This is a genomic window from Variovorax sp. V93 (assembly GCF_041154485.1).
GTDB lineage: Bacteria > Pseudomonadota > Gammaproteobacteria > Burkholderiales > Burkholderiaceae_C > Variovorax > Variovorax beijingensis_A.
Map to the genome: position 1 here is coordinate 841477 of NZ_AP028670.1, position 111735 is coordinate 953211.

General features: G+C 68.1%; 108 protein-coding genes and 1 pseudogene (2 of these 109 cut by a window edge). 60 read left to right on the forward strand and 49 right to left on the reverse strand.

All coding sequences use genetic code 11. The features are described 5' to 3' along the window. Positions 1 to 10: the end of a GreA/GreB family elongation factor gene (locus ACAM54_RS30010; protein ID WP_369651318.1), read on the forward strand. It extends 392 nt beyond the left edge of the window; only the last 10 of its 402 coding nucleotides appear in the window; its start codon lies off the left edge, out of view; it ends in the stop codon at positions 8 to 10. Positions 11 to 54: 44 nt separating this feature from the next. On the opposite strand, the gene ACAM54_RS30015 is transcribed toward ACAM54_RS30010, so the two are convergent. Beyond that, positions 55 to 705, reverse strand: coding sequence for a hypothetical protein (locus ACAM54_RS30015; protein WP_369651317.1), 651 nt, complete (start codon positions 703 to 705; stop codon positions 55 to 57). Between the two features lie 61 nt (positions 706 to 766). After that, entirely contained in the window at positions 767 to 3139 is a 2373-nt protein-coding gene (locus tag ACAM54_RS30020) for a DNA polymerase II (protein WP_369651316.1), read from the reverse strand. A 114-nt stretch (positions 3140 to 3253) separates the two neighbouring features. Between ACAM54_RS30020 and ACAM54_RS30025 the strand changes: the two genes are divergently transcribed. Further along, complete coding sequence (locus tag ACAM54_RS30025) at positions 3254 to 3613, forward strand: hypothetical protein (protein WP_369651315.1); 360 nt, start codon at positions 3254 to 3256, stop codon at positions 3611 to 3613. Positions 3614 to 3674: 61 nt separating this feature from the next. Further along, positions 3675 to 5135 (forward strand): diguanylate cyclase, encoded by a 1461-nt coding sequence (locus ACAM54_RS30030; protein ID WP_369651314.1) that lies wholly within the window; start codon positions 3675 to 3677, stop codon positions 5133 to 5135. A 25-nt stretch (positions 5136 to 5160) separates the two neighbouring features. Here the strand turns inward: ACAM54_RS30030 and ACAM54_RS30035 are convergent, their stop codons facing one another. Beyond that, positions 5161 to 6423: an MFS transporter gene (locus ACAM54_RS30035; RefSeq protein ID WP_145747068.1), complete on the reverse strand. Its 1263-nt coding sequence runs from the start codon at positions 6421 to 6423 to the stop codon at positions 5161 to 5163. A gap of 346 nt (positions 6424 to 6769) precedes the next feature. Here ACAM54_RS30035 and ACAM54_RS30040 point away from each other — a divergent pair, with 346 nt between their 5' ends. Together ACAM54_RS30040 and ACAM54_RS30045 are read left to right on the forward strand one after the other, a co-directional pair. Continuing rightward, positions 6770 to 7156: a tripartite tricarboxylate transporter TctB family protein gene (locus tag ACAM54_RS30040; RefSeq protein ID WP_209503064.1), complete on the forward strand. Its 387-nt coding sequence runs from the start codon at positions 6770 to 6772 to the stop codon at positions 7154 to 7156. A gap of 10 nt (positions 7157 to 7166) precedes the next feature. Then, on the forward strand, positions 7167 to 8687 hold the full coding sequence (locus ACAM54_RS30045; protein WP_145747070.1) for a tripartite tricarboxylate transporter permease: 1521 nt from the start codon (positions 7167 to 7169) through the stop codon (positions 8685 to 8687). Between the two features lie 237 nt (positions 8688 to 8924). On the opposite strand, the gene ACAM54_RS30050 is transcribed toward ACAM54_RS30045, so the two are convergent. After that, positions 8925 to 9950, reverse strand: coding sequence for a helix-turn-helix domain-containing protein (locus tag ACAM54_RS30050; protein ID WP_369651312.1), 1026 nt, complete (start codon positions 9948 to 9950; stop codon positions 8925 to 8927). Positions 9951 to 10018: 68 nt separating this feature from the next. Between ACAM54_RS30050 and ACAM54_RS30055 the strand changes: the two genes are divergently transcribed. The 6 genes from ACAM54_RS30055 to ACAM54_RS30080 all read left to right on the forward strand — a co-directional run bounded on the left by ACAM54_RS30055 (position 10019) and on the right by ACAM54_RS30080 (position 16321). Beyond that, positions 10019 to 10732 carry a fumarylacetoacetate hydrolase family protein gene (locus ACAM54_RS30055; RefSeq protein ID WP_369651311.1) on the forward strand — a complete coding sequence of 238 codons (714 nt, stop codon included), beginning with the start codon at positions 10019 to 10021 and terminating at the stop codon, positions 10730 to 10732. Positions 10733 to 10757: 25 nt separating this feature from the next. Beyond that, the gene (locus ACAM54_RS30060) at positions 10758 to 11636 is read left to right on the forward strand and encodes a polysaccharide deacetylase family protein (RefSeq protein WP_369651310.1); all 879 of its coding nucleotides are present in this window, start codon (positions 10758 to 10760) and stop codon (positions 11634 to 11636) included. Between the two features lie 63 nt (positions 11637 to 11699). Next, positions 11700 to 12950, forward strand: coding sequence for an MFS transporter (locus ACAM54_RS30065; RefSeq protein WP_369651309.1), 1251 nt, complete (start codon positions 11700 to 11702; stop codon positions 12948 to 12950). Beyond that, on the forward strand, positions 12947 to 13702 hold the full coding sequence (locus ACAM54_RS30070) for a sulfite exporter TauE/SafE family protein (RefSeq protein ID WP_369651308.1): 756 nt from the start codon (positions 12947 to 12949) through the stop codon (positions 13700 to 13702). Before ACAM54_RS30065 ends, ACAM54_RS30070 begins: the two co-directional genes overlap by 4 nt. Positions 13703 to 13779: 77 nt before the next feature. Further along, positions 13780 to 15195 carry an amidohydrolase family protein gene (locus ACAM54_RS30075; protein ID WP_369651307.1) on the forward strand — a complete coding sequence of 472 codons (1416 nt, stop codon included), beginning with the start codon at positions 13780 to 13782 and terminating at the stop codon, positions 15193 to 15195. Between the two features lie 70 nt (positions 15196 to 15265). Beyond that, positions 15266 to 16321: an RNA methyltransferase gene (locus ACAM54_RS30080; RefSeq protein WP_369651306.1), complete on the forward strand. Its 1056-nt coding sequence runs from the start codon at positions 15266 to 15268 to the stop codon at positions 16319 to 16321. On the opposite strand, the gene ACAM54_RS30085 is transcribed toward ACAM54_RS30080, so the two are convergent. Together ACAM54_RS30085 and ACAM54_RS30090 are read right to left on the reverse strand one after the other, a co-directional pair. Then, a complete protein-coding gene (locus ACAM54_RS30085) occupies positions 16288 to 17040 on the reverse strand; it encodes an alpha/beta fold hydrolase (protein ID WP_369651305.1) in 753 nt (250 codons plus the stop codon). The two genes, ACAM54_RS30080 and ACAM54_RS30085, sit on opposite strands and share 34 nt — an antisense overlap. 81 nt (positions 17041 to 17121) lie before the next feature. Further along, on the reverse strand, positions 17122 to 17511 hold the full coding sequence (locus ACAM54_RS30090; protein WP_209536826.1) for a hypothetical protein: 390 nt from the start codon (positions 17509 to 17511) through the stop codon (positions 17122 to 17124). On the opposite strand from ACAM54_RS30090, the gene ACAM54_RS30095 reads away from it, so the two are divergent. After that, complete coding sequence (locus tag ACAM54_RS30095; RefSeq protein ID WP_192325908.1) at positions 17510 to 17779, forward strand: hypothetical protein; 270 nt, start codon at positions 17510 to 17512, stop codon at positions 17777 to 17779. The two genes, ACAM54_RS30090 and ACAM54_RS30095, sit on opposite strands and share 2 nt — an antisense overlap. Continuing rightward, positions 17751 to 18344, forward strand: coding sequence for a winged helix-turn-helix domain-containing protein (locus ACAM54_RS30100; protein ID WP_192325906.1), 594 nt, complete (start codon positions 17751 to 17753; stop codon positions 18342 to 18344). Before ACAM54_RS30095 ends, ACAM54_RS30100 begins: the two co-directional genes overlap by 29 nt. On the opposite strand, the gene ACAM54_RS30105 is transcribed toward ACAM54_RS30100, so the two are convergent. The 7 genes from ACAM54_RS30105 to ACAM54_RS30135 form a co-directional block, all read right to left on the reverse strand. Beyond that, a complete protein-coding gene (locus ACAM54_RS30105; protein ID WP_369651304.1) occupies positions 18296 to 20068 on the reverse strand; it encodes an SMP-30/gluconolactonase/LRE family protein in 1773 nt (590 codons plus the stop codon). The genes ACAM54_RS30100 and ACAM54_RS30105 overlap by 49 nt on opposite strands. An 82-nt stretch (positions 20069 to 20150) precedes the next feature. Further along, positions 20151 to 21143 carry a tripartite tricarboxylate transporter substrate binding protein gene (locus tag ACAM54_RS30110; protein ID WP_192325904.1) on the reverse strand — a complete coding sequence of 331 codons (993 nt, stop codon included), beginning with the start codon at positions 21141 to 21143 and terminating at the stop codon, positions 20151 to 20153. Positions 21144 to 21166: 23 nt separating this feature from the next. Further along, positions 21167 to 22165 carry a Bug family tripartite tricarboxylate transporter substrate binding protein gene (locus ACAM54_RS30115; RefSeq protein ID WP_369651303.1) on the reverse strand — a complete coding sequence of 333 codons (999 nt, stop codon included), beginning with the start codon at positions 22163 to 22165 and terminating at the stop codon, positions 21167 to 21169. Positions 22166 to 22189: 24 nt separating this feature from the next. After that, a complete protein-coding gene (locus ACAM54_RS30120; protein ID WP_369651302.1) occupies positions 22190 to 22786 on the reverse strand; it encodes a 2-dehydro-3-deoxy-6-phosphogalactonate aldolase in 597 nt (198 codons plus the stop codon). Further along, the gene (locus ACAM54_RS30125; RefSeq protein ID WP_369651301.1) at positions 22783 to 23694 is read right to left on the reverse strand and encodes a 2-dehydro-3-deoxygalactonokinase; all 912 of its coding nucleotides are present in this window, start codon (positions 23692 to 23694) and stop codon (positions 22783 to 22785) included. The genes ACAM54_RS30120 and ACAM54_RS30125 overlap by 4 nt, the downstream gene beginning before the upstream one ends. Beyond that, positions 23691 to 24878 carry a mandelate racemase/muconate lactonizing enzyme family protein gene (locus ACAM54_RS30130; RefSeq protein WP_369651300.1) on the reverse strand — a complete coding sequence of 396 codons (1188 nt, stop codon included), beginning with the start codon at positions 24876 to 24878 and terminating at the stop codon, positions 23691 to 23693. Before ACAM54_RS30130 ends, ACAM54_RS30125 begins: the two co-directional genes overlap by 4 nt. Next, positions 24875 to 25759: a dihydrodipicolinate synthase family protein gene (locus ACAM54_RS30135; RefSeq protein WP_369651898.1), complete on the reverse strand. Its 885-nt coding sequence runs from the start codon at positions 25757 to 25759 to the stop codon at positions 24875 to 24877. Before ACAM54_RS30135 ends, ACAM54_RS30130 begins: the two co-directional genes overlap by 4 nt. A 227-nt stretch (positions 25760 to 25986) precedes the next feature. Between ACAM54_RS30135 and ACAM54_RS30140 the strand changes: the two genes are divergently transcribed. The 3 genes from ACAM54_RS30140 to ACAM54_RS30150 are packed head-to-tail and all read left to right on the forward strand — an operon-like array spanning position 25987 to position 29208. After that, positions 25987 to 27933, forward strand: a complete 1947-nt coding sequence (locus ACAM54_RS30140; RefSeq protein WP_369651299.1) for an ATP-binding protein — start codon at positions 25987 to 25989, stop codon at positions 27931 to 27933. A 9-nt stretch (positions 27934 to 27942) separates the two neighbouring features. Continuing rightward, positions 27943 to 28413 (forward strand): AAC(3)-I family aminoglycoside N-acetyltransferase, encoded by a 471-nt coding sequence (locus tag ACAM54_RS30145; protein ID WP_192325892.1) that lies wholly within the window; start codon positions 27943 to 27945, stop codon positions 28411 to 28413. A gap of 6 nt (positions 28414 to 28419) precedes the next feature. Further along, positions 28420 to 29208, forward strand: a complete 789-nt coding sequence (locus tag ACAM54_RS30150) for a hypothetical protein (RefSeq protein WP_369651298.1) — start codon at positions 28420 to 28422, stop codon at positions 29206 to 29208. 12 nt (positions 29209 to 29220) lie between these two features. Here ACAM54_RS30150 and ACAM54_RS30155 read toward each other — a convergent pair whose 3' ends face one another. Next, the gene (locus ACAM54_RS30155; protein ID WP_369651297.1) at positions 29221 to 30099 is read right to left on the reverse strand and encodes an aldo/keto reductase family oxidoreductase; all 879 of its coding nucleotides are present in this window, start codon (positions 30097 to 30099) and stop codon (positions 29221 to 29223) included. A 116-nt stretch (positions 30100 to 30215) separates the two neighbouring features. Between ACAM54_RS30155 and ACAM54_RS30160 the strand changes: the two genes are divergently transcribed. The 3 genes and pseudogenes from ACAM54_RS30160 to ACAM54_RS30170 form a co-directional block, all read left to right on the forward strand. After that, a complete protein-coding gene (locus ACAM54_RS30160; protein ID WP_192325886.1) occupies positions 30216 to 31112 on the forward strand; it encodes a LysR family transcriptional regulator in 897 nt (298 codons plus the stop codon). Positions 31113 to 31132: 20 nt separating this feature from the next. Beyond that, positions 31133 to 31621, forward strand: coding sequence for a GNAT family N-acetyltransferase (locus ACAM54_RS30165; RefSeq protein WP_192325884.1), 489 nt, complete (start codon positions 31133 to 31135; stop codon positions 31619 to 31621). Between the two features lie 190 nt (positions 31622 to 31811). Next, positions 31812 to 31913, forward strand: a pseudogene (locus ACAM54_RS30170) (TRIC cation channel family protein); the annotation flags it as partial. A 58-nt stretch (positions 31914 to 31971) separates the two neighbouring features. On the opposite strand, the gene ACAM54_RS30175 reads toward ACAM54_RS30170, so the two are convergent. Together ACAM54_RS30175 and ACAM54_RS30180 are read right to left on the reverse strand one after the other, a co-directional pair. Further along, entirely contained in the window at positions 31972 to 32463 is a 492-nt protein-coding gene (locus ACAM54_RS30175; RefSeq protein WP_145747087.1) for a RidA family protein, read from the reverse strand. A gap of 30 nt (positions 32464 to 32493) precedes the next feature. Next, positions 32494 to 32910: a cupin domain-containing protein gene (locus ACAM54_RS30180; protein ID WP_369651296.1), complete on the reverse strand. Its 417-nt coding sequence runs from the start codon at positions 32908 to 32910 to the stop codon at positions 32494 to 32496. A 125-nt stretch (positions 32911 to 33035) separates the two neighbouring features. Here ACAM54_RS30180 and ACAM54_RS30185 point away from each other — a divergent pair, with 125 nt between their 5' ends. Then, complete coding sequence (locus tag ACAM54_RS30185) at positions 33036 to 34580, forward strand: winged helix-turn-helix domain-containing protein (protein WP_192325880.1); 1545 nt, start codon at positions 33036 to 33038, stop codon at positions 34578 to 34580. Positions 34581 to 35008: 428 nt separating this feature from the next. On the opposite strand, the gene ACAM54_RS30190 is transcribed toward ACAM54_RS30185, so the two are convergent. Beyond that, entirely contained in the window at positions 35009 to 35806 is a 798-nt protein-coding gene (locus ACAM54_RS30190; protein WP_369651294.1) for a DUF899 domain-containing protein, read from the reverse strand. Between the two features lie 149 nt (positions 35807 to 35955). Between ACAM54_RS30190 and ACAM54_RS30195 the strand changes: the two genes are divergently transcribed. Then, entirely contained in the window at positions 35956 to 36936 is a 981-nt protein-coding gene (locus ACAM54_RS30195; protein WP_369651293.1) for a Bug family tripartite tricarboxylate transporter substrate binding protein, read from the forward strand. A gap of 12 nt (positions 36937 to 36948) precedes the next feature. Here the strand turns inward: ACAM54_RS30195 and ACAM54_RS30200 are convergent, their stop codons facing one another. Further along, entirely contained in the window at positions 36949 to 37422 is a 474-nt protein-coding gene (locus ACAM54_RS30200) for a nucleoside deaminase (protein ID WP_307698089.1), read from the reverse strand. Between the two features lie 99 nt (positions 37423 to 37521). Between ACAM54_RS30200 and ACAM54_RS30205 the strand changes: the two genes are divergently transcribed. Further along, complete coding sequence (locus ACAM54_RS30205) at positions 37522 to 37794, forward strand: hypothetical protein (RefSeq protein WP_369651292.1); 273 nt, start codon at positions 37522 to 37524, stop codon at positions 37792 to 37794. A gap of 668 nt (positions 37795 to 38462) precedes the next feature. Here ACAM54_RS30205 and ACAM54_RS30210 read toward each other — a convergent pair. Next, entirely contained in the window at positions 38463 to 38753 is a 291-nt protein-coding gene (locus ACAM54_RS30210) for a hypothetical protein (protein WP_369651291.1), read from the reverse strand. Between the two features lie 548 nt (positions 38754 to 39301). Here ACAM54_RS30210 and ACAM54_RS30215 point away from each other — a divergent pair. Beyond that, entirely contained in the window at positions 39302 to 39733 is a 432-nt protein-coding gene (locus tag ACAM54_RS30215) for a hypothetical protein (protein WP_369651290.1), read from the forward strand. A 205-nt stretch (positions 39734 to 39938) separates the two neighbouring features. On the opposite strand, the gene gudD is transcribed toward ACAM54_RS30215, so the two are convergent. Genes gudD through kdgD form a run of 3 tightly spaced genes read right to left on the reverse strand, consistent with a single transcriptional unit; the run spans position 39939 to position 43242 of the window. Then, positions 39939 to 41294, reverse strand: coding sequence for a glucarate dehydratase (gudD, locus tag ACAM54_RS30220; RefSeq protein WP_369651289.1), 1356 nt, complete (start codon positions 41292 to 41294; stop codon positions 39939 to 39941). A 44-nt stretch (positions 41295 to 41338) separates the two neighbouring features. Beyond that, positions 41339 to 42301 carry a tripartite tricarboxylate transporter substrate binding protein gene (locus tag ACAM54_RS30225; RefSeq protein ID WP_192328805.1) on the reverse strand — a complete coding sequence of 321 codons (963 nt, stop codon included), beginning with the start codon at positions 42299 to 42301 and terminating at the stop codon, positions 41339 to 41341. A 29-nt stretch (positions 42302 to 42330) separates the two neighbouring features. Continuing rightward, positions 42331 to 43242 carry a 5-dehydro-4-deoxyglucarate dehydratase gene (kdgD, locus tag ACAM54_RS30230; RefSeq protein WP_145741964.1) on the reverse strand — a complete coding sequence of 304 codons (912 nt, stop codon included), beginning with the start codon at positions 43240 to 43242 and terminating at the stop codon, positions 42331 to 42333. A gap of 295 nt (positions 43243 to 43537) precedes the next feature. Here kdgD and ACAM54_RS30235 point away from each other — a divergent pair, with 295 nt between their 5' ends. The 3 genes from ACAM54_RS30235 to ACAM54_RS30245 are packed head-to-tail and all read left to right on the forward strand — an operon-like array spanning position 43538 to position 48532. Further along, a complete protein-coding gene (locus ACAM54_RS30235; RefSeq protein WP_369651288.1) occupies positions 43538 to 45286 on the forward strand; it encodes a PHB depolymerase family esterase in 1749 nt (582 codons plus the stop codon). Between the two features lie 19 nt (positions 45287 to 45305). Next, positions 45306 to 47696 carry an MBL fold metallo-hydrolase gene (locus tag ACAM54_RS30240; protein ID WP_369651287.1) on the forward strand — a complete coding sequence of 797 codons (2391 nt, stop codon included), beginning with the start codon at positions 45306 to 45308 and terminating at the stop codon, positions 47694 to 47696. Continuing rightward, entirely contained in the window at positions 47693 to 48532 is an 840-nt protein-coding gene (locus ACAM54_RS30245) for a tetratricopeptide repeat protein (protein WP_369651286.1), read from the forward strand. Before ACAM54_RS30240 ends, ACAM54_RS30245 begins: the two co-directional genes overlap by 4 nt. 24 nt (positions 48533 to 48556) lie before the next feature. Here the strand turns inward: ACAM54_RS30245 and ACAM54_RS30250 are convergent, their stop codons facing one another. Continuing rightward, complete coding sequence (locus ACAM54_RS30250) at positions 48557 to 49573, reverse strand: LacI family DNA-binding transcriptional regulator (RefSeq protein WP_145746990.1); 1017 nt, start codon at positions 49571 to 49573, stop codon at positions 48557 to 48559. A gap of 91 nt (positions 49574 to 49664) precedes the next feature. Here ACAM54_RS30250 and ACAM54_RS30255 point away from each other — a divergent pair, with 91 nt between their 5' ends. The 4 genes from ACAM54_RS30255 (at position 49665) to ACAM54_RS30270 (ending at position 53498) form a co-directional block, all read left to right on the forward strand. Further along, positions 49665 to 50747 carry a LacI family DNA-binding transcriptional regulator gene (locus tag ACAM54_RS30255; protein WP_369651285.1) on the forward strand — a complete coding sequence of 361 codons (1083 nt, stop codon included), beginning with the start codon at positions 49665 to 49667 and terminating at the stop codon, positions 50745 to 50747. Between the two features lie 82 nt (positions 50748 to 50829). Next, entirely contained in the window at positions 50830 to 51933 is a 1104-nt protein-coding gene (locus tag ACAM54_RS30260; protein ID WP_225613160.1) for a mandelate racemase/muconate lactonizing enzyme family protein, read from the forward strand. Positions 51934 to 51955: 22 nt separating this feature from the next. Next, positions 51956 to 52945: a tripartite tricarboxylate transporter substrate binding protein gene (locus tag ACAM54_RS30265; protein ID WP_369651284.1), complete on the forward strand. Its 990-nt coding sequence runs from the start codon at positions 51956 to 51958 to the stop codon at positions 52943 to 52945. Then, a complete protein-coding gene (locus tag ACAM54_RS30270; RefSeq protein WP_369651283.1) occupies positions 52938 to 53498 on the forward strand; it encodes a carboxymuconolactone decarboxylase family protein in 561 nt (186 codons plus the stop codon). The genes ACAM54_RS30265 and ACAM54_RS30270 overlap by 8 nt, the downstream gene beginning before the upstream one ends. 31 nt (positions 53499 to 53529) lie before the next feature. Here ACAM54_RS30270 and ACAM54_RS30275 read toward each other — a convergent pair whose 3' ends face one another. Next, a complete protein-coding gene (locus ACAM54_RS30275; RefSeq protein WP_225613162.1) occupies positions 53530 to 54330 on the reverse strand; it encodes a helix-turn-helix domain-containing protein in 801 nt (266 codons plus the stop codon). A 112-nt stretch (positions 54331 to 54442) separates the two neighbouring features. After that, positions 54443 to 55156, reverse strand: coding sequence for a response regulator transcription factor (locus ACAM54_RS30280; RefSeq protein ID WP_145746986.1), 714 nt, complete (start codon positions 55154 to 55156; stop codon positions 54443 to 54445). A 28-nt stretch (positions 55157 to 55184) separates the two neighbouring features. Between ACAM54_RS30280 and ACAM54_RS30285 the strand changes: the two genes are divergently transcribed. From ACAM54_RS30285 to ACAM54_RS30320, 8 genes are all read left to right on the forward strand, one after another. Further along, positions 55185 to 57275 carry a 7TM-DISM domain-containing protein gene (locus ACAM54_RS30285; protein WP_369651282.1) on the forward strand — a complete coding sequence of 697 codons (2091 nt, stop codon included), beginning with the start codon at positions 55185 to 55187 and terminating at the stop codon, positions 57273 to 57275. 93 nt (positions 57276 to 57368) lie between these two features. Continuing rightward, the gene (locus ACAM54_RS30290; RefSeq protein WP_369651281.1) at positions 57369 to 57968 is read left to right on the forward strand and encodes a TetR/AcrR family transcriptional regulator; all 600 of its coding nucleotides are present in this window, start codon (positions 57369 to 57371) and stop codon (positions 57966 to 57968) included. Between the two features lie 41 nt (positions 57969 to 58009). Beyond that, positions 58010 to 58531 (forward strand): DUF2147 domain-containing protein, encoded by a 522-nt coding sequence (locus tag ACAM54_RS30295; RefSeq protein ID WP_309935250.1) that lies wholly within the window; start codon positions 58010 to 58012, stop codon positions 58529 to 58531. Beyond that, positions 58528 to 59529, forward strand: coding sequence for an NADP-dependent oxidoreductase (locus tag ACAM54_RS30300; protein ID WP_369651280.1), 1002 nt, complete (start codon positions 58528 to 58530; stop codon positions 59527 to 59529). The genes ACAM54_RS30295 and ACAM54_RS30300 overlap by 4 nt, the downstream gene beginning before the upstream one ends. A gap of 43 nt (positions 59530 to 59572) precedes the next feature. Beyond that, positions 59573 to 60277: an SDR family oxidoreductase gene (locus tag ACAM54_RS30305; protein ID WP_369651279.1), complete on the forward strand. Its 705-nt coding sequence runs from the start codon at positions 59573 to 59575 to the stop codon at positions 60275 to 60277. Next, positions 60278 to 61114 carry an alpha/beta fold hydrolase gene (locus ACAM54_RS30310; RefSeq protein WP_369651278.1) on the forward strand — a complete coding sequence of 279 codons (837 nt, stop codon included), beginning with the start codon at positions 60278 to 60280 and terminating at the stop codon, positions 61112 to 61114. A 121-nt stretch (positions 61115 to 61235) separates the two neighbouring features. Beyond that, entirely contained in the window at positions 61236 to 61541 is a 306-nt protein-coding gene (locus tag ACAM54_RS30315) for a helix-turn-helix domain-containing protein (protein ID WP_369651870.1), read from the forward strand. A gap of 2 nt (positions 61542 to 61543) precedes the next feature. Then, entirely contained in the window at positions 61544 to 62881 is a 1338-nt protein-coding gene (locus ACAM54_RS30320; protein WP_369651277.1) for a type II toxin-antitoxin system HipA family toxin, read from the forward strand. Between the two features lie 30 nt (positions 62882 to 62911). Here the strand turns inward: ACAM54_RS30320 and ACAM54_RS30325 are convergent, their stop codons facing one another. From ACAM54_RS30325 to phnG, 11 genes are all read right to left on the reverse strand, one after another. Beyond that, on the reverse strand, positions 62912 to 63559 hold the full coding sequence (locus ACAM54_RS30325) for an ATP-binding cassette domain-containing protein (protein WP_369651276.1): 648 nt from the start codon (positions 63557 to 63559) through the stop codon (positions 62912 to 62914). A gap of 65 nt (positions 63560 to 63624) precedes the next feature. Beyond that, positions 63625 to 64437: a phosphonate ABC transporter, permease protein PhnE gene (gene phnE, locus ACAM54_RS30330; RefSeq protein WP_145746974.1), complete on the reverse strand. Its 813-nt coding sequence runs from the start codon at positions 64435 to 64437 to the stop codon at positions 63625 to 63627. Between the two features lie 46 nt (positions 64438 to 64483). Further along, on the reverse strand, positions 64484 to 65431 hold the full coding sequence (phnD, locus tag ACAM54_RS30335; protein ID WP_369651275.1) for a phosphonate ABC transporter substrate-binding protein: 948 nt from the start codon (positions 65429 to 65431) through the stop codon (positions 64484 to 64486). Positions 65432 to 65480: 49 nt separating this feature from the next. Beyond that, entirely contained in the window at positions 65481 to 66347 is an 867-nt protein-coding gene (gene phnC / locus ACAM54_RS30340) for a phosphonate ABC transporter ATP-binding protein (RefSeq protein ID WP_369651274.1), read from the reverse strand. A 106-nt stretch (positions 66348 to 66453) separates the two neighbouring features. Further along, positions 66454 to 67611 (reverse strand): alpha-D-ribose 1-methylphosphonate 5-triphosphate diphosphatase, encoded by a 1158-nt coding sequence (locus tag ACAM54_RS30345; protein WP_369651273.1) that lies wholly within the window; start codon positions 67609 to 67611, stop codon positions 66454 to 66456. Next, positions 67608 to 68324 (reverse strand): phosphonate C-P lyase system protein PhnL, encoded by a 717-nt coding sequence (gene phnL, locus ACAM54_RS30350; RefSeq protein ID WP_145746970.1) that lies wholly within the window; start codon positions 68322 to 68324, stop codon positions 67608 to 67610. Before phnL ends, ACAM54_RS30345 begins: the two co-directional genes overlap by 4 nt. Then, on the reverse strand, positions 68321 to 69112 hold the full coding sequence (gene phnK, locus ACAM54_RS30355; RefSeq protein WP_369651272.1) for a phosphonate C-P lyase system protein PhnK: 792 nt from the start codon (positions 69110 to 69112) through the stop codon (positions 68321 to 68323). The genes phnL and phnK overlap by 4 nt, the downstream gene beginning before the upstream one ends. Beyond that, entirely contained in the window at positions 69109 to 70005 is an 897-nt protein-coding gene (locus tag ACAM54_RS30360; protein ID WP_369651271.1) for an alpha-D-ribose 1-methylphosphonate 5-phosphate C-P-lyase PhnJ, read from the reverse strand. Before ACAM54_RS30360 ends, phnK begins: the two co-directional genes overlap by 4 nt. Continuing rightward, positions 70002 to 71099, reverse strand: a complete 1098-nt coding sequence (locus tag ACAM54_RS30365; protein WP_369651270.1) for a carbon-phosphorus lyase complex subunit PhnI — start codon at positions 71097 to 71099, stop codon at positions 70002 to 70004. Before ACAM54_RS30365 ends, ACAM54_RS30360 begins: the two co-directional genes overlap by 4 nt. A gap of 1 nt (position 71100) precedes the next feature. Next, the gene (phnH, locus tag ACAM54_RS30370; protein WP_369651269.1) at positions 71101 to 71724 is read right to left on the reverse strand and encodes a phosphonate C-P lyase system protein PhnH; all 624 of its coding nucleotides are present in this window, start codon (positions 71722 to 71724) and stop codon (positions 71101 to 71103) included. Next, entirely contained in the window at positions 71721 to 72239 is a 519-nt protein-coding gene (gene phnG, locus ACAM54_RS30375) for a phosphonate C-P lyase system protein PhnG (RefSeq protein WP_145746965.1), read from the reverse strand. The genes phnH and phnG overlap by 4 nt, the downstream gene beginning before the upstream one ends. A gap of 75 nt (positions 72240 to 72314) precedes the next feature. On the opposite strand from phnG, the gene phnF reads away from it, so the two are divergent. The 8 genes from phnF to ACAM54_RS30415 all read left to right on the forward strand — a co-directional run bounded on the left by phnF (position 72315) and on the right by ACAM54_RS30415 (position 82352). Beyond that, the gene (gene phnF / locus ACAM54_RS30380; RefSeq protein WP_145746964.1) at positions 72315 to 73097 is read left to right on the forward strand and encodes a phosphonate metabolism transcriptional regulator PhnF; all 783 of its coding nucleotides are present in this window, start codon (positions 72315 to 72317) and stop codon (positions 73095 to 73097) included. Continuing rightward, positions 73090 to 73815, forward strand: a complete 726-nt coding sequence (locus ACAM54_RS30385; RefSeq protein WP_209536868.1) for a DUF1045 domain-containing protein — start codon at positions 73090 to 73092, stop codon at positions 73813 to 73815. Before phnF ends, ACAM54_RS30385 begins: the two co-directional genes overlap by 8 nt. A gap of 23 nt (positions 73816 to 73838) precedes the next feature. Beyond that, complete coding sequence (phnN, locus tag ACAM54_RS30390) at positions 73839 to 74408, forward strand: phosphonate metabolism protein/1,5-bisphosphokinase (PRPP-forming) PhnN (protein WP_369651268.1); 570 nt, start codon at positions 73839 to 73841, stop codon at positions 74406 to 74408. A 198-nt stretch (positions 74409 to 74606) separates the two neighbouring features. After that, the gene (nosP, locus tag ACAM54_RS30395) at positions 74607 to 75767 is read left to right on the forward strand and encodes a nitric oxide-sensing protein NosP (protein ID WP_369651267.1); all 1161 of its coding nucleotides are present in this window, start codon (positions 74607 to 74609) and stop codon (positions 75765 to 75767) included. Beyond that, complete coding sequence (locus ACAM54_RS30400) at positions 75760 to 76857, forward strand: sensor histidine kinase (protein WP_369651266.1); 1098 nt, start codon at positions 75760 to 75762, stop codon at positions 76855 to 76857. The genes nosP and ACAM54_RS30400 overlap by 8 nt, the downstream gene beginning before the upstream one ends. Beyond that, complete coding sequence (locus ACAM54_RS30405) at positions 76854 to 79121, forward strand: putative bifunctional diguanylate cyclase/phosphodiesterase (protein WP_369651265.1); 2268 nt, start codon at positions 76854 to 76856, stop codon at positions 79119 to 79121. The genes ACAM54_RS30400 and ACAM54_RS30405 overlap by 4 nt, the downstream gene beginning before the upstream one ends. Continuing rightward, on the forward strand, positions 79118 to 80104 hold the full coding sequence (locus tag ACAM54_RS30410) for a TRAP transporter substrate-binding protein (protein WP_369651264.1): 987 nt from the start codon (positions 79118 to 79120) through the stop codon (positions 80102 to 80104). The genes ACAM54_RS30405 and ACAM54_RS30410 overlap by 4 nt, the downstream gene beginning before the upstream one ends. 37 nt (positions 80105 to 80141) lie before the next feature. Continuing rightward, positions 80142 to 82352 carry a putative bifunctional diguanylate cyclase/phosphodiesterase gene (locus ACAM54_RS30415; RefSeq protein WP_369651899.1) on the forward strand — a complete coding sequence of 737 codons (2211 nt, stop codon included), beginning with the start codon at positions 80142 to 80144 and terminating at the stop codon, positions 82350 to 82352. 4 nt (positions 82353 to 82356) lie between these two features. On the opposite strand, the gene ACAM54_RS30420 is transcribed toward ACAM54_RS30415, so the two are convergent. Continuing rightward, on the reverse strand, positions 82357 to 83124 hold the full coding sequence (locus ACAM54_RS30420) for an SDR family oxidoreductase (protein ID WP_369651262.1): 768 nt from the start codon (positions 83122 to 83124) through the stop codon (positions 82357 to 82359). 99 nt (positions 83125 to 83223) lie between these two features. Here ACAM54_RS30420 and ACAM54_RS30425 point away from each other — a divergent pair, with 99 nt between their 5' ends. After that, positions 83224 to 84126: an AraC family transcriptional regulator gene (locus ACAM54_RS30425; RefSeq protein WP_369651261.1), complete on the forward strand. Its 903-nt coding sequence runs from the start codon at positions 83224 to 83226 to the stop codon at positions 84124 to 84126. Positions 84127 to 84159: 33 nt separating this feature from the next. Here the strand turns inward: ACAM54_RS30425 and ACAM54_RS30430 are convergent, their stop codons facing one another. The 8 genes from ACAM54_RS30430 to ACAM54_RS30465 form a co-directional block, all read right to left on the reverse strand. Next, positions 84160 to 85557, reverse strand: coding sequence for an amidase (locus ACAM54_RS30430; protein ID WP_369651260.1), 1398 nt, complete (start codon positions 85555 to 85557; stop codon positions 84160 to 84162). Further along, positions 85554 to 86258: an ABC transporter ATP-binding protein gene (locus ACAM54_RS30435; RefSeq protein WP_369651259.1), complete on the reverse strand. Its 705-nt coding sequence runs from the start codon at positions 86256 to 86258 to the stop codon at positions 85554 to 85556. Before ACAM54_RS30435 ends, ACAM54_RS30430 begins: the two co-directional genes overlap by 4 nt. Before the next feature lie 15 nt (positions 86259 to 86273). Then, positions 86274 to 86993 (reverse strand): ATP-binding cassette domain-containing protein, encoded by a 720-nt coding sequence (locus ACAM54_RS30440; RefSeq protein ID WP_145746952.1) that lies wholly within the window; start codon positions 86991 to 86993, stop codon positions 86274 to 86276. After that, the gene (locus ACAM54_RS30445) at positions 86990 to 88078 is read right to left on the reverse strand and encodes a branched-chain amino acid ABC transporter permease (RefSeq protein WP_369651258.1); all 1089 of its coding nucleotides are present in this window, start codon (positions 88076 to 88078) and stop codon (positions 86990 to 86992) included. Before ACAM54_RS30445 ends, ACAM54_RS30440 begins: the two co-directional genes overlap by 4 nt. Continuing rightward, a complete protein-coding gene (locus tag ACAM54_RS30450) occupies positions 88075 to 88941 on the reverse strand; it encodes a branched-chain amino acid ABC transporter permease (protein ID WP_192326468.1) in 867 nt (288 codons plus the stop codon). Before ACAM54_RS30450 ends, ACAM54_RS30445 begins: the two co-directional genes overlap by 4 nt. A 15-nt stretch (positions 88942 to 88956) precedes the next feature. Continuing rightward, positions 88957 to 90183, reverse strand: coding sequence for an ABC transporter substrate-binding protein (locus ACAM54_RS30455; RefSeq protein WP_369651257.1), 1227 nt, complete (start codon positions 90181 to 90183; stop codon positions 88957 to 88959). An 85-nt stretch (positions 90184 to 90268) separates the two neighbouring features. Next, the gene (locus ACAM54_RS30460; protein ID WP_369651256.1) at positions 90269 to 91786 is read right to left on the reverse strand and encodes an amidase; all 1518 of its coding nucleotides are present in this window, start codon (positions 91784 to 91786) and stop codon (positions 90269 to 90271) included. A gap of 139 nt (positions 91787 to 91925) precedes the next feature. Next, positions 91926 to 93029: a substrate-binding domain-containing protein gene (locus ACAM54_RS30465; RefSeq protein WP_369651255.1), complete on the reverse strand. Its 1104-nt coding sequence runs from the start codon at positions 93027 to 93029 to the stop codon at positions 91926 to 91928. Positions 93030 to 93192: 163 nt separating this feature from the next. On the opposite strand from ACAM54_RS30465, the gene ACAM54_RS30470 reads away from it, so the two are divergent. Next, positions 93193 to 93627, forward strand: coding sequence for a MarR family winged helix-turn-helix transcriptional regulator (locus ACAM54_RS30470; RefSeq protein WP_145746948.1), 435 nt, complete (start codon positions 93193 to 93195; stop codon positions 93625 to 93627). Positions 93628 to 93683: 56 nt separating this feature from the next. Here ACAM54_RS30470 and ACAM54_RS30475 read toward each other — a convergent pair whose 3' ends face one another. Further along, positions 93684 to 95051, reverse strand: a complete 1368-nt coding sequence (locus tag ACAM54_RS30475; RefSeq protein ID WP_369651254.1) for a replication initiation protein — start codon at positions 95049 to 95051, stop codon at positions 93684 to 93686. 528 nt (positions 95052 to 95579) lie between these two features. Here ACAM54_RS30475 and ACAM54_RS30480 point away from each other — a divergent pair. The 6 genes from ACAM54_RS30480 (at position 95580) to ACAM54_RS30505 (ending at position 103048) form a co-directional block, all read left to right on the forward strand. Further along, a complete protein-coding gene (locus ACAM54_RS30480) occupies positions 95580 to 96815 on the forward strand; it encodes an AAA family ATPase (RefSeq protein WP_145746946.1) in 1236 nt (411 codons plus the stop codon). A gap of 252 nt (positions 96816 to 97067) precedes the next feature. Further along, on the forward strand, positions 97068 to 98147 hold the full coding sequence (locus ACAM54_RS30485) for a ParB/RepB/Spo0J family partition protein (protein ID WP_192326476.1): 1080 nt from the start codon (positions 97068 to 97070) through the stop codon (positions 98145 to 98147). A gap of 836 nt (positions 98148 to 98983) precedes the next feature. Further along, positions 98984 to 99259 (forward strand): hypothetical protein, encoded by a 276-nt coding sequence (locus ACAM54_RS30490; protein ID WP_192326478.1) that lies wholly within the window; start codon positions 98984 to 98986, stop codon positions 99257 to 99259. Then, positions 99256 to 101148, forward strand: a complete 1893-nt coding sequence (locus tag ACAM54_RS30495; RefSeq protein WP_369651253.1) for a phage integrase family protein — start codon at positions 99256 to 99258, stop codon at positions 101146 to 101148. The genes ACAM54_RS30490 and ACAM54_RS30495 overlap by 4 nt, the downstream gene beginning before the upstream one ends. Before the next feature lie 47 nt (positions 101149 to 101195). Then, entirely contained in the window at positions 101196 to 102086 is an 891-nt protein-coding gene (locus ACAM54_RS30500) for an amidohydrolase family protein (protein ID WP_369651900.1), read from the forward strand. Between the two features lie 26 nt (positions 102087 to 102112). Next, a complete protein-coding gene (locus ACAM54_RS30505; protein WP_192326483.1) occupies positions 102113 to 103048 on the forward strand; it encodes a LysR substrate-binding domain-containing protein in 936 nt (311 codons plus the stop codon). Here ACAM54_RS30505 and ACAM54_RS30510 read toward each other — a convergent pair. The 3 genes from ACAM54_RS30510 to ACAM54_RS30520 form a co-directional block, all read right to left on the reverse strand. After that, positions 103017 to 104009 (reverse strand): tripartite tricarboxylate transporter substrate binding protein, encoded by a 993-nt coding sequence (locus tag ACAM54_RS30510; RefSeq protein ID WP_369651251.1) that lies wholly within the window; start codon positions 104007 to 104009, stop codon positions 103017 to 103019. The genes ACAM54_RS30505 and ACAM54_RS30510 overlap by 32 nt on opposite strands. Positions 104010 to 105066: 1057 nt before the next feature. Continuing rightward, positions 105067 to 105999, reverse strand: coding sequence for a CsgG/HfaB family protein (locus ACAM54_RS30515; RefSeq protein WP_192326489.1), 933 nt, complete (start codon positions 105997 to 105999; stop codon positions 105067 to 105069). A gap of 118 nt (positions 106000 to 106117) precedes the next feature. Further along, positions 106118 to 106792 (reverse strand): GntR family transcriptional regulator, encoded by a 675-nt coding sequence (locus ACAM54_RS30520; RefSeq protein WP_261380432.1) that lies wholly within the window; start codon positions 106790 to 106792, stop codon positions 106118 to 106120. A gap of 229 nt (positions 106793 to 107021) precedes the next feature. On the opposite strand from ACAM54_RS30520, the gene ACAM54_RS30525 reads away from it, so the two are divergent. The 6 genes from ACAM54_RS30525 to ACAM54_RS30550 form a co-directional block, all read left to right on the forward strand. Then, on the forward strand, positions 107022 to 107912 hold the full coding sequence (locus ACAM54_RS30525) for a dihydrodipicolinate synthase family protein (RefSeq protein WP_145746939.1): 891 nt from the start codon (positions 107022 to 107024) through the stop codon (positions 107910 to 107912). Between the two features lie 32 nt (positions 107913 to 107944). Beyond that, positions 107945 to 108925: a Bug family tripartite tricarboxylate transporter substrate binding protein gene (locus ACAM54_RS30530; RefSeq protein WP_369651250.1), complete on the forward strand. Its 981-nt coding sequence runs from the start codon at positions 107945 to 107947 to the stop codon at positions 108923 to 108925. A gap of 95 nt (positions 108926 to 109020) precedes the next feature. Next, a complete protein-coding gene (locus tag ACAM54_RS30535; RefSeq protein ID WP_369651249.1) occupies positions 109021 to 110022 on the forward strand; it encodes a dihydroxyacetone kinase subunit DhaK in 1002 nt (333 codons plus the stop codon). Next, positions 110019 to 110618 (forward strand): dihydroxyacetone kinase subunit L, encoded by a 600-nt coding sequence (locus ACAM54_RS30540; RefSeq protein WP_369651248.1) that lies wholly within the window; start codon positions 110019 to 110021, stop codon positions 110616 to 110618. Before ACAM54_RS30535 ends, ACAM54_RS30540 begins: the two co-directional genes overlap by 4 nt. Before the next feature lie 43 nt (positions 110619 to 110661). Further along, positions 110662 to 111534 (forward strand): branched-chain amino acid ABC transporter permease, encoded by an 873-nt coding sequence (locus tag ACAM54_RS30545; RefSeq protein ID WP_369651247.1) that lies wholly within the window; start codon positions 110662 to 110664, stop codon positions 111532 to 111534. Positions 111535 to 111544: 10 nt separating this feature from the next. Then, positions 111545 to 111735: the start of an ATP-binding cassette domain-containing protein gene (locus ACAM54_RS30550; RefSeq protein WP_369651246.1), read on the forward strand. Its footprint extends 1633 nt past the window's final position; 191 of the gene's 1824 nt are visible here — the first part of the coding sequence; the start codon lies at positions 111545 to 111547; its stop codon lies beyond the right edge, outside the window.

The following is a 111735-nucleotide window of genomic DNA, read 5'->3' on the forward strand; positions in this document are numbered from 1 at the left end:
CACCACGTAGGCGGGCCGTCGAGCGCCGGCGTCCATGCCTGAATCGATCCCGGCTCAGGAGGACGGGCGGGACAGCGTTGCCAGCTTCTTCTTCGCGCTTTGCAGGAGGCCGACCCGCTCGACGGGCGGTTGGGCCTTGGTGTCTCCGAGCGCGATGATCTCGAGCGCGCCAGCCGCTGCCAGCTTGGACGCGAGCGGGTCGCGCACCGCCAGGCTGTTGAACCTGTGGTTCGATATGACGTGCACCTTCAGGTGACGGTGGATGGTCTTCGACAGCTTCTGGCAGGCGGCTGCCATGGCGGCTTCATCGGGTATCGACTGGCCGTGCACGACCAGGAGCTCCACGGTGCCGTCCTTGTCCTCTCCCAGCAGGAAGGCACGCAGGACCGAATCCTTGAACTTGCTGCGCAGCATCGAGCGCAGCGGTTCGGCGGCGGCGAACGACTTCAGCGCGATGCTGCGCAGTTCATCGTGGAAGACGAACGAGCGGTCGAGCGTGAGAATGTCGGACCCGTCCGCCTTCGGCTTCTGCCTCTTCAGGATGCCGCTGCCGACAAGGTGTTCCAGGGTGCGCGCCGCATCGGCGGGATCGAGCTTCGAACGCCGGGCGAGCTCGTCCGGCGCAAACGGTTGGTCGGGCGCCGCGTAGACGAGCTTCAAGAGCTTCTGCACCTCGGGGGAGAAAAGGAAATCTGCGGCACTCATCTTTTTCTGGATCCGGACAAAGGATCGCATTATCGGGATGAATATCGTCGGCCATGGCGGTCTAGAAGAGCCCGCGTTGCGAAGTCGTCAAGGCCATGAAGCTTTCTCCCATGGGCTGAAGAATGGCGTCGGCAATCGGCTGGAGCTGCCGGGTGAGGTAGTGTTCGTAGTCGATGCGCGAGTGGCGGGTTTCCAGCGGCTCCGGCCCGTTTCGGGTCATGACGTATTCGATCCAGCCGCCCGTCTGGTATTGCATGGGCCGGCCGATCCGGGCATTGTGTTCGTCCGCGATGCGCGCGGCCCGGACCTGCGGCGGCACGTTGACCAGGTAGGCGTCGAGCCGATGGCGCAGACGCTTGCGGTAGATGAGCAGGTCGTCCTTGGCGCCGGCCAGCGTCGACCGCGCATAGTCGGTGACGAACGCCTTGTAGGGCTCGCCCTGGAAGATGCGTGACAGCAGGCCCTGCTGGAACTGCCGCGCGAGCGGGGTCCAGTCGCTGCGCGCCATCTCGAGGCCGCGGTACACCATCTCCTCCTGGCCCGCGGCATCCACACTGAGGCCTGCGTAGCGCTTCTTGCTGCCGATCTCCGAGCCGCGGATGGTGGGCATGAAGAACTTCTTGTAGTGGGTGTCGACCTCGATTTCGAGAAAGCTCTCCAGGCCCTGTTCCTCGCGCAGCGTGCGCGTCCACCAGCCGTTGATGTCGGCCGCCAGGCTGGCCGCGACGGCGTGCGCCTCCTCGTTGGTGTGGGCGCGCCTGAGCCAGACGAAGATGGAGTCGGTGTCGCCATAGATGGCTTCGTAGCCCCGCTGCTCCACGAATTCGCGCGTGAGCTTCATCATCTCGTGCCCGCGAAGCGTGACGGCGGACACCAGCTTGGGGTTGAAGAACCGGCACTCGGACGCACCCAGCACGCCGGCGAAGGAGTTCATGAGCAGCTTCAGCGCCTGCGACAGCGGCTCGTTCTTCGCCCGCTTGGCCTCGTCCCGGGCGCGCCAGAGGGTGGTCACGATCGCGGGCAGGCAGTGCCTGTCGCGCGAGAAGACGGTGCCCTGCGGGCCCTTGACGAGCCCGGCCGGCTCGCCGGCGTTCGAGCCCTCGACGAGGCCCACCGGATCGACCAGGAAGGTCCGGATGATCGAAGGGTAGAGGCTCTTGTAGTCCAGCACCACGACGGAGTCGTAGAACCCCGGCTTCGAGTCCATCACGTAGCCGCCGGGATAGGCCTTGCTCGCAATCTCGCCCACGTTCGGCGCCACGTAGCCCAGCCGATGCATCCGCGGCAGGTAGTGGTGGCTGAACGCGGCAATGGAGCCGCCGAAGTGGTCGGCCTGCAGGCCGGTGGTCTGGGCCCGCTCCATCATGAACTGCAGCAGCTTCGCCTTGTCGAAGATGCGCAGGACCAGCTCGCAGTCGCGGATGTTGTAGCGCGCGAGCGCGGGCTTGTCTTCCTGGTAGCGCCGCTCGATCTCGGCCATCTTGTCGTACGCGTCGCCGATGGACTTGCCTTCACCGAGCAGCGCTTGCGAGACGGTCTCGAGGCTGAAGGACGGGAAGCTCCACACCGCGGCCTTGAGTGCGTCGATGCCGTCGATGACGACCCGGCCCGGTGTCGGCGCGAACAGGTAGCCCTGCTTGCCCGGATGGGTGCGCCACTCGATGGGGCGGCGCTCCCGCCCGAGCAGGAGCTGCACGCCGCAGTCGTCGGCGGTCTTCTGCAGCACCCGCAGGTCGAACTGGATGACGTTCCAGCCGATGATGACGTCGGGGTCGTTGCGCTCGAACCAATCGTTGAGCTGATCGAGCATGGCTTTGCGGGACGGGCAGTAGACGAGCGAAAAATCCATGGGCCCGCCCGGCTCCGGCGGCGGTTCGCCCAGCATGAAGACGACACGCTCCGGCGTGCCGTCCAGCGCAATGGAATAGAGCGCTTCGTGCTGGCTCGTCTCGATGTCCAGCGACACGACCTTCAACACGGGGCGGTATTCGGGCGCGGGCCTGAGCTTGCAGTCGACGATGGTGGCGTGCGCTGCCCGCCCTCCTTCCACCCGCACGCCGGCGGTGATGAAGCGTTCCATCAGGTAGCGGTCGTGCGGGCGCACGTCGGCTTCGAGCAGGGGAATGCCCTGGGCCTGGAGGGTGCGTGCCAACCGGCCGAGCTGGCGGAAGTGCGTCGCATAGACACCGAGCACCGTTTCCTGCTGGAAGGTCTTGAGCGCGAGCTCGCGCAGCTGCACGCCCGGCATGGCCGCGAGGTGGGCCTGGACCGCCGCCCTGTGCCGGGTGGCGACGAACGCGACGCTGCGCCGTGAGGTCAGGACCACCTTCCTCGGTCCCGCATCGGTGGCCAGCCAGTACTCGATCTCCGTGCCGGCGGGCGCGTCACGCCAGTGGCGCGTGAGGATGAAGCCCTGGAGTTCGGTGAATGTCACGAGAGAGCTTGAAGGTTCGGGCAAGGCGGGAGGACGGACTGGGGCACAGGCGATTTTCGCCCGGCAGTGGGACGGGTTTGGCAGAATCCCGGCAACTTCACTTCCTCCACGAACATGCTGCGCTTCGTCCTCATGACTGCGTTGGGCCTCGCCACCGTGGATGGAGCGGCCGCTCAATCGGCGGAGCCGCGGCCGGCCGAAGCCGCTGCAGAAGCAGTGCCGGTGACCACGTATGCGCGCTTCGTCTCCGCCAGCCAGGAGGCCGACGGCAAGCTGTATGTCCGGCTGAAGCTGCTACCAAGGGCCAAGCTTCCTTTCACGGTCCAGAGATTCAGGGTGAGGGACCGGACGCTGTTGGCTGGCGTTGCGGAGGGTTCATGGGTGAGGTTCACCGCAAGGTACATCGACGGCGAGAACACGTTGACGTCCATCCGCATCACCGCCGAATGCAAGCGCTTCCAGGAATGCGGCTGAGGCTTCAGCCGGCCGGGGAGTGCATCATTGCGGGCACAATCCCGCGCACGAAGGAAAACCCATGCCCTCCTCCACCGACTACGAATCGCTGTTCGAGTTTGCGCCGATGTCGCTCTGGCTCGAGGACTACAGCGGGCTGCGCCAGCTGTTCGACGCCTGGCGCAGCGCCGGCGTCGTGGATCTGGTGGCCCACCTGAATGCCGAACCGCAGCGCGTGCGCGATTGCATGGCGCAGCTGAAGGTGCTGAGCGTCAACCAGAGCACGCTCACTCTCTTCGGTGCCCAGAGCCAGGCCGAGCTGCTGTCCCGGCTCGACAGCATCTTCCGTGACGACATGACCGCTCCCGTGATCCACGAGCTGGACCAGCTCTGGCGCGGCAATCTCGGCTTCGGCAACCAGACGGTCAACTATGCGCTGGACGGCCGCCGGCTCGACGTGCATGTGCGCGTGCAGGTGCTGCCCGGACACGAGGCGACGTGGGACCGCGTGCTGGTGTCGCTGGACGACATCACCGAGCGCGTGCAGGCCGAGCGGCTGCGCCTGGAGAGCGAGCGCTATGCGCGCGAGCTGTTCGAACGTTCGCCGGTGTCGTTGTGGGTGGAGGACTTCAGCGCGGTCAAGATCCTGCTCGATGACGTGCGCAGGCGCGGCATCAGCGACTTCACGACCTTCATCAAGGTGCACCCGGAGTTCATCACGCGCTGCATGCGCGAGATCCGCGTGATCGACGTCAACCGGGAGACCCTGCGCATGTTCGGCGCGGCCGACAAGGACGAGCTGCTGGAGAACATCTCGGACATCTTCCGCGACGAGATGCACGACTCCTTCGCCGAGCAGCTGCAGGACCTCTGGAACGGCAAGATGCTGCAGCAGCGGGAGGTCATCAACTACGCGCTGACGGGCGACCTGCTCAACATCCACATGCAGTTCGCCGTGCTCGAGGACCGGCTCGCCACCTGGGACCTCGTGCTGGTGTCGCTGATCGACATCACGGCCAGGAAGAAGGCCGAGGCCTACCTCGAATACCTGGGCAAGCACGACGTGCTGACGCAGCTGCGCAACCGCGCCTTCTTCTCGGAAGAGCTGAACCGGCTGTCGCGCAAGGGGCCGTGGCCGGTGTCGGTGCTGGTGATCGACATGAACGGCCTGAAGCCCGTCAACGACGAGGAAGGACACGCCGCCGGCGACGCGCTGCTGCGGCGCGTGGGCGAGGTGCTGAGCAAGGCGGTCGACGAGCCCGGCTGGCCCGCGCGCATCGGCGGCGACGAATTCGCGGTCGTGCTGCCGAAGACGGACGAGCGCGGGGCGGAGGCGATCCGCGACCGCATTGCCTCCATGCTCGATCTGAACAACCAGTTCTATGCGGGCCAGAGCGGCCGCTTGCTGAGCCTCGCGGTCGGCGTGGCGACCTGCGAGGCCGGCGACCTGCTCGATGCGGCGCTGCAGCGCGCAGACCGCGCGATGTACGAGGAAAAGGCGCGCCACTACCGCGACAGCGGGGCCGAGCGCCGGCGCGACTAGGGCGCGTCGCCGGCGATGCCGGTTTTCACTCCGCGTCGAGCCGGTCCCGCCGCATGGCGCGCCAGAGCGCGAGGTCGTAGCAGATCTTGAGCAGCCCGCAGGCGACGAGCGGCAGCGAGATCCATCCGGCCGCGAACAGCGCGCCGCTGAGCGTCGGGCTGATGGCCGCGGCCAGGCTGCGCGGCACGGCGGTGAAGCTCGCCGCGGCGCTGCGTTCGGGCGGCGTCACGACCGCCATCACGTAGGCCGTGCGCGTGGGCACGTCCATCGACGACAGCGCACTGCGCACCATCAGCAGGCCGAGCGCGATCGGCAGGCTCGGCGCCAGCGCGGCCAGCACCAGGCAGACATTGGCGGGCAGGTGCGTGAAGACCATGGTGTTGAGCAGGCCGATGCGCCGGGCCACCACGGGGGCGGCAAGCTGCGACGCAGCGCCGAGCAGGCCGGTCCAGAAGAAGAACACGCCGGCCTGGGTCAGCGAGAAGCCGAAGCGCTCCAGCAGCCACAGCGACATCAGCGCATTGACCATCAGTCCGCCGGCAAAGGCATCGACGCTGAAGAGCGCCGCCAGCCGCACCACCACGCGGCGCGACGGCCCGAGGGGTGCCGGTGCCACGGGTGCGCTGCCCGCCTCGTGGACGCCGGCGTGGTCGGGCAGCTTGCGGTAGAGCCAGAAGACGGCGAGCCCGATCGCGGCGTAGACCGCGAACATGCCGCGCAGCGCGTCGGGCCGCGCGAAGTGGCTGTGCCGAACCAGCCAGTCCGGCACGGCGGCCGCGAGCGCACCCATGGCCGCACACAAGGCACCCAGCAGGCTGTAGCGCGCGAACAGCGCGGTGCGGGCATGGCCTTGCGCCGCCGCCGCAAGGCGCGCGTGCTCGAGCGGAAGGAACACGCTGACGTCGCCGGAACTCGGATTGAGCGTGCCGACCAGCGCGACCACCAGCAGCGGCCAGAACGAGGACAGGCCCGCAAAGCCCAGCCCGGTGGCGGCCATCAGCAAGGCAGCGCCGCGCAGCAGCCGCCCGCCCGCGAAGCGGTAGCCCCAGGCGCCCACCGCGAGCGTGGCAAGGGCCGAGCCCAGCATGGTCGCCGTGCTGACGATGCCGACTTCCAGCGTGCCCAGGCCGATCGACAGCAGGTAGGCCGGCAGCAGCACCGCCATGTAGCCGTCGCCGAAGGCGCGCAGCCCCCGCGCGGCGAGCAAGGGCAGTGCATCGGCGCTGACGCCTGCGGGCAGCAGGCGCGCAAGTCCGGTGCGCGGCGAAGGCGATGGCGCCGCGCTCATGGGCGGGGCTCCATGGCGTGTGCGGGGGGTGTATCAGGCAGGGCGGTGTCCACGGATGGCTCCATCACGGGTTGCCAGCGCTTGGACGGGACACCGTCTGGTTGTGCAGGCCGGGAGGCTGTTTTCCCGGCAAGGGCATGCTAGCAGAGACCCCATCGCGGTACGTAGTTCCCCTCAGCTTCTCGTCAGATTGCGATCAGCTCGGCGCAAGACCATGTGACCGTCCGGAGTTCCATCCGGATGGAGACAAGCCCGGGCGGAGTCCACCTGCGCCGGTTGCGTTCGACAACCCTCAATACATCGGGAACGTATGAGAAACAGAAATCTTGTCAGGGGACTCTTCCTCATGGCAATCGCGCTGGCCTTCGGCCTCACGGCGCTTCGCTACCCCATCGGAGACCTGAGCCGCGCCGGCGCGGGTCTTTTCCCCGCCATGGTGAGCGGCCTGCTGCTGCTGATCGGCGTGTCGACCGTCGTGCGCTCGTTCTTGGTGGAGCCGGTGAAGCTGGACCTGCACTTCAAGAACATCGCGCTCATCCTCACGAGCCTGTGCGGCTTCGCGCTGATCTCGATGTACCTGAACATGATCGCGGGCATCGTCTTCATGGTGTTCTGCTCGGCCTTTGCCGGCAGCTCGAACTCCTGGGTGCGCAACCTCAAGATCTCGGCCGGACTGATCGCCATGGCGCTGGCGCTTCAGAAGCTCCTCGGCCTCAACCTGCCGCTGTTCTGAGGAGACGACGATGGAAGTCCTGAACAACCTGGCGTTCGGCTTTTCGCACGCCCTGACCTGGCACAACCTGATGTACTGCGCCATCGGCTGCACGGTGGGAACACTGGTCGGCCTGCTGCCCGGCCTGGGGCCGCTGGCCACCATCAGCCTGCTGCTGCCGCTGACCTATTCCATTCCCACCACCGGTGCGCTGATCATGCTGGCGGGCATCTACTACGGTGCGCAGTACGGCGACAGCGTGAGCGCGATCACGATGAAGATCCCGCATGCGAGCAGCATCGTGGCCTGCATCGACGGCTACGCGATGACGCTCAAGGGCAAGACCGGCCTGGCGCTGTTCACGGCCGGCTTCTCCAGCTTCATCGGCGGCACGGTCTCGATCCTGGTGCTGTCGTTCCTTGCGCCCGTGCTGGGCGAGGTCGCCTTCCTGTTCGGCCCGGCGGACTACGTCGCGATGATGCTGGTGGGCTTCGTGTGCGTGAGCTTCGTCACCACCGGCAGCCTGCTGAACGGCCTGGCGATGTGCATGATCGGCGTGCTGCTCGGCACCATCGGCACCGACGTGAACAGCGGCATGGCGCGCTTCACCATGGACATGCCCTTCCTGACCGACGGCGTGGGCATCGTGAGCATCGCGCTCGGCTGCTTCGGCATTGCCGAGATCACCAAGAACCTCGACTCCCGCGAGGAACGCTCGCCCTTCAACGGCAAGATCAACCTCATTCCGACCTGGGCCGAGTTCAAGCGGATCATCCCCAGCGCGCTGCGCGGCAGCGTGGTCGGCTCGTTCCTGGGCATCCTGCCCGGCGGCGGCCCCACCATCGCGCAGTTCGCGGCCTACGCGCTGGACAAGAAGGTCAGCAAGTACAAGCACGAGATCGGCACCGGCTGCATCGAGGGCGTGGCCGGCCAGGCCGCAGCCGACGAAGCGGCGGCGCGCACGAGCTTCATCCCGCTGATGAGCATCGGCATTCCCGAGAACGCCGTGATGGCGCTGATGCTGGCGGCCTTCATCATCAAGGGCATCCAGCCCGGGCCGAACATGATCGCGAGCCATCCGGAGCTGTTCTGGGGCCTGGTGGCCAGCATGTGGATCGGCAACGTGTTCCTGCTGGTGCTGAACGTGCCGCTGGTGCGCTACTGGCTGTCGGTGTTCAAGATTCCGTACAGCGTGCTGTTCCCGTCGATCCTGTTCTTCTGCTGCATCGGCACCTACAGCGTCAACAACAACCTGGACGATGTGTTCATCACCGCCGCGTTCGGCTTCATGGGCTACATGTTCATGCGGCTCGAGCTCGACGCCGCGCCGCTGATGCTCGGCTTCATCCTCGGGCCGATGCTCGAGGAGAACTTCCGCCGCGCGATGCTGCTGAGCCGCGGAAGCTTCGGCACTTTCGTGTCGCGTCCCATCAGCGGCACCTTGCTGAGCCTGATCGGCGTCTTCGTCGTGTGGCAGGTGGTTTCGTTCGTGCTGCAGGCCCGAAAGAAGGTCGCCGTTGCGCCGCCCATGGCGCTGGAGCCGCAAGAGTAGCAACCAAAGACGCGGCCATCCGGTCCTCCATCGACGGGGCCGCGCGAATGGAGTGCATCCATGCATGCAGCAACGATCCACTGCGAGCGCGCGCTCATCGGCCTTGGCTTCGCCCGCCTGAGCTGCCCGGGCTCAACCTGCCGCCCGGACTCGCGGACCTCCTGGACCGTACCGAGGTGACCAGCTCGAGGGCCGTGCCCGGCAAGAGGCGCGCCACTGCCGCGACAGAGGTCGCGATCACGCATCCCAAGTCCGGGCTCCCTCCCGCTGGAAGCGGCGCCTGTAGGCTGAAGGCGTGGAGCCCGTGATCTGCCGGAAACGCCGCGCAAAGTGCGTGGGCTCGCCGAAGCCGGTGCTTTCCCCGATTTCAGCGGCCGAGGCCGAGGTAAAGGCCAGCAGCGTCTTCGCCCGCTCGATCCGCCGTTCGGTCACGAGCTCCAGGAAAGTCTTGCCGGTTTCGCTCTTCAGGAGATGGGACAGGTGGGTTGCCGACACATGGCTGGCCCGCGCCGCATCGGCCAGGGTCAGTTCCTGCGCGAGGTTCTGTGTGATGTGGCGGATGCAGCGCAGCACGGCCTGCTTGTACGACTGCAGCGCCATCCCCTGGGCTTCGCAGAGCCGAAACTCTTCCCCGTAGCGCCGCCACACCATGCCGATCAGGTTGAGAAGATGGCTGCGGATCAGCAAGTGGCTTGCGGTTGCTTCGCCTGGGGGCCGCTGCGCCTCCTGCGCCATGCGTTCGCACAGGTCTTGCAGGTGCTGGGTATCGGCGGCGTCGAAACGGAAATCCAGGCAATGCTGGAAGCGGAATGGCGCGAGTTCGGGCGCACGCGAAAGCGGCACTTCCGACAGCTCGAAGACGTCGAGGTCCAGCGACGGCAGCAGATAGTCCTTGCTGATGTTGATGACGTGGAACACGCCATCGGCCGCGTTGGGGATGTAGTGGGCCAGGAACGGCAGCACGAAGCTCACCGTGCCGGGTCTGATGGGCCGCTGGCTGCCGCCGATGTAGTGCAGTGTCTCGCCCCGGGTGTTGACGTAGATCTGGAAATACTCGTGCCGGTGCGGAACCGGGTTCGGCAGGCAGTTGCTCTGGTCGTGGATGCCGAAGTAGGCGCGCTGTGCCCGCGCGGCCATCGTGTAGTTGCGGATGGCAGGGGCACAGCGAGTGGGCAGCGGATCGTCGGAAAGGGTGGCTGTTTGCATGAGAGGGGCCGGATGCAGGATCGCAAGGATTGCACATCTTTGCGCAAGCCTGTGCATTGAGGCGGGTGAAGGTAGTTTCTAGACTCTAGTTCCTCCCATTCCAACCTTCCATAGAGAAGAACCTCATGCCACTCAACACCACGATCGACGTCGCGCAAGCGGCCGAAGCCCTGCAGGTCTCCCCCATCTCCATCGGCATCGTCGGCAGCGATCGGCGCTTTCCCGTGCGGCGCGTGTATTGCGTGGGACGCAACTACCTGGCCCACATCCGGGAGATGAAGGAGGGCGACGAGCGCGACCCGCCGTTCTTCTTCCAGAAGCCCGCCGACGCCGTGGTGACGGACGGGCGCGTGCCCTATCCGACGCTCACGGACGACTTCCAGTTCGAATTCGAGCTTGTCGTCGCCATGGGCAGCGAGGCTTCGAACGTGGCGCCCGAGACCGCGCTGGACCATGTCTTCGGCTATGCCGCCGGACTCGACATGACGCGGCGCGACCGCCAGCGCGAGTGCAACAAGCGCGGCCTGCCGTGGGAGCAGGGCAAGTCGTTCGACCATTCGGCGCCCTGCGGGCCCATCCATCCCGTGGCGCAGGTCGGCCACGTCCGTTCGGGGGCGCTGAGCCTCGCGGTGAACGGCACCGTGCGGCAGGACTCGGTGCTCGAGAAGATGATCTGGAACGTTCACGAGATCGTCAGCGAGCTGTCGAAGCAGTACCGGCTGCTGCCCGGCGATCTGATCTTCACGGGCACCCCCGAAGGCGTCGGCCCGGTTCAGCGCGGCGACCGGCTCACAGGCCGCATCGAAGGACTCGACGCCTTGCAGGTCGAGATTGTCTGAACACCCGAAAGCCGCAGGAGACACCATGAAGCCACTCGAACGCATCTCGTACTCGCCCATTTCGGAGCGTCCCGCGCTCAAGCTGCCGGACGGCAAGCGCCTGGCCGTCTGGCTCATCGTCAACGTCGAGGAATGGGACATCAACGAGGCCATGCCTCGCACCGTGCTCACGCCCCCGGCCGGCGGTTCGCCGATGCCCGACATCCCGAACTGGGCCTGGCACGAGTACGGCAACCGCGTCGGCTTCTGGCGCATGCTGGAGGTGATCGACGGACTGGGAATCGGCGCGACGCTCGCCATCAACGGTTCGGCGATCGCAGCCTACGAGCCCATCGCCAAGGCGGCAATGGCGCGCCAGTGGGAGTTCATCGGCCACGGCTTCGGGCAGCGGAATATGCAGAAGGTGCCCGACGAGGTCGAGGATATCGCGAAGACGACCGAGGCCATCCGCGCATACACCGGCAAGCGGCCGCGCGGCTGGCTGGGCCCGGGGCTGACCGAGACGTGGAACACGCCCGACATCCTGGCGGAACAGGGCTACGAATACGTGTGCGACTGGGTGCTGGACGACCAGCCCGTGCAGCTGAAGACACGCAATGGCGGTGCCATCGTGAACGTGCCCTACACGCAGGAGTGCAACGACGTGGCGATGATGCTGATCCAGCACCACAAGGCCAGCGAATATCGCGACCGTGCCATCGACCAGTTCGAGCAGCTCCATGCCGACGCGAAGAACTCGGCCCGCGTGATGGCACTGGTGGTGCACCCGTACATCATGGGCGCGCCGCACCGCCTGCGCTACTTCCGCGAGGCGCTGGCACACATCCGGGCGCACGACGACGTCGCTTTCCTCACGGGCGAGCAGATCCTCGACTGGTACAGCGCGGCACGCACCGCGGCGTAAATCACCCGCCGCACCGCCGGCGCACCCGAACAAATTTCTCGCTCGACGAGAAGGAGACAAACCGTGCATACCTCAACCTCGGCCATCCCGCTGGCCGGCGATGCGCGCAGCGAAGCGCCCGTCACCGCGCTGGAGATCGGCATGTTCCTGCTGCTGCTCGCCTCGTATGCGCTCAACGCGATGGACCGGCAGATCTTTCCGCTCATCGCCGCGGATGTCCGCAAGGAGTTCGGCTTCGGCCTGGCCGACACCGGCCTGCTGTCGACCATCTTCACGCTCGGCATGGCCGTGGCCGGCGTGCCGACCGGCTACCTGCTGGCCCGCCTGTCGCGCAAGACCGTGCTGCAGGTGGGCATCGCGATCTTCTCGCTCGGCACCTTGCTGACCGCCTACTCGCAGGGCTTTGCCGACATGATCGTCTACCGGGCCACCACCGGCATCGGCGAGGCGATGCAGCTGACGGTGGTGATCGCCATCGCGGCGAGCTATTTCGCGCGGTTCCGCTCGACGGCAGTGGGGGCGATCAACTTCTCCTTCGGCATCGGGGCGATCGTGGGGCCGCTGCTCGGCGGCCACCTGATCGGCATCGAGCGCGATTGGCGCCTGCCGCTCGTGGTGTTCGGCGTGGCAGGCTTCGGTGCCATGGCACTGATCGCGGTGGCCGTGAGCAAGCGCATGACAGAGAACGCCTCGGCCGCGGATGCGCGTGGCGGCCTGAGCGGCGCCGCGACGATGTGGAACCGCAACACGATCCTGCTGACCGCCATGAGTGTCATCGGGGGGCTGTGCATCTACGGCTACCTCGGCATGTATCCGACCTTCCTGCGGGAACATCTGCACTACACGCCCTCGGACACCGGCCGCGTGATGAGCATCTTCGGGTTCGGCGTGTTCGCTTCGATCTTTGGCGGCTGGCTCGGGGACCGCTTCCACCCCAAGCTCGTGCTGTCGCTGAGTTTCGCGGGCACCGGCCTGCTGGGCTTCTTGCTGTTCTCCGGACCGGCGGGCATGCTGGTCCAGTCGGCGTTGTCCTTCGCGTGGGGCTTCGTGGTGAGCGGCGTGCTGTACGTGAACCTGGCGGGCTACCACATCAAGTCCGTTCGCGCCTCTCTCACGAACCGTGCCACCGGAGTGTTCGTCACCACGCTGTACGGCGCGGGCGCTTTCGCAGGCTTCATCATCGGTGGCATTGCTGCGCGATTCGGCTGGAGCGTTGCCGGGCTCGTGCAGATCACGCTGCTGGCGGCCGTCGGGGTGGTGCTCACGACGCTGTTGCGCACCGATCGCATGTCGCTGCCCGTGCGCAAGCCGTGACGGCGCTGGAGTGGGTGCTGCTCGGCGGCGCGGCGACGTTGGCCGGCGCGCTCAACGCCGTGGCGGGCGGCGGCAGCTTCCTGACCTTGCCTGCGCTGGCGATGGTGGGTGTGCCGCTGGTGTCGGCCAACGCAACCGGGACCGCGGCGCTGCTGCCTGGCTACCTGGCCGGCGCCTGGGCGCTGCGAAGGGAGCTGTCCGGGCCGATTGCGCCCTCGCTTCCCCGGCTGGGTGTGCTGTCGGTGCTGGGAGGCGCGGCCGGCGCCGCACTGCTGCTGTCGACCTCGAACCGCGCCTTCGGCCGCATCGTTCCGTGGCTGCTGCTGGCCGCGACGCTGCTCTTTGCCCTTGGACCCGGGCTGCTGCGCCGGAAGGCCGATGCGCCGGCGTTCCGGCAACAGTGGATCGTGGACGCAGCCATCGTCTCGGTCGGCATCTACGGCGGCTACTTCAACGGCGGCCTCGGCATCCTGCTGCTGGCGGTCCTCGGTGCGCTGGGACAGACGGACATGAACCGCATGAACGGCATCAAGAACTTCGTCTCCGCCGTCCTGACGCTGATCGCCGTTGCCATCTACGCGGCCAGCGGCGCGATCGTGTGGACGCACGCGCTGTGGATGGCCGTCGGCGCCGCGGTCGGCGGGTACGCCGGAGGCGCCACGGTGCGGCGGCTGAAGCCGACCGTCGTGCGCGGTTTCATCGTGCTGACAGGGCTGGCCATGACCGCCGCCTTCCTTCGCAGCACGTACTGAGCGGGCTTCAATTCTTCACTTCCAAGGGCCAAGGCATGAAAGCAACCAAGAGAGATTTCACCCGGATCGTCGGCGCCATGGCGCTGGCCGCAACCGGCGCGCCTGCGCTGATCCGCTCGGCCTCGGCCCGGCCTGCGGGAACCGGCGGGCCGCCCCGCATCCGGCGCGGCAGCTACCTGATCAGGAACGGCGCCGTCATCACGGTCGACCGGGCCCGGGGCGTGCTGCCGCGCGCCGACGTGCTGGTGCGCGATGGCGTGATCGAGAAGATCGGGCGGGGACTGAGCGCGCCCGGGGCGGAGACCATCGATGCCACCGACATGATCGTCATGCCGGGCTTCGTCAATTCCCACTATCACATGTGGAGCGCCATCGGCCGCAGCTTCACCGCAAGCGATGGCGGCTTCTCGTATTACCCCGCCAAGAACGCGACCTCGATCCTGTATACGCCCGACGACTTCTACAACAGCGTGATGCTGGGCTGCGCCGAACTGGCGAACGGCGGCACCACCACCGTGCACAACTGGTCGCACAACACACGTTCCCCGGCCCACGCCGATGCCGAACTGCGTGCGCACCAGCGCTCGCTGGTGCGGGCCCGCTACGCCTATGGCCACATCGACAAGATGCCCGCCGACGAGGTCAACCGCTACGGCGATCTGGCCCGCATACGGCGCGAGTGGTTCGGCGAGCGCCCGCATTTCGATGGACTGGTGCACCTGGGGCTGAATCTGCGCGGCCCACAGCAAAGCACCGACGCTGTCTTCCACGAAGAGATGAAGTTCGCCAAGGCCAGCGGGCTGCCCGTCGCGATCCACGCGCCGCAGGAGGCACCGAACAACGTCGATGCGGTCGACTACGAACGGCGCGACTACCTGGGCCCGGATTTCATGATCGCCCACTACGTGCCCGCCACCGCGGCCGACCTGGCCGCGATGGCGCGCACGAAGACGCCGCTGTCCTTCGCGACGCACTCGGAGCTTCGGCTCAGCAGCACCGGCGATGCACGCGCCGCACTGTTCGCGATGCGCGAAGCGGGCCTGACGCTTTCGCTATCGAGCGACGCCACGTCCATCGCGCCGCCGGACATGTTCGAAATGATGCGCTTCACCTGGAACCTCGGGGTGCCATGGACGGGGACGCCGAGCGAAAAGGCGAAGGCTGTCGGCGTGCAGGAGGTGATCGAGATGGCGACGATCAACGGAGCCGTTGCCATGGGGCTGGGCGATGTCACCGGGTCGATCACCGAAGGCAAGCGTGCCGACATCATCCTGGTGCGGACCAGGGATCTCAACATGTGGCCGATCGGCAATATCGAGACGGCGGTCGTGCAAGGCGGCAGCGCCAGCAATGTCGATACCGTGCTGGTCGACGGGCGCATCCTGAAAAGAAACGGCCGCCTCCTCGCCTATGACGTCCCGGATATCCTTCGGCGCGCTCATCGATCGGCAACCCGGATTCGCAACGTGGCGGGCGAGACCTTGACGTTCTGAGGTCCGAGCCGGGAGGCGCGCGAGGCAGCGGGTGCGCACGCCGCGACTGCCGTGCACAATCTGCCGCAGCATGCGAATCCACGAACTGAAACAACGACTGCGGGAAGCCGGCGCGGGCCCCAGCCACGAGCAGCGCATCCTGCGGCTGTGGTCCCATGCGCTGCCGCGCAACAGCGGCAGGCGCCTGCCGGCGAGCTTCTTTCCTTCGTCGCTGCTGGCGGCCCTGCCATCGATCGAAGCGGAGCTTGCGGGGCTGGCGCGCATCCACGCGGTGCATCCCGGCGCCGATGGGTCCGAGCGGCTGCTCGTCGCGCTGGCCGACGGCCAGACGGTGGAGAGCGTGCTGCTGCCGCGCGACGGGCTGTGCGTCTCGTCGCAGGTGGGCTGCGCGGTCGGATGCCGGTTCTGCATGACGGGACGCGACGGGTTGCTGCGCCAGGTGGGCAGCGCCGAGATCATTGCCCAGGTCGCCCTCGCGCGCATGCGCCGGCCGGTGCGCAAGGTGGTGTTCATGGGCATGGGCGAGCCGGCCCACAACCTGGACAACGTGATGGAGGCGATCGAGCTGCTCGGCACGGTGGGCAACATCGGCCACAAGAACCTCGTGTTCTCCACGGTGGGCGATCCGCGCGCGTTCGAGCGGCTGCAGCAGGCGCGCGTCAAGCCCGCGCTGGCGCTCTCCTTGCACACCACCAAGGCCGACCTGCGCAAGAAGCTCCTTCCGCGCGCGCCGAACATGACGCCCGAGGAACTGGTCGGCGCGGGCGAGCGCTACGCCCGGGCCAGCGGCTACCCGATCCAGTACCAGTGGACGCTGCTGGAAGGCGTCAACGACGGGCCGGAGGAAATCGAGGGCATCGTGAGGCTGCTCTGCGGCAAGTTCAGCGTGCTGAACATGATTCCCTTCAACGCCGTGGAAGGCGTGGCCTTCAGCCGCCCCTCGCTGGAGCGCTGCGAGCAGATGGCGCGCACGCTGCACCAGCGCGGCGTCCTGACGAAGCTGCGCCATTCGGCCGGCCAGGATGTCGACGGCGGGTGCGGCCAGCTGCGGGCGCGCGCAGCCGAGGCAAGGGTGGTGCCAATTCGGTTCGCTCAGCTGAGCGAGGCCACCCAATTCCAAACCTGAGCGGGCGCTTCGACCATCACGTTGTGGCCGTGCGGCCCGAGCTCGCGCGCATCGGGGTCGATCTCGCGGGTCTGCGCCATCGTGACCAGCGCGTCGTGCTGCCCTCGGGCGAGATGGACAGGGCAGCGCGCGAGCGCCGCCAGTTCGGGCACCGGCGGCTTGCCCACGGCATGGGCCCGGGGATCCATCGCAAGACGCCAGCCGTCGTCGTCGCGCGCGATGCCCCGCGCAGCGACGGCTGCCGCCGCATCCGCGATTCCGGCAAGGCCGCAGACCTTGAGGTACCTGTCCCACGCTTCTTCTTCCGTGGCGAATTTCCTGGCCGGCTGCGACGCCAGCGCCTCCATGCGGCGCAGCTCTTCGTCGCTCCACGCGAGCTTGATGCCGGCTGCGAACACCCGGTGCGGCGCGACGCCGAACCAGCCCGTGGCCAGCGCGAGCGCAATCACCCCGCCGAGTGAATGCCCGAGCACCATGAGACGGCCCTCGGGATGGAGGTGCGGCAACGCGGCGCGCGCCACGCCGGCGGCGTACTGGCCCATGGCATAGGCGTCCTGCCGGTCGGACCGGCCGTGGCCAGGCAGGTCGAGCACGAGCCAGCGGCCGCGCCAGCGGGCACCGGCCTCGGCGCACATGGGCGACCACACCGCGCCCGTGGCGCCCATGCCGTGCAGCATCAGGAGCAGGTCCGGGCCCTCGCCGCCTTGTTCGATGTACATGTTCATTGCCTCCGTCGCATCTGCGACGGCGCAAGAATACTTGCCCCTGAAGGCTTTGCGTGCGGCGCCGGATACCTTCGGCTACTCGAACGCAATCTCTGCAACAAGTGGCGAGTCGGGCTCCTTGCCCAGCGCATTGGCGAGCGTGCTGCCCTGGCGGAACCAATAGCGGCAGCCGGTTCGAGTGAGCATCGTGACGCACATCAAGCCGTCGGACTGGATCACCCATGTTCCCGAGGCCCTGCCCGGACCGCTCCTGTTGACGAACTCGACACGGCCGTCAGGCCGGAAGATCCAGTGCGACACCATGCCCGTCGACAGGTTCCTCGACTCGATGCTCTTGTCGATGAGCACGCTCTCGATCTCGGCCTTGCCCAGATAGACGCGCTCCTCGGCTGCAGTCACGTGAGCGATCGGCGGGAAGAGCGCCATCGCGCTGAAGAACATCGAGCAGAAGATTCGGACTTGCATGATTCGCTCCATCGAGCGCATAGGTACCCATGCGGCGAACTCCCTGGCCTGTGGCGAATGCCACCCATCCACGATAGGCGAAGCCAGCGGATTCTTCATGATCGAACTGCGAAGATGTGGCGATGATTTCGCGAAGAGAAAAGTCTTCATGACCTTCCGGAGCGAAGCAAACAGGAACAAAATCTCCGAGCGGTTCGCTGTGTTCAATGCCACTGCCGGCAATCTCGAGAGATGCGTTTATGTACGAGCGGCAACCACCAGCCAATGAGCAAGATCTGCCCGCACCTGCAAGCTCGCGGGACCGCGCCGGAGTCGCGGCAGCCGTTCAGTTCGCGGACTTCCAGTTCGATTTCGAACGCGGCCAGCTGCGGCAGGGTGGCACGCTGATACCGCTCAGCCCCAAGCCCGATGCGCTGCTGCGCTTCTTCCTCGCCCATCCCCAGCGCCTCATCAGCAAGACGGAGCTGATGGACAGCCTGTGGCCGGACGTGGTGGTCACGCACGACTCGCTCGTGCATTGCATCGGCGAACTGCGCAGCCGCCTGGGCGATCACGGCGCGACACTGATTGCGACATCTCCGCGGCGTGGCTACATGTTCGACGCCGAAGTCCTGCCCGTGAAGTTCGATCGCGCGGATCCGCCCGCCCACCGACCGGAAGCAGCCGCGGCGCCGGTGCAGCGCAACGGGTGGCTTGCGGTCGCCGCACCGCTGTGCGTCAGTGCGGTCGGCATTGCGGTGGCGATCTACATGGCTTCGGCGCCACGGCGCGCAAGGCGCGCGCCTCAGCCGGCGAAGGCCGCCTCGGGCAAGCCCCGCGCATCCGGCAGCTGAATGGCGAACAGCGAGCCGGACAGCGGCGCCGTTGCCAGCTGCTCCTCGCTGAGCCGCAGCGACGCGCTCGTGACAAACAGCGTGTCCAGGTTGTCGCCGCCGAAGCAGCAGCTGGTGGGACGCGGAACCGGCACGCGCAGGCGCTGCATGAGCTGGCCTTCCGGCGAGAAGCGCGCGATCTGCCAGGCGTCCCAGAGAGCGACCCACAGGCAGCCCTGGTCGTCGACCGTCAGGCCGTCGGGCTTGCCGTCGGAGGCTGCGATGGTGATCAGCGGGCGCCGGTTGCCAACGGTACCGCCAGCGAGGTCGAAGTCGTAGCGGTAGATGGTCTGGCGGTACGTGTCGGTGACGTACATGGTCTTGTTGTCGGGGCTCCAGCCAATGCCGTTGGGCACCGTGAAACCGGTGTCGACCTGCTTCCAGCTGCCGTTCGCCTCGATGCAGAACAGGTGGCCCCGGTTGGCCGCCGCGGCCATGTCCATCGAACCGACCCACAGGCGGCCGCGCCGATCGCACTTGCCGTCGTTGTAGCGCACATTGGTGCGGCCCGCCTCAGGGTGGCAGAAGGCCGTCAGCCGCCGCGTGGAGAGATCGAGGGCCATGACCCCTCCTGGCGTTGCCACCAGCAGACCACCGCTGGCCTTGGGCACGACCAGGCTTGCCATGGTTCCGAGCGGCGTCTCGGTGTCCGCGCCCGTCGCGGCGTCGTAGCGGTGCACCGAGGGCGTGAGGATGTCGACCCAGTAGAGCGCATTGTCGCGAGGCGACCACACCGGTCCTTCGCCCAGCAGCGAACGCACTTCGCTCACGCAGCGCACCTCGACGGGCAAGGTGGTTTCGGGCGGCGCCTGGGTTGCAAGGGACACGGCCTTGCCCGCGGCGCTGTGGGTGATGCTGCGCGAGGCGCCCATCAGCGCGGACGACAGGGCATGGGCGCGCGCGGCGTCCAGCCGGCTCGCATCGGTGGCGATGGCGACGGCGCCGATCGGGCGGCCTTCGTAGTCGAAGATCGGCGCGGCCACCGCCGCGCGATCGGATGCGCGCTCGCCCTGCTCGATGGCATAGCCGCGCGCGCGCACCAGGTCGAATTCGGCATGCAGTTCGGCCGGCGCCACGATCGTGCGCGGCGTGAAGCGCTCGAGATCGAGCGCCTGGACCAGCCGCCGCTGGCCCGAGGGATCGAGGTTCGCCGCAATCGCCTTGCCCGCCGCCGACGCATGCACCGGCAGGCGCTGCCCGACGGCGGAGCGCGCGCCCGGGGCCTCGGCCCCGGGTTCGCTGGCAAGGATGACCACGCAGGTGCCGTCGAGCACCGTGAGCTCCACGGTCTCGCCCAGCGCGTCGCGCAGCCGCGCGAGTTCGTCCTGCGCCGCCACGCGCAGGTCGAACTCGCTCCATACGTCGTGCGCCAGCTCGAGCAGGCGCAGCCCGAGCTGGAAGGTCTTGTCGTAGGCGTTGTGCCGCAGCAGCCCTTCGCGCACCAGCGTCGCCAGGATGCGGTGCAGCGTGGCCTTGGGCAGGTCGCAGGCGCGCAGCAGTTCGGTGAAGGTCATCGGGCTGCGGCGCGCCGAGACGATGTTCAGCAGATGCATCGCCTTCTCCAGCACGCCCAGGCCCGAAGCCGAAGGCTTGGCGGCGTCGGAGGCCTGGTGCTTCGTTTCGGTTGCCGGAGGGTGGGCTGCGCTGTCTCGCCGGGAGACGGCTCCGGTGGTGCGACGTGTCATGAATGCGTGGAGAAGGGTTCCAGAGGCGGAACGTGCGCCGGATTCTAGTTCGGGCCTGCTGCGCGCCAGCCGCCGGCCCGGCTCATTCGAGCCTGATGCCGCGGCTGCGCACCACGTCCGCCCAGCGCGCCGTTTCGCTGCGCACATACGCGCGCAGCTGTGCGGGCGTCGACGCTGCCGGCGTGACGCCGAAGCCGGCGAAGCGCTCGCGCACCGCCGGCGTGTCCATGGCTTCGCGCAGCAGCTTTTCGAGCCGCTCCACGCCCGCCGCGGGCACGTTGCGGCCCGCAAAGAGTGCGGCCCAGCCGGCGATGACGAACTCCTCGCCGAGCGAGCGCAGCACCGGCACGCCGGGCAGGTTCGGCAGGGGCTGCGCCGAGGTGACGGCCACCGCGCGCAGGCGGCCGGCCTGGACCAGCGGCAGCGCGACCGGCAGATTCATCACGCCCACGGAGACGGTGCCCGCCGCGACATCGGGGATCAGCACGCTGTCGCCCTTGTAGGGCACCGGCAGCAGGCGCGTGCCGAGCTTGCGGTTGAGCAGCTCGGTGGCCAGGTGCGAGAGCGTGCCGACGCCGCTGTTGCCGGCGCTCAGCTCGCCCGCGCGGCCGCGGGCCACAAGGTCGTCGAGGCTGCGCACGGGCGAGCCGGCGCCCACGGCCAGCACCAGCGGCTGCGTCGAAATCATGCCCACCGGCTGCAGGTCCCGCTGCACGTCGTAGCCCAGGTCGCTGCGCAGTGCCGGCAGGATGGTCATGGTGGTGCTGCCCATCAGCAGCATGTGGTCGTCGCTGCTCGCGGCCACCATCGCGGTGCCGGTGATGCCGCCCGCGCCCGGGCGGTTGTCGACCACCAGCGGCTGGCCGATGCGCGGTGCGATCAGTTCGGCCAGGATGCGCACGGAGCCGTTGCCCGCGCCGCCCGGCGCAAACGGAACGATCACGGTGACGGGCCGCGTGGGCCACGGCGCCTGCGCGCGGGCGGGCACGGGCCAGAGCGACGGCGCCGCCGATGCGGCCAGCAGGCCGAGCAGGGCGCGGCGCGAAAGCGCAAAAGCAGTTGCCGAAGCTCGCATGGCCTGGTCCCGGTTCCGGCGGCTCATTCGGCCTTGATGCCCGCGTCGGCCGCGAGCTTCCTGTAGAAGGCGGCTTCATCGCGCAGGCTCTTCGCGAACTCCGCGGGACTCGAGCCCACGCGCACCACGCCGCGCTCGCGCAGCTGGGCCTCGGTGCCGGGCAGGCGCAGGAACGCCTGGATCTCGGCCGCGAGCTTGTCGACGATGGCCGGCGGCGTGCCGGCCGGTGCCATGACGCCATGCCAGGGATTCATCTCGAAGCCCTTCACGAACTCGGCGATGGGCGGCAGCTCGGGCGCGAAGAACACCCGTTGTGCGGTCGAGACGCCAAGCGCACGCAGCTTGCCCGATTGCACCTGCGGCCAGGAGGTGGCGGCCGCATCCATGGCGGCATCGATCTGTCCGCCGAGCAGGTCGGTCAGCATGGGCGCAGAGCCCTTGTAGCCGACATGGACCATCGAGGTGCCGGTTTTCTGCATGAAGAGTTCCATGCCCACGTGCAGCGCCGAGCCTGCGCCGGAAGAGCCGTAGCTGAGCTGTCCCGGGTGCGCCTTGAGGTACGCGAGGAACTCGGGCAGCGTACGCGCCGGCACCTTCTGCGGATTCACCACCAGGATCAGCGGCGTGATGCCCACCATCGTGACCGCCGCGAAGTCCTTCACCGGATCGTAGGGGAAGGCCTCGGGCCGCACGGCGGGATTGATGGCGTTGGCCGCGACATTGCCCATGCCGATGGTGTAGCCGTCCGGCGCGGCCTTGGCGACCACCGCCATCCCCACGCTCGAACCGGCGCCGGGCTTGTTGTCGACCACCACGGGCTGGCCCCATCGGGTCTGCAGGTGCGTGGCGATCATGCGCGCCATGGCGTCGGCGGCGCCGCCGGCCGGCACCGGCACGATGAACTTGATCGGCCTGGACGGATACGCCGCCGGGGCAGGCTGCGCCTGCGCGCTGCCGAAAGCGGGAAGCAGCGCGCAGGCGAGTGCGAGGCGCAGCACGGTTCTCTTGTCTTTGTGGAACATGATCTTTGTCTCCTTGGATTTCCTTCAGGCCGCCGACCAGCGCGCGATCAGCGCCCTTGCGCGGCGGGCCAGTTCGCCGATCGAAATGCCCGGCGTGTAGAGGCCGGACCCGATGCCGACCCCCGATGCACCGGCCGCCTTGAAGGACCCGATGTTGTCGACGTTGACGCCGCCGACGCTGAACATCGGCGTCCCCGCAGGGAACACCGCGGTCCATGCCTTCAGTGCCGCGGTACCCAGCAGCTCGGAGGGAAAGAGCTTGAGCGCGTCGGCGCCCGCCAGAAGGGCTGCAAAGCCCTCGGTGGGGGTGGCCACGCCGGGCATCGAATACACCCCGCGTGCCTTGGTCCGGCGCACGACGTCGGCGTCGAAGTGGGGCGACAGCACCAGCTGCGCGCCGGCGTCGACGGCGCGATCGACCTGCGCGGCCGTCAGGACGGTGCCTGCGCCGATCTGCAGGCGGTCACCGAATTCGCGCGCGAGAGACGCGATGCCGGCGAACGCCTGCGGCGAATTCAGCGGCACTTCGATGCAGCGAACCCCGCAGGCTTCCAGTGCATGCCCCACCTGGAGCACCTCGTCGGGCGCGATGCCGCGCAAGATGGCAATGACCCCGTTCATGCCATGTCCCTGGCAAGCCCGGCCTCGATGGCGACACGCCACTGCCCTCGCGTGGTCGACCCCTCGCTCGCGCGGCGCGTGTCCACCCCGGCGATGCCGAGCGCGGTTTCGTAGCGGCTGCACAGGTCGTCGTCACCCAGCAAGGTGACGCTGCGCTGCGGCTGCCGCGCGGTCGCGCCCGCGATCTCCAGGCCGATCAGGATGCCCGAGAGATAGTCGGGCAGGCCCTCCGGCTCGATGTCGCCCATGAGCCCCGCGGTGCGCGCTGCGAACACCACGTGCAACGCGTTGCCATGTTGCGCCAGGCCCAGCCTGACGCCGGCATCGAAGGCCTCGGGCCGCGCCGTGCCGAACGCCATGAGCCGGCCGAGGATGCCGTGCTTCGTCAGCAGGCCGTAGAACTCGCCGGTCATGAAGGTCTCGAAGCGGTCGACCTTGCCCTGCTCGCCCAGCCAGGCCCATTTGCTGTGCGTGCCCGGCAGCACGCAGCAGTCGCCGGCCGCAAGGCCTGCGCCCCAGAGCTGGGTTTCCTCGCCGCGCATCACGTCGTGCACACCGTCGATACCGACGCAACGGATGCCGGGCACGATGTGCAGCACCGCGCCGGGCCTGACCTCGACCCGCACCAGCTGCGACGCGGCGGCCGGCAGCCCTGCCGGACAGGCGACGTAGGGCGCCTCCTGCCAGCCTTGGCGGCTGCCGATCATGCCGCTGGCAATCAGGGGCACCGCATGCGTGTCGATCCAGTCGCCGCACAGCGCCAGCAGTGCTTCGGCAAAACGCCGGTCGGGCACGGCCATCACACCGCCGGGTGCGCTGCGGGCTTCGAGGAGGCCGCCATGCGCATCGAGCAGGCTCGCGCGCAGGTTGGAAGTGCCCCAGTCGATGGCGATCAGCGACGCCTTCATTGCGAAGCGCCTTTCTTTCTCAGGAACTGCCAGACTTCCGGGGCGGGCTCGATGCCCAGGCCCGGGCCCTCGGGCAGATGGAAGGCTCCAGCGTCGCAGCGCATCGCGGTCTGGACGTACTTCAGGTTGCGGTCGAAGACCGAGTGCTGGTATTCGTGCATCGGCGCATTGGGCAGCGCTGCCGTGGCGTGCAGGCTGGCGGCCTGGTAGATGCCCAGGCCGATGCTGGCGTGCGGGATCACTTTCATGTGAAAGGCATTGGCCATGCGGCCGATCTGCATGAACTGGCTGATGCCGGTGTGCCCCATCTCGGGCTGCACGATCGACATCGCGCGCCGCTCCAGGCGAGGGCGGTATTCGAAGACCGTGCGCCATTCCTCCCCCAGCGCGAGCGGCACGCGCACGCTCGCACCCACATGGGCCTGGCCCTCGATGTCCTCGGGTTGGCAGGGTGCCTCGACGAAGTAGGGCCTGTAGGGCGCGAGCTGGTCGATGAGCTGCACCGCTTCCTGCGCGGTGAACTTCCAGTGCAGGTCGACCATCAGCCGGACGCCATCGCCCAGGCCCTCGCGCAGCATTCGCATCTCGGCCACGATGCCGTCGAAGGAGACGGCCGCGTGGTACTTGAAGGCATCGAAGCCCCTGGCGACGAAGCCGCGCGCGAGTTCGAGCCGGGCCGCAAGGGTTGCTCCCGGAAGGCCGGACACGTAGGCCGGCACGGTCTCGAGCCGCTGGCCGCCGAGCAGCTTGACCACGGGCTGGCCCAGCAGCTTTCCGAACAGGTCCCACACCGCGATGTCGACCCCTGCGATGGCGTCGACGTAGAAGCCCCCGAAGAAGCCGCGCACGCGCATCAGGTCGTACAGGTCTTCCTGGATCACCACCGCGTCGCGCGGATCACGACCCACGACCACCGGCCCGATCACGTCGTCGATGATGCTCGTGACGGCGTCGGGTGCCACGATGCCGTAGGTCTCGCCCCAGCCGACGGTGCCGTCGTCGGCGGTGATCTTGATCAGCACCGACATGTCGGCCGACGGATAGATCGCGCGATTGCCGCTGCGCACGAGGTAGCCGCGCGCGTTGATCTTCTCGCCGGGCCCCAGAGGCCCGAGGTAGGGCGTGTCGCGCGGCAGCGAGATGATGAAGCTCTCGACCTGCGCGATCTTCGCGAAGCCGGTCATGGCAGCTGGTCCTGCGGCAGCAGCAGGTCCTCGATGTCCGCCAGGAACGCATCGACATCCGCCATGTCGAACGCGTCGAGCAGGGGCCCCGGCATGCGCTGGCGCGTGTCGGCGACGAGGCCGCGCTTCTTGAGCACGTATTTCGTCAGCGACCAGCGAAACACCGCCTGCACGTTCAGCACCGGCAGCATGCGCGTGAAAAGCGTGCGGACCCGATCGGCGTCGCCCTCGCGATGCGCCTTGAAGAGCGCGGTGTGCACCTCCGCCAGCTCGATCGCGGGCATGGTGCCGGCCGCGCCGCGGCGCAGTTCATCCGTGATGTAGCGCCCGCCCGCGCCACCGAAGACACCCAGCAGATTCGGCGGCGCCTTGTCGCGCAATACCGAGAGACGCTGCCCGCTCGGCAGCGTTTCCTCCTTGACATAGCGGATCGACGGAACGGCCGCCAGGACCTCGAGCACCACCTCCGGGTCCAGCCCCGCGCCCACCGGGGGCGGCACGTTCTGCAGCATGAGCGCGACCCCCTCGGCCGCCTGCGCGACCTCGCTGAAGTAGGCGATCTGTTCGGCCGCACCCTTCCGATCCGGCGGCACCGCCACCATCAGCGCCGCCGCGCCGCGTGCGCTTGCCTGGGCCGCGAGGCGCACGGTCGTCGCGGTGTCGCTGCTCGAAACGCCCGCAATCACCGGCACGCGGCCCGCCACCTCGGACAGCACGGCGTCCAGGAGCGATTGCCGCTCGTCGGGCGCGAGCTGACCCACTTCGCTTGCGACACCCGGGTAGGTCATGCCATCGACGCCGCACCGGATCAGATAGTCGACCAGCCTGCGCAGCGAAGCCGCATCAGGCCGCCCCTGGGCATCGAAGGGGGTGGGAAGCACAGGAAATACACCAGTCAAAGAAGGACGCACGGCCATGAAAGTTCTGCAGTTAGTTCCAATGAATGGAAATTATCTTTCTGACAGCCTTCAATGCAATTGGGTACTAACCCCTACGCAGCGCCGGTCTGGGGACGCGCACTGCCTCCCGATGTTCCCGCGGCGCGCGGGAAGTTTGTCTATCTTTTCCATTTAATGGAAAACTTCGTCGGGCACATAATTGTGTCCTGATGAAACCATCCCGCGTTGCCCTTGGCCGGTGGATCGCAACGCTGTGGCTGGCCCTGCTCCTCGCCGTCCTGCCTGGTGCGGGCGCCACCGAGCCCTTGGCAGCGGATGCAGCAGCGCCGCAGAGCCATGGCGCTGTGCACATCACGCGCGCCGAACTGCTGTCCATTCCAGGCATGGGCTATTCCGCCCCGCCGCGGCGCAGCGAGGATGCCGCGCTGCCAAGCGACGGGTGGCAAGCAGTCAGCCTCCCGCGTACGGCCGGACGGGAACTGGTGCCCACATCCGCGGGCGGCGTGCGCACGGTCACCGACTGGTACCGCATCGATCTGTCCGGGTCGGCGCCCTCGGCGCAGCCGCGCCTTCTCTACCTTCCGCGCTGGAAGACCCTGGGCCGCATTGCGGTGTACGGTGACGGCGTGCTGCTGTATCAATCGCAAGGCAGCGCCGTGCACAACGGCTACAACCATCCGCTGCTGCTGCCGCTGAACGCGGCCGCCCACACGCCTTCACCTTCGACCGTGCTGATCCGCGTCGACCGCCTGCGCAGCAGCGGAAGCGGGTTTTCGACGGTGTGGGTGGGCGACCAGGATTCGCTGCGCTGGCGCTACCAGGGCCGCCAATTGCTGCAGGTGCTGCTGCCGTTCATGGGCAGCGCCGCGTTCCTCGCGGTGGGCGCCTTCGCGTTCGCGGTGTGGCTGGTCAAGCGGCGCGAATCGCTCTACCTGCTGTTCTTTGCCATCTCGGCGGCCGCCTTCCTGCGCACGCTGCACTACTTCGTGACCGGCGACCACCTGCTGATGTCGGACGAGTGGTTCGAATGGATCACCGTGGCTTCCCTGCTCTGGCTGATCATCTTCATCCACCTGTTCCTGCAGCGCCTGCATCAACAGCCCTCGCCCTGGCTGACCCGTTCGTCGGTGGGCCTGGCACTGGCGTCGAGCATTGCGACGCTGCCCCATGCGTCCGCGGCGGTACCCAGTCTCTACCTGTTCACGCCGCTGCTCAACCTGGCCGTGCTGCCCATTGCGATGCTGATCTTCGCGGTGAACCTGCGCAAGGCGCTGCGCTCCAAATTCCCCGAGGGGCGACTGGTGGCGGGCTGGGCCGTGCTGGCGCTGGCCTTCACCTCCTATGACGGGCTGCTGCAGAACAACCTGGTGAGCCCGGAGAGCGTCTACACCTCGCCCTACGCCATCATCAGCCTGTTCTTCATCTTCTCGTACATCATGTTCCAGCGGTACACCGGCGCGTTCGCCGAAGTAGCCCGCCTGAACAAGGGCCTGGCCGAGCGCCTGCGGGCGCGCGAAGCCGAGCTGGAGCAAAGCTACCAGCGGCTGCGCGTGATCGAGAACGAGCAGATGCTCGGTGCCGAGCGCCGGCGCCTGATGCAGGACATGCACGACGGGCTCGGTTCGTCGCTGATCAGTGCGATCCGTTCGGTGGAGCAAGGCGCCATGACCGACACCGAGATCTCCGGCGTGCTCAAGGGCTGCATGGACGACCTCAAGCTGGCCATCGATTCCATGGAGAGCGTGGATGCCGACCTGCTGCTGCTGCTGGCGACCCTGCGCTTTCGCCTGGCGCCGCGCATCGAGAGCGCCGGCCTCGCGCTGCGCTGGGACGTGCAGTCCGTGCCCGCGCTGCCCTGGCTGGACCCGGGCAGCGCGCTGCACATCCTGCGCATCATGCAGGAGTGCGTGGCCAATGTGCTGCGCCACACGCGGGCCACCATCATCCGCTTCAGCACCGCGACCGAGGGCCAGGGCGTCTGCGTGATGATCGAGGACAACGGCTCGGGCTTTGCCGTGGAGGAGGCCCTGCGCCAAAGCGGCCGCGGCCTGCGCAACCAGCAGCGGCGCGCAGGGGCCATCGGTGGCACGGTGCGCTGGGAGTCCGGCAGTGACGGAACGCGCTTCACGCTCTGGCTGCCGCTTCTTCGTTGCTAGGATTGCGCCATGTCCAGCTACACAGTCCAGCAGCTCTCGGCTGACGACGGGGCACTGATGAATGCGCTTCTCGGCGTTTTCGGCGAGGCCTTCGGCGATCCGGATACCTACGGCACCCGCCGCCCTCGCCCCGCCTACCTCCGGCAGTTGCTGGGCAGCGGCTATTTCATTGCGCTGGTGGCGCGCGAGGGATCGCAGGTCATCGGCGGCCTCGCGGCCTACGAGCTGAAGAAGTTCGAGCAGGAGCGCAGCGAGATCTACATCTACGACCTGGCCGTGGCCGCCGAGCACCGGCGCACAGGCGTGGCGACGGCGCTGATCCGCGAGCTCCAGCGCATCGGCGCCGAGCGCGGGGCCTGCGTGATCTTCGTCCAGGCCGATCCACCCGATGCGCCGGCGGTCGCCCTGTACGCGAAGCTCGGCGTGCGCGAAGACGTGCTGCATTTCGACATCCCGGTGCCGACGGCGCAGGCGTCCTGAGATCCAGTGGCTCTCACACGCGACAACTGGCCCGACCGGGCAGCCGTCCAGGCCTCGCTGGCAGCCCGCTTCACGCTGCCACCCCTGCCCGCGCCGGTCCAGGACTGGTTCGCGTGGTGCCGCCGCATGGGGACCCAATCTCTCGTGCTGAAGCAACCGGGCTGGCGCGAGGATTCGGAGGGCGTGCTCACCGGTTCGGGCGCTGTCGACGTGCCCAGCCTCATGGCAGAAATGGAAGGCTACCGTTTCATCCTGAACCAGAAAGCCAGCACGCCCGAACATCTGGTGTGGAGCGACGCCGTGGATGCGGGCCAGTGGCAGGCGCACTGGGTGGTCCTGCAGAACGCGGATGGCGATCCCTTGATCGGCGACATCAGCCAGCCCGAAGTGCCGGTGCTGTGGGACTGGCACGGGAGCGGGCGCTGGTCGCCGCAGCCGCTGTTCCCGAATCTCCAGATGCTGATGGAGCGCATCGAGGTGCATGCGCCGCCTTCGCTGCCGAGCGACGATTCGCCGACGGTCTTCCGCACGGTGCATCTGACGGACCTGGGCAGCGAGCCCTTGCGGGTCCTGACGGCGCTCAAGTCGCATCCGCACTACAGGCATCTCGCGGGTGCAAGCCTGCTGAAGCTCAAGCATCAGCTGCCGCTGAAGCTGCTCGACGACAGCGTCAGCCTGGCCCTGAAGGACAACCTTGTCCACCGCTTCGAGGCGCTGGGCGCCCGAGTGGAAGTGACCGAGCGGATCCACCGGCGCGCCGACGGGAATGCGCAGCACCTGGCGCCGTCGGACTGACGCCCGGTGCCCTCACCCGGCCGCGGAAGCCGCCACGCGGTCCAGCGCGTCCATCGCATCGTCCGGCAGCTCCAGCTTCACCGCGGCCAGGTTCTCGCGCAGGTGCCCGACCGAGGAGGTGCCCGGAATCAGCAGGATGTTGGGCGAGCGGCGCAGCAGCCAGGCGAGCGCCACCTGCATCGGCGTGGCACCGAGGCGCTGCGCCACGCCGGAGAGCCCGGAAGACTGCAGCGGGGTGAAGCCGCCGAGCGGGAAGAACGGAACGTAGGGAATGCCGTCGCGTGCCAGCTCGTCGATCAGCGCGTCGTCGCCGCGGTGCACGAGGTTGTACTGGTTCTGGACACAGGCGATGCGGCAGATGCGGCGGCCTTCGGCCACCTGCGCGGGCGTCGCGTTGCTCAGGCCGACATGGCGCACGAGCCCCTGGCGCTGCAGCTCGGCCAGCGCCGTGAGCGGTGCCTCGATCGATCCCTCGGCCGGGCCGTGCACGTCGAACATGACACGCAGGTTGACGACCTCCAGGACGTCGAGGCCGAGGTTGCGCAGGTTGTCGTGCACCGCCTGCCTCAGTTCCTCGGGCGAGAACGCCGGCAGCCAGGCGCCGGTGTCGCTGCGCCGCGCGCCAATCTTGGTGACGATGGCGAGGTCCTTCGGGTACGGCGCGAGCGCTTCGCGGATGATCTGGTTGGTGACGTGCGGGCCGTAGAAGTCGCTGGTGTCGATGTGGTCGACGCCATTCGCGACCGCTTCGCGCAGCACGGCCACGGCGGCCTCGCGGTCCCTGGGCGGGCCGAACACGCCGGGGCCGGCGATCTGCATGGCGCCGTAGCCGAGCCGATGGACGGTGCGGTCGCCGAGGATGTAGGTGCTGGCGGTTTGCGTGCTGGACATGGTGTCTTTCCTGAAGCGCTGGAGTGATGGAGCGGGGTCGTGAAGCGCAGTCTAGGCAGCGCTTCGCTGCTTGATAACCCACCATAATCGGCACGGGCTGTGCGGAATTCCAAACAATGAACGTCGACCTCGGGGATCTGAACGCCTTCGTGGCGGTGGCGGGGGCCAAGGGCTTTCGCGAGGGCGCGCGCCTGAGCGGCACCAGCGCATCGGGCCTGAGCGAGGCGGTGCGCCGGCTGGAGGCCGAGCTCGGCGTGCGGCTGCTTCACCGTACGACGCGCAGCGTTCGGCCCACGGAAGCGGGAGAACGCCTGCTCGAGCGGCTGAGGCCCGCGCTCAATGAAGTCGAGGCGGCGCTCGACGTGGTGAACGGCTTTCGCGACCGGCCGGCCGGCACGCTCAAGCTCAACGTGCCGATCAGCGCCGCGCGGCTCGTGCTGCCGTCGATCGTGCCGCGCTTCCTGGCCGCCTATCCCGACATCTCGCTCGAAGTGATTGCCGAGGACGGATTTGTCGATGTGCTGGCAGCCGGCTGCGATGCCGGCATCCGCTACGACGAACGGCTCGAGCAGGACATGGTCGCCGTGCCGATCGGCCCGCGCTTCCAGCGCTTCGCCGTGGCCGCCGCGCCCTCCTATCTCGATCGCCACGGCCGGCCGGAGCATCCGCGCGACCTGCTCGGCCACGCCTGCCTGCGCGGGCGCTTTGCCAGCGGGTCGATGCCGCTGTGGGAGTTCGAGCGCGACGGCGAAACCTTGCGCGTCGACGTGACCGGGCGGCTGATCGTGCGCATCGGCTCGTCGGCCGATCTGGCGGTGGACGCGGCGATCGCCGGCACCGGCGTGATCTACCTGTTCGAAGACTGGCTGCGGCCCCACTTCGACAGCGGCGCGCTCGAGCCGATCCTCGAACCGTGGTGGCCGCGCTTCTCGGGCCCGTTCCTCTACTACCCCGGCCGCCGGCTGCTGCCGGCGCCGCTGCGGGCATTCGTGGATTTCATTCAGGGCGCGTAAGGACGACGCATTCACCATCCATGAACATCGAGCAAGCACGCGCCTCGGACGCGCACGAGATCGCCTCCGTCCTGCAGGAGGCCGCGCAATGGCTCTCCGACGGCGGCAGAGCACTGTGGTCAGGTGCGGAGATCGGCCACGAGCGCGTTCTGCGAGACGCGAGCTCGGGGTTGTTCCATGTCGCACGCGAAGGCGGGCAGTTGGCCGGCGTGATGAAGTTCGAACTGGAGGATCCCGTCTTCTGGCCCGAGATCGCGCCTGGCACCTCGGCCTTCGTTCACAAGCTGGCCGTCCGCCGGGCGTGGGCGAAGAAGGGCGTGTCGACCGAGCTGCTGACGTTTGCCAGTGCACGCGCCCGGGCTCTCGGCCGGCCATACCTTCGCCTGGACTGCGTCGCGGACCGGCCCGGGCTGCGAAATCTCTATGAGCACTTCGGCTTCGCGCTGCACAGCATCATCCAGAAGGGCGCCGTCTCGTTCGCGCGGTACGAGCTGCAGACGACACAATAGCTGCGGCAACAGGGCGGAGGCCTGGTCGCCAACGAGCGCCTGGTCGGCAAGCTCAAGGCGAGCCAGGACGAGGCGCTGCAAGACAGGCTGGGCACCGCGAGCGGGCTGGCCGCCGAAGGAACCGACAACGCGGCGGCGATGGCGGTCCTCGTCGAACGCGCCGCCCAGCGGCTGCGCTGACGGGATGGCCATGCTGCTGTACCTGCTCGATCTCGCCGGCATCGCGGTGTTTGCCATCAGCGGCGTGCTGGCGGCGGGCCACGCGGGCCTCGACTGGCTGGGCGTGATGGTGGGGCTTCCAGCAAGTAACCCGCCCTTGCAATAACTTGGAAAGGCCGCTTCCTGGGCTTTCAGCAGTCGCCTCCGTCGATCTCGACCTCGGCCTCGCAGTTCACCGGCGCGTTCAGCGGAATGACCATTCCGATCGACGAGCGCGCATGGGCGCCGACCTCCGGGCCGAAGAGTTCGAGGATCAGGTCGGAGTAGCCGTTGGTGACGCGCGGCGTCTCGTAGAAGCCGGGCGCTACGTTGACCATCGCGAACACCCGCAGCCAGGCGGTGATGCGATCCAGGTCGCCCAGGGCGCGCTGCAGGCTGGCCAGATGCGCCAGCGCGACCAGGCGTGCCGCGGCATAGCCCTGCTCGGGCGAAACCTCGGCGCCCACCTTGCCCAGCGGGCCGGCCAGGCGGCCGTCCGCCTGCAGCGGCACCTGCCCGGACACGAAGGCCCTTCGGCCGCGCACCCGCACCCATTCGAAAGGCAGCCTCAGCCCGGGCGGCGCCTGCAGCGGCCGAGGCAGCTGCAGGCCCATCGCGGCGATCCTGGTTTCGATGATTGCCATGTCCATCTCCTCGAAGTTCGACCGAGCTCCTCAAGGCACCAGCGCGTCGAGTTCCGGAAGCAGGAGCACGCTCTCCTGCGCCGCCGCTTCGTTGCGCGCGCCGACGAACACGGCCGGCGTGCTGCCTCGATTCACCGCCACGTGGGGCATGCCGGCCGGGATGTACAGATAGTCCCCCGGCCGCGCCACGTCGCGCCGCTCCAGCCGCGGGCCGGTCCACAGCTCGACCTCCTCGCCGCTGACCATGTAGTGGGCCGACTCGTGCCGCTCATGCGCATGCGCCTTCGTGCGCTCGCCCGCCGGCAGGGTGACCATGCCGAGGAACAGCGAGGTGGCGCCGGTGGCCTCGGCGCTCACGCCGGGCGCGTAGCGCGAACCCTGGGTGCTCGTGTAGGGAGCCGAGCCACGCACGACGAATCGGGCTTCGGTGGAAGTGTGGGCGTCCATGGCGTGTCTCCTTGTCATTTGCGGGCAACTCGTCCATAGCGGGACAATGAAGCCTCGGGGCCGGCATGTCACTGAAGCCGCGGCGAAATCTTGCGAAATCCTGCGAAACGAGCCATCCATCCACCATGACGAAGCGCTTCTCGTTCGGCCCCTTCCTGCTCGACAGCGCGCGCGGCACGCTCACGCGCGACGGCGCGGCACTCGCCGTGGGCCAGCGCGGGCTGCACATCCTGCTGGCGTTGCTCGAAGCGGGCGGCGAGCCGGTGTCCAAGGCCGAGCTGATGCGCCTGGCGTGGCCCGGGCTGGTGGTGGAGGACAGCAACCTTTCGGTGCAGGTCACTGCCTTGCGAAAGCTGCTCGGCACGCCGCCGGCCGGCGAGGCGGAATGGATCGTCACCGTGCCGCGCCTGGGGTACCGGCTGCCCGCCGTCTCGGCGGTCGAGGACACGCAGCTCGCGCCCCTCGAGCATGGCGAGCCCGACCGCGGCGGCCGGCCCGGCATCGCGGTGCTGCCATTCACCCATCTGGGCGACGACCCCGCGCAGGAATATCTTGCCGACGGAGTGACCGAGGCGCTCATCACCGCGCTCACGCGTTTTCGCTGGTTCTCGGTGACCGGCCGCAATGCGAGCCAGGTCTACAAGCTCAAGCGGGTCGACAGCCGCACGGCCGCCGCCGAGCTGGCCGTGCGCTACCTGGTGGAGGGATCGGTGCGCAAGTCGGGTGCGCGCGTGCGCATCTCGACGCAGTTGGTCGACGCGCCGAGCGGCGGCTGTCTCTGGGCGGACCGGCAGGACTTCGCCGACGCCGACATGTTCGAGGTGCAGGACGCCATCGCACTGCAGGTGGCCGGCGCCATCGAGCCCGAGCTGCTCAGGAACGCCGGCGCACTGGCGGCGCGCCGGCGCAGCGGCAGCGTCAGCGGCTGGGACCTCGTGGCCCGGGGCTCCTGGCTGTTCCACCACGTCACGAAGCCCACCCACCTGAAAGCGAGAGAGCTGTTCCGGCAGGCCAGCCAGATCGACGCCGAGCTCACCGAGGCGCGCCTGTGGCTCGGGCGCGTCAACGCCGGCCTCGTCGCCTATGGCTGGAGCGACGATCCGGCGGCGGACCTGCGCGAGGGCCACGCCGCCGCACTCGAGGCCGTGCAGCTCGACGAGAAGAACCCCTACGCGCACTACGCGCTGGCGATCGTCGCCGTCTACGCGGACGACTTTGCGCTCGCCCTGCGCAGTGCGCAGAAAGCCGTCGAGCTGAGCCCCAGCTTTGCACTGGGCCACCTCGTGCACGGCATGGCAGCCCTGTATTCGGGCCATGCCGGGCTTGCGGTGCAGTCCCTGGCGCATGGCCTGCGGCTGAACCGCTACGACCCGCAGAACTTCGTCTGGTACAACGTGCTGGCGCTCGCCTTCCTGTTCGACAACAAGCCCGAGGACGCACTGCAGCGCGCACTGGCCGCGCTTCAAGTCCGGCCCGCCTGGCGTCCGGCGATGCGCACCCTGGCCGCGGCCAACGCCGCATTGGGCCTTGACGAAGCGGCAGCCGCGTGGACCCGGCACTGGTCGCAAGCACCGACGACGACCGCCGATGCGCTGCAGCCGCTGTGGCGATGCAACCCCCGCTGGGCGGAGGACATGCGCCGCCTGCTTCATGAGCCCGGCGAGGTGTGAAGCTCCAATAGCTTGTATCCGGTGTTCATCCGGATGGGGTTTGAGAGACTGGAAGTCGCCAAACACCCAATCCACCCAGGACGCCCAACCGCATGAACACCCATCAGCATGCCCGCCTTGCCTTTGCCCGCCGAATCGAGACGGTCAAGCAGATGACTTTGGCTGTTCGTGGCCATCGCCGATCACGCACGCATCGCCTTCACGGCCATGCATCCGGATGAGAAGAAGCGAGTTCCAGACTCTGTGACCAGAAACAGTCTAAGTCGTTGATTCGCAAGGATCGGCGATACAGGTTCAAGCGGGAGATCGACAGTTAGTTGCCGAGGAGCGGCGACTGCCGGCACTCATGGCCATTCTGATCGGCACCATGACCGGCACCGCCGGCGGCGGTGTGAGCGTCCGCCGCCCGGCGAAGCCACCGCTGCGGCTCATCGCTTCGCGTTCAGGCTCTGCTCGCGGAACGCCGCTTCGCCGGCGGTGGAGATCTCGACCCACTTCTTGTCGGGCACGGCCTCTTCGGCGTAGTTGTCGTGCCAGTTCCACCACTTGTAGGTGGGCGTCTGGGGATAGCCCTCGGGCGAGTCTTCCCACACCTCCTGCCGGCCCAGCGGCGTGATGTCGAGGTAGTTCCAGGTGTTGCCCATCTGCTCGTCGCCGCGGTTGTTGAGGAAGTAGGTGCGGAACACGCGGTCGCCGGCGTCGCGGTAGAACACGTTGGTGCCGTGCCATTCGTGCACGCCGAAGTCGGCGTCGAAGCTGTCGGTGAGCGTGAACCACGGGATCTCCCAGCCCATGCGCGCCTTCAGCCGCGCAATGTCCGCCTGCGGCGCACGCGAGACGAAGACGAGGGTGGTGTCGCGGGCGTTCAGGTGGGCGACATGGGCGACCTGGTCGGCCACCATGGAGCAGCCGCGGCAGGCGTGGTCGGGCCAGCCGAACACGCCGGGCTCGAAGAAGGCGCGATAGACGATCAGCTGGCGCCGGCCGTCGAACAGCCCGGGCAGGCTGACCTTGCCTGCGGGTCCTTCGAAGGCGTAGGCCTTGTCCACGGCCATCCACGGCATGCGCCGCCGCTCGGCGGCCAGCGCGTCGCGCGCGCGGGTCTGGGCCTTTTCCTTCACGAGCAGCTGCTGGCGGGCCGCTTCCCACGCGTGGGGCGAAACGACCGGTGGCGTGTGCATGGCGGGCTGGCCGCCCTTCTGTGCGTTCTCGGTGGAAGTCGTCATGGCTTGAATCTCCTGGTTGGGCGAGAAGAAAAGTCTGGCACCGGGCGTCGAGCGGCGGGAGTAACAAGTTTGGCGGGATTGCTGCTTTCCGCGTCGGGCCCGGTTCCTGCTATCCGGTGGTTTCCCCATCGCCAGCAGAGGACAACGCCATGACCACCAGCTTTCGCTCCACCCGCCGCACTGCGCTGCACATGCTCGCGGCAGGCGCCGCCTCGCTCGCCCTCCCCGCCTTCGCGCAATGGCCCGACAAGCCGATCAAGATCATCGTGACCTTTCCGCCGGGCGGCTCCAGCGACGTGCTGGCGCGCCTGCTGGCGGAACAGCTGTCGAAGAAGCTGGGGCAGCCCGTGGTCGTGGACAACAAGCCCGGCGCGGGCGGCACCATCGGCGGCGCGCAGGTGGCCGCGGCCGCACCCGACGGCTACACGCTGATGCTCTCGAACACCACGCCGATCGCGCTCGGCCCCTTCACGCTCGACAAGCAGCCCTACGATCCGGTGGCGGCCTTCAGCCACATCGCCTACCTGGGCGCCGCGCCGCTGGTCATCATGGCCAGCAAGCCGTCGGGGTTCAAGAGCTACGCGGATTTCGAGGCGGCCGGACGCAAGGACGGCCGCATGGACTTCGGCTCGGGCGGCCCCGGTTCGATCGGCCACATCCACGGCGAGCTGCTCAAGAAGATCACCGGAATCAACATGGTGCACGTGCCCTATCGCGGAGGCGCACCGATGACCACCGACCTGATCGCCAACACCATTCCGGTGGGCATCGACGTCATCACCGCGTACGTGCCCTTCTTCAAGAGCGGACAGCTGGTGCCGCTGGCCGTGACCGGCGCCCAGCGCTCGCCGCTGATGCCGGACGTGCCAAGCATCGCTGAACTCAAGCAGCCGAAGCTGGTGCTCGAGAACTTCTTCGGCCTGTCCGGACCGGCCAGGCTGCCGGAGGACGTGGTGGCGCGGCTCAACGCGGCCTGCAACGAGGTGCTCGTGATGCCCGAGATCCAGAAGAAGCTCACCGAACTGGGCATCGTGGCCAAGCCCGAGACCGTCGCCGCATTCAACGGCTTCGTGAAGGAGCAGGTGAACGTGCTGGGCCCGACGGTCAAGGGCGCGGGGATCAAGCTCTAGCCAGGCAGGCCCTCAGCGCTTGCGCGGCGCCGCCCAGGCGGCCAGCACCTCGGTGGCTTCATCGGCCAGGTGCTGCTGCGCCGGCATCTTGCGCAGGGCCAGCGGCGCGCCCGCTTCCGCCCGGAGATCGTCCACGTCGATCGGGTGGCGAGCCGCGGCCGGCAGCCCGTCGAAGGCCTGGCCCGCCTGTTCCATGGAGGCGGCGTAGAAGAGTTCGCGGATGCCGGCGATGCGCATCGCCGCCACGCACAAGGCGCATGGCTCGCACGAGGTGTACAGGTCACAGCCGGCAAGGTCGACGCTGCGCAGCCGCCTGCAGGCATCGCGGATCGCCTCGACTTCGCCGTGCGAGGTCGGATCGAAGTTCGCCACCGAGTGGTTGAGCCCCTCGCCAACGACCTGCCCGTCCTTCACGACCACGGCCCCGAACGGCTCGGTGCCCGGCGTTTCGAGGGCCTTGGCCGAAAGCGCCAGCGCCCGCCTCATGAAAGTTTCCTGGTACATCGCCTTCCTTCTCCTCGTGTGGGATGGCAACTTCAATGCGAGGCTGCCAGCCAGGCTGATTTGCTCGATTCAAGGCGCAGCTTGCAGTGGATCGAGGTGCAGTACAAGATGGTTCGCAGACTCGCCCGCGACAGCGTCAAGCGGATTGAGTCGGTCGAAGATCTCGCTCGTGCACGGCTGATGGTCTCGCGCACCCGCCCGACGGCCTGGGCCGACTGGGCCAGTTGCAGCGGCCATTCGAAACTGGCGTTGCACGTCGACGAGTCTTTCGACCATTTCTATCTGCTCATCCAGGGCGCCCGCTGTGGCTTGGGCCTGGCCAACGTGCCGCGCATGCTTGTCCGTGACATCTGACGAGCGGCACGTTGGTGGCGCCGCTTGCATTTGTGCGCGGTCCGAACCGGCTGTCGATCTGGGTTGCGCCTCACCTCAGCCGCCGACCGGATGTGGTCAAGCTGGTTGACTGGCTGCACGACGAATTGCGTGGGACGGAGCCGTAACTCGCCGTCCTCGGTACGACTGGCCATGCAGGCGGTCAGGTTCCTTTTTTTCTCGGATCGCGCGTGCCGCCGCATGCGCGCGGGAAGCGGGAAGCGGGAATCACGCGACTTGATCGTTGAATTCCGCCGATCTCTGACCCTATGGCAATTGCACTGGCAGATCGGCACCAAACCGATTTGATTCGCACTGCCTATCAGCCGCGCTTCGCCGTGCAAGTTCGAGTCACTTGCATCGCCTGCGCCAACCACCGATAACCACAGGCACGTAGACGCCCGGTTATCGGCAATTGGGCATAAAAATCTTCACGCCACCTGCCAGCATCCAACGCCCGACCCCCTATCGCGACGGCCCGGATAGCGCAGGTTGAACTTCACCTCCGAGACGCTGGTGGTGCCTGGGTTCGGTGTTGTCTCCAGGTTGGCGAATCGGTCTTCGCCGTCGTCCGCTTGTCTTCCCCGAGCACGCTATAGCACCACTGCCAGACCGCTTGACCATTCTGGCTGGTCAGGCTAGCGGCGTCCTTACTGCAGCTCCGATACCGTCCACGGCTCTACATTCGTATCAACCACCACCTTGATGAACTTGCGCCCGTCACCGGTCTTGGCCCAGTAGGTGAAATACGACCTTGAACCTGCCATTCGAAAGCCGGTGAGCATCGCTGTGTCAATCGTCTTGTACTTGGTTTGCATGGCAGGGGTGGCAATCAGGTACTCCCGCGCCAGTTCCGCCTCACGCGAAGTCGCCGCTGCGTACCAGGTGAATGCAAAGCCGCCAACGCCCAATAGGACCATTGCGAGGATTGGCCATTTCATCCGTCTTTTCATCTGCGTCCGCTCGATTGATAGATAGAACCTTGAATGCCGATAGAGCCCCCGATCGAAGCTCCTGTGCGTCCGCCCGGCTCGTAGCCAATGTTGCCCTTCAGGCTCGGATCGTTGTACTGCGACCCTCTGCCAAAATCATACCCACGGCTGCCATCGGCCTGCCCGCTGATGCCTGCTCCTGCGATGCCCAAGGAGCCACCAACTGTGGCCGATATTCCAAGCGTCGCACCGCCTGGCCCAGGAGCAGCTTTCGCGCCTCCTGGGCGCCCGGCGAGCGGATCGTATGAAGCACCGCCGCCCAAGCCGACCCCCCATTTGCAACTCATGAAACCTTGGCCCGTGTTGGGATCAAAATTTGCTTCAGGGACCTGAAGACGTGATCCAGTTGTACTGGACCGCCTGCATGGACGCCAAGTTCTGGTTGGGAACCAAGAGAGCCGTGAGCTTTTATCCGGAGAACTTGGTCTAGTCCGAATGCAGAATGGTCCGGCGATTTTGCGGATCCTGGGCCATTCGAATCGGCAGAGACGTCGAAATTGACCACCGCCGAAGTGTTTGCGGTCGATGGCAGTTCAACAACGTCGATGCCGATCAGCATCATCGGCAACCTCTTCCGATCGGCATTGCTCGCCGACGGCAGTGTCTTGGCGCTGGCGGACGGCAGCACCACCGCGTTGCGTTTCCACCCGGCGACGTCGACATGGACGACGAGCACCTTCAGGGCAACACGCGCGCTGCTCGGCCTCACAGTCCTGGCAGACGGCCGCGTGCTGCTGGCCGGCGGCAGCAACCTGAATACAGCAGAAGTGTTCAACCCCGGCTTCGACGTCTGGACAACAGCGGGACCGATGGCAAATGTACGCCGGGCTGCGTCGGCGGTCTTGCTGGATGACGGTCGCGTGCTGGCTGTCGGCGGATTTTCGAACACCGCTGGCGAAGTGGACGCCTCGGAGATTTACTTGCCTTGAGCAGTTGCTTGCTGGAGGCGTCATTGGAAGATGACCGAAGGACGCGAGAGACACGCGCGACCATCCAGGTGAGCGATCACCGTGTTGACTGCTCTGGTGAATCCGCGGGCCGGATCGAATCGCGGGTCGACAAGAACACAGGTCGAACCGGTGCCGAAGCCCAGCGCGGCGGTCCCCACGGCGGGGTCTGCCGCGGCGAACAGGCTCAGCGCACCATGCAGGGCCGCTTGTTGTCAAAGCTCCAATTGGGGATCAGGTATTGCATCGCCTGCGCATCGTTGCGCGCACCCAGGCCGTGCTTCAGGTACAGCTGGTGCGCCTTCTCGACCTCGTCCATGTCGAGCTCCACGCCCAGCCCGCCGCGCGTGGGCACCTTCACGAACCCGCCCTCGATCTGCAGCGGCGCCTTGGTCAGGCGCTGGCCGTCCTGCCAGATCCAGTGCGTGTCGATGGCCGTGACCTTGCCCGGCGCGGCCGCCGCCACGTGCGTGAACATGGCCAAGGACACATCGAAGTGGTTGTTCGAATGCGAGCCCCAGGTCAGGCCCCAGGCCTGGCACAGCTGGGCCACGCGCACCGAGCCCTGCATCGTCCAGAAGTGCGGGTCGGCCAGCGGGATGTCGACCGACTGCAGCGAGAGGCTGTGCACCATCTCGCGCCAGTCGGTGGCGACCATGTTGGTGGCGGTCGGCAGGCCCGTGGCGCGGCGGAACTCGGCCATCACCTCGCGGCCGGAGAACACGCCTTCGGCGCCGCAGGGGTCTTCGGCATAGGCCATGACGCCGTGCAGGTCGCGGCACAAACGGATCGCATCGGCCAGCAGCCAGCCGCCGTTCGGGTCGAGCGTGACGCGCGCCTTGGGAAAGCGCTCGTGCAGCGCGCGGATGGCTTCGACTTCTTCCTCGCCGCGCAGCACACCGCCCTTGAGCTTGAAGTCGGTGAAGCCGTAGCGCGCATGCGTGGCCTCGGCCAGGCGCACGATGGCTTCGGGCGTCATGGCTTCTTCGTGGCGCAGGCGGAACCAGTCGTCGGCGGCGCCGGGGTCGCTCTCGTAGGGCAGGTCGGTCCTGGTGCGGTCGCCCACGTAGAACAGGTAGCCGAGCATCTGCACGGCGTCGCGCTGCTGGCCTTCGCCGAGCAGTGCGGCCACCGGCACTTCGAGGTGCTGGCCCAGCAGGTCGAGCAAGGCCGCCTCCACCGCCGTGACCGCATGGATGGTCACGCGCAGGTCGAAGGTCTGCTGGCCGCGGCCTGCGCTGTCGCGGTTGGCGAAAGCGCTGCGCATGGCGTTGAGCACGGCGTTGTGGCGGCCGAGGGGCTGGCCCACGATGAGGCCGCGCGCATCCTCGAGGGTCTGGCGGATCTTCTCGCCGCCGGGCACTTCGCCGACGCCGGTGTGGCCCGCGCTGTCGGTCAGGATCAGCAGGTTGCGCGTGAAGAACGGGCCGTGCGCGCCGCTCAGGTTCATGAGCATGCTGTCGTGGCCTGCGACGGGCACCACGCGCATGGCGGTGACGACGGGGCTGGAGAATGAAAGAGAGGAGGACTGAAGTGTCGTCATGGGCTCAGTGAAGGAGAAGGGTCCGCGGCGCGGACCCGTGGCTGTCAATCGGCGGTGATCTTGCGTGTCTCGATGAGCGTCTTCCAGCGGGTCCACTCGCGGGCCTGGAAGGCGGTGAACTCGGCGGGCGTGCTGGCGACGATCTCGAGGCCCTGCTCCACCATGCGCTTCTTCACCTCCGGGTCGTTGATGGCGGCAATGGCGGCCGCGGCCAGCTTCTCCTTGACGGCCGGCGGCAGGCCCTTCGGCGCCGCGAGACCTTGCCAGGAATAGACCTCGGCCCCCTTCACACCGGCCTCGGCCAGCGTCGGCACATTGGGCAGAACGGGGGAGCGCTTGTCGCCCGTCACGGCGATGGCGTGGAGCTTGCCGGCCTTGATGTGCTGGAGCACGGCATTGACGTTCTGGAACGAGAAGTTCACCTGGTTGCCCAGCAGGTCGTTGATCGCAGGTGCGCCGCCCTTGTAGGGAATGTGGAGTCCCTCGGTCTGGGTCTGCTGCCAGAAGACCTCGGCAGACAGGTGGTCCGACGAACCGTTGCCCGAGCTCGCGAAGCTCACCTTGCCCGGGTTCGCCTTCAGCTCGGCAATCACTTCGGCCACGGTGCGTGCCTTCTGGCCGGGGCTGGCGACCAGCACGTTCGGCGCCTGGACCGGGACGCTGATGTAGTCGAAATCCTTGGTCGCGTCGTAGGGCACGCTCTTCTGCAGGTGCGGCGTCACGACGAAGGCACCGAGCGAGGAGACCAGCAGGGTATAGCCATCCGGCGCCGCGCGCTTCACGAAACCGGCGCCGATCGTGCCCGTGGCGCCCGGCTTGTTGTCGACGAGGAAGGTCTGTCCCAACTTGGTCTGCATCTGCAAGGCCATCGCGCGCGCCACCATGTCGGTCGATCCGCCCGCCGGGAATGGCACGACGATGGTCACGGGCTTTTCGGGCCAGTTCGTCGCTTGCGCGAAAGCGGCCATCGAAACCGAGCAGGCCAATGCAATCAAGAGTTTTTTCATGAGGTCTCCGTTGGACGAATGGAAGGGCGTTACTGCGGGCCGAGCGCGTCGATCAGCACCTTGAGCTGTTCCATCTCGGCGGGCTTGAGGTCGGTGAGCGGTGCGCGCACCGGGCCGGCGTCGTGGCCGACGATCTTCGCGCCGGCCTTGACGATGCTCACCGCATAGCCCGGCACGCGGTTGCGCAGTTCCAGGTAGGGCATGAAGAAGTTCTTCAGCAGGCGGTGCTGCGTGGGCAGGTCGTCGGCGGCAACGGCCTGGTAGAAATCCATCGCGGTCTTCGGGATGAAGTTGAAGACGGCCGACGAATACACCGGCGTGCCCAGCGCCTTGTAGGCCGCGGCATAGACCTCGGCCGTGGGCAGCCCGCCCAGGTAGGCGAAGCGATCGCCCATCTTCTGGTAGATGGCCACCATGGCCTCGATGTCGCCCACGCCGTCCTTGAAGCCCACGAGGTTCGGGTTGCGCTCGGCCAGCGCGGCCAGCGTCTCGGGCTTGAGGCGGCTGGTGGCGCGGTTGTAGACGATCACGCCGAACTTCACGCTCTTGCACACGGCTTCCACGTGCGCGGCCAGGCCTTCCTGGCCGGCTTCGGTCAGGTAGTGCGGCAGCAGCAGGATGCCGTGCGCGCCGGCCTTCTCGGCCGCCTGCGCGCACTGGATCGCAAAGCGCGTGGGGCCGCCGGCGCCCGCAATGATGGGCACCACGCCGCGGCAGGTGTCGACCGCGGTCTGGATGATGCCGGGGTACTCGTCGCCGGTCAGCGAGAAGAACTCGCCGGTGCCGCCGGCCGCGAACAGCGCGCTCGCGCCGTAGGGAGCGAGCCATTCGAGACGCTGCTCGTAGCCCTTCTTGTTGAAGTCGCCGTTCGCGTCGAAGTCGGTCAACGGGAACGAGAGCAGGCCGGAGCCCATGATGGATTTGAGTTCTTGAGGGTTCATGAGGAAAGCGCCCCAGGCGGAGCGGGGATGTGCCTGACAAGAGATGCTCGCGCGGCGACGGGCCGTGCGATCTGCGCAGCGAATGTTAACGTTAACAGTCAATTTGCCTCTTGGGACTAACCCCAACCTGCCTGGCGAGCGCCAAGTGCGCACCTCTGCCCTCGCTTCCGCTGGGAAAACAAACCCTCCCTGCCGGGTTTATCCGAATGAACGATCAATTTGGTTGCGCTAACAATTCAATTTGTTAACGATAACTATCCCGCACCGAGGGCGGGCAATCCACAGGAGACAAGGCATGAAGAAATTCACGATGCTGGCGGCTGCATCGGTCGTGGCCGCAGGATGCGGTGGCGGCGGGTCGAACGGATACGCCTTCATTCCAGCCCCCGCGGCACCTCCGCCAGCCCAGGCGACGGTGACCGACGACTGCGCCGCCGTGCCGGGCGCGGCAGCAGCGGCTCCCTCTTCGGCAGCACTTCCCCTCGTCCTGCAGACGATCAAGGTCAACGGCGAGGACCGCCAGTATTACGAGTACGCGCCGCGCGACGTCGCTGCCCTTCGCGACCAGGATGCCAGGGGCGTGGAAGTGGTCGTCTCATTGCACCGGGCGGGGCAGTCCGCGGAGGACAACGCCCGTCTCACGGGCTGGCCCACGCTCGCGGAAGAGAAGGGCTTCGTCGCGATCTTTCCGGTGGCCAAGCCGACGGGCTGGAACACGGCCAAGGACACGGCCCGCTCCGACGATCACGCGTTCATCGTCGCAGCGGCCGCAGCCGTGCGCACGCGCTACGGGCTTCCATCGACGATGTCCACTTTCCTGACCGGCGCAGGATCCGGCGGCGTCATGGCGCAGGAGCTCGCCATGCGCGAACTCGGCGTCATGGCCACCGGCGTCGCGTCGTTCGGCGCCGCCGCCGAACCGGCAACGCTCAATCTCCCCGCGGAAAGTCTGCCCAGGACCGCGATGGCGGTCTGGCAATTCCAGTGCGGCGCCGATCCATTTGCCAAGCAGACGGGCTTCTGGCGGCAGGCGAACGCAACGGATGCGCAAAACCAGCAGGCAGTTGGCGACCTTCCGACGGTGACGGATTTCGTGAAGGACAACCCGGTCCAGCAAGTCAGGCTGTCACGGCTCGACCGACCGGCGGAATCGCCCGCGATCTCGAGGCTGGTGTGGGAAGAGCTGTTCGGCAAGGTGGTGCGCTTCCCGGACAACAAGTCCTACAACGGAACGCTGCATGCGGAAAAGAGCATTGCGGACATGGGGCTCACGGAAACGATCAAGAGCCTGCGCCCCGGCGAGCCGCGGCGCTGGTTGACCTACGTCCCTCCGCAATACCAGAAGCTGGTGGCGGAAGGAAAGAAGCTTCCGCTCCTGTTCTCTTTTCACGGCCGCAATGGGTCGGCACGCTTCCAGGCGGAGATTTCGGAATGGCACGACGTGGCGCGCGACGAGGGCTTCATCGTCGTGTATCCGCATGGTCTCAAGGCGACCTGGACGACATCGATCGATGCAGACAATCCCGACGTCCAGTTCTTCCTCGACCTGCTCGATGAGATGAAGAGGACCTACCAGATCGACGATGGCCGTGTCTTCCTGAACGGATCGTCGCAGGGCACCGCGCTCACGAACCGCATCGCCGTGCAATACCCGCAGCTGTTCGCGGCGATCGCGCCTTGCTACTCGGGGCACCTCTCGGCCGCCAGCTATGCGAATCCCATTGTGCGGACCGATATCGCACTGCCGGTGTGGCAATGCCGGGGGGAGCAGGAACTGCCGAGCGAATTCCCCGGGGGCACCGCGGGCGAGACCGCCGCGAGGACGTTCTGGCGCGAAACCGTCAACCAGAACTTCTCCTCGCCGGCCATCGCGATCGACGGGCGGCGCACGACCGAGATCTGGAACAGCGGACGCGCGGAGTACCGCTGGCAGATCACCTCGGACATCGGCCATGCGTGGCATCCGGGCCAGGCCCGAAAGATGTGGAACGAGATGCTGAAGCGCTATCGGCGCAACCCCGACGGCTCCCTGGAACGCCTCTGAAGCCCACCTGAGACCCATCATGAAAACAGTCCTGAACCAACGGCGCATCTTTCCTGCGCTCCTCGCATCCTTGCTGGTGCTCGGCTGCGGCGGAAGCGACTCGCGCGGCAACGGTGGTATTTCGATCCCTGGCCAGCTCCCGGGCCAGATCCCGGGCGCAGGACCTGAGAACCCGCCGGAGCCACCTGCTGCGCCGGTCTTCAGGGCCGCCGGCCTGGTGTACGGCACACCCGCCGCAACCTCGGACGACAAGGGCAACGACACCATCAGCATCCCGGTGCTCACCCAGAGCGGCGCCAGAAGCCTGTCGGTTGCCGTTCCCACTGCGAAGACGGCCGCCCTCCTCGCCAGCCTCGCGCCCGGCAACCTGGTGGACTGGATACCCGGCAGCGATGCCGGCACGGTGGCCGTTCCGGCCGGCACCACGCCGGTCTTCAACGTCATCCTCGCGAAGGGCAAATCGACCGCCGCCCAGTTCAACCTGAAGAAATACGGCGCCGCAGTCAGCCGGAACGACAACGCGCCCGGACCGATGGTCGCGGCGGGCTGGGTCTACGACAAGACGGGAGCCACCATCACCGTGGGCGACGGCCACACCCTGACGGCGGACCAGGCCGGCCGGCCCTATGCGCAGCCGATCAGGCGCTACGAGGAGACCTATGCGGTCTCGCCCGATGTGAAGGTGTTCAACGTCAACACCGCCGACTATGCGAAGAGCGCCGTTTCCGACTTCGCTTCGATTCCGGTCACTGCCAGCTACGACTACGGCACCACGTCGCGCCAGAGCGCCTATCTGCTTTTCGACAACAACTACCTCGCGGCCGATACGGCCAAGGTGGTCGCGATCTGGTACTTCACGCCGCCATCGACCACGGACGGCAAGCCGGTGTGGGACGTGCCCACGCTCAGCACCATGCTGGACGACAAGGGCAGCGATCCTGTCTCCGGTCAGCCCTACAGCAAGATCAACGCGACCTCGCCGTCGTCGGCGCCGTACTCCCGCAGCACCGAGCCGTTCGAGATGGTGAAGAACACGATGTACTACGTGGGGGACAACGAAGTCGCCTCGTACCTGCTCAAGGCCGACATGGGCACGCCCAACGATCCGTCGGACGACAAGGTGATCAAGGTCGATGCCGGATGGCCCAACAGCGGCTACCAGTACTGGAAGAACATGGAGCTCGTCGGCGTCGATCCGCGATCGGTCACCGACATCTGGCTGACGCATGGCCACAGCGACCATTACGGCACGGTCGTCGAGCAGCTCAGGATGATGGACAACGCCGGCAAGCCGATCGCGCTCTGGGCGTCGAAGGAAGATGCCGTGGGCGTCACGTCCGACCTGCAGGGCAACGCCTGGAACATCACGGGGGCGCTGCCGGCCAGCGAGACCGTGATCCGCGAGCGCATCTCCCATTCGTACGAATACGACAAGTGGTACGACTACGGCAACGTGAAGATCATGGTGATCTGGTCGCCGGGCCACACACCGGGCAGCACCAACATGCTGTTCAAGGTGAAGAACCCCGGCGACGGCAAGTTCTACACCTTCGGCTACCACGGGGGCTACGGCTTCAATGGCCTCAACAGCCCGACCGCCGCCAATGGCTGGCTGCGCCTGTCGTTCCAGCATGGCTTCAGCTACCTGCAGAACACGCTCGATGTGGACTTCGTGGCGCCGCAGCACACCAACCAGTTCCCCATCGTCGAGGTCTACCAGGCGCTGAAGGCCTACAACCGCGACCCGGCGAACGCGGGCGCCCCGCTGACCATGCTCGATGCGATGCGCTCGAAGGTGTTCGATTCGCCCGCCGTCGGCGGCGTGAACATCACCGGCGAGTTCTCCAACCAGTTGGAGAAGCGCCGCTCGGTGGCGTCCTACGCGGCGAGCGACGCCGCGAATGCGACGTACAAGAGCATCGAGACCTCCGGTCCCTTCAAGCCCGGCCGCGAAGCCGGCCTGACCTCCGTGTCGGCCAGGATCCTGGACGACGGGAAAATCATCCAGGGCTTCGTGGGTCCGCAGAACAAGAACCCGAAGCTCCCCCTGCTGGCGAACGGCATCACGACCTCGACGGACCAGTACGTGAACGATCCGGGCGGCTACTACGTGCAGGTCGCCATCGACGTGCAGGACACGGTCTACAAGGGCTACATCCCCGAGGGCTTCACGCAGTTCAGTCCGGGCCTGGGGACCACCATCACCTACAAGGGCGGCCCGGTCGAGTCCGTTCATGCGGACAAAGGCAGCTTCCATCCGCCGGAGTACCTGCGCACGCAGCGCCTGGGCTCGCTGGCCGACGCGCAGGCCGTGCTCGCCACCATCGCCAAGGGACAGACGAAGACCATCTCGCTCACCCGGGCGAGCGAGATCGTCGTGCCGGCCATCGTCACCCAGACCTTCCAATGAAGCGGGGCCGCTGTGCGAGGAAGGCGGCCCGCCTCCTTCCTGCCCTCCTCGCGCTCTGCCTCGCCGTTCCTGGTTGTGCCGCGGCGGCGCAACCGGATGATCCCGAAGCGCAATACGAGCTGGCACGGCGATACGGCAACGGCGCGGGGGTGCCGATGGACAGGGAACAGGCGTTCAAGCTCTACGCGGCCTCCGCCGCCCAGGGCTTTGCGAAGGCGGAGTATGAGCTCGCCAACCACTACCGCGGCCAAACGGGCCGGGCACTGGACCTGGCCATGGCATCCGGCTATCTCGAACGGTCGGCGCGGCACGGGTACGCACCGGCCCAGGCCGACCTGGGCTTCGTCTACTTCAACGGAAACGGCAGCACGCCCAGGGACCTCGCGAAATCATTCCACTGGTTCAAGCGCGCCGCGGACGGCGGCGCCGTGATCGCGCAATGCATGGTGGCCGACTTCTACAAGCAGGGGCTGGGCGGCGTCGAGCGAAACCCTCGCGAGGCATTCAGGTGGTACCGGCTGACCGCGACCCGCGCCGACCGATGCGCCGCCAAGTCTCAGTATGAGCTGTACGCAAGCTATGCCTCGGGCAGTGGCGTCCGCAAGAACCTGCCCGCGGCCATGGCTTGGTTGAAGCGCGCAGCGGAAGCCGGCAACCCCCAGGCTCAACGTGCCCTGGGCCTGGCTTACGAGAACGGTGCTGGCGTCGAGCGCAACCCGGTGCTCGCGCGCACGTGGCTCAAGAGATCCCGCGAAGGGGTCGCACCGCACGATGACCATGCGCACGAGGACGAACCGAAGCCGGGGCGCGTCCCCGCCCCGGGGCACGCCCACTGAGGTGCGCCAGCAAGGCCCGGGACGCTAGGCGCTCGCCCGACGAACGATCGTGAAGCCCACGTCGACGATCAGCTCCGGCGGACGCCGTCCCGCGGCCCGCTCGACGATGCAGTCGGCCGCGATCTGGCCGATGCGCCGCCCGTCGATCCGCACGGTGGTCAGCGCCGGATCCAGGTCTGCCGCAAAGTTCAGGTCGCCGAAGCCGACGACCGAAAGATCGGCGGGAACGCCGAGGCCGGCGGCACGCGCTTCGGTCAGCACGCCCAGCGCCAGCATGTCGGAACTGCAGAAGACCCCGTCGACCGGCAGGTTGGACTGCAGGATCGAGCGCAGGGCGCGCCGGCCGTCGCTGAGCTTGGTCGGCGCGGGGACGAGATGCACGATCGGGGCCACGGCGCCCTGGGCCTGCGCCATCGCCGTGAACGCTTCCGCTCGGCGCACCGACCGGGGGTCGTCGCCGCCGATCAGGGCGAGCCGCCGGCGACCCTTCTGCAGCAGGTATTCCGCGACGCTGCGGCCGACGGCCTCGTGCGAGAAGCCGACCAGCATGTCGATCGGATCGAGCGCCACATCCCAGGTCTCGACGATCGGAATGCCCGCCGCGAGGAGCCGCTGGCGCCCGGGCTCGCTGTGCACGACGCCGGTGAGCACGATGCCGTCGGGCCGGCGCCCGATGATGTCGCGCACGAGGTCGTCCTCCGTCGAAGTGCTGTAGCCGCTCTGCCCCACCATGAGCTGGTAGCCGTGCTGCTGGAGCCGGGAATTCAGCGCCTCGATGGTGTCGAGGAAGACAGGCCCCGACAGGGTCGGCACCACCGCCGATACCAGGCGTGTCCTGGCGGAGCGCAGCCCGCCCGCGCCGCGGTTCGGCACGTAGCCCGTGGACGCCACGGCTGCCTGCACCCTGGCGAGCGTCTTGGCGTTGACCGAGTGGGGCGCATTGAAGACCCTCGACACCGTCATCGCCGACACGCCCGCGAGCTTGGCGACGTCCATCACGGTGACGCTCAGATGGCGAGGCTGCAAAGGACGATCGGTCATGGTTGGAAGCGGACTATAACGGCCGGGGCTGGCGCCTTCCGGGGCCCGCACCGGGAATCAGGTTAAGCTTTTCGCGCCCTTGCCACTGTCCATGCCGCCCCCTTCGAACAAACAACCTGCCGCAGCAGGACGCTCCGCGCCCTCGCCTCTGCCGCCGCGCCGCGGAAGAGTCGCCGGCGGCATCACCCTGCTCGAAGTCGCGCGCCTGGCGGGCGTCTCCGCGATGAGCGTGTCGCGCGCGCTGAACGCGCCCGAGCAGGTTTCGGCCGCCATCCTCGCGAAGGTTCGCGCGGCAGTCGAGTCGACAGGCTACGTCGCCAACCGGGTGGCCGGAAGCCTGGCCTCCCAGCGGAGCCGCCTGGTCGCGGCTGTCGTTCCTTCGATTGCCGGGCCGGTGTTCCAGGAAATGGTGCAGTCCCTCATCGCCGAACTCGCGGCCCGCGACCACCAGTTGATGCTGGGCCAGAGCGGCTATGGCACGCAGGAGGAGGACGCCCTGCTCGACGCCATCATCGGACGCCGGCCCGACGGCATCGTGCTGGGCGGCGTCGTGCCCTCTGCGGCCGGCCGGCGGCGCCTGGTGGCCTCGGGCATTCCCGTGGTGGAGACCTGGGACATGGTGCAGGATCCGATCGACATGCTGGTCGGCTTCTCGCACGAGGCCATCGCGACCGCCGTGGCCACGTTCCTGATCGAGCGCGGCCGTCGTCGCCTGGGGTTCATCGGCGGCAATCACGAGCGCGCGGCCCGGCGGGCCGGTGCTTTCGTCGACTCGGCGCTGCGCGGCCCGGCGCGCAGGCGCGCGGTCGCTGTACAGATCGAGACCGTGGTGGCGCCGGCCACCGTGCGCAGCGGCCGCCAGGCGCTGGGCGAGATGCTGCGGCATCAGCCCGGGACCGACGCCATCTTCTGCAGCTCGGACGTGCTGGCGCTCGGCGTCGTCACCGAGGCCGCGGCGCGCGGCCTGCGCGTGCCGCAGGACCTCGCCGTGGTCGGCTTCGGCGACCTCGATTTCGCGGCGGACGTGTCGCCCTCGCTCACCACCGTGCGCATCGACAGCACGCGCATCGGCCAGCTCGCGGCTCGGTTCATCGTGAGCCGCAGCGAAGGCCTCGAGGTCGGAGAAACCAAGGTCGACGTGGGCTTCTCCATCGTGACGCGCGAGAGCGCCTAGATAGAAACCCGCACACGTGGGACCGTATACGGCCGTACCATTGGCTTTTTGGTAGCGCTACCAATTGATCAAAGAAAGCCTGATGTCCACCACCATTCGATCGATCGACTGCCTCCAGCTTCGATTGCCCTTCGACCACGGCGCACCGGCACCGCTGTTCGCCGGGCGGCCGAGAACCACGTTGGACAGCGGCCTTGTGCGCGTCGAACTCGACAACGGCCTGGTCGGCTGGGGCGAATCGTATGGCGCCGAACTCGACGCGCTCTCGGCGATCTTTCGCGGCCGGGTCGCCCCCCTTGCGACAGGCCGGGACGCGGCGGACCCCGGGCTCATGGCTTCGCTCGAACGCACGCTGCACAACATGGGCCGCTCGGGGCCGGTACTGCATGCGCTGAGCGGCCTCGACATCGCGATCTGGGACCTGAGGGCGAAGATCGCCGGCGTGCCGCTGCACGAGCTGCTCGGCGGCGCGCGACGCACCCGCCTGCCCGCGTACGCGTCGCTGCTTCAGTACTACGGCGACACGGCGCTGGTGGCCAGGAATGTGGAGCGTGCGCTGGCGGCCGGCTTCGAACAGGTGAAGCTGCACGAGAAGACACCCGAGGCCGTGGCCGCTGCGCGCGGCGTGATGGGCCCGGACATGCCGCTGATGGTCGACGCGAACTGCGCCTGGACGGTCGACCAGGCCGACGAGGTGGTGGCCAGGATGTCGGCCTTCGGCCTGCACTGGATCGAGGAGCCGCTCTGGCCGCCGGAGGACTTCGAAGCGCTTCGTGCACTGCGCGTTCGAACCGGCGTGCCGACCGCCGCCGGCGAGAACGCCAGCAGCGTGCATGAACTGAGCGTCATGGCGAAAGCCCGGGCCGTCGATTACCTGCAGCCCTGCGCGATCAAATCGGGCGGCGTCACCACGCTGCTGCGGCTCTCGCGCGAGTGTGCCGGCAGCGCCGTGCATTGCGCGCCGCAGTCGGCCTTCTTCGGCCCCGGGTTGCTGGCCACGCTGCACGTGCTGGCAGCGCAGGAAGACGAAGTGCATGTGGAGCGACTCTTCTGCGATCTCGGCTTCACGCCCTACGGCGACACCGTGCCCTGCATCGACGGCGCCTTCCAGCTGACGGACCGGCCCGGGCTGGGCGCCGACCCGGAAGCAGCGCTGCTCGACAGCGGCTTCGTGCGCCGCATCTAGACCTTGTTCTCTGGAGACTGAAATGCCCATGCACAAAAGGCGATCACTGATCCTCGGTGGCGCCGCGCTTTCCTTGGTGGGGTCGCTCGGCGCGGGCCGCCTCGCGCTCGCCGACACGAAGACGCCGGTCCGCCTCATCGTGCCCTACCCTCCGGGTGCCGCCACGGACACGCTCGGCCGCCTGATGGCGCAGGCCCTGGAGCCCGCCGTCGCGGCGCCGGTGATCGTCGACAACCGGGGAGGTGCCGGCACGCAGATCGGCACGCGTGCCGTCGCCACCGCGGCACCGGACGGCCGCACGCTCGGCTTCGTCGACACGGCGTTCGTGATCAACCCCGGGCTTTTCGGCAGCGCGCTGCCGTACGACACCGAGAAGGACTTCGCGCCGATTTCGCTCATGGCATCGGCGCCGCTGGTGCTGATCGTGCACAGCGCGGTTCCCGCAGCGACGCTGAAGGAGTTCGTGGCCCTGTCCAAGGCAAAGCCGGGCAGTCTCAACTACGGATCGGCCGGCGTCGGCAGTGCGCCGCATCTGGCCGGCGAGCAGTTGCGCAAGGCCGCCGCGATCGACATCAACCACGTGCCGTACCGGGGCGGCAGCACCGTGCTGAACGACCTGCTTGCGGGCCACGTCCAGTTCGGGTTCACCACGGTCCCCACGATGATCGACCACATCCGCGCGGGCACCGTCCGCGCCCTGGCAGTCACCGGAATGCGCCGGGCCGCGCAACTGCCCGACACGCCGACGATGCAGGAAGCCGGGCTGCCCGGCGTCGACGCCACGCCGATCTTCGGCTTGATCGGTCCGGCCAGATTGGCGCCGGACACCGTGTCCCGGCTGTCGTCCGCCGCGGCCCAGGCCGTGCGCGCGGGCCCGCTGCATCAGAAGCTCGTCGAGTTCGGCTTCGTGCCGGTCGGCAGCAGCGCCGAGGAGTTCAGGACCCGCATCCGCCAGGAGATCGAGAAATGGGCCGCCGTGGTCAAGGCCGGCAACATCAAGCCCAATGCCTGAGACGACGCCCGCAGGCCCGCATGCAGCCCCTCGTTTCCCTGCGCCGGCCGAGGCCTCGCGCTCCGCGGAACAGCGCGCGGCCTATGACCTGATCGAACGGCGGCGCGGTCGCGTGCCGGCCCCCTACCTGCCGCTGCTGGGGAGCCCCCGAATTGCCGATCTTCTGGAGCAACTCTCGACCGAGCTTTGGACCGGCACGCTGCCGCAGCGGGTGCGGGAAGCGGTCTTTCTCATGACCGCGCACAGGCAGCAGTGCCGCCACCAATGGGAGACCCACGCAGCCAAGGCCTTGTCGGCCGGACTTTCGCCGGAGATGGTCGAGGCGATTGCGGCCGGCAGGATTCCAGAGGATGGCGGACCCGTGGAGGCCGCAGGCCGGTTCTTCCTGGCGCTCACCGAACACCACCGCGTCGCGGACGAAGTGTTCGGGCAAGTACAGCGGCATTTCGGAGAACACGGCATGGCCGAACTGGTTGCATTCTGCGGGCTGGCCGGCACCGTCGCCCTGCTCTTGAATGTGCAGGTCCCCGAAGCCCCGGCCTGCTCCGCCTAAGCGCTGCGCTGGCTGAGCGGAACGCAGCGCTTCAGGCGTCGCACACGGAGCCGCGATACAGCCGCCGATACGCCGCGGGCGTGCTGCCGAAGCGTTCCCTGAATGCCGTCGTGAAATTCGCGGCACTCGAGAACCCGATCGCATGTGCCAACTCCTCGATGCCGAGCGGCGTCTGGGCGAGCAGATGCTGCGCGCGCAGCAGCCGCGCCTCGCGCGCGAACTCGAGCACGGTCCGCCCCGTGTGCGCACGGAATGCCCGCGTCAGCCGCTTCTCGTGCGTGCCCACGCGCGCGGCGAGCGCCGGCAGCGGTGGCACGTTCGCAAGGTCGCCCTCGATGAGCCGCTGCGCGGCCGTGACGATCACGCGGTCCAGGTCGTGGGGTTCGTCGTCTTCGGACGCCGGCGGTTGCGTGCCGCGGCGTGCGAGCGTGAGGTGGACCGCGACGCGAACCAGCACCTCTTCGGGTTCGAAGGGCTTGAGGATGTAGTCGACGCCGCCCTCTCGCAGACCGGTCAGCCGCTCCTCGAGCGTGGCACCGGCGGTGAGAAAAATCACCGGGATGTGCGCGGTGGCGTGGTCCGCCTTCAGCAGCCGGCACACCTCGAAGCCGCTGGTGGCACCCAGGTGTACGTCGAGCAGGATCAGGTCAGGCTGCAGCACCCCGGCGCGGCGGTAGCCCTCGAGCGCGTCGAAGGCAAGGCTGATGCGGTGGCCGACGCGGCGCAGCGCGGCAAGCAACACCTGGAGCTCCTCGACGCTGTCGTCGATGACCAGGATGTGCGCACGCTCGGTGGAAGATTGGAGCCAGTAGGACATGAAGATGCGGCACATGGCGCGTGCCGCATGGTGCAAGTCCCGACCATTTGTTTCATGTGCCCTTCCTGACCTTTTCTGACGGTTCCTCACCATGCGCCTGGCCCGTGCGCCCGGCACCCAAGGGGCGTCAGCTCGCGAGCACGTAGCCTTTGCCGCGCACCGAATGCAACGGCAGGCGCATGCCGAGCTTCGCGGCCTTTCGCCGCAGCCGGCTGGCGATCGCGTCGATGCGGTGCTCGTCGAAATCGAACACGTCGCCACCGAGCGCGCGGATCAGGTCGTCGCGGCTCACCGCTGTGCCGCGCTGCCCGAACAGGCAGCCGAGGAAGGCGCGCTCGCTGGTCGTGAGCGCCATCTGCCGGCCTTCGGGATCGCCGAGAATCCAGTCGCCTTCGAGCAGGCGCCAGGCGGCGGGTTCGGACGGCGCAGGCACTGCGTTCCCCTGCGGTGCGGCCGTGAGCCGGCGGCCGACCGCATTCAGCGTCTCGGCCAGTTCCAGCATGTTCACCGGCTTCACCATGTAGGCGTCGGCACCTTCGCGCAGGCCCAGCAGCCGGTCTTCGAGCTTGCCCCGCGCGGTGACCAGCACCAACCCGAGCCGTCGCTGCACCGCGCGCAAGTGTGAAACGACCGCGAGGCCGCTCTCGCCCGGCAGTCCGATGTCCACGACCGCGATGTCGCAGGGCTGGACCGCGAACGCCTTGTAGAACGACGGGGCATCGCCGAAGCCCTCCGCGTCGAAGCCGAGCTCTCCGAGTGCGAAGACGGTTTCTGTGCGGATGTCTTCGTCGTCTTCGATCACATGGATGCGAAGACCGGTGCGCGGGCTCGGGGATGGCATGGCGCGGAAAGTATAAAGTCGCGCCCCAATGCGCCTCGACGTCGAAACCACCCGGGCAGGCCCAGGCTGCCTGCTCGTTCTTCTGTGCCTGCTGCTGGGGTGCCTTGCGATGCCCGCCAGGGCGCTGGTCCTGTCGGCATCCGACGGCCTCGGCCGCGGCGTGCAACTCTCCGGAGCCCTCGAGATCCAGCGCGATCCCTCGGGCCGGTGGCGCATTGCCGACGTCGCGCGCGGTGCGCAGCGAAGCGGCTTCGCGCCGCTCGAAGGGCCGGTGCAGGAAGGCTTCGGCCGCGACGCGGTGTGGCTGCGCTTCTCGCTCGCGCGCACGGCCGACGCGCCCGCGCGATGGCTGCTGCGCGTGCGACCGCCGCGCATCCACGAAGCCACCCTGTATGCGCCGGACGGGCGCGGCGGATTCGTCGAGACGCCGCTCGGCGACGCACGCCCGTTCGCGGCGCGCGAGATCCCCGACCACAACTTCGCGTTCCCGCTCGACCTGCCGACCGAGCCGGCCGTCTATTTCCTGCGGCTGCGCAACGACGGGCCGTCGCTGCGGGCCGAACTGGACCTGTGGCAGCCCCTCGGCTTCGAGCGCGACCGCACGGCCGACTACGCCACCATGGGCGTGCTGCTCGGCGCCGCCCTGCTCGCCGTCTGCATGAACCTGATCTTCGGGGCCTGGCTGCGGGACGGGCTCTACGCCCACTACGCGCTCTACGTGCTCTGCATCGCGGCCCTGTCGGTCAACCGCCAGGGGTTCGCCGCGCAGTGGTTCCTCGACGATCGCCCCGAGCGCGTTGCGCAGACGCTGCTGGCCGTCAACTGCTTCTTCAACATGGTGGGTACCGCGTTCATGTCGCGCATCTTCCAGTTCCGGCGCCACTGGCCGCCCGCGGCATATTTCTTCAGTGCGGTCGTGGTGTTCAACTTCGCTGCATTCGTGCTGGCCCTGGCTGGCCATCACGCCGCCATCGCGACCTGGGTCAGCGCGGGCAGCACCGCATCCACGCTGTTCGGCGCGGTCTTCGTCTGCTACCTGCTCTTCGTGCGGCGCCAGTTCCAGTACCTGCTTCCGGCCTCGGCCTTCGCGGTGGGAACGGTGCTGGGACTCTACGGGCTGTTGAAGCTCTGGTTCGGCGACCGCGTGCCCGGCGTGGCGCCCGACCGCATCTATTGGCTCGGCAGCATGTTCCACCTCATCCTGCTGAACGTGGCCGTGGCCGACCGGACGCGTCGCGCCGAGCGCGACTTCCGCGCCGAGCGCGAGCGTGTGCTCGCGGTGCGGCTGGAAGCCGAACAGGCGCTCGAAGGCACGGTCGCGCGGCGCACCGCCGAACTGCAGCAGACCAATGCCGCGCTGCATGAGGAGATCGCGGCCCGTGCCCGCCTCGAAGCCCGGCTGCGCGAGTCGCTCGAGGTCGAGCGCCAGGCGATCGCGCAGCAGCGCGAGTTCGTCTCCATGGTGTCGCACGAGTTCCGCACGCCGTTGACAGTGATCGACGGCGCGGCGCAATCGCTCGACATCTCGAAGCTCGGCACGGAGCCCGTAGTGAAGCAGCGCACCGAGCGGATCCGGCGCGCCGTGCAGCGCCTGACCATGCTGATCGAGAACATCCTGCTGGCCGACCGCCTCCAGCCCGAGAACCGGACGCTTCGCATCGAAGCCCTCGACATGGCGGCGCTCGCGCGCGGCCTGTGCGAGAGCTTCCACTTTCCCGGCGCTTCGCGCCTGGTGCTCGACGTGCACGAGCCCCTGTCCAGGGTGCGCGGCGATCGGGCGCTGCTCGAGATCGCGCTGCAGAACCTGATGCAGAACGCATTGAAGTACTCGCCGCCGGAGCAACCGGTGCATGTCGTGCTGCGGCAGACGGACAACACCGTGCAGGTCGACGTGATCGACCGGGGGCCCGGGGTCGCACCGGCCGATGCGGCCCGCATCTTCGAGAAATACTTCCGTGCCGAAACCGCGAGCGCAGTGGCCGGCACCGGACTGGGGCTTCACCTGTCGCGCGAGATCGCGATCCGCCATGGCGGCGACGTGGTGCTGCACGAAACGGGCACCGGCGGGTCCACATTCCGCCTGGCGATTCCGGCTGCGCCGCTCGGGCCGGGCGCATGACCGAGCGGCGCGCACGAACGTTCTGCCGCAGCACCCCTGCTGCGGCCATGGCCGGATCGACCCTGCGCGCTTGCGTCTTGCCTAATAAAATGTATGATACGCATCATGCGAAATACAAAGCACAGCGTCAGGGCAGCGGCCAAGGAGGCCTCGCACGAGCGCATCGTGTCCGTGGCTGCCCGGGCGATCCGGCGCAGCGGCTACGACGGCACCGGCGTGGCCGACATCATGAAGGAAGCCGGCTTGACCCATGGCGCCTTCTACGCCCACTTCCCGTCGCGCGAGGCCATGCTGGCCGAAGCCGCGGGCCGGGCCTGCGCGGAATCGGCGGCCGCGGTGGCGAAGGTCGCCTCCGAGGCCCCCCCCGGGCAGGCCCTGGCCGCCATGCTGGGCGCCTATCTCTCGCCGGAACACGTGGCACACGCGGAAATGGGATGCCCACTGGCCGCGCTGGGCTCGGAAACGCCGCGCCAGGCCGCCGAAGTCCGCCGGGTGACCACCCGGCACGTCAAGGAAATGATCGATCTCGCCGCGCGCCAGTCGCCCGACTGGGGGCAGCCCGCCGCACATGAACGCGCACTCGTGACCGTCGCCACCATGGTGGGCACCTTGCTGCTGGCGCGTGCGGTCGACGATCCGGCGCTGTCGGACGGCCTGTGCGAGGCCGCGCTGAAGCACCTGGCTCCGGCCTGAATCCGCCACCGCGACACGCATCCCTTCTTTCGCCCACAAATATGATGACTATCATGCGACATGAACGACGCCCGGCCGGCGGCCCCCGCGCGCTCCCGCTCCTTGTCTCGCTCGCCTTCCAGGGCCTCGCCGTGGCCGCAGCGCTCACGGCGATGCCGGCCCGGGCGGACCAGACATCGCCCGTTGGCCTGTGGAAGAACGTCGACGACGTCAGCGGCAAGCCGCGCGCGCTGATCCGCCTCACCGAATCGAATGGCGTTCTCCAGGGAAAGATTGAGAAGGTGTTCCCGGCCCCGGACGAAGACCCGAATCCGACCTGCGACAAGTGCGAAGGCGCCAACAGAAACGCACCGGTCGTCGGGCTGGTGATCCTCAGCGGCCTGAGCAAGGACGGCGACGAATATGCCGGCGGCCAGATCCTCGATCCCGACAACGGCAAGGTCTATCGCAGCACCGTGCGCCTGACCGACAACGGCAAGAAGCTCAGCGTGCGCGGCTACATCGGTGTGCCCATGCTGGGCCGTTCACAGACCTGGATACGCCAGGAACAAGGAAGATCATGAAAGCATTTGTTCTCGATCGATACGCCAAAAAGGGGGCGCTGCGATCGGCAGACGTGCCGATGCCGGAACTGCGCGACGACGAAGTCCTGGTCGAGGTGCATGCCGCCGGCCTGAACGTGCTGGACGCCAAGATCCGGGATGGGGAGTTCAAGCTCATCCTGCCGTACCGCCTGCCCCTCGTGCTGGGCCATGACGTGGCTGGCGTCGTGGCCAAGGTCGGCCCGCGCGTGCAGCAGTTCAAGCCGGGCGACGAGGTCTATGCGCGGGCGGACGATTTCCGGATCGGCACCTTCGCCGAGTTCGTCGCAGTCAAGGAGGCATCGCTCGCGCCCAAGCCGCAGGGCCTGACGATGGAAGAAGCCGCGTCCATTCCGCTGGTGGCCTTGACGGCCTGGCAGGCGCTGGTCGAGAAGGCCGGGCTCAAGAAGGGACAGAAGGTCTTCATCCAGGCGGGCTCCGGCGGCGTCGGCACCTTGGCGATCCAGCTGGCCAAGCACCTGGGCGCCACCGTCGCCACGACCACAGGCCCGACCAATGTCGCGCTCGTGAAGCGCCTGGGCGCGGATGTCGCCATCGACTACAGGACGCAGGATTTCGAGGATGTGCTGCGCGACTACGACGTGGTCCTGAACAGCCAGGACGGCAAGACGCTCGAGAAATCCCTGCGCGTGCTCAGGCGCGGCGGCAAGCTCATCACCATCTCCGGCCCACCCGATCCCGAGTTCGGCAAGCAGATCGGCGCGCCCGGTTTCGTGAAGCTGGTCATGCGGCTGTTGAGCGCAGGCGTCCGGCGCAGGGCCCGAAGCCGCGGCGTCGATTTCTCGTTTCTCTTCATGAAGGCGAACGGGAGCCAGCTGCGCGAGATCACGCGCCTCATCGAGGCCGGTGCCATCCGGCCCGTGATGGACCGGGTGTTCCCGTTCGACGCCACCAATGAAGCCCTGGCCTATGTCGAAGCGGGCCGCGCCAAGGGCAAGGTCGTCGTCAAGCTCAAGTGAGCCCCGTTCATTTCCTGTCCCTTTCTTTTTTTGGAGACTCCTCATGAAGATCGAAAATTCCGTCGCCCTTGTCACGGGCGCCAACCGCGGCATCGGCCTGGCGTTCGCGCGCGAGTTGCTCGCCCGCGGCGCCCGCAAGGTCTACGTGGGCGCACGCGACACTGCGGCGGTGACGCAACCCGGCGTCCAGGCGCTGCGCCTGGACGTCAACAATCCGGACGACGTGGCGGCCGCCGCGGCGGCAGCGCCCGATGTGACGCTGGTCGTCAACAACGCCGGCATCGCCCAGCCCGGAGGCTTTCTCGCGGACGATAGCGAAGACACGGCACGCCGCATTTTCGAGACCAACTTCTTTGCGGTGCTGCGCATGAGCAAGACCTTCGCGCCGATTCTCAAGGCCAACGGCGGCGGCGCGCTGCTCAACGTCCTGTCGATCGCCTCTTGGGTGAACGGCGGCGAGCTGGCGGCCTATTCGGCAAGCAAGTCGGCCGCGTGGTCGCTCACCAATGCTTTGCGCAGCGAACTGGCGGCGCAGAAGACGCAGGTGCTCGCGCTGCACATGGCGTATGTCGATACCGACCTCACGCGCGGGTTCGATGTGCCGAAGACGAGCCCCGAATTGATCGTGAAGCGTGCGCTCGACGGGCTCGAATCGAATCTCGACGAGGTGCTGGCCGATGAGCTCACCCAGCAAGTCAAGCTTGGGATGACGGCGCCGAGGCCCAGCTACCTTCCGCAGGTGGCCTGAGTGCACCGCTGGACGGACGTTCCCACGAAGTCCATCTCGGCCGGTGGCGTGGACTTCGCCTACCGCGAACTGGGAGCGCGCAATGGTGCAACCCCGGTGGTGTGCCTCGTTCACCTCGCGGCCGTCCTGGACAACTGGGACCCTCGCATCATGGACGGCCTCGCCGCGAAGCACCACGTGATCGCCTTCGACAGCCGCGGCGTCGGCGCGTCGAGCGGCTCGCCATCCGATTCGATGGAACAGATGGCGGACGACGCCATCGCGTTCATCAAGGCGCTGGGGTTCGCGCAGGTCGACCTCTTCGGCTTTTCGATGGGCGGCATGATCGCCCAGGAAATCGTGCTTAAGGAGCCGCAGCTCGTGCGCAAGATGATCCTCGCGGGCACCGGCCCCGCGGGCGGCAAGGGCATCAGCACGGTGGCCAGGGTGTCGCACTGGGACCTGCTGCGGGGCCTCGTCACCGGCCAGGACCCCAAGCAGTTCCTGTTCTTCACGCGCACGCCGGGCGCCATCGAGGCCGGCAAGGCCTTTCTCGCGCGATTGAAGGAACGCTCGGACCACCGCGACAAGAAGATCACGATCGCCGCATACCTGGCGCAGCTGCGGGCACTGAAGGCCTGGGGCCGCAAGAGGCCCGTCGATCTTTCGGCAGTCAGGCAGCCGGTGCTCATCGTCAACGGCGACGACGACCGGATGGTCCCGACGTCGAATTCGCACGAACTGGCTCGGCGGCTTCCGAACAGCACGCTCTTCATCTATCCCGATGCCGGCCATGGCAGCGTGTTCCAGTTCCATGCCGACTTCGTACCCAGGGCGATCGAATTCCTGGGCCGGTAGGCGCTCTGGCAGACAAGATACCCATGGCATGGGTATCTTTAGAATTACCTATTTGGCGGGTATTTTGACCAATACCCACCATATTGGTAAACTGCAGGTTACCCATTACGTTGGTGTTGCCATGCAGCAAGTCCTCTCGGTTCCATCGCAGCTCGGCGTGCTTCTCAAGGCGGCCCGCAAGGAAGCAGGCATCTCTCAGGTGAAGCTGGCCGAGCGGCTCGGCATCAGCCAGAGCCGCATGTCCCATATGGAGCTCAACCCCGGCTCGGTGAGCCTGGAGCAGCTGCTTGCGCTCTTCGGTGTGCTGGGCCTCGAGATCATGGTCGGCTCGAAAAATCCAGCGAAGCGCTCGACTGCGCAAGCACCAGATGCCGGCTATCCGAGCCCAAGACATGTCGCCAGCGAGCCGCCCGCTCCGGAGTGGTGAGCATGACGCGTACATCGAACATGCCGGCGCTTTCCATCTGGGCCAACGGCGAGCGCGTCGGCACCTGGCGCATTCCTGCGCGCGGGGCGGACGAGTTGCGCTACGACGACGCCTGGGTCGGCTCGCCGACAGGGCGCCCGCTCTCGCTCTCCTTGCCGCTGGTTGGCAGCTTCATCCACAAGGGCCTGGTCGTCCAGAACTACTTCGACAACCTGCTGCCCGACAGCAGGCCCATTCGCGAGCGCATCGCGAGCCGCTTCAGGACGCGCACGGCGCAGCCCTTCGACCTCCTGCAGGCCATCGGCCGCGATTGCGTGGGCGCCATCCAGTTGCTGGGCGAAGACGACAGTCCGGCGGATGTCGATGGCATCGAGGGCGAGGCAATGAGCGAGGCCGACGTCGAGAAGCTGCTGCAGCAGACCGTCGATCCCGGCAGGTTCGCTGCGCAATCCGCACCCGAAGACGCGTTGCGCATCTCCCTGGCCGGCGCCCAGGAGAAGACCGCGCTGCTGTGGCACGAGGGCCAATGGCTTCGCCCGCACGGCTCGACGCCCACCACGCACATCCTGAAGTTGCCGCTGGGCCTGGTCGGCCACCGCAAAGCCGACTTCAGCACCTCGGTGGAAAACGAGTGGCTCTGCCTGAACATCCTGCAGGAGTACGGCATACCCGTGCCCCGCACGGCCGTCCTGCGCTTCGGCTCGCAGAAGGTGCTGGCCGTCGAACGCTTCGATCGCAGGCTGCACTCGTCCGGCAACTGGTGGCTGCGCCTGCCGCAGGAAGACTTCTGCCAGGCCCTGGGCAGGCCGTCGCACCTGAAGTACGAGGCCGACGGTGGTCCCGGCATGATCGACCTGGCGGGGGTGCTTCGAAGCTCGGTCGATGCCCAGCAGGACCTGGCTACGCTCATCACCGTGCAATTGCTCTTCTGGATGCTCGGCGCGCCCGATGGGCATGCGAAGAATTTCAGCATCGCATGGTTGCCGATGGGCCGCTACAGACTGACACCTGTCTACGACGTGATGTCCATCTGGCCCGTGGAGGGCAACGGGCCGAACCAGTTCTCCAAGCACGAGGCCAAACTGGCCATGGCCCTGATCGGCAAGAGCAAGCACTACCAATTCAAGGCCATACAGCGACGCCATTTCAATGCCATGGCACAGAAGTGCCACTACGGGCCGGACGCGGAGGACCTCATCCAGCGCGTGCTCGCATCAACACCCGGCGTGATCGACCGGATCGCCGCGCGCCTGCCCGAGCACTTTCCGGCCGCGGTGTCGGGCCGCATTCTCGAAGGGCTCGCCCGTTCCGCCAGGGCGCTGGAGGCCATGCCGCCTTGAAGGCCCCCGTCCTCGTACCGCCGGTGCGGCTCAGCGCAGCGGCAGCGCGATGCAGCCCGCGAGCGGAATCTGCGGAACGTGATCGAGCCGTGCGCTGCTCGCAATGACGATCGCGTGGCCCGCGCGTCCGGCCCGCGCCGCGACGGCCTTCCACAGGCAGCCGATCGATCGCGCATCGAGCGCGCCTTCGGGTTCGTCGAGCAGCACCAGCGGACGTCCCGAGGCCAGCGCCGCCGCCAGCCAGACCTTGCGCTTCGATCCGGTCGAGAGCATGTACATCGGCTTCTCGATGTGCGGTGCCAGCGAAAACCCCTCGACCAGCGCCTGCCACTGCGCCGCATCGAAACCCGCATCGCCTTCGCCCAGGGTGGCGGTGCATGCACGCGCGGTGACCTGGTCGAAGGCTTCGGTGGCCGGGTCGCAGAAGAACACGTTGCGCCTGTAGGCCTCGGGCTGCGTGTCGAGGCGCGCGCCTGCGAGCGTCAGCCTTCCGGACGCGGGAAGCATGCCCGCAATCACGCGCAGCAGGGTCGACTTTCCGCTGCCCGTGTCGCCATACAGCAGCGTGACGCCCTCGCCCACCGAAGCGCACCAGCCGGATGCGAGCGCGGGCTGGCCCGGATAGGAAAAGCCCAGGTCGTGGACCTGGAGGATGGCGGGTGATGTCGGGGCGTTCATGGGCGTGCGGAAGTCCTCGCCGGATTCTGCCTCGCCCGCGGACGCCCTCCCGTCCTCAGCTCGGATCAGATCAGGAACTTGCGGATGCGGGCCGACGCCAGGTCGATGGCACTCACGCTCACCACGATGATCAGCATCACCGCGCAGGTCTCGGCGTACTGGAAACCACGGATGATTTCCCACAGCACCACGCCGATGCCGCCCGCGCCCACCATGCCCACCACCGAGGCCGAACGCACGTTCGATTCGAAGCGATAGAGCGCATACGAGATCCACAGCGGCATCACCTGCGGCAGCACGCCGTAGACGATCTCGTGCAGCGCGCTGGCGCCCGTGGAGCGGATGCCTTCCACCGGCTGCGGATCGATGGCTTCCACGGCTTCGGCGAACAGCTTGGCCAGCACGCCGGTGGTGTGCACCCACAGCGCCAGCACGCCGGCGAAGGGGCCCAGGCCCACGGCCACCACGAACAGCATCGCGAACACCATTTCGTTGATGGCGCGGCAGCTGTCCATGAGGCGGCGCACCGGCTGGTAGATCCACCAGGGCACGATGTTGGCGGAAGCCAGCAGCGCCAGCGGCACGGCGCTCACCACCGCCAGCGCCGTGCCCCACAGCGCGATCTGCAAGGTGACGACCATCTCCTGCAGGTACATGCGCCACTGCGTGAAGTTCGGCGGAAAGAACTCGGCCGCGTAGGTGGCCATGTTGCCGGAATCGCGCCAGAGTTCGAACGGGCGCATGTCGGCGCCCTTCCAGGACGCGGCCAGCAGGATCAGCAGGCCCGCCCACGCGAGCTGCCAGGCGAGGCTGCGCCTGGGAGCGGCGGACGCCGCAGGCGCCAGGCTCGGGCGGACGAGAGGGACCGTGGGTTGCATGGCGGACACAGTGCAGCAGGAAAGGAGAGCGGCAGGCGGCGCGCGCTCAGTTCAGCGCGGCCAGCTTCTTGTCGATGTCGGCCAGCCTGGCTTTCTTGTCGGCGTCGCCGAGCACGGTGTCGGCCTCGATCTTGGTGCGCTGGCCGAACAGGTCGAGCTGGCGGATCGGCAGCAGCTGCTTGTCGCTCGATTCCTTGAAGCCCGAGAGCTTCGAGATCTTCATGACGATCTCCTTCTCGCGCGGATCGGTCTTGGCGTAGTTGTAGAAGAAATTGCGCAGCTTGGCCTTGGTCGCCTCGGGCAGGTCCTTGCGCATGACGAGCGGATCGAGCGGAATCAGCGGCGAGGTCCAGACGATCTTGATGTCCTTGAACTTCTCGGGGAAGCGTTCCTTCACCTTCTCGAGGTTTTCGCTGTTGTTGGTGGCCACGTCGACCTGCTTGTTGGCCACGGCCAGCGCGTTGGTCTCGTGGTTGGCGCTGCGCGTCACCTTGAAGATCGACTTGGCATCGAGCTTGTTCTGCGCGAAGACGTAGAAGCCCGGCACCAGGTAGCCCGAGGTCGAGTTGGGATCGCCGTTGCCGAAGCTCAGGTTCTTCGCGTTCTTGAGCACGTCGTCGAGCGTGTTGAGCGGGCTCTCTCGGTTCACGATCAGGTGCGAGTAGTAACCCTGCGTGCCGTCGGCGTTGACCATCTGCGCGAACACCTCGCCGCCCGCGCGGTCCACCGCTTCCATGGCCGACTTGTTGCCGAACCAGCCGAGGTGCACCTTGTTGAAGCGCATGCCTTCGATGATGCCGGCGTAGTCGGGTGCGAAGAAGGCCGTGACCTTGAGGCCGGTCTGGCGGCTCATGTCGTCGATCAGCGGCTGCCAGTCGCCCTTGAGGTTCTGCGTCGCCTCGGTCGAGATGATGCCGAAGTTGATGTCCTGCGCGAGCGATGCGCCCGCAAGGCCGAGGCCCAGCACGGCGGCGGCAACGATTTTCTTGATCATGGATGGCTCCAGGAGGATGGAAAGGATGGAAAGACGCGTTCTTCGCGGGCTATGCGGCTTGCGCAGCCCACGACACGGGAGCAGTCGGGTTCAGCACGTGCACGTTGGTGCCTTCGGGTGCCGGGATCGGCGCGACGGGCCGCAGCAGCTCGTCGGCCTGCACGCCGTACAGCTCGCGCAGCAGCGCGGGCGTGAGCGCCGAGGACGGGCCGTCGAACACCACCTGCCCCTGGTTCAGCGCCACCACGCGCGGGCAGTACTTCATCGCGATGTCGACCTGGTGCAGCGACACGATCACGGTGCAGCCGTCCTCGCGGTTGATGCGCGCGAGGATCTCCATCACCTTGCGCGAGGACTCGGGGTCCAGCGATGCAATGGGTTCATCGGCCAGCACCACCTTGGCGCCCTGCACCAGCGTGCGCGCAATGGCCGCGCGCTGCTGCTGGCCACCCGACAGCGTGGAGGCGCGCTGCGCATGGCAGTCGGCAATACCCACGCGCCCGAGGGCCTCGAGCGCCAGCGCGCGCTCCTGCGCCGTGAACATGCGCAGCCAGCTGCGCCACCAGGGCATGCGGTGCAGCGAGCCGACGAGCACGTTCACCAGCACCGGCAGCCGCGCCACCAGGTTGAACTGCTGGAACACGAAGCCGACCTGCGAGCGCAGCTTGCGGATGTCGCGGTGGATGCGGCCGCCCTTCTGCACGCAGCAGCCGTCGATCTCGATCATCGAATCGGTGCCGCCATCGGCCGCCACCAGGCCGGCCACGTGCCGCAGCAGGGTGGATTTGCCGGAGCCCGAGGCGCCGATCAACGCCACCATCTCGCCGCGGTTCACGGCCAGGTTGACGTCGCGCAGCGCATGCCGGCCGTTGGCGAAGTGCTTGTTCAGTTGGTGGATGCGCAGGACACCGGTCATCTTGGATTCCAAAGTCGTCTAGACAAGTGAAGTCTCGCGAGACGTCGTGACATGCGCGCGACAGCTGTGCGACATTGCGGCGACAGCCCCGAACCGCGCCTTCGGTTCAGATCACGCGCCGGCCCTGGCGCCACACGCCGCGCACCACCGGGTGCCGGGCGCCGTCCGCCAGCGTGGTGATGCGCACCTGCACCAAGTCGGCGCGCAGCCCCGGCTCCAGGCTGCCGCGGTCGTGCAGGCCGGCCGCGCGCGCGGGTGCGCGGCTCACCATCGCCACCGCCTCGGGCAGCGTGCAGATGCCCTCGTCCACCAGCCGCATCACGGCACTCATGAGGCTGCCGGGCACGTAGTCGGAAGAAAGGATGTCGAGCAGCCCCTGGCGCGCCAGCTCGGCCGCGGCCACGTTGCCCGAGTGCGAGCCGCCCCGCACCACGTTCGGCCCGCCCATGATGTTGGCGAGCCCGCGTTCGCGCGCCGCGCGCGCGGCCGCCAGCGTGGTCGGGAATTCCGACATGCTGGCGCCCTCCGCATGCGCCTGCGCCACATGCGCCACGGTGGTGTCGTCATGGCTCGCCAGCGCAATGCCGTGCAGGCGGCAATGCGCGACGAAGTGCCGGCGGTGGGGTTCCGCATAGCGCGTCTGCAGCGACACGGCCTCGGACACGCGGCGGTCGAACTTGTCGTCGCTCCAGCCCTTCTTGCCGGTGTAGTAGATGCGCGCGACCTCGATGTTCTCCCACTGGCGCTGGCCCGGCGTGTGGTCCATGAGCGAGATCATCGACAGGCGCGGGTGGTTGCGGAACGGCTCGAACAGCTCGATGGTGTTGGGTGCCGGCAGCTCGCAGCGCACGTGCAGGTGGTGGTCGGCGCGCAGCAGGTCGCTCTCGATGCAGCCGTCGAGCACGTCGAGCAGCGTGTCCCAGGTGCTGCCGCGCAGGCTCTCGGGGTCGGACTCGCCCACGCCCAGCGCGTCGAACACCGTGGTGATGCCGGCGGCCGCCACCTCGGCATCGTGCGCGAGCAGCGCGGGCATCTCGGCCCACTGCACCTTGGGGCGCGGCATCAGGTGCCGCTCCAGGTTGTCGGTGTGCACCTCGACCAGCCCGGGAAACAGGTAGTCGCCCTCGAGGTCGAGCGTGCCCGCCGCGATGGCGCCGCTGTCCAGCGCCTCGATGCGCCCGTTCGCCACCGAGAGCGCGCCGTGCACCACCTCGCCGGCCAGCACCATGCGCGCGTTGGAAAAGACGATGGGTGCTGCGCTCATGGCCGGGTGCTCCTGAAGTCGCCCACGTTGACGCGGCGGGTGGCCACGGCCGCACCCACCTCGGCGTCGTGGAAGATGCCGACGATGGCCGCGCCGCGGGCCGTGGCCTCGCGAATCAGCTCGATCACGGTGGCCGTGTTGGCGGCATCGAGCGAGGCGGTGGGCTCGTCCAGCAGCAACAGCGGCTTGGGCTTGATCATGTTGCGCGCGATGTTGATGCGCTGCTGCTCGCCGCCCGAGAAGGTGGCCGGCGGCAAGTGCCACAGGCGCTCGGGGATGCGCAGCCGCGCGAGCCAGCGGCGCGCCTCGGCGCGCGCGGCCTCGATGCCCGCGGGGTCGTCGCCGGCGTCCTCGGCGAGCGGCTCGGCCACCACGTCGAGCGCGGGCACGCGCGGGATCACGCGCAGGAACTGGCTCACGTAGCCGATGGTCTCGCGCCGCAGCCGCACCAGCTCGCGCGGCGCCACTTCGGTCAGGTCCACCGGGCCGGCCGGCGCCTGCACCGTGATGCGGCCCGCGCTGGCGCGGTAGTTGGCATAGATGAGCTTGAGCAGCGTGCTCTTGCCCAGGCCCGAGGCGCCGTCGAGCACCACGCATTCGCCCGCGCTCACGCTGAGGTCGACCGCGTCGAACACCGGCAGCTCCAGCTGGTTCTGGTGGTGCAGCGTGAAGCGCTTGGCCACGCCCTGGAGAAGAAGCAAGGGGGTCGTCATGGCTGGAGCACCGAGGAAACGAGGAGTTGGGTGTAGGCGTGCTGCGGGTCGTCCAGCACCTGGTCCGTGAGGCCGGTCTCGACCACGCGGCCCTGCTGCATCACGACCATGCGGTGCGCGAGCAGCCGCGCCACCGCCAGGTCGTGCGTGACGACGATGGCCGCAAGCTGCATCTGGCGCGTGAGCTGGCGCAGCAGATCGAGCAGGCGCGCCTGCACCGACACGTCCAGGCCCGAGGTCGGCTCGTCCATGAACACCAGCCGCGGCTGCGTGACCAGGTTGCGCGCGATCTGCAGGCGCTGGCGCATGCCGCCCGAAAAAGTGCGCGGCGTGTCGTCGATGCGCGCCGGGTCGATCTCCACGCGCTGCAGCCAGTCGGCCGCGGTGGCGCGCACGCGGCCGTAGTGCCGCTCGCCCAGGCCCATGAGGCGCTCGCCCACATTGGCGCCAGCCGAGACGTCCATGCGCAGGCCGTCGGCCGGGTTCTGGTGCACGAAGCCCCAGTCGGTGCGCGAAAGCAACCGCTGCTGGGCCTCGGTCATCGCGAACACGTCCTGCAGGCCGCCGCCGCGCACATGGAACTGCACGCTGCCGGCATCGGGGCGGCTGCGCGCGGCAATGGCGTCGAGCAGGGTCGACTTGCCCGAGCCCGATTCACCGACCACCGCCAGCACCTCGCCGGGCCAGAGGTCGAAGGAGGCGTCGTGCAGCGCCACGCGGTCGCCGTAGCGCTTGCCGACGCCGCGCACGCGCAGCAGCGGAAGGAGAGAATCTTGCGCGGCGTTCATGCGAGAACTCCGTCCACGGCGGCCGCATCGGTCGCCGGGTCGGGCGCAGCGGCAACGCTGTCTGCCTGCTGCCGCGACTGGCAGTAGTCGGAATCGGAGCACACATGCATGCGCGTGCCCTGATCGTCGGTGATCACCTCGTCGAGGAAGCTGTCGGTCGCGCCGCAGAGCGCGCAGGGCGTGTCCCAGCGCTGGATCTCGAAGGGATGGTCCTCGAAGCTCAGGCTTTCGACCGGCGTGTAGGGCGGCACGGCGTAGATGCGCTTCTCGCGGCCGGCGCCGAACAGCTGCAGCGCGGGGTTCATGTGCATCTTCGGGTTGTCGAACTTGGGGATCGGCGACGGCGACATCACGTAGCGGCCGTTCACGAGCACCGGATAGTCGTAGGTGGTGGCGATGTGGCCGTAGCGCGCGATGTCCTCGTAGAGCTTCACGTGCATCAGCCCGTACTCGGCCAGCGCGTGCAGCGTGCGCGTGGCGGTCTCGCGCGGCTCCAGCCGCTGCATCGGCTCGGGCACCGGCACCTGGTAGACCAGCACCTGCCCTTCGGCGAGCGATGCCTCGGGGATGCGGTGGCGCGTCTGGATCAGCGTGGCCTCGGCCGTGCGCGTGGTGGTGTCCACGCCCGTGGTGCGCTCGAAGAAGCGGCGGATGTTGACGGCATTGACGGTGTCGTCGGAGCCCTGGTCGATCACCTTGAGCACATCGCGCGGGCCGATGACCGCCGCGGTCACCTGGATGCCGCCGGTGCCCCAGCCGTAGGGCAGCGGCATCTCGCGCGAGCCGAAGGGCACCTGGTAGCCCGGAATGGCCACGGCCTTGAGGATGGCGCGGCGGATCATGCGCTTGGTGCGCTCGTCGAGGTAGGCGAAGTTGTATTCGGTGGTCGTCATTCGTGGTCTCCCGCGCCGCCGGCGGCGGCGCGCATCTTCCGCACGAGCTCGAGCTCGGACTGGAAGTCGACGTAGTGCGGCAGCTTCAGGTGCTGCACGAAACCCGAGGCCTCCAGGCTGTCGCTGTGCGAGAGCACGAACTCCTGCATCTGCGCGGGCGCCTCGACGGGCTCGCCGAGCTCGTCGGCGCGCAGCGCGCGGTCGACCAGGCTCATCGCCATCGCCTTGCGCTCGCAGTGGCCGAAGGCCAGGCCGTAGCCGCGCGTGAACTGCGGCGGTTCGCTCTTGCTGCCCGCGAACTGGTTGACCATCTCGCATTCGGTGATCTCCAGGTCGCCGATGGAGATGGTGAAGTCGAGCTCCTCGGGCGCGAGCTCCAGCTCCACGCTGCCGAAGCGGATCTCGCCCACGAAAGGGTGGCTGTGCGCGTAGCCGCGCTGCGTGGAATAGGCCATGGCCAGCAGGAAGCCCTCGTCGCCGCGCGCCAGGTTCTGCAGCCGCGTGGCGCGGTCGGCCGGAAAGCGCAGCGGCGCACGCGTGAGGTCCACCGGCGCGGGGTCGCCGGGCGGCACGGGACGGGTCTCGATCAGCCCTTCCTGGTTCAGCAGATCGACCACGCGCGGCGTGGCTGCGGCAGGCGGCGTGAGCGCATCGGTTGCGGGCGCCTGCGCGGCCTCCTGCCGCCCTTCGGCCAGCAGCGTGAAGTCGAGCAGGCGCTGCGTGTAGTCGTGCGTCGCACCCAGCACCTGGCCGCCGGGCAGGTCCTTGAAGGTGGCGGAGATGCGGCGGCCCAGCGCCATGCGCGCGGTGTCGAGCGCCACGCTGTCGCCGAGGCGCGGCAGCGTCGCGCGGTAGGCGCGCAGCAGGAAGATGGCCTCCACCATGTCGCCCGAGGCTTGCTTGATCGCGAGCGCGGCCAGTTCAGGGTCGTAGACCGAGCCCTCGGTCATCACGCGGTCGACCGCGAGCTTCAGCTGTTCGCGGATCTGGCGCACCGACAGCTCCGGCGTGCCGGTGTCGCCGCGGCGCTGTTCGGCCAGCAGGCGGTAGCTTGCAAGGATGGCGGCTTCCCCGCCCTTGACGGCAACGTACATCTCAAGCCTCCTGTTCGATGCGGGTGGTGCGCGGCAGCCCCGCGATGCGGCGCGGCGCGGCCAGGAACACGTCCACGCCGCGCGGAAACAGCGCGTGGTTCGCGGACCATTGGGCGGCGAAGGCCGGTGCCAGGCCCTCGACGGCGAGCACGGTGCGGTCCTGGATGCCGGGGCCGCGCAGCGTCCAGCGCGGCAGGTTTCCTTCGGCCGGTGCGGACACCTCCATCACATCGATCACGCAGGTGGCCGACTGGTCGGGATAGGCGTCGCTGCCCTGCGCGAATGCATCGAGCGGCGGGCATGCATCGCCCTGGCCGATCCACGCGAACTGCGCCTGCGCAGGCTCCTCGACCAGCACGCAGCCGGTGTGAAAGCGCAGCCATGCGGCCGCGTCGCTGCCCGCGAGCGACGGCGACAGCCAGAGGCGGCAGTCGGGATCGAGCAGCGCCAGCAGCAGCGCGGCCGAGGCGCCGTGCCCCTGCGACGGCGCCTGCGCATCGTGCGACAGCTCGACGATGCGGCCCGGATGCGAGAGTGCCTGCAGCGCCGAACGGAACACCGCCTGGCTGCCGAGCGCGGCATCGGTGAATCCCGCGCCCAGGGTGGAAAGCATGTTCGCGTTCATTCGGAATCGTCCTCGTCCATGTCGGCGCCGCCGGCTTCGCGCGCCACCGTGAAGAACTCGACCTTGCTGGCCTGCGCGCGGGCATGGCGCTGCGCGCGCAGCGCCGAGAGATGCGCACGCACCGGCGCCAGCAGCCGGGCATCGAGCGCGGCCTGCTGCGCCGGGTCCTGCAGCAGCGCGTCGGCCACGGCCGCGAGTTGCGCATGGCGGTGCGAGCGGCCGAGCACATAGGCCACGCCTACCGCGGCGCCCGGCTGCGGCGCATCGCCACCGAGACGCAGCGCGCAGCGCGTGACCGTCACCTCGCCCAGGTTGAAGCGCTCGCCCGTGCCGCCGGCACGGCCCTGCACCATCACCAGGCCGGTCTCCGGTGCGCGCAGCCACTGCGGCGGGGTCTCGGCGTGCTGCGCGAGCGCGGGCTCGAGCAGCGAGACGGGCGCGCGCGCCAGCATCGCGAGCCACTGCGCGCGGCGCAGCGGACGCGCGGCGGGTTCTGTGTCAAAGCCATGAAACATGAGAGTGATACGCTTGAAGTTGTATAGACAAATTCGGCAACTGACGCGAGCTTAAAGAGCGCGCAAGTAGGTTTAATGACAAGCACGATGACGACCCCTGCCTCCGCGCTGGCTCCGCGCCCCGCCGCCACCACCACCGAACGCACCGCACGCGACAGCTTCTGGATCCGCATTGCAGCCGACCTGGCCGAGGCCATTGCGCGCGGCGTGTATTTGCCGGGCCAGCGCCTGCCCTCCGAGCACGCGCTGGCCGAGCAGTTCGGCGTGAACCGCCACACCATCCGGCGTTCGCTCGCCAACCTTTGCAGCCAGGGGCTGCTGCGCGTGACGCAGGGCAGCGGCACCTACGTGGAAGAGTTCGCGGTCGACCTCGCCCTGGTCAAGCGCCCGCGCTTCCAGCGCAGCATGGCGCTGGCAGGTTTGCGCGGCGCGCTGCGCGTGACCGGCGCGAGCACCGTGCGCGCCACCGCGGCGCAGGCGCGCTCGCTCGCGGTGCCGGCGCGCAGCTCGCTGCTCTGCCTGCAGGTGATCGGCGAAGCCGAGGGCCAGCCGCTGCATTGCAGCGAACGCTTCTTTCCCCTGCCGCGCTTCGCGGGACTGGAGGCCGTGGTGCGCGAGACCGGCTCCATCACCGCCGGCTTCGAGGCCCATGGCGTGGCCGACTACACGCGCCATCACAGCCGCATCACGGCACAGATGCCCGAGGCCGCGATTGCCGCGCAGTTGCATCAGCCGGTCAGCCGGCCGGTGCTGTTCGTGGAGAGCGTGAACGTCGACACCGCAGGCGTGCCGATCGAATACGCCAGGGCCTGGTTCCCGGGCGACCGCACCTCGCTGACGGTGGCGCACGATGACTGAGGCCGTGTCCCGCAGGCGCGGCGCAGCGCATCGCTATGCAGCCTATTTCGCGCCGGCCACTGGCAGCGCGTGGTGGGAGGCCGGCAGCCACTGGCTCGGACGCTGTGCGGCGCGCGGGCAGCCGCTGCCGCAACCGGCCATCGACGGCCTGCCGCCCGCGCGGCAGCAGGCACTGACGGCCGCGCCGCGGCGCTATGGCTGGCATGCCACGCTGAAGGCGCCCTTCGCCCTGCCCTCGCACCTGGACGCGGCCTCGCTGCGCACGGGCATCCGCCACATCTGCAAGGCCTGGGAACCTTTCGACATGCCGGCACTGCGGGTGGTGCGGCTCGACGATTTTTTGGCGCTCGTGCCCGCAGCGCCCAGCCGCGCGCTGAATGCGATGGCCAGCGCCTGTGTGACCGGCCTGCACGCCTTCGCCGCGCCGCTGCCGCCGGCCGAACTGCAGCGCCGCCGCGCGAGCGGGCTCACGCCCGAGGAAGACGCATTGCTGCAGCGGTGGGGCTACCCGTTCGTGCTCGACCGCTTCCGCTTCCACCTCTCGCTGACCGGATCGCTGCGCGAGGCCGACGAGGCCGAGGTGCAGGCGCTGCACGACGCGGCGCAACGGCACTTCGGCGCGCTGCCTGCGCAACGCTTCGATGCGATCAGCCTGTTCGCGGAGCCCGTGCCGCAAGCCGACTTCATGTGCATCGAACAGATGGCGTTCGGTGCATGAGCGCAGCGCCAAGCCGTGCACCAATGAACGCCGCAGCGACCGGCCGCCTGGTCTATGTGGTCGGCCCCTCGGGCGCAGGCAAGGACAGCGTCATCGACTGGCTGCGGCAGCAGCTGCCGCAGGACGCCCGCGTGCACTTCGCGCGGCGCACGATCACGCGCGCGGTGCAGCCCGGGGGCGAGCAGCATGACAGCGTCGACGTGGCCGCGTTCATGCGGCTGCGCGATGCCGGCGCGTTCGCGATGCACTGGGAGGCCAATGCCCTGCTCTACGGCATTGCGCGCGCCGAACTCGCCGGGCGCAGCGACGGCCGGACCGTGATCGTGAACGGCTCACGCGCCTACCTGCCCGAAGCCGTGCGTCTCTTTCCCGAACTGGTCATCGCCCACATCACGGCCGACGCCCAGACGCTGCGCAGCCGCCTGCTCGCACGCCGGCGCGAAACCGCGCAGATGGTGGATGCGCGCGTGCGAAGAGCACTCGACTTCCAGCTGCCGCCGGGCATCGCGGCCATCGAGGTCCGCAACGATGCTGCGCTCGCCGACGCGGGCGCTCAACTGCAGCGTGCGTTGAAGACATGGCAGTGCCTGTGAGCGGCCGAGGCACAACGCGAAGCCGGTAACCTGATCGTCGTATGTCGCGCAGTTGGGGTCCTGCGTTAGAACTTTTCATGTAGGCACTTGCCGCGACATCGAGAGATCGCGGTCCGCAGCAGGGATGTCCCGCATGGATTGAGTCCGCCACGGCGATGCATCAAGCGTCTAATGCACCCTCACGCAAGGAGTCGCCACATGACGGAGACGGACTGCATACGCAAAGCCCACTCCTGCGCGGCGGACCCCCGCAAGGCCGCGCAGGAATTCCATGCCATGGTGGCGCAGCCCGGCATGGCGCTGGTGATCTTCTACTGCTCCAGCGAATACGACCTCGATGCGCTTGCCGACGAGATGAAGCGCCTGTTCGGCGACGTGCCGGTCGCGGGCTGCACCACGGCCGGGGAAATCGGCCCCGCCGGATTGCGCGACCACAGCCTTGCGGGTGCGAGCTTTCCGGCCAGCCACTTCAGGGTGGCGGCAGGCCAGGTCGAACAGCTGCAGCAGTTCAAGGTGGAAGCCGGCCAGGACTTCGCCCAGGCGCTGCTGCATGAGCTGCTGGCCGCGGGCCCGCCCGGCGATGCGGACCACAGCTTCGCGCTGCTGCTGATCGACGGCCTGTCGCTGCGCGAGGAACCCGTCACACGCGCCTTCCAGACCGCACTGGGCAGGCTTCCCCTGCTCGGCGGTTCGGCCGGCGACGGCATGAAGTTCGACCAGACCCAGGTCTACTGGAACGGCCGGTTCTGCTCCGACTGCGCGGTGCTGGTGCTGGTGGCGTCGCGCATGCCGTTTCGCATTTTCAAGACGCAGCACATCGTCGCCACCGACGACAGGCTGGTCGTGACCGAGGCGGACGCCGCCTCGCGCACCGTCAAGGAAATCAACGGCCTTCCGGCCAGCCAGGAGTACGCGCGAATGCTCGGCATCGATGCCTCCGACCTGGACCCTTCGCGCTTCGCGGCCTGGCCGGTGGTGCTGACGATCGGCGGCACCACCTATGTGCGCTCGATCCAGAAGGCCAATCCGGATGGCAGCCTGACTTTTTTCTGTGCGATCGAGAACGGCCTGGTGCTGCGGGTGGCCAAGGGCGTGGACCTGCTGGAGAACCTGCAGCAGGCCTTCGCCGGCATCCGCGCCGAGATCGGACCGCCGCAGCTGGTGCTGGGCTACGACTGCATCCTGCGCAAGCTGGAGATCGCACAGAGCAGCGCGAAGGACCGCATCGGCGAACTCCTGCAGGAGAACAACACGGTCGGCTTCCACACCTATGGCGAGCAGTTCCGCGGCGTGCACGTCAACCAGACGCTGGTCGGCATCGCATTCGGCACTAACGGCGGGGAGGCCAGCCATGTCTGAGACTGCAACGCAGCAGCGCCCCGGCGCGCAGGCGCTGTCCCCGACGGACGAGATCGCACGGCTCAACAAGATCATCCAGGCCCTGATGGACCGTGCCGAGCGCAGCGCCAATGCGCAGGGCTCCGACTTCAACCTCTTCCAGACCACCATCATGCTGGAGGAGCAGGTGCTCAGCCGCACCGCCGAGCTGGAAGCGGCGCTGCGCGAGAACGAGGAGGTCAACCGGGTGCTGCGCAAGACGCAGGCCGACCTGGTGGCCGCGGCGCGCTCGGCCGGCATGGCCGAGATCGCCACCAACGTGCTGCACAACGTGGGCAACGTGCTCAACAGCGTCAACGTATCCGCCGGGCTGATCCTCTCCAAGGTTCGCGCGTCCAAGGTGGAAGGGCTCGCGCGCGCGGTGCAATTGATGAACGCGCATGCGGACGACCTGGGCACCTTCCTCGCCTCCGACGCCAAGGGCAAGATGCTCCCGGGCTACCTGATGCAGCTGACACCGCTCCTGGTGGCGGAGCAGCGCGCCGTCGTCGACGAACTGGTGGCCCTGACCAAGAGCGTCGACCACATCAAGGAGATCATCGCCGCGCAGCAGGCCCATGCCGGCGCCTCCAGCCTGGTCGAGGCGATACGGATCCACGAGGTGGTCGAGGATGCATTGCGCATGAACGCTGGTGGCCCGGCGCGCCACCAGGTGGTGATGCAGAGCGACCTCGCACGGATCCCCGAGCTCCCGCTGGACAGGGGCCGCGTGCTGCAGGTGCTGACGAACCTGGTGCGCAATGCCAGGCAAGCGATGGAGGCGGCGGCGGACGACAGCGCGAAGCTCATGCTGGATGCGGAGATCGTGGAGGACGAGACGCTGCGCATCCGCGTGGCGGACACGGGGGTCGGCATCGCCCCGGAAAACCTGACGCGGGTGTTCGTGCACGGGTTCACGACCAAGAAGGACGGCCACGGCTTCGGCCTGCACAGCGCCGCGATCGCGGCGCGCGAGATGGGCGGCACGCTGGCCGTCCACAGCGACGGGCCCGGCACCGGCGCCACCTTCACGCTCGAACTTCCGATCAGAAAGGCGGGACAAACGCCATGAGCAAACCGCAGAACCGCCGCATCCTGCTGGCGGACGACACGCCGGCCATCCACGAGGACTTCCGCAAGATCCTTCTCCCCGCGGCCGCGGATGCGAACCTGGACGACCTGGAGTCCGCGCTGTTCGGCACCTCGGCCAGGAAAAGCGAAGCGGACTTCGTGCTGGACAGCGCCTACCAGGGACAGGAGGCGCTCGCGAAGCTGCGCGAGGCATTGGCGGCCGAGGCGCCCTACGCCATGGCGTTCATCGACATGCGCATGCCCCCGGGGTGGGACGGCGTCGAGACCATCGAGCAGCTGTGGCTCGAAGACCCGCGCCTGCAGATCGTGATCTGCACGGCCTACGCGGACCAGTCGTGGGTCGAGGTGTTCGAGCGGCTGGACGCGCGCGACCGCCTGCTGGTGCTCAAGAAGCCCTTCGATCCGATCGAGGTGCGCCAGCTGGCCAGCGCGCTCACCATGAAGTGGCAGATGACGGAGGACGCCGCCTTCAAGATGAACCAGCTCGAGCAGGCCGTGGAGGAACGCACGCGCGAGCTGTCGGACGCCAACATCATCGTGCAGAACAGCCCGACCATCCTCTACCGCCTGCGCGGCGAGCCGGCGTTCCCGCTGATCTACATCTCGCACAACATCACCAAGTTCGGCCACGAACCGGCGGCCCTGCTGGCCAACCCGAACTGGGCGGACGTGCTGATCGACCCGGCCGACCAGCCCGGCGTCGCCGCCGCGATGGCGCGCGTGCTCGAAAAGGACGCCGAAGGCGCCTCCATCGAATACCGCCTGTGCACCGGCGACGGCGCGCGGCGCTGGGTCGAGAACCGCTACGTTCCGGTGCGCGACAAGGACGGCCGGCTCATCGAGGTCGAGGGCATCGTCATCGACGTCACCGAGCGCAAGGCGGCGGAGGAGCAACTCGCAAGGCTGGCGCGCACCGACGGGCTCACGGGCCTGGCCAACCGCGCCACCCTGGTCGAGCGCCTGCACCAGGCCCACGCCGCGGCACGGCGCGGCTCGGTGCCGTTCGCGCTCCATTGCCTCGACCTGGACCACTTCAAGCCGGTCAACGACATGTTCGGCCATCCGGGCGGCGACCTGCTGCTGCGCGAGGTGGCCCTGCGGCTGAAGAACTGCACCCGCGAGACCGACGTGGTGGCGCGGCTGGGCGGCGACGAGTTCGCCGTGCTGCAAAGCGAGATGACCGATCCGGCCGCCGCGGGCGCGCTGGCCGAGAAGATCCAGCAGGCGCTCGCGCGCCCGTACATGATCAACGGCAACCAGGTGCATGCCTCGGCCAGCATCGGCATCTGCCCCTATGCATCCAGCAGCGAGAGCCCGGAGGAAATGCTTGCGCAGGCCGACGTGGCGCTCTACCGCTCGAAGGAACAGGGGCGCAACCAGTACCACTTCCACTCCGAGGAACTCGACTTCGAAGTGCGCGACCGCGTGGCGCTCGGCGAGGACCTGAAGCAGGCCATCGAACGCGAGGAGCTGGAGCTCTACTACCAGCCGCAGGTCGAGCTGTCCTCCGGAAAGATCGTGGGCGTGGAGGCGCTGCTGCGCTGGAACCATCCCAGGCGCGGCCTGCTCGACGCGGCCGCGTTCGTGCCGATCGCCGAGCGCACCGGCGGCATCGTCGCGCTCGGCCGCTGGGTGCTGGACCAGGCCTGCAGGCAACTGAGCGTGTGGCGCGAACAGGGCGTGGCACCGCCCGTCGTGGCCATCAACCTGTCGCTCGGGCAGCTCAGGCAAGGCGGCGAGCTGATCCGCGACGTGACCGAGAGCCTCGCGAAGTGGCAGCTCGATCCCTCCGTGCTGGAGTTCGACGTCACGGAGTCGACGCTGGCCCAGATGACATGGACCCACAACGACGTGCTGCCCAGGCTGCGGGCGCTCGGCGTGCGCATTGCGATCGACGACTTCGGCACCGAATATTCCTCGTTCGAATACCTGCGGACCTACCGCGTGAACCACCTGAAGATCGCGCAGTCGATGCTCAAGCGGGCCATCGACGATCCGGACAGCGCGGCCACGGTTCGCGCCATCATGAATCTCGCGCGCGAAGCGCGCATCGGCATCATCGTCGAGGGACTGGAGACGCAGACGCAGCTCGCCTTTCTTCAATCGACCGGCTCCACCACGCTGGCGCAGGGCTACTACTTCAGCGAGGCCGTGATGGCCACCGAGGCCGGCGACCTGCTGCGCTCGGGCACCATGGAGCAGAGCGAGCGCAGCAAGGGCGGGGACCACGGGGCCGCCGCATGAAAAAAGCACTTCTGCTGCTTGTCGCGGCCTGGGGCCTCGCGGCACCGGCCGTGCATGCCGAGCCCGTCGTGCTCTCGCTGGTGCACGCCGCCGCGATCACGCACCCGGCCCATCTGGCGGCGCTGCAGTTCGCCAAGCGGGTCGAGGAGCGCACCCACGGGCAGGTCCGCACCGAGATCTTTCCCGCTTCCCAGCTCGGCAGCGAGAACGAACTGCTGCAGAAAGTCAGGCTGGGCGCGATCGACATGGACGTGACCTCGATGAACTACCTCATCAAGTACGAGAAGACGTTCTCCGTCGTCGTCATGCCGTATCTCTTCGACAGCTATGCGCACGCCCACCGCGTGCTCGATGGCCCGGCCATGAACTGGCTCGCGCCGCTGGCCGAGAAGCAGGGCTTCGTCATCCTGTCCAACTGGGAATGGGGATTCCGCAACATCACCAACAACAAGCGCCCGATCAACGTGCCCGAGGACGTGAGAGGCCTCAGGGTGCGCGTTCCGCCCGTCGCGGAACTCGAGGCCACGATGGAAGCGCTGGGCGCCCAGGTCAGCAAGGTCGGCTTCAAGGAACTTCCCCAGGCGCTGTCGCAGGGCCTGGTCGACGGCCAGGAGAACCCGCTCAACGTCATCTACTACAACAAGTTGTACGAGGTGCAGAAGCACCTCGCCCTGACCCGCCATGTGTACTACAACACGCTCCACCTCATGAGCACCAGGACCTGGGCGAAGCTCACGCCGGCCGAGCAGGCGATCGTGCGTGAAGAGAGCAAGGCGGCGGGCGACGGCATGCGCAGGAAGATCATTGCCGAAGAGGAGGAGCTGATCGCAAAGATGATTGCCGCCGGCGTGAAGGTCACGCGCCCCGACCCGGCGCCGTTCCGCGCGGCCACGCAGGGCGCCCGGGAGGAGATCAGGCGCTTCGCGGGCGACGAGAACGTGCGCACGTTCCTGAAGATGGTCGACGCAGAGCGAAGGCAGTGACGCATCTCTCCAGCAGCGACTTGGGAGCGAGCCGCAATTGATCAAATTCCCGATCGACTTCTCCTGGGGGAGAAGAATGCGCAGCCTGCGGGTGGAGATCGCACTGGGATTCGGCGTCCTCATTGTGCTGATGCTCGCACTGGGCGTGTCCTTCTATCTGAGCGAACAGCGTTCCGCGGCGGCCATCGACAAGCTGCTGAACAGCGACAACCGGATGGCGGACCTGAGCCTGCGCAGTTCGCTGGCGATGTACAAGGCCCGCGACGCCGAGAACGAACTCCTGCTGTCCGCGGACCGGCTCGGGGTGGCGCAGGCAAGCGCGCTCTCCCTGCCGGCCATGCAGAACCATTTGCTGGACATGCGGGAGTACCTTGCCAGCCTTCGGATCCTCTCGACGGATCCGGAATTCAGGGACCGGGTCGACCGGATCGAGGCCCAGACCCGGCAGTACGAGGACGGATTCCTCGCGTTCATCGCGCAGCATGGCAAGGAGGACTCCCCGGGCTCGGCCCACGCGCTTCGCCAAGGCTACGTCGACACGGCCGTCGCCATCGAGTCCTCGGTGGAGGCACTGCACACCGCGGCGACCAAGCGCGCGCTCCAGACGCGCAGCGATGTCGAACGCGCCGCCAGGTTGTCGCGCTGGGCCGCCATCGCCATGGTCGTCCTGGCGACCGTTCTGGGCGTGGTGGTCGCGAGCATCGTCTCGCAACGCATCACGGGCTCCATCGCGCAGCTCATCGCCTTTTCCCGGCGTGTGGCCGCGGGAGACCTCGGTGCCAGGGCGCCGCACGGCCGCGCGGATGAATTCGGCATCCTCGCGAACGCGATGAACCAGATGGCGGAGTCGATCGAGAATTCCAATGCGCTGCTGGAGAGCAGCGCCGACACCCTGAAGCACCAGGCCACCCACGACGTACTGACGGGGCTGCCGAACCGCGCGCTGCTGGAGGATCGTCTCCGGCAAGCCATCTCGTACGCCGATCGATACGGCCGGCTGATGACGGTGGTGTTCATCAACCTCGACGGCTTCAAGCGGGTCAACGACAGCCTGGGCCGCAAGGCCGGCGACGAATTGCTGAAGGTCATGGCCGGACGCATGACCCGGTGCCTGCGCAGCGTGGACACGGTGGTGCGGACGGGCGGCGACGAATTCGTGATCCTTCTGTACGACCAGCCCGGGGACGGAACGGAGGTCGCGCCGGCCCTGCAAAGGCTGCTCGAGACCATTGCGCAGCCCGTCGAGATCGACGGCCAGGGGGTCCAGGTCACGGCCAGCCTGGGCGTGGCCACCTATCCTGCGGACGGCGCCGATGCCGACGCCTTGCTCATGAGCGCCGATGCCGCGATGTCCCGCGCCAAGGATTCGGGGCGCAACAATTTCCAGTTCTATGCGGCCGAGATGAACGGTGCGATCCGCGACAGGCTCGCCCTGTGCGAAGGACTGCGCCATGCCATCGCGCGGGGCGAGTTCCACCTGCTGTACCAGCCCCAGGTGGAGATGGGATCGGGCCGGGTGACGGGCGTGGAGGCACTGATCCGCTGGCAGCATTCCGAGCGCGGCCTGGTCTCCCCGGTGGAATTCATTCCCCTCGCGGAGGAGACCGGCCTCATCGTTCCCATCGGCGAATGGGCGCTGCGCACCGCCTGCTTCCAGAACAAAGCCTGGCAGGACGCGGGCGTGCCGGCCTTCAGCGTTTCGGTCAACGTGTCCGCACGGCAGTTCAGGGAACGGACCCTGATCGAGCAAGTCGCACAGGCGCTCGGGGACAGCGGGCTCGACGCCCGGTTCCTGGAGCTGGAGCTCACCGAAAGCATGGTCATGGAAGACCTCGAGAAGGCCCTGCAATCGATGAAGGCCCTGCAGGCGATGGGCGTGCAGTTCTCCATCGACGATTTCGGCACCGGCTATTCCAGCCTGAGCGCGCTCAAGCGCTTTCCCATTGCCCGGCTGAAGATCGATCGCGCCTTCGTGCGCGACATTCCCGGCGACGAAGACGACAAGGCCATCGCCAAGGCCATCATTTCGCTGGGGCACGAGCTCAACCTCAGGGTCATTGCCGAAGGCGTCGAGACCGAGCAACAGCGGGACTTCCTGCGCGCCCACGATTGCGACGAGATGCAGGGCTATCTCTTCAGCCGGCCCGTGCCGCCCGCCGAGCTTGCGGCCCTGGTCAAGGCACGCTCGGGCATGGCGACAGCAGCCGGCCCGTCCGATGCGCGCCCGAGGCGGATGGCGGCACGCTGAGCCTTCACATTCCGGACTGGCACGAGGCAGCGGCGTTCCGGGCGAGCGCGATCGCGTCGGCGCCCGCCGGGTACCGGAGCGTTGCGGCGGGGTCGCCCGCGGCGCGCCACACGGCCTCGGCCACGTCCGGTCCGGTGGTCACTGCGGCCGGACTCCCCAGTGCCGCAAAGATGGAGTGCGCGAAGGGGGCATAGGGCTCGGGAATCAGGCCTTGCATGCGCTCTGCCCCATTGGCGGTGAAGCGCGTGCCTGGCCCATAGCCGGGCTCGACGAGCTTCACTCGAACGTCGAACGGGGCGAGTTCGAGCGCCAGCGACTGCGTGAACCCTTCGATCGCGGTCTTGCTCGCGGTGTACGCCGCCACGAGCGGCATCGGTGCGAGCGTGACGGTCGACGTCACGTTGACGACCAGCCCCGACCTGCGGCGCCGGAACTGCGGCAGCACGGCCTGGGTCATCGCCATCGTGCCGAAGGTGTTGGTTTCGAAGATGTCGCGCACGGTGGCCATCGGCGTCGCCTCGAACGCCCCGAAGAGTCCGAGGCCGGCGTTGTTCACGAGGACGTCGATCGGTCCGGCGGCTTCGAGCGCGGCGGCGATGCTTTCGGGCTTCGTCACATCCAGGGGCAGCACGCGCAGGCGCCCCGAAAGAGGAAAGAGCTCGGCGCGCGGCGTCCGCATGGTGGCGATCACCTGCCAGCCGCGGGCCTGAAAGTGGCGCGCGGTTTCCAGGCCGTAGCCGGACGAGCAGCCGGTGATCAGGATGGTCTTCATCGGAATTCCTTTGAGCTTGGGTTGAGGTGCGTCACGATATCGCCGGCCCGAAGGACTTCCTATAATCCGGAGTCCATACTTTGTTTGCAGGAGTCCTGCATGGCTGATCCCCTCGCACAAGTCGTCCAGCTGCTTCGCCCGCGTGCGGTGTACGCGAAGGTGATCAGCGGCGCCGGTTCGTGGGCGGTACGCTATTCGGCATTCGGCGAGCCCAGCTTCTGCACGATGCTCGAGGGCGCATGCGTTCTTGCGGTGGACGGGCAGCAACCCCTCGCCCTGGTCGCCGGCGACTTCGTGCTCATGCCAGCGACACCGGGATTCACCATGTCGGGCCTCGAGCCGGCGGTGCCGGTCGCCGTGGATCCCAAGCTGGCACCCGCGCCGACGGACGAGATCCGCCACGGCCGGCGCGAAGGTCCGCCTGACATGCGGATGCTCGGCGGCTACTTCGCCTTCGATTCGCCGGATGCCTCGCTGCTGGCGTCGCTGCTTCCGACGCTGCTGCACGTGCGCGACATCGGGCGGCTTTCCGTTCTGGTGCAGCTCGTGAGGGAGGAGTCGCTCGAACAGAAGCCGGGGCGCGATCTCGTGCTCGAACGCCTTGTCGAACTGCTGCTGATCGAGGCTCTGCGCTCCACGCCCGGCGGAGCTGCGCCGCCGGGGCTGCTTCGCGGCCTGGCCGACCCGCGCCTGTCGATCGCATTGCGGCATCTTCACGACAACCCCGCGCATTCGTGGACGGTGGCCGACCTCGCAGGAAAGGCCGCACTGTCGCGGTCGGCGTTCTTCGAGCGCTTCTCGCGCGCCGTCGGCTCGCCGCCGATGGAGTACCTGCTTGCCTGGCGCATGGCCGTCGCGAAGGATCTGCTCCTCCGCGGCGATGCCGGCATCGCAGAGGTTGCCGAACGCGTCGGCTATGGCTGCGCCAGCGCGTTCAGCACGGCGTTCAGGCGCTGCGTGGGCCAACCACCGGGCCGCTATGCGCGGCAGCAGCCGCCCTGACCCGGCGCCTGGACTCGTACATGAAGGAAGGGGCTACAGCGCCGGATGCCGCTGGTGCCAGTCGGTCGCCTGCTGGAAGGCCCAGCCGGCGCGCACCAGCAGCTCTTCCTCGAAGTGGCGCGCGACGAACTGGAACGCGACCGGCGTGCCCGCATCGGTGAAGCCGCCGGGCAGCGTGATCGTCGGGCTGCCGCTCATGTCCAGCGGACAGGTGTAGCGCAGCATCGCGGACATCAGCTCGGCGTCCTCGCCGAAGCTCAGCATGCGCTCGAGCGTGGGCGAGGCGACGCCCTGCGAAGGCATCAGCAGCAGGTCGATGCCCTCGAACATCTCGCGCACCCTGCCGCTGAAGGCATGGCGGTTGAGCACGATCTTCTGGTAGTCGATGCCGCTCTGCGCACGGCCCAGGTCGAGCAGACCCGAGAGTGCGGGGCCGTACATCTGCTTGCGCGCGGGATAGGTCGATTCGTGCACCACCGCCGCCTCGATGCCGCAGAGCGGGAACCAGTCGGCGATGACCTGCGCCGGGTCGGGGAACGTCACGTGGCGCACCTCGGCGCCGAGTTCGCGCACGGCCGCGAGCGCACCATCCATCACCTTCGCGGTGGCCGCGTCGACGCTTTCCCCGTTCCAGCGCGCATCGATGCCCACGCGCAGGCCGCGCAAGCCGCGCTCCATGCCCGCGAGGTAGTTGGGCACGGCCGCGAGGCTTGCGGTCGGGTCTTTCGGATCGGCCCCCGCGATGGCGCCGAGCATCGCACCCGCATCGGCCGCGCTGCGCGTCATCGGTCCGATGTGGTCGAGCGTGGCGGCCAGCTCGAAGGCGCCATGGCGGCTCACGCGGCCCCAGGTCGGCTTCAGGCCGGTGAGGCCATTGGCCGAGGACGGAAAGCGGATCGAGCCGCCCGTGTCGGTGCCGAGCGACCCGTAGCAAAGCCCCGCGGCCGTGGCCACGCCCGAGCCGCTCGACGATGCGCCCGACCAGTGCGCCGCGTTCCACGGGTTGACCGGCGGCGTGACGGTCGGATGGTGGTCGGCATAGGCGCTCTCGGTGAGCTGCAGCTTGCCGAGGATCACGGCGCCTGCCTCGCGCAGCTTGCGCACGGCCGTGCCGTCCTCGGTGGGCACGAAGTCGCGGTAGAGCGTCATGCCGGCGGCGGTGGCCACGCCCTGGGTCCAGCACAGGTCCTTCACCGCCAGCGGCACGCCGTGCAGCGGCCCGCGGATCTCGCCCCGGGCGATCTCGGCCTCGGCGCGGCGCGCGTCGGCCAGCGCCTGTTCGGCCATCACGATCACATAGCTCTTGAGCGCGCCGTCGACCTTTTCGATGCGCGCAAGCTGCGCTTGCGTGACCTCGACCGGCGAGAGCTCCTTGCGCCGGATGCGCCGGCCGACGTCCAGCAGCTCGAGGTAGTGCAGTTCGTTGCTCATCCATGGACTCCTGTGTATTGGCTCATGATTTCGAAATCACCGAGGTGCTCGCGCGGGATCTCGCCGCCGATCTGGCCGCGCTTGATGACCAGCACGCGCTGCGACACGGCCGCGATGAATTCGAGGTTCTGCTCCACCAGCACGATCGTGAGCTTCATGCGGTCGCGCAGCGCAGCCAGCGTCTCGGCGATCTCCTCGATGATCGAAGGCTGGATGCCTTCGGTCGGCTCGTCGAGCAGCAGCAGCGTCGGCTTGCCGGCCAGCGCACGGGCCAGCGCCAGCAGCTGCTGCTCGCCGCCCGAGAGCGAGCCGCCGGGCCGCTCGAGCAGCGGCTTCAGCCGCGGAAAGTCTTCCAGCAGCGCCTCGATGGTGTCCATCGTGCGCTCGCCGGTCTTCACCAGGCCCATGCGCAGGTTGTCCATGGCGCTGAGCGCCGGAAAGATCTCGCGCCCCTGCGGCACATAGGCCATGCCCAGGCGCGCCCGCGCATGCGGCGCATGGCGCGTGATGTCGGTGCCGTCGAAGCGCACCGCGCCGGCGGCGGTGCGCAGCGCGCCGATCAGCGTGCGCAGCAGCGTGGTCTTGCCCATGCCGTTGTGGCCCAGGATGCCCACCGACTCGCCCCGCGTGATGGTGAGCGAAACATCGTGCAGCACCGGGATGGCACCGTAGCCGGCATGGAGACCCGTGACTTCGAGCATGCGTGCCTTTCCGGTTCAGTGCGGCTTCTTGCCGAGATAGATCTGCTGGATCAGCGGATCGCTCATGATGCGGTCCGGCGTGTCCTCCTTGATCACGGCGCCCTGGTGCAGCACCGTCACCTTCCTGGCGATCATGCGGATGAAGTTCATGTCGTGTTCCACCACCACCAGCGCATGCCGGCGGTTGATCTCCAGGATGAGCTCGGCCGTGCGCGCCACCTCGCCGTCGCTCATGCCGGCGGCCGGCTCGTCCAGCAGGATCAGCGGCGGATCGGCCGCGATCACCACGCCGATCTCCACCCACTGCCGCATGCCGTGCGCCAGCAGGCCCGCCGTCACGTCGCGGTACGCATGCATGCCTACGCGCTCGAGCGTCTCGCGCGTGATGCGGTCGGCCTGCGCGGTGCTGTTCAGGCGCCGCGCCGAGAGCCACACGTTCTCCCACACGCTGAGGCCGTTGAACAGGCTGGGCACCTGGGTCTTGATGCCGATGCCCAGGCGGCCCGGGTCGTGCGGCTGCATCTTCGAGATGTCCTGGCCGCGGAACAGGATCTGGCCCGAGGTCGGCTTGACCTGGCCGGTCAGCAGCTTGAAGAAGGTGCTCTTGCCGGCACCGTTGGGGCCGATCACGCAGCGCAGCTCGGCCTCGGCCAGGGTGAAGTTGACGTCGCGCGTGGCATGCACGCCGCCGAAGCGCACGTTGAGGTTGCGCGTCTCGATCAGGGGCGTGCTCATGGCGCCGTCTCCGTCGCAGCCAAAGCGCGCGGCGGTTCCATGGGGGCCGTCGCGGGTGCGGCCACTTTCGCAGCAGGGGCCGGCGCCTTGCGCCAGCGCCGCCACGCCATGTCGATCAGGTCGCCGAGGGTCGGCACGATGCCGCGCGGCACCAGCAGCACGAAGACCACCAGGATGGCGCCGAGCACCAGGTTCGAGTTGAAGGCCTGCTGCGTGCCGATCTGCGAGCTGAGCCACTGGATTGCGACGCAGCCGACGATCGGCCCGACCAGCGTGCCCAGCCCGCCGACGATCACCCAGATGATGATCTGCGCCGACTGCGCGAGGCCGAAGATGGTCGGGCTGGTGAAGGCGCCCCAGTTCGCGAACAGGCAGCCCGCGAGGCCGGCGACCGCGCCGCCCAGCGTGAAGCAGAAGAGCTTGTACACGCGCGCGTCGTAGCCCAGCAGCAGCACGCGCTGCTCGTTCTCCCTGGCCGCCACGATCACGCGGCCGATCTTCGAGGCGATCAGCACGCGCAATCCGAGGTAGACCAGCAGCAGGCAGGTGAAGGTGACGTAGAACAGGTCCTTCGGCGTCAGCACCTCGTCCTGCTGACCGGGCCAGTTGAGCGTCGGTATCGCCGGGATGCCGTTGAAGCCGCCCAGCGGCGCGCTGCCAATGCGCCACTCGGGCCCGGCGGTGGAGTTGACCAGGTTGAACAGGATCAGCGTGACGGTGAGCGTGATCACGCCCATGTACACGTCCGACAGCCGGCCGTAGAAGATCACGTAGCCCAGCAGCGCGGCGAACAGCGCGGGCACCACGATCGCGAGCAGGAAGGGCACGGTGCTGTCGCCCATGTTCATCACCGCGATCGCGTAGGTGTACGAGCCGAGGCCGAAGAAGGCGGCCTGGCCGAAGCACAGGATGCCGCCGAAGCCCCAGATGAAGGCCAGGCTCACGCCGAGGATCGACATGACGGCGTAGATCGTGACTTCGATCAGCGTGTAGTCGTCCATCACGCCGGGCAGGCCGAAGAGCAGCGCGATGCCCACGGCCAGGCTGAGCGCCGCGCTGGCCCAGGACTTGGCAAAACGGTTCACAAAGACCCCTTGAAGAAACGCCCGGTGATGCCTTGCGGCAGCAGCCGCAGCATCACGATGGCCGCGACGAGCAGCGCCACCTCGCCGAGCACCGGCGTGGTCACGAAGGTCGCGAGCTGGTTGATGGCACCGAACAGGCCGGAGGCGCCGAGCAGGCCCGCGAGGATGGCCGGCCCGCCGCCGATCACGGTGATGAAGGCCTTGGCCACGAAGGCCGCGCCCATGGTCGGCACCACGCCGGTCAGCGGCGCGAGCAGCCCGCCGGCCAGGCCGGAGAGCGCGGCGCCCACCGCGAAGGTGACCGAGTACACGCGGCTGGGGCTGATGCCCAGCGCGTTCGCCATGTCGGGCTTCTGCATGGTGCCGCGCGCGATGAGGCCGAGCTGCGTGCGCGTGAGCACGAAGCGGATCGCGAGCGCGAGCGCCACGGCCACCGCGATGATCACCAGCGTGTAGCCGCTGACCGAATAGGCGCCGACCGAGAAGCTGCCGAGCGGCGCCGAGACGCCTGCCGTGGTGTTGCCCGCCACCGAGGTGACGATGCCCACCAGCAGCAGCGACAGCCCCCAGGTGGCCAGCATGGTGTCGACCATGCGGCCGTAGAGGCGCCGGATGACCAGCCGCTCCAGCACCACGCCGACCATGCCCACCGCGATGGGCGCGACGACGAAGATCGCGATCCACAGGTTGATGCCGAGCTTGAGCGCCGCGATCACGGCATAGGCGCCGAGCATCATGAACTCGCCGTGCGCGAGATTGATGACCTTCATCATCCCGAAGATGACGGCCAGCCCGGCCGAGACGATGACCAGGCTCGCCACCGCGTAGAGCACCTGGATGAGGACGACGAACGCGAGATCCATGTCGGCGCCCTGCCCTCAGACCTTGATCACGTACTGCTGGTTGTCCTTCGGATTCTTCACGAGGTTGCAGACCGCGCTGGTGTCCACCGGCGGCTGCTGCTGGAAGGTCTCGACGATGTTGAGCTGCTTGTTGCGCACCTCCGCGATGCTCACGTTCAGCACGCAGTGGTGGGTGGCCGCATCGAGCGTGACCTTGCCGCTCGGGCCGTCGATGGCGATGCCGGTCTCCAGCGCCGCGATCATCTTCTCGCGATCCAGCGAGCCGGCCTTCTTCACGCCCTCGGCCCAGAGCTTGAAGCCCTGGTAGGTGCCCATCGCGAGCTCGGTGATGTTGGGATAGTCGGCACCGAAGCGCTTGTAGAAGCGCTCCTTGAAGGCCTTGTTCTGCGGCGTGTCGAGGTTCTGGAAATAGTTGTACGAAATGAGGAAGCCGTCGGTCTCGGCCGGCGACAGCACGATGTGCTCGTTGCCGCCCGCGAAGGTGGTGGACGCGAGCGGAATCTTCTTGGTCAGGCCCGCGGCCGCCCACTGGCGGTAGAACGAGATGTGCGCACCGCCGACCAGCGCCGAGACGATCATGTCGGGCTTGGCCGCCTCGATCTTCGAGATGGTCGGGCCGAAGTTGGTCACGTCGAGCGGGAAGAAGTCGATGGAAGCCACTGAGCCACCGTTGTCCTGCACGAACTTCTTCACCCATTGCGAGGTGATCTGGCCGTAGTTGTAGTCGGCCGCCACCACGTAGACCTTCTTGCCCCACTTCTTCATCGCGTAGGGAATGAGCTTGGCGACGGTCTGCCCGGGCGTGACGCCGGTGCAGAAGGTGTTGCGGTCGCACACGCCGCCTTCGTACTGCGTGTTGTAGAAGTACAGCGTCTTGTTGCGCGTGAGCACCGGCCGGATCACTTCGCGCGAGGCCGAGGTGATGCCGCCCATCACCACCGTCGACTTGTCCTTGAGCGCCGACTGCTGCGCGAACTGCGCGTAGAGCTGCATGTTCGACTGCGGGTCGTAGGTGGCCAGCTTGAGCTTCCTGCCCAGCAGGCCGCCGGCCGCGTTCTGCTCCTCGACCGCGAGCGTCATGCAGTCGGCCATCGGCTTGCCGTAGATGTCCAGCCCGCCCGACATGTCGATGATGCTGCCGACGACGATCTCGTCGGCCGCCATGGCGGCCATCGGAAACAGCGGCACCGCGGTGCCCGCCAGGGCGGCGGCCGACGACTGGATGAAGGAACGACGATCCATGGAACTAACTCCTCGATGTTCGGCAGACGCAGCCGCCGCTGTGTTTATCGGAAAGGCAGGAACGGAAAGAGAACGGGCGAAAGCCTCAGATGGCCTTCCAGTCGCCGGCCTGCTCGAAGGCATAGGCGGCGCGGTAGATGGTGGCCTCGTCGCAGTGGCGGCTGGTGAGCATCATCCCGACCGGCAGGCCGTCGACGAGCCCGCAGGGCACGCTCATCGACGGATGGCCCGTGACGTCGAAGGGACAGGTGTTGGGCAGCACCTCGAAGGCGCGCGTGACCACTTCCTCGATGCTCGCGCCGGGCGGCGGCAGCGGCGTGGCCGTGATCGGCAGCGTGGGCATCAGCAGCAGGTCGAAGTCGGACAGTGCACTGTCGTAGGCCGCGGTCAGCTGGCGCGCGAGGTTCTGCGCCTTGGCGTAGTAGTGGCCGCGGTAGTGCTTGATGAAGTACTCGCCCAGCACCATCGTGAGCTTGAGCGTTTCCGAGAGTTCGTCGGCGCGCTGCTTCCAGCCGGCATGGAAGTCGACCATGCTCGTGACGTAGAGGCCCTTCCAGTTGAAGCCATGGCCGTTGTCCTTCATCATCTGCTGGGTCGCGCCCTCGGCCGCGATCGGCAGCCAGATCGCCGGGCCAACCGCGTGCATGGGCACCGACACCTCGCTGACGATGGCGCCCAGTTTCGTGAACACCTCGGCCGCCTTGCGCACCTTGGCGCCGACGGCGGCATCCGACTGGGGCCAGCCGAAGCCCTCCTTGACGATGCCGATGCGCAGGCCGCGAACGCCCTCCTTCATGAGCTCGCTGTAGGGCTTGGCGGTCTGGCCCGCATGCTGGCGCGGATCGAGCCCGTCGGGGCCGGCCAGCACCTCGAGCATCAGCGCGTTGTCGGTCACGTTGGCCGTCATCGGACCGGTGTGGTCGATGGTGAGTTCGATCGGCATCACGCCGGTGTAGGGCACCAGGCCGTGCGTGGCCTTCATGCCGTAGATGCCGCAGTAGGACGCCGGCATGCGGATGGAGCCGCCCTGGTCGCCGCCGATGGCCAGGTCCACCTCGCCGGCCGCCACCAGCGCCGCGCTGCCCGACGAGGAGCCGCCGGCCGAATAGCCCATGCGGTGCGGGTTGTGCACCGGCCCCGAGGCGCTGGTGTGCGAGCCGCCCGAGAAGCAGAAGTACTCGCAGACCGACTTGCCCACCACCGTGGCGCCGGCATCGAGCAGCCGCGTGACGACCGTGGCGTCCACGTTCGGCACATAGCCTTCGAGCGTGGAGGCGCCGTTCATCATCGGCACGCCGGCAAGGCAGACGTTGTCCTTCAGCACCACCGTCTTGCCGGCGAGCTTGCCCTCGGGCTTGCCCTTGATCGTGGTCTTGACGTACCAGGCGCCGTACTTGTTCTCCTCGCCCAGCGGGCGGTAGCCGGGCGTGCGCGCGTAGCTCACCACGGGCAGGTAGTCGGGCATCGCGTCGACCGCGTCGTAGGCATCGAAGTTGGCCTGCAGCAGCGCGTTGTAGCTGCTCGCCTGCGCTTCGGACAGATGGATGCCCAGACTCAGCGCGACATCTTGCAGCTGGTCCAGGGTGGGGCGCTTGATGGCCATGAACGACTCCGTGTTTCGTGTGGAAGGATGCGTCCGCAGCCCATCGGGCATGGGCGCGACACGGAGTGATTCTGGAATCCGATATTTTCCAAGTCAAGTATTTTATTTGCCTTGGAAAATAAAATACACCGCCAGCCGCTCACAGCCGCGTGATCACGCGGAACACGTTGCCCTCGGCGCGGGCCAGGTAGATGGGGGTGTGGGTGATGCCGTCGGCGCCATAGGCCGCGTCGCGCGCGCTGCGGTAGCGCAGCGGCGAAGCGTCGAGCCCCTGGTGGCCGGCCGGCGGGCGCCGCTGGCGCTCGAGCAGCGCTGCGAGGAAGTGCATGCCCTCGTAGGTCGACTGGCCGAAGGTGTTGAGCGTGGGCGCGCGCTCGCCGAAGTGCGAGCGGTAGCGCTCCTTGAAGGCCAGGTTGGCTTCGGTGTCGAGCGTGGCGAAGTAGCCGCAAGCGACGTAGAGGTCCTCCGCGTTGTCGGCGCCGATGCCCAGCAGCTCGTTCTCGCCGATGGCGCAGGACAGCCTGAACATTGCGCGCGACAGGCCGGCGGCGCCGAAGGCGCGGTTGAACTCGATCGCGTCCTGCCCGACCAGCGACAGCACGACCGCGTCCGCCCTGTCCCGGCGCAGCGCGTCGAGCGCCTCGGAAAAGTCGGTGGTGCCGAAGGGCACGTACATCTCGCCGACCAGCTCGCCGCCGGCCTCGGCGATGTAGCCGCGCGCCATGCGGTGCGACACGTGCGGCCACACGTAGTCGTTGCCGATGGCGAACCAGCGCCGCGGACGCTTGCGCGCGCCGAGCCAGCGGATCGCGGGCCCGAGCTGGCGCGCCGTCGTCTCGCCGATGGCGAAGACGCCCGGCGTCGACTCCCCGCCTTCGTAGAGCGGGGTGTAGACGAACGGGATCTGGCCGCCGACGGCCCGCAGGATGCGCTGGCGCACGGCGCTGGTGTGCATGCCGATGATGGCGTCGATGTCGCCCGCCTGCACCAGCTCGATCAGCGTGGCCTCGATGTCGGGCGCATCGTCCGCGGCGTTGACGGTCAGGAGCCGGCAGCCGCGCCCGCCAATGCCCGCCTCGCGGTTGAGCTCGGCGACGGCCAGCTTGGCCGACGATAGTGCGGACGGCCCCCAGATGCCGGCCGTGCCGCCCAGCGGCACGCACAGCGCGATCTGCAGTTCCTGGCGCGCGAGCGCGGGCCGCTCGGCCCGTGCGGATGGCGCGAAGGCGAGCGGGCGAGGCATGACCGATCCAGGGGAAGAAAACATCGGGAGCTCCCGGGCAACGCACCAAGACGGCAACAGGGGCAGACGCTATCGCAAAAATCGCGCCAATACTTTCCTGGGAAAAGGATCGTTGCTAAACTGGCGGCTTCCAACCACGCGACAAAGACCGTTGCCTCGCCCCATGCCCGAGCAAGACATCTCGCAATACCTGGCGTATCTGCTGGCCTCCGCCAACCGGCGCATGCGCATCGGACTGGCCCAGTCGATCGCGGCGGAAGAGGTCACCGAGGAGCATTGGCGCATCCTCCAGGTGCTGGGCGACGAGCAGGGCCGCGCCATGGGCGAGCTGGCCGAACTGGTGCTGCTCAACCACCCGGCGCTCACCAAGAACATCGACAAGCTCGTGAGCCGCGGCCTGGTGCAGCGCGCCGCCGACGCGGCCGACAGCCGGCGCGTGCTGGTCTACATCACCGACCTCGGGCTGGAAACCGTGTCGCGGCTCAAGAAGAGCGTGGACGCGCACCACCACGTGATCGAGGAAGCGCTGGGCCCGCGCAAGACCAGCCAGCTCAAGAAGCTGCTGGAGACCTTCATCGACGAGTGCGAGGCCGGCTGAGGCACTCGCGGTGATGCGCCTCAGATGATGAGTGTGGGCTCACATAATCAACATCGTCAGAGCCCGGCCACGCCGCGCTGAAGCGCGAAATCCAGCAGCACGCGATCGGAGGGCTCTTCGGGCCAGGTGTCCTCGGCCAGCCAGCGGAAGAAGGTGGTCGCGGCCACGCGGCTGGCGGGGCCGTCGCGCCGCCAGGCGCGCGCGATGGGGGCCGCCACCTGGTCGAGCCGTTCGGCCTCGAAGCGCGTGCGCACCTCGGCCTGCATGGGCTGCGGCATCTCGGCGAATACGGCGCGCGCCTGCCCCATGCGGTCGTTCTCCCAGAGCTCGCGGATGCGCCGCAGCCGGTCGGCCTCCGACAGCACCGCCACGGGGGGTGCCAGCGCCGGGCCGCTGCTGGGCGCCGGCTCCATCGCAGTCACGCCCGCGTAGCCCTTCTTCAGCGCATCCTTGAAATACGCGGCCGGCGACTTGAGCTCCGGCATCGAGGCATTGCGCAGCCGCTGGTCCACATGGTCGAGCGTGGCGCGGATCTGCCCTTCGTCGGTGGTGGCGTAGAGATCCTGCGCCTCGTCCTGTTTCAGGCCCAGCGCGATCAGGCGCCCGACCAGCGCCAGGTCGAAGACGTTGCGGTTGGACGCGCTGATGTCGCCCAGGCGCTGCTGGACCTTGGGAACGACCCGGAACTGGATCTCCTCGATCTTGCGGCCGCGCTTGTGCTCGATCAGCTCGAGCCCGAAGTCCTCGCACAGCGCGTCGATCTCGGCCAGCGCCTTGCTGATGACGTCGCGCTTGAGGAAGCGGTAGTCGACCTCCTTGATGTCGCTGCGACCCGTCAGCACCGCGGCCCACCAGACCACGTCCTCGCGCATCGACAGCCGCCCCGGCGAAGTCAGGTAGCGCGCGCCGATCTCGTACAGCACCGCGGCGGAATAGCTGCGCATCTGGCTGCTCATTTCCAGCAGCACGCGCGTGTACTGGTGCGGCTTGACCAGACGCTCCTTGATCTCGTCCGGATAGCGCCAGGTCACCATGCAGGGGCGCCCCCTGCCCTGCTCCTCGATCGTGACCGTGCCCAGCAGCTGGGAAGACACCCAGCGCTTCAGGGAGCTGCTGCTGGTCGACCATTCGATGGTCGTGGCCTGCATGTCGCGCAGGTGCGATTTGAGCAGCTCGGTGTTGTTGGAGTTGAAGCGGGCGTCGCCGATCAGCTCGCTCAAGGTCAGCCGGTAGACCGGCTCGTCCACGCCCTGGCGCTGCGAGTGGTAGAGCAGCGCGTTGTAGATGCGCCGCGACAGCAGCGTGAGCCGGCCGCGCTTGGGGCGGATGGCGATGGCTTCGTTGGCCTTGGCAACGCTCTGTTCCTCCGCCGTGGGCGGTTGCCGCGGCGGAGACCGGGATTGTGAATTGTCTTCTTCGACCATGGTCCGCTGCGGCAATCAGATGGTTTCACATCATGCCTTTGCATTGTGATTCCGTCAATTCACATTACACCGGCGATGGTGCCTTGGTATGTTTGCAGATAAACACTTGGGGAATTGAAGAATTGGGATTCCGCTTTCCTCCATCGTGACAGTCACTTAGCTCCTCTCATGTGAGATCGGTTGGGATTGAATGTGAGAACGGATGGGATTTGGCGTGAGCCTTGTTGGGAGACAAGCGCCACTGTTGTGAGGCCGGATGGGTTCCAATGTGAGTGGATATGGGTTCCGGCCACGGGCAGCGCCCCTGTTTGGGGCCCCAGGCGGCAGCCGGCGGCGTAAAAGACCCGTGCGAGGCGCCCTGCCCCCGGTTTTGGGGTCCTGCGGCGGCTGGCTTGCGAGGGGCTGGGGTCCGGGTCCCCAATCTTCCTCACAATACTTCGCGGTGCTGCAGTCGAGTTCTCCGCGAAACTTGTTCATTCGACAGATTCTCATAGAATTGCCGTATTCTGTCGAATAAGGTCAAACAAAATGTCCGTTCCCGTCCCCTCGATCGTTGGAAACCTGGTTTCCAGCGACGTCCAGGTGCCTCCCCGCCAAACCATCAACATGCAGAAGATCGCGGCGCTGGCGACCCGGGCCGGGTCGATGGTGGAGCAGATCCGGGGCATGCTGCTGGCACCGGAAGCCCGCAAGATTCCGCCCACCTACTCCACCGCCCAGTTGGCCGCGCTGTGCGGCGTCGACAAGGCGCATGTGGCCTACCGCATCACCAAGGAGGATCTGCCGGCCGGCCGGCTGACGCCCTCGGGCGGCAAGCGCACCTTCGAGCTGGACGAGCTGCGCCGCTGGACCCGGACCTACCGCGCGGAAAAGATGCGGCCGGCCGGACGCAAGGCCATCACGATCGCCGTGGGCAATTTCAAGGGCGGCGTGGCCAAGACCACCACCGCCATGGTGCTGGCGCAGGGGCTCAGCCTGCGGGGCCACCGCGTACTCGCGATCGACACCGATCCCCAGGGTTCGCTCACCACGCTGCACGGCCTGCTGCCCGAAGCCGAGGTCACCGAGGACATGACGATCGGGCCGCTGTGCGACGGGTCCGAGAACGACATCCGCTATGCCATCCGCTCCACCTATTGGGACGGCATCGATCTGGTCGCCGCCGCGCCCTTCCTGTTCTCGGCCGAATTCGCCCTCCCCGCGCGCCAGATGCAGCAGCCCGGCGCCAAGTTCTGGGATGTGCTGAACGAAGGCCTGGAGTCGGTACGCGACCTGTACGACGTGATCGTGATCGACACGCCCCCTTCCCTTTCGTACGTCACGATCAATGCGCTGTGGGCGGCCAACGGCATCGTCGTTCCGGTGCCGCCCTCGGGCCTGGACTTTGCCTCGTCGGCGCAGTTCTGGTCGCTGCTCGCCGACCTGGGCGGCAACCTGGACGGCCAGAGCAAGGACCGCGAGGGCAAGGCCTTCGACTTCCTGCACGTGCTGCTGAGCCGCGTGGACGCGGCCGACCCGGCCATGCCCGCGGTGCGCCAGTGGATCCAGGCCACCTATGGCGAGTACACGCTCCCGGTCGAGATCCCGAAGACCAGCGTGACCAGCAACAAGGCGGCCGAGTTCGCCACGGTCTACGATGTGCAGAAATACGAAGGCGCCGCCAAGACCTACAAGCGCGCGGTGGACGCCTACGATTCGTTCGTCGAGCTCGTCGAGCAGTCGGTGATCGGCGCATGGACCGCACAGGGGAGGGCGCAGCAATGAGAATGCCGGCCATGCTTTCCGGAGCCTCTTGGGGTGGAAACCAGGTTTCCACCGGGCGGCTCGCTCGGTCTGTGCCCGATCTATGCGGCATGACGCAAGCCGTGGAAACCTGGTTTCCACCGCTGCGGATTCCGCAGGCCCGATGCGGCGCGGCAATGCCGCGGTGCGTGCCGAAGGCCAGAGGCCGCATCGGCAGACGGCCCCGTTTCTCGGCATCGAGCGCGGCGCAGGCCGCGCCAAGGAGTGTCCATCATGGCTAGCACCCGCAAGCGGCTAGAGGCGTTGACCGCCGGCCTGATGCTTCCCGAGGCGGCAAGGGATCCGGTCGACACGCCGGCGCCGGCATCCGCTCCCGCGGTGCCTCCGTCCGCATCGAACGCCGTGGAAACCAGGTTTCCACCGGCGGTCGGCGGCTCGCTCGCGCCGCGCACCGGCCCTGGCCAGATGATGGCTTTCCGCGGCCAGATCCAGCAGGTCGAAGGCGAGATGGCGGCGCTGCGCGAAAAGCTCAGCCAGTACGAAGGCTCACTGCCGACGCGCAAGATGGACCCCAAGACCATCCATCCGAGCCGCTGGGCGAACCGCCACGATGCCTCGTTCACGAGCAGCGCCTTCGCGGGCCTGAAGGCGGACATCGAGCATGCCGGCGGCAACGTCCAGCCGATCCTGGTGCGGCCGCTCAAGGACGAGCCCGGCCAGTTCGAGATCGTCTTCGGCCACCGCCGGCATCGGGCCGCGCTGGAACTCGGCATTCCGGTGCTGGCGTCCATATGGGTCGACGAGCTGGGCGACGCCGCGCTCTTTGCCGCCATGGACCGGGAGAATCGCGAACGCGCGGACCTGTCCAACTACGAGCAGGGCCTGATGTACCAGCGCGCGCTGGAAGAGCAGCTGTTCCCGACGCAGCGCCAATTGGCCGAAGCGCTCGGCGTGAGCCACACCTGGGTGCGCAAGGCGCTCATGGTGGCGCAGCTGCCGACGGCCGTGGTGGAGTGCTTCCGCAGTCCGCTGGAGATCAGCTTCCGCCATGCCGAGCAGATCAATGCCGCCATGGAAAAGGACCGCCGCGGCGTCCTGAAGCGCGTGGAAAGGCTGCGGGGCCACAGCCTCGCGCCGGCCATGGTCGTCGCGAGGCTGCTCGATGCCAAGCCGGGTTTCGAACGTTCGGAAAAGCTCGACGTCCTGTCCGCGGGGCAGAAGATCGGCACGCTGGTGCGCGCCAAGAGCGGAGAGATCACGATCACGATCGTTCCCGACGCTGCAACCGAGGCCAGCCAGGACGCGCTCGAAGCCGGCATCGCCGAAGCCTTGCGCAAGGCCCGGACCTTGTAAATCCGTCTGTCGGGGGAGGGCGGCAGGGGCATTGTGAGAACCATTGGGATTTGCCTGCGCCGACCCTACCAGGCATCCGGCGGCCGCAACGGCACCCGGGCCGGCGTCATGGCGCGTCACCGGGGGCAGGGCAGGGAATCAAAAGCCGGCCCGGCCCCGCTCGGGCTGTCGGCACCTGGCGGCGAACCTCCATCGCCGGAGGCTGGGTCACGATCGCAGAGGGCTGGACGACCCCGCCGCGCGGCGGGCCTGCAGGGACCGGCGCTTCATCCACGGGGGGCGCGCGAGGCGTGGTCCTTGCCCTTGCGCTTTTCCCTGTCCCCCTTCGCCGCCGTGCCGCCCCTTGCGGCCGTGGCCGCTCTCGTCTTCGTACGGGTCCACCGCGGCGGGACATTGGCACAGGCGGCGAGCAAGGCCCTAGGGCCAGGGCGCCGCACGGGATGCACGAAGACCTCGAAGGTGATTCGCAGCCCCCACGGCAAAAGTAGTACTAAAGCGAACATGACCCGCGCCCCAGGCGTCGGCACGGACGTCAGGCCACAGGTCCGACGGAACAGCCCCGCTCGGGCGGCGGATCTCGGGTCGACGACTGTTGCGAGGTTTCCACGGGTTCCGGTGGCGACAGGCAGACCCAAGCAACCCGGATAAAATCCAATCAAATCAAGAACTTAGGCGAAGGTGCTCGCGAAGATGCTTGGTTGCAACACAAAATGTGTATTGATGATTACTTCAGTTATCATCACCCAATTCATGACAACGACCACCGTACCAGCCGGCCGGCCGGCATCCGCCAGGGCCATGGTCCATCCCGCCATACCGGCGAGATGGACCGCCGCATGAGTGCGACAGACATGCCTGCCGTTCCCACACCCTCCCAACTGTCCCACATCGATGACGACGAGCTCGCGCGTCTGGCGTCGAACTGGCGGGCCCTTGCGGGCCGCGGCGACCGCGAGGCCTTCGGCATCGCGCATGCGCTCGAGGTCGAGCAGCGGCGGCGCACGCGCGTGAGCCAGCTGCAGCAGTTGCCGGAGGATCCTGGGCCGGCGCCGCGCCCGTGGTGGAAGTTCTGGCAGCCGGCCAGCGAGCGGAACCCGACATCGGCCTCATGAAGGCCCTGATTCCGCGCAAGCTGCACCGCGGACACTTCGCGTTCATGCGGGCGCTGGCCCAGGGGCTCGACGAACGGGCCAGCTGGGACCGCTACCTGCGGCTGGAAGGCGAGCACACCGACCTGCGGACCGTGCGCCGCACCATCGCCTGGATCCGCGACGAATTCGCGGCGGCGGCGCGGCGCGAGCACAAGCCAGGCACGGCCCGCCTGATCCTGCTCGATGCCGACCGCTTTTCCGCGGCCCCGGCGCTTCCGAGCCTGGCCGACTTCGCGATGGCGAACGGCCTGGAGGATTTCTCCGAATCCGAACAGGTCGAGGCCTACGAGGCCGCCTATCCGGCCGCGGGCAAGGCAGGGCAGGGCGCCCGGCCCTCGCGGCGGGCGCGCGTGGTCGAGCGCCAGCTCGAGGCGCTGCGCTGGCTCGAGAACCTGGTCGCCCAGGACCCGCGGCCGCTCGACAGCGTGTCGGCCTGGCTCAACCCCTCGGTGGCGAGCCGTTTGGAACGCGCCGGCCTGCGCACGCTCCATGCGCTGGTCGAGCACATCAACGGCATCGGCTCGCGCTGGTGGGTCCATGTGCCGGGCGTGGGCGAACTGAAGGCGGCGCGCATCCTCGACTGGCTGCGCGCCAACGAACAGGTGCTGGGACTGCGCATCGGCGCCCACGCGATGACGCCCCGGGCGCAGCTCGGCCCGCTGGCGCTGGCCGCCGTGGTGCCGGGCGGCACCGCGCTCGTGCCTTATGAAAAGTTCGTGCTCCCCGCCGGGCTCGACGGCAGCGCAGGCACCAACCGCGCGCCGCACGGGCAGTGCCTTCTGATGGCCGCCAACGACCACGAGGCCGTGGGGGCCTGGCTCAGCGCCAAGCGCGCGGGCGAGGCCACGGCCGACCTGTCGGCCACCCAGCGCGCCTACCGCAAGGAGGCCGAGCGCCTGCTGCTCTGGGCCGTGCTGGAGCGCGGGAAGGCGCTGTCGTCGCTCACCGTCGAGGATGCGATCGACTACCGCGACTTCCTGCTCGATCCGCCCGCCCACTGGTGCGGCGCGCGCCATCACCAGCGCTGGTCGCCGCTGTGGCGGCCGATGGAAGGGCCGCTCGCGCCCTCGGCGCTGCGCCAGGCCATCGCGATCCTGCGCAGCCTGCATGCCTTCCTGGTGAACCAGAACTACCTCGTGGGCAACCCCTTTGCCACCCTGGCGCCGCCCGCGAGCCTGCAGCAGCCGCTGGACTCCAGCCGGGCGCTGAGCTTCGCGCAGTGGGACCATGTCGATGCGCTGCTTCAGGCGCACGCCGACACCGAAGCCAGGCGCCGGCTGCGGCGCGGCATGCGCTGGCTCTATGCCACCGGCCTGCGGCTGGCCGAGATCACCAGCGCCAAGTGCGAGGATCTGGAACAGGTCGAATACCGCAGCGCCGACGGCGCGCTGGCCACGGGCTGGCAGCTGGCGGTGGCCGGCAAGGGCGGTCGCTGCCGCCGGGTGCCGGTGCCGCCGGCGCTGGTGGCCGAACTGGAGGACGAACTCGCGCGCCACGGCTTCGAGCGGCAGGTCGGCGCCGTGAGCAACCGCGGCATCCATGTGCTCGCGCGCTTCGATGCCGAACTGCGCCGTCCGGCCGCGTGGTCGGCCTCGGGCCTGTACCAGGCGATCAAGGCCTTTGTCGCCCAGGCCGCAGCCGGCTTGCGTGGCGCCGAAGCACAGCAGCTCAAGAAAGCGAGCACTCACTGGCTTCGACACTCGCATGGATCCCACGCGCTGCGGGGCAGGGAAGGGCAAGTGCCGGTGCCGATCCAGGTCGTGCAGAACAACCTTGGGCACGCCTCGGTGGGGACCACGGCCATGTACTTGGCCGCCGCGCAGGTGCAGAGCCATACCGAAATGCGCTAGCTGCTAGCGCGCTTGGGCGCTCGCTCGCCGGTGGGAATCTGCGCAAGATGAGCGCCATGCAAACCATGGACGAGAACTGGCTGTGCTTCCACCCGAACCCGTCGAAGCCGCGCTTCACGCCGCCGCCCGGCGCGGTGGACGCGCACTGCCACGTCTTCGGCCCGGCGGCCGCGTTTCCCTACGCGCCCGAGCGCAAGTACACGCCCTGTGACGCTTCGAAGGATCAGCTCTTCGCCCTGCGCGACCTGCTGGGCTTCGAGCGCAACGTGATCGTGCAGGCCACCTGCCACGGCAGCGACAACCGCGCGCTGCTCGATGCCCTTGCGCATTCGAACGGACGCGCGCGCGGCGTGGCCTCTGTCGCGCCGGACGTGAGCGATGCCGAACTGCACCGGTTGCACGAGGCCGGCATTCGCGGCGTGCGCTTCAACTTCCTCAGGCGCCTGGCGGACTTCACGCCGCGCGAGGTGCTGATGCGCATCGCCGAGCGCATCGCGCCGCTCGGCTGGCATGTGGTCGTGTACTTCGAGGCGCAGGACCTGCCCGAGCTCTGGGATTTCTTCACCCGCCTGCCGACAACCGTGGTGGTCGATCACATGGGCCGGCCCGATGTGAGCCAGCCGGTCGACGGGCCGCAGTTCGAGCGCTTCGTGCGGCTGATGCGCGAGCATCCGAACGTGTGGTCGAAGGTGAGCTGCCCCGAGCGCATGTCGGTCTCCGGCCCGCCGGCCTACGATGACGTCGTGCCGTTTGCACAGCGCCTGGTCGAGCAGTTCCCGGACCGCGTGCTGTGGGGCACCGACTGGCCGCATCCCAACCTCAAGACCCACATGCCCGACGACGGCACGCTGGTCGACATGATTCCGCGCATCGCGCGCACCGCGCAGCTGCAGCAGCTGCTGCTGGTGGACAACCCGACGCGGCTGTACTGGGCCTGAAAGGCGGCGGCCCTAGACTCCAGCCCATGGACCTCAAGCAGCTGGAGTACTTCGTTCGCGTGGCCGAGCTGGGGAGCTTCACACGCGCGTCGATCGTGATCGACGTGGCCCAGCCCGCGCTCAGCCGGCAAGTGCGCCAGCTCGAAGTGGAGCTGCGGCAGAACCTGCTGACGCGCAACGGCCGCGGCGTCACGCTCACCGAGGCGGGCCAGCTGCTGCTGGCGCATGCCAGGGGCATCCTGCACCAGATCGAGCGCGCCAAGGAAGACCTCGGCCGCATGCGCGGCGCGCTGGCCGGCCGCGTCGCGGTGGGTTTGCCGCCCAGCATCGCCAAGCGCATTGCCGTGCCGCTGACCCGCGCCTTCCGCCAGCAGCTGCCCGATGCGCGCCTGGCCATCACCGAGGCGCTTTCGAGTGCCCTGCAGGAATCGGTGATCGCGGGCCGCATCGACCTCGCGCTGCTCTACAACCCCGCGCCCTCGGCCGACATCGACAGCGTGGCCATCCTCGAGGAAGACCTGTACCTGGTCGGACCGGCGGGGCAGCCCGGTGCACAGGTGTCGCTGCGCGAGGTGGCGTCGCAGCCGCTCGTGATCCCGACCCAGCCCAACGCCATCCGCATGCTGGTCGAGGGGGAAATGGCCAACATCGGAAGCCGCCCGACGATCGCGATGGAGATCGACGGCGTGGCCGCGATCCTCGACCTCGTCATCGACGGCGTGGGCTTGGCGGTGCTGTCCTCGAACGCGGTGCTCACGGCGCCGCGTCCGGAGGCTTTCGGCATCCGGCGGATCGTGGATCCCCCGCTGCGCAGCCGGCTGGCGCTGGCCGCCAGTTCGCAGCGGCCGGCCACGCTGACCCAGCAGGCCGTTTTCAAGCTGGTGCGCGAGGTGGTCGATCAGACGATGAATGCTTCGCCGGCCGCGATGCTCACTGCTTCGGAATGCCGGCCAGGCGAATGACTTCCGACCAGCGCTGAATCTCGTCTCTCAGCAGCTCCGCCTGTTGCTGCGGCGTGCTTCCCTGCGCCTCCACGCCGAGCTGCCGCAGCCGCTCCTTGATCTCGGGCGCGGCCAGCGCCGCATTGGCTTCCTTGTTGAGCCTCGCGATGACGGCGGGCGGCGTCTTCGCGGGCACGGCAAGGGCGTTCCATGACGAGACCCTGAAACCGGGCGCGCCACTCTCCGCGACCGTGGGCGTCTCCGGCAGCGCGAACGAGCGCTTCGCGCCCATGACCGCGATGGCGCGCAGCGACTTGCCGCTGAGCTGCCCGAGGATCGGCGCGAGGATCTCGACGCCGGCGTCGACCTGTCCTCCCCGCAGCGCCGTGATCAGCGCGGGCGAGCCGTTGAACGGAACCACCTGCGCGTCGATGCCGGTGCTGCGCTTGAGCAGCTCGGCCGCCAGATGCTGCGTGCTGCCCACGTTGATCGTGCCGATGTTGACGGTGCCGGGATGCGCCTTTGCGTAGGCCAGTAGCTCCTGCATCGACTTGAACCTGGAGTCGGCGGCCGTCACCACGGCCATGTCGAAATAGCCGAGCGTCGACACCGGCGCGAAGTCCTTCACGGTGTCGAACGGCAGGCGCTTGAACAGCCCCGCGCTCACGGCATTGCCGTTGGACATCAGCAGCACCGTGAGTCCGTCCGGCGCCGACTTGGCCACCGCATCGGAAGCGACCACGCCGCCGGCGCCGGGCTTGTTGTCCACGATGATGCTCTGGCCCATGGCCTCCGACATCTTCTGCGCGACGGTGCGTGCCGTGAGGTCGGCCACGCCGCCGGGGCCGAAGGGCACGACGAGGCGGATCGGCCTGGTCGACGACGATGGCTGCTGCTGTTGCGCGTTCGCTCCCGCGCAGAGCAACGAGAGTGCGGCCAGCGCGAGCGCCGAACGCCAGGTGGTTGTGCGCAGGATGTTCATGGGGTTCGACTCCGATGGGGGGCAAGCATGCACGGCATCTCAGAAGCGGTGCCGCGCGCCGGCAGATGTCTGGGGCCTTGTGCCGGCGTGATGGACTATCGCAACTCGGGCGGCGGCTCGCTATCCGGCCCGGGCACTTTGAGATATGTCGCGGCGGCATACCTGATGCGCGCAGCTTCCTCGCCAAGATGCGCGCGGGACCGCGTCGCCATCGCCACCGAGGACATCTCTTTGACCATCAACCTGCAAACGCTCAAGTGCGGTGAATGCGGCAGCGGCATGCTCGAGCGCTCGGGGCTCAACCAGTACGCCTGCGCGCATTGCGGCTCGGTCGATGGGCCCTGCCATCGCGGCAGTCGTGGTGCTGGTCACCGGTGTCTTCGGCGTCATGGCCTATGTCGTGGACCGCAACCAGCCGGAGCGCGCCTCGATGGCGCCGCGCACGATCCCGAGCGAGGGCCTCAGGCTCGAGGCACGCCAGGTGCTGGCGGACAGCGGCAGTTCGGCGCAGCCCCGGCTGCTGGTGACGGCGCGCAACGAGAGCGGCACCGCGATCGAACGGCCGAAGGGCCATGCGATCTTCTACGACCGCGACAGCCGCCCGAGCTGCAGGCCGGCGCGTTGTCGACGCCGTTCTGGACGACCGAGGGGCCGCCGCTGGAGTTCACGTGCGTGCGCCTGGTGCAGCAGGCGGACGAGGTGTGGCTGTTCGGCCGCCTTGCGAACGCGCGCCAGGACGCCCTGGCACTGGCCATCGTCGAAGTGCTGGTCACGCTGTACGACGACGCCGGGGCGGTCATCGGCGTCGGGCGGGGCTTCTCGCAGGCCACCGAACTCAGGCCCGGCGAACGCAGCGCGGCGGAAGTGCGCATCGAGCGCCTCGGCAACCGCAAGGTGCCGATCGCGGCATGGGACTACCGCATCGACTACAGCCTGACCGAAGGCGCGCAGCAGGCCAAGAAGCGGGTGCTGACGAGCAGCAGCCGCGTGATCCGCACGGCCGGCGCGCCCGAGATCCTGCGCGCGTCGCGGCGCGCTGACGTCGCCGCGAGCCGGGCTACTTTCTCCTGCGGCCCGATGACGCCGGCTGCGCCGAGGTCTGCGAAGGCGCCGCGCCGCCATCCACGCCGAGCCGGCCGCCGCCGCCCAGGCCCTGGCCGCGCACCGTCTGCGCCTTGTAGCTGCGCAGCGAGCGCACCATCTGGTTGAAGGCGTCCATGAAGGCCGCCGCGATCAGCTTGCCCTGCGGCGTGCGCGTGTAGCCGCCGACGTTGCCGGCGCCGCGCAGGCCGCTGAGCTCGCCGAAGCCCGCGAAGTCGGTCTTGGAGGCGCTGCCTTCCGACGCCGCGACCTGCACGCCCGAGCGGTTGTCGATGAGCGTCAGCAGCGCCGCGGCTTCCTTGGTCTGGAGGCTGGCGCCCAGGCTCGCGATGGCGCGGCCGCGGCCGCCGCCGACCAGCCCGCCGATGGCACCGCCGAGCCCGCCCGCGTCGTTGTTGCTGAATACGATTTCCGGCGAAAGGCCGTAGTCGGACGCCACCATCTGGCCACGGCCGAAGTTGCTGCCGCCGCGCATCTCGCCCGACTGCATGAGCGCGCGCTCGCGCGTCATCGCGTTCATGCCGGCCGCGCCGCGCTCGACCACCACGAAGCAGTTCGACTGCTGTACCAGCAGGCGCAGCAGGTTGGCCGTGGGCGGCAGGCGGTATTCGCCCGTGAGAATGGTGTACCAGCCGGCATCGACGTTCTCGATCAGCGAGACGGTGCCCAGCGGCGAATCGCAGCGCTCGAGGGCGCTGCTCTCACCGGAGGTGGCCGAGCCCGCGGCGCTGCCCGTCGCGACGGTCTTGGCGGACTGGCTGCCCATCTGCATGTCGAGCGCGGGCATGTTCTGGCAGCCGGCAAGCGCCAGGAGCGTTGCCGCCGCTGCGGCCATGGCCGGTCTTGAAAACGCGCGCTGCTGGTAGGCCTTGTCCGTGGATTTCTTCATGCGATCTTCCCGTTGTTTGCGAAAGGGCCGAGATCCGGCCCCGCGCAAATCTAGAGGGAAGGCAGGATTTCCCACAGTGCCTAAAGTCACTGGTTGCGCTGCGCGCGGCAGGGCATCGTCAGACCGATCCCGGCAACTGGCCCACGCGCAGCATGCCCGTCAGCACCCGGTGCTTGGACTCTTCGATGTGGGCCATCATGTGGGCGAGCGCGCCTTCGCCGTCCTTGGCGGCGAGGGCGTGCAGGAACTGGAGGTGTTCCCGCATCGCCGGCACGACCTGGACCGGGCGCATGGAATCGGCGTCGTAGCGGATCAGGCGCACGTGCAGGCTGTTGACCCGGTAGATCTCCGACAGGATCTCGTTGCCGATCGAATCGACCATCAGGTCGTGGAGGCCCCAGTCCACCGCCTGGGCGTCTTTTTCGAGCTGCGCGTCGGGCTGGGGCTTGAGCGCGCGTTCCAGGATCGCCTCGTGGGCTTCGATGAGCCTCGCGATCGTCTCGGCGCTGGCGACGCGCGCAAAGTGAACAACCGCTTCGCGCTCCACCATGGCGCGCACCTGCCAGGCATTGCGGATCAGCTTCATGTCGACGCTGGCGATCTGCAGGCCCCGCTGCGGCACCGCCTTGATGAGGCCGGCCGCCTCCAGCCTCGGCACCAGCTCGCGCACGGCGGCCAGCGGCATCTCCAGCAGTTCCATGAGCTCGCGCTGCGAAACGAACTGGCCCGGCCTGATGCGCGCGTCGATGATCTGCTGCTGGAAGCCCTGGTAGGCGCGGCTGCGCTGCGTCACGGGCGCGTGTTCGACGCCTGCTTGAGCCGCCTGTCTGGGGCGGGCTGAACGGGTGGTGGCGGGGGGAGTCATTGCAGCAATGGTACGTGGTGCAGGCATTGGCCTGTCATTGTCGTACGACTAGGGTTATCACTAACACATGACTAACATGTCAGTCGGTGTATAGTTGTCCCATGGCGCGGCAGCCGCCGCCTTTTCGCTGTCATCCCCGCACACCGGAGCTTTCTTCATGGGTCTCGATCTCACTGGCGTCATTCCGCCGCTCGTCACGCCTTTCACTGCCGATGGCAGCATCGACGAGGCGGCCTTCCGCAAGCTCATCCGCTTCAATCTCGACAAGAAGGTGCACGGCGTCTGCCCGGGCGGCAGCAGCGGCGAAGGCCACACGCTGACGATCGACGAGTTCAGCCGCCTCATGGAGATCACCGCCGCGGAGGTTGCCGGCCAGGTGCCGATCGTGGCCGGCATCATCTCCAACAGCACGCGGGACGCGATCAACCGCGCCAAGGCGATCTCGCACCTGCCGGTCGCGGCGCTGCAGGTCACGCCGGTGCACTACCTGTTCAAGCCCGACGAGGAGGCGACCCACCGCCACTTCAAGGCGCTGACCGAAGCGGTCGACATCCCCGTGATCATCTACAACGTGGTGCCGTGGAACTACCTGAACCCGGCGCAGATGATCCGCCTCATGAACGAGCTGCCCGGCGTGCAGGGCATCAAGCAGAGCCAGGGCGACCTCAAGCTGATGGCCGACCTGCTGCTCGGCGTGCCGAAGGGCTGCAAGGTCTTCTCGGCCGTCGATGCCCTGCTGTACTCGTCGTTCGCGCTGGGTGCGCACGGCACGATCGCCGCCACCCCGGCCGCCTTGCCGGGCGTGTGCGTGGCCCTGTGGAACACCGTGCAGGCCGGCGACCACGTGAAGGCGCTGGAGATGCACAAGTCGATGCTCGCGTTCTGGAACGCCGTGATCGGCGACAACCTGCCGGCCAACCTGAAGACGACCATCACGCTGCAAGGGTGTGATGCCGGCCTGCCGCGCGCACCAATGCCTCCGACCACCGCAGCCCAGCGCGCCCGCATCGAGACGGCGCTGGAAGACGTGCTGCGCTTCGACGCCTGAAGGCGCCATCCACTCGGAGACAGGTGAGAAAAATGAACATCCATCGTCGGCAGATCCTCCATTTCGGCGCGGCAGCCGCGGCGGGCAGCGTGCTCGGCGCGCCGGCCTGGGCGCAGGGCTTTCCGAGCAAGCCGCTCACGCTCGTGGTTCCCTTCGCACCGGGCGGCAACACGGACATCGTCGCGCGCACCGTGGCCGTGGCGCTGGGCAAGGTGCTGGGCCAGTCGGTCGTGGTCGACAACCGGGCCGGTGCCGGCGGCTCGATCGGCGCCATGCAGGTGGCCCGCGCCGCGCCCGACGGCTACACGCTGCTGCTTTGCGGCGCCGGCGTGGTGGTCACGGTCCCGGAGATGGTCAAGACCAGCTACAGCCGGTCGAGCTTCGCGCCGCTCGGCCTGGTGAACAAGAGTTCGATGGTTCTGCTCGCGCGCAAGAACGAGACGCGCTTCAGGAACTTCAAGGAGTTCGCGGCCTATGCGCGTTCCGGCGACGGCAAGCTGACGGCGGCGCACTCGGGGCCAGGAACGCCCAATCATCTCGCGCTGCTGCAACTGGAGAACCTGCTCAAGACCAAGTTCACGATCGTCAGCTACAAGGGCTCGGGTCCGGCGCTGGTCGACCTGATCGGCGGGCAGGTCGATGTGCATTTCGACCAGGTCACCAGCTCGCTGCAGCACATCAGGGGCGGTTCGCTCCAGGCGCTCGCGGTCCTGGGCCCCGCGCAGGACCCGTCGTTGCCCGGCGTGCAGACCGTGGCGGAGCTCGGCTTCGGCGAGATCGATGGCACCACGTACGTCGGGGTCCTCGCGCCCAGCGGCACGCCAAAGGACGTGCATGACAAGCTCGCCGCGGCGCTGGCGCAGGCCGTCAAGGACCCGCAGACGGTGAACAGCGCCCGCGAACTCGGCAGCGTCGCCCTGTCCAGCACGCCGCAGGAGTTCGCCCGCATCCTCGACGCCGAGTACGCACTGGCCACGCAGGCCACCAGGGACGGCCGCCTCAAGGCCGACTGAGCACCTCCGCGCATGCAGGCGCCGGGCGCAAGCCGGCGTCGGCAGCGCCATGCCCGCGACAGCACGACAACGCCCCCGAACAGACGAAGACCACCGTGAAAAAGATCCTCAACGACCCCCATGCCTACGTCGACGAAATGCTCGACGGCCTGTGCCTGGCCCATCCCGAGCTGCAGCGCCGCGGCGAGGGCGGCCGCGTGATCGTGCGCCGCGGCGGCGCCGTACCCGGCAAGGTCGGCATCGTCACCGGCGGCGGCTCGGGCCACCTGCCGGTGTTCCTCGGCTACGTCGGCGAGGGCCTGCTCGACAGCTGCGCCGTGGGCAACGTGTTCGCGGGCCCGCGCATGGACGACTGCATCGACGCGATGCGCGCCGCCGATGGCGGCGCGGGCGTGCTGCAGCTCTATGGCAACTACGGGGGCGACCGCATGAACTTCGACATGGCGGCCGAAATGCTCGCGCTCGAGGGCATGCCGGTGGCGTCGGTGCGCGTCGCCGACGACGTGGCGAGTGCACCCGCCGCGCAGCGCGAGAAGCGCCGCGGCGTCGCAGGCCTGGTCCTGGTCTACAAGGCCGCCGGTGCCAAGGCGGCGGCCGGCGCGACCCTGGACGAGGTGGCGGCACTCGCGCGCAAGGCGGGCGACGCCTGCCGCTCGATCGGCGTCGCGCTCAGCCCCTGCGTGGTGCCGGAGTCCGGCAAGGCTTCCTTCGCCATCGGCGACCAGGAGGTGGAATTCGGCATGGGCATCCATGGCGAGCCCGGCATCTGGCGCGGGCCGCTCAAGCCGGCCGACGCGCTGGCCGACGAGATGCTCGAGCACGTGCTGCCGGAGCTCGCGCTGGCGCAGGGCGATCGCGTTGCCGTGCTCGTCAACAGCCTGGGCGCGACGCCCGCCGAGGAGCTCTACATCCTGTACCGCCGCGTGGCCGGCGTGCTCGCGCGCCGCGGCGTGACGATCGTGCGCCCGCTCGTGGGGCGCTATGCCACGTCGATGGAAATGGCGGGTGCATCGCTGAGCGTGATGAAGCTCGACCCGGAGCTGGAGGCGCTGCTGGCCGCGCCCGCGGACTGCCCGTTCTGGAGCGTGCGCCGATGATGCTCGACGCCGCCACGCTCGCGGCCGCGCTGCCCCGCTGGTGCGCGGGCCTGCACGCCGCCGCCCCGGAACTCAACGCGCTCGACGGCCGCCTGGGCGATGCCGACCTGGGCGCGACGCTCGACAAGTGCGCCACGATGGTGGAGCAGGCGCTGCCCGAGTTGCCGGCGACGCTGGAAGGCATCTTCAGGCGCACCGCGCAGGCGACCGCCAAGGCGTCGGGGTCGAGCTTCGGCACGCTGCTGACGGTCGCGCTCATAAGCTGTGCCAAGCGATGCGCGGGCATCGACTCGCTCGATCGCGCGGAACTCGCGGCCATGCTCGCCGACGTGGTCGCCACGCTCGCGGCGCGCGGCGGTGCGAGCCTGGGCGACAAGACCGTGCTCGACGGCCTGCATGCCGTTCATGTCGCACTGGCTGCGTCGCCGGAAGGCGCCGACGCACGCCGCCTGGCCAGCGACGCAGTGCGCGCCGCGCTCGACGCGTTCCGCGACAAGCCCAACCGCATCGGCCGCGCGCGCATGTTCGCGGACAAGACCATCGGCATGGACGACCCCGGCATGGTGGCGCTGCAGCGCATGGTCGACAGCCTCTGACGCGCGGGACCCGCCGCGCGAAATTTTTTTCCGGAGACAAGAAATGCTTGGACAAGTGATCGTCAGCGGCCTTGCCATGGGCTGCATCTACGCCCTGATCGCTCTCGGCTACGCCTACGTCTGGAACACCATGGCGATCGTCAACTTCGCCGCCGGCGAGTTCCTCACGTTCTCGGCCTTCGTCTTCGTCGCCACCTTCACCACCAGCCTGCAGCTGCCGTTCTGGCTCGCCGCGGTGCTCACCGCCGCGGTCATGGCCGTGCTGGGCGCGGTGTTCTCGCGCCTCGTGTTTGCACGGCTGCAGCGCCAGAAGGCGCTGGTCGCCATCATCGCGACCGTGGGATTCGGCATCTTCCTCAAGGAGATGGCCCGCATCATCTACGGCCCCGAGCCGCTGCTGTACACCAGCCCCTTCGGCGACGGCGTCGTGGCCCTGGGCGGACTGCGCGTTCCCGTGCAGCAGATCGTGATCATGGCGGTCGTCGTCGCCGTGATGGCGCTCCAGTACCTGGTGCTGCGCTACACCACCATCGGCAAGGTGATGCGCGCCACCGCGCTCGACCGCGAGACCGCGCTGCTCATGGGCATACCGGTCAACCGCGTCCTTGCCGGCACCTTCGCCTTCTCTTCGGTCCTGGCCGCGCTCGCCGGCATCCTGCTTGCGCCGCTCTTCTACGTGACGACCGAGATGGGCACGCTGGTGGGGCTGAAGGGCTTCGTCGCGATGATCATCGGCGGCTTCGGCAGCGTCCCGGGCGCGATCCTTGGCGGCGTGCTGCTGGGCGTGGCCGAGAACGTCGGCGCCTTCACGATCTCCTCGACCTACAAGGACGCGATCGCCTTCGGCCTGCTGCTGGTGTTCCTGCTCGTGCGTCCCCAGGGCCTCTTGCCCGAGCGCAATGCGGACCGTGCCTGAGGAGCCCGCCATGACCCAGACCTGGATGCGCCCCGCCGCCTGGACCGCCGTGCTCGCGGCGCTTGCGCTGCCGATCGTGCTGGACCTCAACAGCTACTACCTGCACGTCCTCAACCTCGCGTGGATCTTCGCGATCGCCGCGCTGGGCCTGCAGGTGGCCACCGGCGTCACCGGACAGATCGTGCTCGGGCAGGCGGCGTT

Bases quoted from the DNA above. Each gene is read 5' to 3' on its own strand.
- ACAM54_RS30430 (WP_369651260.1), bottom strand. From the start codon at position 85,557: ATGAGCAACGAACTGCACTACCTCGAGCTGCTGGACGTCGGCCGGCGC.
- ACAM54_RS30030 (WP_369651314.1), top strand. From the start codon at position 3,675: ATGCCCTCCTCCACCGACTACGAATCGCTGTTCGAGTTTGCGCCGATG.
- ACAM54_RS30475 (WP_369651254.1), bottom strand. From the start codon at position 95,051: ATGGTCGAAGAAGACAATTCACAATCCCGGTCTCCGCCGCGGCAACCG.
- ACAM54_RS30505 (WP_192326483.1), top strand. From the start codon at position 102,113: ATGGACCTCAAGCAGCTGGAGTACTTCGTTCGCGTGGCCGAGCTGGGG.
- ACAM54_RS30045 (WP_145747070.1), top strand. From the start codon at position 7,167: ATGGAAGTCCTGAACAACCTGGCGTTCGGCTTTTCGCACGCCCTGACC.
- ACAM54_RS30305 (WP_369651279.1), top strand. From the start codon at position 59,573: ATGAAGATCGAAAATTCCGTCGCCCTTGTCACGGGCGCCAACCGCGGC.
- ACAM54_RS30455 (WP_369651257.1), bottom strand. From the start codon at position 90,183: ATGGATCGTCGTTCCTTCATCCAGTCGTCGGCCGCCGCCCTGGCGGGC.
- ACAM54_RS30140 (WP_369651299.1), top strand. From the start codon at position 25,987: ATGAAACCATCCCGCGTTGCCCTTGGCCGGTGGATCGCAACGCTGTGG.
- ACAM54_RS30470 (WP_145746948.1), top strand. From the start codon at position 93,193: ATGCCCGAGCAAGACATCTCGCAATACCTGGCGTATCTGCTGGCCTCC.
- ACAM54_RS30115 (WP_369651303.1), bottom strand. From the start codon at position 22,165: ATGTTCCACAAAGACAAGAGAACCGTGCTGCGCCTCGCACTCGCCTGC.
- ACAM54_RS30250 (WP_145746990.1), bottom strand. From the start codon at position 49,573: ATGACCGATCGTCCTTTGCAGCCTCGCCATCTGAGCGTCACCGTGATG.
- ACAM54_RS30325 (WP_369651276.1), bottom strand. From the start codon at position 63,559: ATGAACGCCCCGACATCACCCGCCATCCTCCAGGTCCACGACCTGGGC.
- ACAM54_RS30495 (WP_369651253.1), top strand. From the start codon at position 99,256: ATGAAGGCCCTGATTCCGCGCAAGCTGCACCGCGGACACTTCGCGTTC.
- ACAM54_RS30185 (WP_192325880.1), top strand. From the start codon at position 33,036: ATGACGAAGCGCTTCTCGTTCGGCCCCTTCCTGCTCGACAGCGCGCGC.
- ACAM54_RS30265 (WP_369651284.1), top strand. From the start codon at position 51,956: ATGCCCATGCACAAAAGGCGATCACTGATCCTCGGTGGCGCCGCGCTT.
- phnL (WP_145746970.1), bottom strand. From the start codon at position 68,324: ATGACGACCCCCTTGCTTCTTCTCCAGGGCGTGGCCAAGCGCTTCACG.
- phnF (WP_145746964.1), top strand. From the start codon at position 72,315: ATGACAAGCACGATGACGACCCCTGCCTCCGCGCTGGCTCCGCGCCCC.
- phnD (WP_369651275.1), bottom strand. From the start codon at position 65,431: ATGATCAAGAAAATCGTTGCCGCCGCCGTGCTGGGCCTCGGCCTTGCG.
- nosP (WP_369651267.1), top strand. From the start codon at position 74,607: ATGACGGAGACGGACTGCATACGCAAAGCCCACTCCTGCGCGGCGGAC.
- ACAM54_RS30540 (WP_369651248.1), top strand. From the start codon at position 110,019: ATGATGCTCGACGCCGCCACGCTCGCGGCCGCGCTGCCCCGCTGGTGC.
- ACAM54_RS30515 (WP_192326489.1), bottom strand. From the start codon at position 105,999: ATGAAGAAATCCACGGACAAGGCCTACCAGCAGCGCGCGTTTTCAAGA.
- ACAM54_RS30525 (WP_145746939.1), top strand. From the start codon at position 107,022: ATGGGTCTCGATCTCACTGGCGTCATTCCGCCGCTCGTCACGCCTTTC.
- ACAM54_RS30060 (WP_369651310.1), top strand. From the start codon at position 10,758: ATGAAGCCACTCGAACGCATCTCGTACTCGCCCATTTCGGAGCGTCCC.
- ACAM54_RS30025 (WP_369651315.1), top strand. From the start codon at position 3,254: ATGCTGCGCTTCGTCCTCATGACTGCGTTGGGCCTCGCCACCGTGGAT.
- ACAM54_RS30040 (WP_209503064.1), top strand. From the start codon at position 6,770: ATGGCAATCGCGCTGGCCTTCGGCCTCACGGCGCTTCGCTACCCCATC.
- ACAM54_RS30145 (WP_192325892.1), top strand. From the start codon at position 27,943: ATGTCCAGCTACACAGTCCAGCAGCTCTCGGCTGACGACGGGGCACTG.
- ACAM54_RS30190 (WP_369651294.1), bottom strand. From the start codon at position 35,806: ATGACGACTTCCACCGAGAACGCACAGAAGGGCGGCCAGCCCGCCATG.
- ACAM54_RS30235 (WP_369651288.1), top strand. From the start codon at position 43,538: ATGAAGAAATTCACGATGCTGGCGGCTGCATCGGTCGTGGCCGCAGGA.
- ACAM54_RS30320 (WP_369651277.1), top strand. From the start codon at position 61,544: ATGACGCGTACATCGAACATGCCGGCGCTTTCCATCTGGGCCAACGGC.
- ACAM54_RS30245 (WP_369651286.1), top strand. From the start codon at position 47,693: ATGAAGCGGGGCCGCTGTGCGAGGAAGGCGGCCCGCCTCCTTCCTGCC.
- phnK (WP_369651272.1), bottom strand. From the start codon at position 69,112: ATGAACGCCGCGCAAGATTCTCTCCTTCCGCTGCTGCGCGTGCGCGGC.
- ACAM54_RS30365 (WP_369651270.1), bottom strand. From the start codon at position 71,099: ATGTACGTTGCCGTCAAGGGCGGGGAAGCCGCCATCCTTGCAAGCTAC.
- ACAM54_RS30120 (WP_369651302.1), bottom strand. From the start codon at position 22,786: ATGAACGGGGTCATTGCCATCTTGCGCGGCATCGCGCCCGACGAGGTG.
- phnH (WP_369651269.1), bottom strand. From the start codon at position 71,724: ATGAACGCGAACATGCTTTCCACCCTGGGCGCGGGATTCACCGATGCC.
- ACAM54_RS30425 (WP_369651261.1), top strand. From the start codon at position 83,224: ATGGCTGATCCCCTCGCACAAGTCGTCCAGCTGCTTCGCCCGCGTGCG.
- ACAM54_RS30155 (WP_369651297.1), bottom strand. From the start codon at position 30,099: ATGTCCAGCACGCAAACCGCCAGCACCTACATCCTCGGCGACCGCACC.
- ACAM54_RS30480 (WP_145746946.1), top strand. From the start codon at position 95,580: ATGTCCGTTCCCGTCCCCTCGATCGTTGGAAACCTGGTTTCCAGCGAC.
- ACAM54_RS30105 (WP_369651304.1), bottom strand. From the start codon at position 20,068: ATGACACGTCGCACCACCGGAGCCGTCTCCCGGCGAGACAGCGCAGCC.
- ACAM54_RS30300 (WP_369651280.1), top strand. From the start codon at position 58,528: ATGAAAGCATTTGTTCTCGATCGATACGCCAAAAAGGGGGCGCTGCGA.
- ACAM54_RS30225 (WP_192328805.1), bottom strand. From the start codon at position 42,301: ATGAAAAAACTCTTGATTGCATTGGCCTGCTCGGTTTCGATGGCCGCT.
- ACAM54_RS30280 (WP_145746986.1), bottom strand. From the start codon at position 55,156: ATGCCATCCCCGAGCCCGCGCACCGGTCTTCGCATCCATGTGATCGAA.
- phnG (WP_145746965.1), bottom strand. From the start codon at position 72,239: ATGTTTCATGGCTTTGACACAGAACCCGCCGCGCGTCCGCTGCGCCGC.
- ACAM54_RS30095 (WP_192325908.1), top strand. From the start codon at position 17,510: ATGATTCGCTCCATCGAGCGCATAGGTACCCATGCGGCGAACTCCCTG.
- ACAM54_RS30055 (WP_369651311.1), top strand. From the start codon at position 10,019: ATGCCACTCAACACCACGATCGACGTCGCGCAAGCGGCCGAAGCCCTG.
- ACAM54_RS30260 (WP_225613160.1), top strand. From the start codon at position 50,830: ATGTCCACCACCATTCGATCGATCGACTGCCTCCAGCTTCGATTGCCC.
- ACAM54_RS30195 (WP_369651293.1), top strand. From the start codon at position 35,956: ATGACCACCAGCTTTCGCTCCACCCGCCGCACTGCGCTGCACATGCTC.
- ACAM54_RS30160 (WP_192325886.1), top strand. From the start codon at position 30,216: ATGAACGTCGACCTCGGGGATCTGAACGCCTTCGTGGCGGTGGCGGGG.
- ACAM54_RS30110 (WP_192325904.1), bottom strand. From the start codon at position 21,143: ATGCGAGCTTCGGCAACTGCTTTTGCGCTTTCGCGCCGCGCCCTGCTC.
- ACAM54_RS30545 (WP_369651247.1), top strand. From the start codon at position 110,662: ATGCTTGGACAAGTGATCGTCAGCGGCCTTGCCATGGGCTGCATCTAC.
- ACAM54_RS30290 (WP_369651281.1), top strand. From the start codon at position 57,369: ATGATACGCATCATGCGAAATACAAAGCACAGCGTCAGGGCAGCGGCC.
- ACAM54_RS30490 (WP_192326478.1), top strand. From the start codon at position 98,984: ATGAGTGCGACAGACATGCCTGCCGTTCCCACACCCTCCCAACTGTCC.
- ACAM54_RS30210 (WP_369651291.1), bottom strand. From the start codon at position 38,753: ATGAAATGGCCAATCCTCGCAATGGTCCTATTGGGCGTTGGCGGCTTT.
- kdgD (WP_145741964.1), bottom strand. From the start codon at position 43,242: ATGAACCCTCAAGAACTCAAATCCATCATGGGCTCCGGCCTGCTCTCG.
- ACAM54_RS30130 (WP_369651300.1), bottom strand. From the start codon at position 24,878: ATGACCGGCTTCGCGAAGATCGCGCAGGTCGAGAGCTTCATCATCTCG.
- ACAM54_RS30345 (WP_369651273.1), bottom strand. From the start codon at position 67,611: ATGAGCGCAGCACCCATCGTCTTTTCCAACGCGCGCATGGTGCTGGCC.
- ACAM54_RS30400 (WP_369651266.1), top strand. From the start codon at position 75,760: ATGTCTGAGACTGCAACGCAGCAGCGCCCCGGCGCGCAGGCGCTGTCC.
- ACAM54_RS30180 (WP_369651296.1), bottom strand. From the start codon at position 32,910: ATGGACGCCCACACTTCCACCGAAGCCCGATTCGTCGTGCGTGGCTCG.
- ACAM54_RS30530 (WP_369651250.1), top strand. From the start codon at position 107,945: ATGAACATCCATCGTCGGCAGATCCTCCATTTCGGCGCGGCAGCCGCG.
- phnC (WP_369651274.1), bottom strand. From the start codon at position 66,347: ATGACCGGTGTCCTGCGCATCCACCAACTGAACAAGCACTTCGCCAAC.
- ACAM54_RS30085 (WP_369651305.1), bottom strand. From the start codon at position 17,040: ATGTACATCGAACAAGGCGGCGAGGGCCCGGACCTGCTCCTGATGCTG.
- ACAM54_RS30175 (WP_145747087.1), bottom strand. From the start codon at position 32,463: ATGGCAATCATCGAAACCAGGATCGCCGCGATGGGCCTGCAGCTGCCT.
- ACAM54_RS30270 (WP_369651283.1), top strand. From the start codon at position 52,938: ATGCCTGAGACGACGCCCGCAGGCCCGCATGCAGCCCCTCGTTTCCCT.
- ACAM54_RS30240 (WP_369651287.1), top strand. From the start codon at position 45,306: ATGAAAACAGTCCTGAACCAACGGCGCATCTTTCCTGCGCTCCTCGCA.
- gudD (WP_369651289.1), bottom strand. From the start codon at position 41,294: ATGACGACACTTCAGTCCTCCTCTCTTTCATTCTCCAGCCCCGTCGTC.
- ACAM54_RS30460 (WP_369651256.1), bottom strand. From the start codon at position 91,786: ATGGCCATCAAGCGCCCCACCCTGGACCAGCTGCAAGATGTCGCGCTG.
- phnE (WP_145746974.1), bottom strand. From the start codon at position 64,437: ATGCAACCCACGGTCCCTCTCGTCCGCCCGAGCCTGGCGCCTGCGGCG.
- ACAM54_RS30075 (WP_369651307.1), top strand. From the start codon at position 13,780: ATGGCGCTGGCCGCAACCGGCGCGCCTGCGCTGATCCGCTCGGCCTCG.
- ACAM54_RS30435 (WP_369651259.1), bottom strand. From the start codon at position 86,258: ATGCTCGAAGTCACGGGTCTCCATGCCGGCTACGGTGCCATCCCGGTG.
- ACAM54_RS30285 (WP_369651282.1), top strand. From the start codon at position 55,185: ATGCGCCTCGACGTCGAAACCACCCGGGCAGGCCCAGGCTGCCTGCTC.
- ACAM54_RS30465 (WP_369651255.1), bottom strand. From the start codon at position 93,029: ATGCCTCGCCCGCTCGCCTTCGCGCCATCCGCACGGGCCGAGCGGCCC.
- ACAM54_RS30050 (WP_369651312.1), bottom strand. From the start codon at position 9,950: ATGCACAGGCTTGCGCAAAGATGTGCAATCCTTGCGATCCTGCATCCG.
- ACAM54_RS30200 (WP_307698089.1), bottom strand. From the start codon at position 37,422: ATGAGGCGGGCGCTGGCGCTTTCGGCCAAGGCCCTCGAAACGCCGGGC.
- ACAM54_RS30295 (WP_309935250.1), top strand. From the start codon at position 58,010: ATGATGACTATCATGCGACATGAACGACGCCCGGCCGGCGGCCCCCGC.
- ACAM54_RS30015 (WP_369651317.1), bottom strand. From the start codon at position 705: ATGAGTGCCGCAGATTTCCTTTTCTCCCCCGAGGTGCAGAAGCTCTTG.
- ACAM54_RS30450 (WP_192326468.1), bottom strand. From the start codon at position 88,941: ATGGATCTCGCGTTCGTCGTCCTCATCCAGGTGCTCTACGCGGTGGCG.
- ACAM54_RS30080 (WP_369651306.1), top strand. From the start codon at position 15,266: ATGCGAATCCACGAACTGAAACAACGACTGCGGGAAGCCGGCGCGGGC.
- ACAM54_RS30100 (WP_192325906.1), top strand. From the start codon at position 17,751: ATGTACGAGCGGCAACCACCAGCCAATGAGCAAGATCTGCCCGCACCT.
- phnN (WP_369651268.1), top strand. From the start codon at position 73,839: ATGAACGCCGCAGCGACCGGCCGCCTGGTCTATGTGGTCGGCCCCTCG.
- ACAM54_RS30090 (WP_209536826.1), bottom strand. From the start codon at position 17,511: ATGCAAGTCCGAATCTTCTGCTCGATGTTCTTCAGCGCGATGGCGCTC.
- ACAM54_RS30165 (WP_192325884.1), top strand. From the start codon at position 31,133: ATGAACATCGAGCAAGCACGCGCCTCGGACGCGCACGAGATCGCCTCC.
- ACAM54_RS30035 (WP_145747068.1), bottom strand. From the start codon at position 6,423: ATGAGCGCGGCGCCATCGCCTTCGCCGCGCACCGGACTTGCGCGCCTG.
- ACAM54_RS30405 (WP_369651265.1), top strand. From the start codon at position 76,854: ATGAGCAAACCGCAGAACCGCCGCATCCTGCTGGCGGACGACACGCCG.
- ACAM54_RS30510 (WP_369651251.1), bottom strand. From the start codon at position 104,009: ATGAACATCCTGCGCACAACCACCTGGCGTTCGGCGCTCGCGCTGGCC.
- ACAM54_RS30255 (WP_369651285.1), top strand. From the start codon at position 49,665: ATGCCGCCCCCTTCGAACAAACAACCTGCCGCAGCAGGACGCTCCGCG.
- ACAM54_RS30360 (WP_369651271.1), bottom strand. From the start codon at position 70,005: ATGACGACCACCGAATACAACTTCGCCTACCTCGACGAGCGCACCAAG.
- ACAM54_RS30275 (WP_225613162.1), bottom strand. From the start codon at position 54,330: ATGTGCCGCATCTTCATGTCCTACTGGCTCCAATCTTCCACCGAGCGT.
- ACAM54_RS30410 (WP_369651264.1), top strand. From the start codon at position 79,118: ATGAAAAAAGCACTTCTGCTGCTTGTCGCGGCCTGGGGCCTCGCGGCA.
- ACAM54_RS30385 (WP_209536868.1), top strand. From the start codon at position 73,090: ATGACTGAGGCCGTGTCCCGCAGGCGCGGCGCAGCGCATCGCTATGCA.
- ACAM54_RS30125 (WP_369651301.1), bottom strand. From the start codon at position 23,694: ATGAAGGCGTCGCTGATCGCCATCGACTGGGGCACTTCCAACCTGCGC.
- ACAM54_RS30500 (WP_369651900.1), top strand. From the start codon at position 101,196: ATGAGCGCCATGCAAACCATGGACGAGAACTGGCTGTGCTTCCACCCG.
- ACAM54_RS30420 (WP_369651262.1), bottom strand. From the start codon at position 83,124: ATGAAGACCATCCTGATCACCGGCTGCTCGTCCGGCTACGGCCTGGAA.
- ACAM54_RS30485 (WP_192326476.1), top strand. From the start codon at position 97,068: ATGGCTAGCACCCGCAAGCGGCTAGAGGCGTTGACCGCCGGCCTGATG.
- ACAM54_RS30440 (WP_145746952.1), bottom strand. From the start codon at position 86,993: ATGAGCACGCCCCTGATCGAGACGCGCAACCTCAACGTGCGCTTCGGC.
- ACAM54_RS30315 (WP_369651870.1), top strand. From the start codon at position 61,236: ATGCAGCAAGTCCTCTCGGTTCCATCGCAGCTCGGCGTGCTTCTCAAG.